This window comes from Faecalibacterium sp. AF27-11BH (assembly GCF_003603005.1).
GTDB lineage: Bacteria > Bacillota > Clostridia > Oscillospirales > Ruminococcaceae > Faecalibacterium > Faecalibacterium taiwanense.
Genome location: NZ_QVGS01000006.1, coordinates 1 through 110,537 on the forward strand (window position 1 = coordinate 1; position 110,537 = coordinate 110,537).

124 protein-coding genes, 1 tRNA gene and 4 pseudogenes (1 of these 129 running past the window's edge) are annotated in these 110,537 nt (G+C 54.4%); 36 read left to right on the forward strand and 93 right to left on the reverse strand.

What is annotated here, in order from left to right; genetic code table 11:
- Positions 1-324 precede the first annotated feature (324 nt).
- Together DWY76_RS14000 and DWY76_RS07240 are read left to right on the forward strand one after the other, a co-directional pair.
- Positions 325-510, forward strand: coding sequence for a hypothetical protein (locus DWY76_RS14000; protein ID WP_165852591.1), 186 nt, complete (start codon positions 325-327; stop codon positions 508-510).
- Positions 511-538: 28 nt separating this feature from the next.
- Complete coding sequence (locus tag DWY76_RS07240; RefSeq protein WP_120080656.1) at positions 539-862, forward strand: hypothetical protein; 324 nt, start codon at positions 539-541, stop codon at positions 860-862.
- Positions 863-955: 93 nt separating this feature from the next.
- On the opposite strand, the pseudogene DWY76_RS14345 reads toward DWY76_RS07240, so the two are convergent.
- A pseudogene (locus DWY76_RS14345) lies at positions 956-1,075 on the reverse strand (DUF6061 family protein); the annotation flags it as partial.
- Positions 1,076-1,195: 120 nt separating this feature from the next.
- Here DWY76_RS14345 and DWY76_RS07245 point away from each other — a divergent pair.
- The 3 genes from DWY76_RS07245 to DWY76_RS07255 are packed head-to-tail and all read left to right on the forward strand — an operon-like array spanning position 1,196 to position 3,391.
- Complete coding sequence (locus DWY76_RS07245) at positions 1,196-1,501, forward strand: type II toxin-antitoxin system RelB/DinJ family antitoxin (RefSeq protein WP_035393314.1); 306 nt, start codon at positions 1,196-1,198, stop codon at positions 1,499-1,501.
- A complete protein-coding gene (locus tag DWY76_RS07250) occupies positions 1,498-1,818 on the forward strand; it encodes a type II toxin-antitoxin system RelE/ParE family toxin (protein ID WP_120080658.1) in 321 nt (106 codons plus the stop codon). The genes DWY76_RS07245 and DWY76_RS07250 overlap by 4 nt, the downstream gene beginning before the upstream one ends.
- Positions 1,819-1,831: 13 nt before the next feature.
- Positions 1,832-3,391: a recombinase family protein gene (locus DWY76_RS07255; RefSeq protein WP_243111964.1), complete on the forward strand. Its 1,560-nt coding sequence runs from the start codon at positions 1,832-1,834 to the stop codon at positions 3,389-3,391.
- 107 nt (positions 3,392-3,498) lie between these two features.
- On the opposite strand, the gene DWY76_RS07260 is transcribed toward DWY76_RS07255, so the two are convergent.
- From DWY76_RS07260 to DWY76_RS07380, 26 genes and pseudogenes are all read right to left on the reverse strand, one after another.
- Positions 3,499-5,040 (reverse strand): recombinase family protein, encoded by a 1,542-nt coding sequence (locus DWY76_RS07260; protein ID WP_120080660.1) that lies wholly within the window; start codon positions 5,038-5,040, stop codon positions 3,499-3,501.
- A gap of 117 nt (positions 5,041-5,157) precedes the next feature.
- Positions 5,158-5,319: a hypothetical protein gene (locus tag DWY76_RS14005; protein WP_158577575.1), complete on the reverse strand. Its 162-nt coding sequence runs from the start codon at positions 5,317-5,319 to the stop codon at positions 5,158-5,160.
- A complete protein-coding gene (locus DWY76_RS07265) occupies positions 5,291-5,707 on the reverse strand; it encodes a type II toxin-antitoxin system PemK/MazF family toxin (RefSeq protein ID WP_227619302.1) in 417 nt (138 codons plus the stop codon). The genes DWY76_RS14005 and DWY76_RS07265 overlap by 29 nt, the downstream gene beginning before the upstream one ends.
- Positions 5,707-6,504, reverse strand: coding sequence for a DUF6551 family protein (locus DWY76_RS07270; RefSeq protein ID WP_120080662.1), 798 nt, complete (start codon positions 6,502-6,504; stop codon positions 5,707-5,709). The genes DWY76_RS07265 and DWY76_RS07270 overlap by 1 nt, the downstream gene beginning before the upstream one ends.
- A complete protein-coding gene (locus DWY76_RS07275) occupies positions 6,501-7,082 on the reverse strand; it encodes a hypothetical protein (protein ID WP_120080664.1) in 582 nt (193 codons plus the stop codon). The genes DWY76_RS07270 and DWY76_RS07275 overlap by 4 nt, the downstream gene beginning before the upstream one ends.
- Positions 7,079-7,957 (reverse strand): hypothetical protein, encoded by an 879-nt coding sequence (locus DWY76_RS07280; RefSeq protein ID WP_243111965.1) that lies wholly within the window; start codon positions 7,955-7,957, stop codon positions 7,079-7,081. The genes DWY76_RS07275 and DWY76_RS07280 overlap by 4 nt, the downstream gene beginning before the upstream one ends.
- Positions 7,954-10,341 carry a VirB4-like conjugal transfer ATPase, CD1110 family gene (locus tag DWY76_RS07285; protein ID WP_243111967.1) on the reverse strand — a complete coding sequence of 796 codons (2,388 nt, stop codon included), beginning with the start codon at positions 10,339-10,341 and terminating at the stop codon, positions 7,954-7,956. The genes DWY76_RS07280 and DWY76_RS07285 overlap by 4 nt, the downstream gene beginning before the upstream one ends.
- Entirely contained in the window at positions 10,298-11,125 is an 828-nt protein-coding gene (locus DWY76_RS07290) for a ParA family protein (protein ID WP_120080857.1), read from the reverse strand. Before DWY76_RS07290 ends, DWY76_RS07285 begins: the two co-directional genes overlap by 44 nt.
- 4 nt (positions 11,126-11,129) lie before the next feature.
- Positions 11,130-11,996: a DUF6017 domain-containing protein gene (locus DWY76_RS07295; RefSeq protein ID WP_120080665.1), complete on the reverse strand. Its 867-nt coding sequence runs from the start codon at positions 11,994-11,996 to the stop codon at positions 11,130-11,132.
- A gap of 4 nt (positions 11,997-12,000) precedes the next feature.
- On the reverse strand, positions 12,001-12,309 hold the full coding sequence (locus DWY76_RS07300; protein ID WP_165852592.1) for a hypothetical protein: 309 nt from the start codon (positions 12,307-12,309) through the stop codon (positions 12,001-12,003).
- A 37-nt stretch (positions 12,310-12,346) separates the two neighbouring features.
- Positions 12,347-14,839 carry a S8 family peptidase gene (locus tag DWY76_RS07305; RefSeq protein WP_117950326.1) on the reverse strand — a complete coding sequence of 831 codons (2,493 nt, stop codon included), beginning with the start codon at positions 14,837-14,839 and terminating at the stop codon, positions 12,347-12,349.
- 4 nt (positions 14,840-14,843) lie between these two features.
- Positions 14,844-15,806 (reverse strand): ATP-binding protein, encoded by a 963-nt coding sequence (locus DWY76_RS07310; RefSeq protein WP_120080667.1) that lies wholly within the window; start codon positions 15,804-15,806, stop codon positions 14,844-14,846.
- Between the two features lie 524 nt (positions 15,807-16,330).
- A complete protein-coding gene (locus tag DWY76_RS07315) occupies positions 16,331-16,936 on the reverse strand; it encodes a Fic family protein (protein ID WP_097774761.1) in 606 nt (201 codons plus the stop codon).
- 2 nt (positions 16,937-16,938) lie between these two features.
- On the reverse strand, positions 16,939-17,127 hold the full coding sequence (locus tag DWY76_RS07320) for an antitoxin VbhA family protein (protein ID WP_005939815.1): 189 nt from the start codon (positions 17,125-17,127) through the stop codon (positions 16,939-16,941).
- A gap of 532 nt (positions 17,128-17,659) precedes the next feature.
- Positions 17,660-18,400, reverse strand: coding sequence for an N-acetyltransferase (locus DWY76_RS07330; protein WP_097774760.1), 741 nt, complete (start codon positions 18,398-18,400; stop codon positions 17,660-17,662).
- A 241-nt stretch (positions 18,401-18,641) separates the two neighbouring features.
- Positions 18,642-18,872, reverse strand: a pseudogene (locus DWY76_RS14350) (RNHCP domain-containing protein); the annotation flags it as partial.
- An 11-nt stretch (positions 18,873-18,883) separates the two neighbouring features.
- Positions 18,884-19,051: pseudogene (locus tag DWY76_RS14355) on the reverse strand (TfoX/Sxy family protein); the annotation flags it as partial.
- Between the two features lie 39 nt (positions 19,052-19,090).
- Positions 19,091-19,351, reverse strand: coding sequence for a hypothetical protein (locus DWY76_RS07340; protein WP_165852589.1), 261 nt, complete (start codon positions 19,349-19,351; stop codon positions 19,091-19,093).
- A gap of 109 nt (positions 19,352-19,460) precedes the next feature.
- Positions 19,461-20,372 carry a hypothetical protein gene (locus tag DWY76_RS07345; protein WP_120080671.1) on the reverse strand — a complete coding sequence of 304 codons (912 nt, stop codon included), beginning with the start codon at positions 20,370-20,372 and terminating at the stop codon, positions 19,461-19,463.
- A gap of 371 nt (positions 20,373-20,743) precedes the next feature.
- Complete coding sequence (locus tag DWY76_RS07350; RefSeq protein WP_120080673.1) at positions 20,744-22,390, reverse strand: ABC transporter ATP-binding protein; 1,647 nt, start codon at positions 22,388-22,390, stop codon at positions 20,744-20,746.
- Positions 22,380-24,125, reverse strand: coding sequence for an ABC transporter ATP-binding protein (locus tag DWY76_RS07355; RefSeq protein WP_120080675.1), 1,746 nt, complete (start codon positions 24,123-24,125; stop codon positions 22,380-22,382). The genes DWY76_RS07350 and DWY76_RS07355 overlap by 11 nt, the downstream gene beginning before the upstream one ends.
- Positions 24,112-24,591 carry a MarR family transcriptional regulator gene (locus tag DWY76_RS07360; protein WP_097774755.1) on the reverse strand — a complete coding sequence of 160 codons (480 nt, stop codon included), beginning with the start codon at positions 24,589-24,591 and terminating at the stop codon, positions 24,112-24,114. Before DWY76_RS07360 ends, DWY76_RS07355 begins: the two co-directional genes overlap by 14 nt.
- Positions 24,592-24,941: 350 nt before the next feature.
- Entirely contained in the window at positions 24,942-25,304 is a 363-nt protein-coding gene (locus tag DWY76_RS07365; RefSeq protein ID WP_120080677.1) for a DUF1667 domain-containing protein, read from the reverse strand.
- Complete coding sequence (locus tag DWY76_RS07370) at positions 25,301-26,533, reverse strand: FAD-dependent oxidoreductase (RefSeq protein WP_120080679.1); 1,233 nt, start codon at positions 26,531-26,533, stop codon at positions 25,301-25,303. Before DWY76_RS07370 ends, DWY76_RS07365 begins: the two co-directional genes overlap by 4 nt.
- 3 nt (positions 26,534-26,536) lie before the next feature.
- On the reverse strand, positions 26,537-27,997 hold the full coding sequence (locus DWY76_RS07375) for an NAD(P)/FAD-dependent oxidoreductase (RefSeq protein WP_120080681.1): 1,461 nt from the start codon (positions 27,995-27,997) through the stop codon (positions 26,537-26,539).
- 173 nt (positions 27,998-28,170) lie between these two features.
- Entirely contained in the window at positions 28,171-28,851 is a 681-nt protein-coding gene (locus DWY76_RS07380) for a GntR family transcriptional regulator (RefSeq protein WP_120080683.1), read from the reverse strand.
- 243 nt (positions 28,852-29,094) lie between these two features.
- Here DWY76_RS07380 and acpP point away from each other — a divergent pair, with 243 nt between their 5' ends.
- The 10 genes from acpP to fabZ all read left to right on the forward strand — a co-directional run bounded on the left by acpP (position 29,095) and on the right by fabZ (position 37,655).
- The gene (acpP, locus tag DWY76_RS07385) at positions 29,095-29,322 is read left to right on the forward strand and encodes an acyl carrier protein (protein WP_005939770.1); all 228 of its coding nucleotides are present in this window, start codon (positions 29,095-29,097) and stop codon (positions 29,320-29,322) included.
- 11 nt (positions 29,323-29,333) lie between these two features.
- Entirely contained in the window at positions 29,334-30,206 is an 873-nt protein-coding gene (gene accD, locus DWY76_RS07390; RefSeq protein WP_120080685.1) for an acetyl-CoA carboxylase, carboxyltransferase subunit beta, read from the forward strand.
- Complete coding sequence (locus DWY76_RS07395) at positions 30,203-31,156, forward strand: acetyl-CoA carboxylase carboxyltransferase subunit alpha (protein WP_005939761.1); 954 nt, start codon at positions 30,203-30,205, stop codon at positions 31,154-31,156. The genes accD and DWY76_RS07395 overlap by 4 nt, the downstream gene beginning before the upstream one ends.
- Positions 31,153-32,106, forward strand: coding sequence for a beta-ketoacyl-ACP synthase III (locus DWY76_RS07400; RefSeq protein WP_120080687.1), 954 nt, complete (start codon positions 31,153-31,155; stop codon positions 32,104-32,106). Before DWY76_RS07395 ends, DWY76_RS07400 begins: the two co-directional genes overlap by 4 nt.
- Before the next feature lie 149 nt (positions 32,107-32,255).
- Positions 32,256-33,191, forward strand: a complete 936-nt coding sequence (locus DWY76_RS07405; protein ID WP_120080689.1) for a DUF561 domain-containing protein — start codon at positions 32,256-32,258, stop codon at positions 33,189-33,191.
- The gene (locus DWY76_RS07410; RefSeq protein ID WP_120080691.1) at positions 33,185-34,252 is read left to right on the forward strand and encodes a nitronate monooxygenase family protein; all 1,068 of its coding nucleotides are present in this window, start codon (positions 33,185-33,187) and stop codon (positions 34,250-34,252) included. Before DWY76_RS07405 ends, DWY76_RS07410 begins: the two co-directional genes overlap by 7 nt.
- Positions 34,249-35,181, forward strand: a complete 933-nt coding sequence (fabD, locus tag DWY76_RS07415; protein ID WP_120080693.1) for an ACP S-malonyltransferase — start codon at positions 34,249-34,251, stop codon at positions 35,179-35,181. The genes DWY76_RS07410 and fabD overlap by 4 nt, the downstream gene beginning before the upstream one ends.
- Positions 35,178-35,927 carry a 3-oxoacyl-[acyl-carrier-protein] reductase gene (gene fabG / locus DWY76_RS07420; protein WP_120080695.1) on the forward strand — a complete coding sequence of 250 codons (750 nt, stop codon included), beginning with the start codon at positions 35,178-35,180 and terminating at the stop codon, positions 35,925-35,927. The genes fabD and fabG overlap by 4 nt, the downstream gene beginning before the upstream one ends.
- 15 nt (positions 35,928-35,942) lie before the next feature.
- Positions 35,943-37,181 (forward strand): beta-ketoacyl-ACP synthase II, encoded by a 1,239-nt coding sequence (gene fabF, locus DWY76_RS07425; RefSeq protein ID WP_120080697.1) that lies wholly within the window; start codon positions 35,943-35,945, stop codon positions 37,179-37,181.
- A 3-nt stretch (positions 37,182-37,184) separates the two neighbouring features.
- Entirely contained in the window at positions 37,185-37,655 is a 471-nt protein-coding gene (fabZ, locus tag DWY76_RS07430) for a 3-hydroxyacyl-ACP dehydratase FabZ (protein WP_120080699.1), read from the forward strand.
- Positions 37,656-37,757: 102 nt separating this feature from the next.
- Here fabZ and DWY76_RS07435 read toward each other — a convergent pair whose 3' ends face one another.
- Positions 37,758-37,898 (reverse strand): hypothetical protein, encoded by a 141-nt coding sequence (locus DWY76_RS07435; RefSeq protein ID WP_243111970.1) that lies wholly within the window; start codon positions 37,896-37,898, stop codon positions 37,758-37,760.
- A gap of 2 nt (positions 37,899-37,900) precedes the next feature.
- The gene (locus tag DWY76_RS07440; protein ID WP_243111972.1) at positions 37,901-38,410 is read right to left on the reverse strand and encodes a peptide-methionine (S)-S-oxide reductase; all 510 of its coding nucleotides are present in this window, start codon (positions 38,408-38,410) and stop codon (positions 37,901-37,903) included.
- 437 nt (positions 38,411-38,847) lie between these two features.
- On the opposite strand from DWY76_RS07440, the gene DWY76_RS07445 reads away from it, so the two are divergent.
- Complete coding sequence (locus DWY76_RS07445; RefSeq protein ID WP_005939727.1) at positions 38,848-39,978, forward strand: sodium ion-translocating decarboxylase subunit beta; 1,131 nt, start codon at positions 38,848-38,850, stop codon at positions 39,976-39,978.
- Between the two features lie 13 nt (positions 39,979-39,991).
- The gene (locus DWY76_RS07450) at positions 39,992-40,120 is read left to right on the forward strand and encodes an OadG-related small transporter subunit (RefSeq protein ID WP_120080701.1); all 129 of its coding nucleotides are present in this window, start codon (positions 39,992-39,994) and stop codon (positions 40,118-40,120) included.
- Positions 40,121-40,462: 342 nt separating this feature from the next.
- Here the strand turns inward: DWY76_RS07450 and DWY76_RS07455 are convergent, their stop codons facing one another.
- Complete coding sequence (locus DWY76_RS07455; protein WP_005939725.1) at positions 40,463-40,933, reverse strand: Hsp20/alpha crystallin family protein; 471 nt, start codon at positions 40,931-40,933, stop codon at positions 40,463-40,465.
- Between the two features lie 425 nt (positions 40,934-41,358).
- Between DWY76_RS07455 and DWY76_RS07460 the strand changes: the two genes are divergently transcribed.
- The 3 genes from DWY76_RS07460 (at position 41,359) to DWY76_RS07470 (ending at position 43,838) form a co-directional block, all read left to right on the forward strand.
- Positions 41,359-42,129, forward strand: a complete 771-nt coding sequence (locus tag DWY76_RS07460) for a threonine/serine exporter family protein (protein ID WP_005939719.1) — start codon at positions 41,359-41,361, stop codon at positions 42,127-42,129.
- Entirely contained in the window at positions 42,126-42,584 is a 459-nt protein-coding gene (locus DWY76_RS07465) for a threonine/serine exporter family protein (protein WP_005939716.1), read from the forward strand. The genes DWY76_RS07460 and DWY76_RS07465 overlap by 4 nt, the downstream gene beginning before the upstream one ends.
- A 123-nt stretch (positions 42,585-42,707) precedes the next feature.
- Positions 42,708-43,838 carry an SLC13 family permease gene (locus DWY76_RS07470; protein ID WP_120080703.1) on the forward strand — a complete coding sequence of 377 codons (1,131 nt, stop codon included), beginning with the start codon at positions 42,708-42,710 and terminating at the stop codon, positions 43,836-43,838.
- Between the two features lie 88 nt (positions 43,839-43,926).
- Here DWY76_RS07470 and DWY76_RS07475 read toward each other — a convergent pair whose 3' ends face one another.
- The 3 genes from DWY76_RS07475 to DWY76_RS07485 form a co-directional block, all read right to left on the reverse strand.
- Positions 43,927-44,163, reverse strand: coding sequence for a hypothetical protein (locus DWY76_RS07475; RefSeq protein ID WP_243111973.1), 237 nt, complete (start codon positions 44,161-44,163; stop codon positions 43,927-43,929).
- A gap of 22 nt (positions 44,164-44,185) precedes the next feature.
- Complete coding sequence (locus DWY76_RS07480; RefSeq protein WP_120080705.1) at positions 44,186-44,797, reverse strand: class I SAM-dependent methyltransferase; 612 nt, start codon at positions 44,795-44,797, stop codon at positions 44,186-44,188.
- A gap of 244 nt (positions 44,798-45,041) precedes the next feature.
- The gene (locus DWY76_RS07485) at positions 45,042-45,824 is read right to left on the reverse strand and encodes a ZIP family metal transporter (RefSeq protein ID WP_097770701.1); all 783 of its coding nucleotides are present in this window, start codon (positions 45,822-45,824) and stop codon (positions 45,042-45,044) included.
- A 290-nt stretch (positions 45,825-46,114) separates the two neighbouring features.
- On the opposite strand from DWY76_RS07485, the gene DWY76_RS07490 reads away from it, so the two are divergent.
- From DWY76_RS07490 to DWY76_RS07505, 4 genes are all read left to right on the forward strand, one after another.
- Positions 46,115-46,951 carry a hypothetical protein gene (locus tag DWY76_RS07490; RefSeq protein WP_120080707.1) on the forward strand — a complete coding sequence of 279 codons (837 nt, stop codon included), beginning with the start codon at positions 46,115-46,117 and terminating at the stop codon, positions 46,949-46,951.
- Positions 46,952-47,051: 100 nt separating this feature from the next.
- Positions 47,052-48,161: an FMN-binding protein gene (locus DWY76_RS07495; RefSeq protein ID WP_120080709.1), complete on the forward strand. Its 1,110-nt coding sequence runs from the start codon at positions 47,052-47,054 to the stop codon at positions 48,159-48,161.
- The gene (locus tag DWY76_RS07500; RefSeq protein ID WP_120080711.1) at positions 48,158-48,616 is read left to right on the forward strand and encodes an FMN-binding protein; all 459 of its coding nucleotides are present in this window, start codon (positions 48,158-48,160) and stop codon (positions 48,614-48,616) included. Before DWY76_RS07495 ends, DWY76_RS07500 begins: the two co-directional genes overlap by 4 nt.
- Positions 48,613-49,512, forward strand: coding sequence for a 4Fe-4S binding protein (locus DWY76_RS07505; protein ID WP_120080713.1), 900 nt, complete (start codon positions 48,613-48,615; stop codon positions 49,510-49,512). Before DWY76_RS07500 ends, DWY76_RS07505 begins: the two co-directional genes overlap by 4 nt.
- Positions 49,513-49,744: 232 nt before the next feature.
- Here the strand turns inward: DWY76_RS07505 and DWY76_RS07510 are convergent, their stop codons facing one another.
- The 6 genes from DWY76_RS07510 to DWY76_RS07545 all read right to left on the reverse strand — a co-directional run bounded on the left by DWY76_RS07510 (position 49,745) and on the right by DWY76_RS07545 (position 54,491).
- Positions 49,745-50,503, reverse strand: coding sequence for a cyclase family protein (locus tag DWY76_RS07510; RefSeq protein WP_097774736.1), 759 nt, complete (start codon positions 50,501-50,503; stop codon positions 49,745-49,747).
- A gap of 383 nt (positions 50,504-50,886) precedes the next feature.
- Positions 50,887-51,276, reverse strand: coding sequence for a C-GCAxxG-C-C family protein (locus tag DWY76_RS07515; protein WP_005939676.1), 390 nt, complete (start codon positions 51,274-51,276; stop codon positions 50,887-50,889).
- 32 nt (positions 51,277-51,308) lie between these two features.
- A complete protein-coding gene (locus DWY76_RS07520; RefSeq protein WP_120080715.1) occupies positions 51,309-51,935 on the reverse strand; it encodes an alpha/beta hydrolase in 627 nt (208 codons plus the stop codon).
- Positions 51,936-51,952: 17 nt separating this feature from the next.
- Positions 51,953-52,723, reverse strand: coding sequence for an EFR1 family ferrodoxin (locus DWY76_RS07525; RefSeq protein WP_120080717.1), 771 nt, complete (start codon positions 52,721-52,723; stop codon positions 51,953-51,955).
- Between the two features lie 479 nt (positions 52,724-53,202).
- A complete protein-coding gene (locus DWY76_RS07540; protein ID WP_097772305.1) occupies positions 53,203-53,412 on the reverse strand; it encodes a hypothetical protein in 210 nt (69 codons plus the stop codon).
- Between the two features lie 95 nt (positions 53,413-53,507).
- Positions 53,508-54,491, reverse strand: a complete 984-nt coding sequence (locus DWY76_RS07545) for a Gfo/Idh/MocA family oxidoreductase (protein ID WP_120080719.1) — start codon at positions 54,489-54,491, stop codon at positions 53,508-53,510.
- 287 nt (positions 54,492-54,778) lie between these two features.
- Between DWY76_RS07545 and DWY76_RS07550 the strand changes: the two genes are divergently transcribed.
- The gene (locus tag DWY76_RS07550) at positions 54,779-55,432 is read left to right on the forward strand and encodes an NAD(P)H-hydrate epimerase (RefSeq protein WP_120080721.1); all 654 of its coding nucleotides are present in this window, start codon (positions 54,779-54,781) and stop codon (positions 55,430-55,432) included.
- Between the two features lie 94 nt (positions 55,433-55,526).
- On the opposite strand, the gene DWY76_RS13830 is transcribed toward DWY76_RS07550, so the two are convergent.
- From DWY76_RS13830 to DWY76_RS07595, 9 genes are all read right to left on the reverse strand, one after another.
- Entirely contained in the window at positions 55,527-55,724 is a 198-nt protein-coding gene (locus DWY76_RS13830; protein ID WP_133300801.1) for an ADP-ribosylglycohydrolase family protein, read from the reverse strand.
- A gap of 13 nt (positions 55,725-55,737) precedes the next feature.
- Entirely contained in the window at positions 55,738-56,403 is a 666-nt protein-coding gene (sfsA, locus tag DWY76_RS07555; RefSeq protein WP_120080723.1) for a DNA/RNA nuclease SfsA, read from the reverse strand.
- A gap of 110 nt (positions 56,404-56,513) precedes the next feature.
- Positions 56,514-56,891: a desulfoferrodoxin family protein gene (locus DWY76_RS07560; protein ID WP_120080725.1), complete on the reverse strand. Its 378-nt coding sequence runs from the start codon at positions 56,889-56,891 to the stop codon at positions 56,514-56,516.
- Between the two features lie 116 nt (positions 56,892-57,007).
- Positions 57,008-57,220 carry an HFLK protein gene (locus DWY76_RS07565; protein ID WP_120080727.1) on the reverse strand — a complete coding sequence of 71 codons (213 nt, stop codon included), beginning with the start codon at positions 57,218-57,220 and terminating at the stop codon, positions 57,008-57,010.
- A gap of 97 nt (positions 57,221-57,317) precedes the next feature.
- The gene (locus tag DWY76_RS07570; protein ID WP_120080729.1) at positions 57,318-57,815 is read right to left on the reverse strand and encodes a hypothetical protein; all 498 of its coding nucleotides are present in this window, start codon (positions 57,813-57,815) and stop codon (positions 57,318-57,320) included.
- Positions 57,796-59,313, reverse strand: coding sequence for a DNA methylase (locus DWY76_RS07575; RefSeq protein ID WP_120080731.1), 1,518 nt, complete (start codon positions 59,311-59,313; stop codon positions 57,796-57,798). The genes DWY76_RS07570 and DWY76_RS07575 overlap by 20 nt, the downstream gene beginning before the upstream one ends.
- Before the next feature lie 171 nt (positions 59,314-59,484).
- Complete coding sequence (locus tag DWY76_RS07585; RefSeq protein WP_120080733.1) at positions 59,485-61,539, reverse strand: TIM-barrel domain-containing protein; 2,055 nt, start codon at positions 61,537-61,539, stop codon at positions 59,485-59,487.
- Positions 61,505-61,684 carry a hypothetical protein gene (locus DWY76_RS07590; protein WP_120080735.1) on the reverse strand — a complete coding sequence of 60 codons (180 nt, stop codon included), beginning with the start codon at positions 61,682-61,684 and terminating at the stop codon, positions 61,505-61,507. The genes DWY76_RS07585 and DWY76_RS07590 overlap by 35 nt, the downstream gene beginning before the upstream one ends.
- A gap of 66 nt (positions 61,685-61,750) precedes the next feature.
- The gene (locus tag DWY76_RS07595; RefSeq protein WP_120080737.1) at positions 61,751-62,008 is read right to left on the reverse strand and encodes a hypothetical protein; all 258 of its coding nucleotides are present in this window, start codon (positions 62,006-62,008) and stop codon (positions 61,751-61,753) included.
- 51 nt (positions 62,009-62,059) lie between these two features.
- Here DWY76_RS07595 and DWY76_RS07600 point away from each other — a divergent pair, with 51 nt between their 5' ends.
- The 3 genes from DWY76_RS07600 (at position 62,060) to DWY76_RS07610 (ending at position 63,915) form a co-directional block, all read left to right on the forward strand.
- A complete protein-coding gene (locus DWY76_RS07600) occupies positions 62,060-62,860 on the forward strand; it encodes an SDR family oxidoreductase (protein ID WP_120080739.1) in 801 nt (266 codons plus the stop codon).
- 142 nt (positions 62,861-63,002) lie between these two features.
- Complete coding sequence (locus DWY76_RS07605; RefSeq protein ID WP_243111974.1) at positions 63,003-63,395, forward strand: hypothetical protein; 393 nt, start codon at positions 63,003-63,005, stop codon at positions 63,393-63,395.
- A gap of 85 nt (positions 63,396-63,480) precedes the next feature.
- Positions 63,481-63,915 (forward strand): helix-turn-helix transcriptional regulator, encoded by a 435-nt coding sequence (locus tag DWY76_RS07610; RefSeq protein ID WP_120080741.1) that lies wholly within the window; start codon positions 63,481-63,483, stop codon positions 63,913-63,915.
- Positions 63,916-64,037: 122 nt separating this feature from the next.
- Here the strand turns inward: DWY76_RS07610 and DWY76_RS07615 are convergent, their stop codons facing one another.
- The 22 genes from DWY76_RS07615 to DWY76_RS07730 all read right to left on the reverse strand — a co-directional run bounded on the left by DWY76_RS07615 (position 64,038) and on the right by DWY76_RS07730 (position 83,092).
- On the reverse strand, positions 64,038-65,114 hold the full coding sequence (locus DWY76_RS07615; protein WP_347562239.1) for a hypothetical protein: 1,077 nt from the start codon (positions 65,112-65,114) through the stop codon (positions 64,038-64,040).
- A 331-nt stretch (positions 65,115-65,445) separates the two neighbouring features.
- Complete coding sequence (locus DWY76_RS07620) at positions 65,446-65,682, reverse strand: hypothetical protein (RefSeq protein ID WP_120080745.1); 237 nt, start codon at positions 65,680-65,682, stop codon at positions 65,446-65,448.
- A 370-nt stretch (positions 65,683-66,052) separates the two neighbouring features.
- Complete coding sequence (locus DWY76_RS07630; protein ID WP_120080747.1) at positions 66,053-66,508, reverse strand: (deoxy)nucleoside triphosphate pyrophosphohydrolase; 456 nt, start codon at positions 66,506-66,508, stop codon at positions 66,053-66,055.
- 232 nt (positions 66,509-66,740) lie between these two features.
- Positions 66,741-67,253 (reverse strand): NUDIX domain-containing protein, encoded by a 513-nt coding sequence (locus DWY76_RS07640; RefSeq protein ID WP_005922551.1) that lies wholly within the window; start codon positions 67,251-67,253, stop codon positions 66,741-66,743.
- A 2-nt stretch (positions 67,254-67,255) separates the two neighbouring features.
- The gene (locus DWY76_RS07645) at positions 67,256-67,747 is read right to left on the reverse strand and encodes an HD domain-containing protein (RefSeq protein ID WP_005922554.1); all 492 of its coding nucleotides are present in this window, start codon (positions 67,745-67,747) and stop codon (positions 67,256-67,258) included.
- Positions 67,748-67,800: 53 nt separating this feature from the next.
- Positions 67,801-68,061 carry a hypothetical protein gene (locus DWY76_RS07650; RefSeq protein ID WP_097782054.1) on the reverse strand — a complete coding sequence of 87 codons (261 nt, stop codon included), beginning with the start codon at positions 68,059-68,061 and terminating at the stop codon, positions 67,801-67,803.
- A gap of 28 nt (positions 68,062-68,089) precedes the next feature.
- Positions 68,090-68,809, reverse strand: a complete 720-nt coding sequence (locus DWY76_RS07655; RefSeq protein WP_097774715.1) for a DUF554 domain-containing protein — start codon at positions 68,807-68,809, stop codon at positions 68,090-68,092.
- A gap of 17 nt (positions 68,810-68,826) precedes the next feature.
- Positions 68,827-69,309, reverse strand: coding sequence for a peptide-methionine (S)-S-oxide reductase (locus DWY76_RS07660; RefSeq protein ID WP_097774964.1), 483 nt, complete (start codon positions 69,307-69,309; stop codon positions 68,827-68,829).
- Positions 69,310-69,406: 97 nt separating this feature from the next.
- Complete coding sequence (locus DWY76_RS07665; protein WP_242702846.1) at positions 69,407-69,766, reverse strand: GNAT family N-acetyltransferase; 360 nt, start codon at positions 69,764-69,766, stop codon at positions 69,407-69,409.
- 84 nt (positions 69,767-69,850) lie between these two features.
- The gene (locus DWY76_RS07670) at positions 69,851-70,009 is read right to left on the reverse strand and encodes a binding-protein-dependent transport permease (protein WP_097774963.1); all 159 of its coding nucleotides are present in this window, start codon (positions 70,007-70,009) and stop codon (positions 69,851-69,853) included.
- Between the two features lie 157 nt (positions 70,010-70,166).
- Positions 70,167-71,906, reverse strand: a complete 1,740-nt coding sequence (gene ade / locus DWY76_RS07675) for an adenine deaminase (protein WP_120080749.1) — start codon at positions 71,904-71,906, stop codon at positions 70,167-70,169.
- 172 nt (positions 71,907-72,078) lie between these two features.
- The gene (locus tag DWY76_RS07680) at positions 72,079-73,113 is read right to left on the reverse strand and encodes an alcohol dehydrogenase (protein WP_120080751.1); all 1,035 of its coding nucleotides are present in this window, start codon (positions 73,111-73,113) and stop codon (positions 72,079-72,081) included.
- 107 nt (positions 73,114-73,220) lie between these two features.
- Positions 73,221-74,078 (reverse strand): YitT family protein, encoded by an 858-nt coding sequence (locus DWY76_RS07685; protein ID WP_005946315.1) that lies wholly within the window; start codon positions 74,076-74,078, stop codon positions 73,221-73,223.
- A gap of 249 nt (positions 74,079-74,327) precedes the next feature.
- On the reverse strand, positions 74,328-74,792 hold the full coding sequence (locus DWY76_RS07690) for an Hsp20/alpha crystallin family protein (RefSeq protein WP_120080753.1): 465 nt from the start codon (positions 74,790-74,792) through the stop codon (positions 74,328-74,330).
- Positions 74,793-75,029: 237 nt separating this feature from the next.
- The gene (locus DWY76_RS07695) at positions 75,030-75,488 is read right to left on the reverse strand and encodes a pyridoxal-phosphate dependent enzyme (protein ID WP_015563803.1); all 459 of its coding nucleotides are present in this window, start codon (positions 75,486-75,488) and stop codon (positions 75,030-75,032) included.
- Positions 75,485-76,363: a ribokinase gene (locus tag DWY76_RS07700; RefSeq protein ID WP_120080755.1), complete on the reverse strand. Its 879-nt coding sequence runs from the start codon at positions 76,361-76,363 to the stop codon at positions 75,485-75,487. The genes DWY76_RS07695 and DWY76_RS07700 overlap by 4 nt, the downstream gene beginning before the upstream one ends.
- A gap of 12 nt (positions 76,364-76,375) precedes the next feature.
- Complete coding sequence (locus DWY76_RS07705) at positions 76,376-77,200, reverse strand: purine-nucleoside phosphorylase (RefSeq protein WP_120080757.1); 825 nt, start codon at positions 77,198-77,200, stop codon at positions 76,376-76,378.
- Positions 77,201-77,438: 238 nt separating this feature from the next.
- Positions 77,439-79,598: a 1,3-beta-galactosyl-N-acetylhexosamine phosphorylase gene (gene gnpA / locus DWY76_RS07710; protein ID WP_120080759.1), complete on the reverse strand. Its 2,160-nt coding sequence runs from the start codon at positions 79,596-79,598 to the stop codon at positions 77,439-77,441.
- Positions 79,599-79,637: 39 nt separating this feature from the next.
- Positions 79,638-79,826: a hypothetical protein gene (locus DWY76_RS07715; RefSeq protein WP_120080761.1), complete on the reverse strand. Its 189-nt coding sequence runs from the start codon at positions 79,824-79,826 to the stop codon at positions 79,638-79,640.
- An 11-nt stretch (positions 79,827-79,837) separates the two neighbouring features.
- Entirely contained in the window at positions 79,838-80,734 is an 897-nt protein-coding gene (locus DWY76_RS07720) for a carbohydrate ABC transporter permease (RefSeq protein WP_112090673.1), read from the reverse strand.
- A gap of 12 nt (positions 80,735-80,746) precedes the next feature.
- Entirely contained in the window at positions 80,747-81,631 is an 885-nt protein-coding gene (locus DWY76_RS07725; protein WP_120080763.1) for a sugar ABC transporter permease, read from the reverse strand.
- Between the two features lie 87 nt (positions 81,632-81,718).
- Positions 81,719-83,092: a carbohydrate ABC transporter substrate-binding protein gene (locus DWY76_RS07730; RefSeq protein ID WP_120080765.1), complete on the reverse strand. Its 1,374-nt coding sequence runs from the start codon at positions 83,090-83,092 to the stop codon at positions 81,719-81,721.
- A gap of 415 nt (positions 83,093-83,507) precedes the next feature.
- Here DWY76_RS07730 and DWY76_RS07735 point away from each other — a divergent pair, with 415 nt between their 5' ends.
- The 3 genes from DWY76_RS07735 to DWY76_RS07750 all read left to right on the forward strand — a co-directional run bounded on the left by DWY76_RS07735 (position 83,508) and on the right by DWY76_RS07750 (position 86,145).
- The gene (locus DWY76_RS07735; RefSeq protein ID WP_005946244.1) at positions 83,508-84,374 is read left to right on the forward strand and encodes an AraC family transcriptional regulator; all 867 of its coding nucleotides are present in this window, start codon (positions 83,508-83,510) and stop codon (positions 84,372-84,374) included.
- 19 nt (positions 84,375-84,393) lie between these two features.
- Positions 84,394-85,503 (forward strand): aminoglycoside phosphotransferase family protein, encoded by a 1,110-nt coding sequence (locus tag DWY76_RS07740; RefSeq protein WP_207665838.1) that lies wholly within the window; start codon positions 84,394-84,396, stop codon positions 85,501-85,503.
- A gap of 156 nt (positions 85,504-85,659) precedes the next feature.
- On the forward strand, positions 85,660-86,145 hold the full coding sequence (locus tag DWY76_RS07750; RefSeq protein ID WP_243111975.1) for a DUF5131 family protein: 486 nt from the start codon (positions 85,660-85,662) through the stop codon (positions 86,143-86,145).
- A gap of 15 nt (positions 86,146-86,160) precedes the next feature.
- Here the strand turns inward: DWY76_RS07750 and DWY76_RS07755 are convergent, their stop codons facing one another.
- The 5 genes from DWY76_RS07755 to DWY76_RS07775 are packed head-to-tail and all read right to left on the reverse strand — an operon-like array spanning position 86,161 to position 88,955.
- On the reverse strand, positions 86,161-86,613 hold the full coding sequence (locus DWY76_RS07755) for an aminoacyl-tRNA hydrolase (RefSeq protein ID WP_055185766.1): 453 nt from the start codon (positions 86,611-86,613) through the stop codon (positions 86,161-86,163).
- Positions 86,614-86,625: 12 nt separating this feature from the next.
- Positions 86,626-87,213: a pentapeptide repeat-containing protein gene (locus DWY76_RS07760; RefSeq protein ID WP_120080769.1), complete on the reverse strand. Its 588-nt coding sequence runs from the start codon at positions 87,211-87,213 to the stop codon at positions 86,626-86,628.
- 12 nt (positions 87,214-87,225) lie between these two features.
- Entirely contained in the window at positions 87,226-87,675 is a 450-nt protein-coding gene (locus DWY76_RS07765) for a low molecular weight protein-tyrosine-phosphatase (RefSeq protein ID WP_120080771.1), read from the reverse strand.
- Between the two features lie 57 nt (positions 87,676-87,732).
- Positions 87,733-88,509: an HAD family hydrolase gene (locus tag DWY76_RS07770; RefSeq protein ID WP_120080773.1), complete on the reverse strand. Its 777-nt coding sequence runs from the start codon at positions 88,507-88,509 to the stop codon at positions 87,733-87,735.
- Complete coding sequence (locus DWY76_RS07775) at positions 88,494-88,955, reverse strand: DUF523 domain-containing protein (RefSeq protein WP_120080775.1); 462 nt, start codon at positions 88,953-88,955, stop codon at positions 88,494-88,496. Before DWY76_RS07775 ends, DWY76_RS07770 begins: the two co-directional genes overlap by 16 nt.
- A gap of 394 nt (positions 88,956-89,349) precedes the next feature.
- Here DWY76_RS07775 and DWY76_RS07785 point away from each other — a divergent pair, with 394 nt between their 5' ends.
- The gene (locus DWY76_RS07785; protein ID WP_243111976.1) at positions 89,350-89,553 is read left to right on the forward strand and encodes a helix-turn-helix transcriptional regulator; all 204 of its coding nucleotides are present in this window, start codon (positions 89,350-89,352) and stop codon (positions 89,551-89,553) included.
- Positions 89,554-89,662: 109 nt separating this feature from the next.
- Here DWY76_RS07785 and DWY76_RS07790 read toward each other — a convergent pair whose 3' ends face one another.
- On the reverse strand, positions 89,663-90,991 hold the full coding sequence (locus DWY76_RS07790; protein WP_120080779.1) for a 6-phospho-alpha-glucosidase: 1,329 nt from the start codon (positions 90,989-90,991) through the stop codon (positions 89,663-89,665).
- A 53-nt stretch (positions 90,992-91,044) separates the two neighbouring features.
- The gene (locus DWY76_RS07795) at positions 91,045-92,640 is read right to left on the reverse strand and encodes a PTS transporter subunit EIIC (RefSeq protein WP_120080781.1); all 1,596 of its coding nucleotides are present in this window, start codon (positions 92,638-92,640) and stop codon (positions 91,045-91,047) included.
- 264 nt (positions 92,641-92,904) lie between these two features.
- Between DWY76_RS07795 and DWY76_RS07800 the strand changes: the two genes are divergently transcribed.
- Complete coding sequence (locus tag DWY76_RS07800) at positions 92,905-93,657, forward strand: MurR/RpiR family transcriptional regulator (RefSeq protein ID WP_120080783.1); 753 nt, start codon at positions 92,905-92,907, stop codon at positions 93,655-93,657.
- Between the two features lie 199 nt (positions 93,658-93,856).
- Here the strand turns inward: DWY76_RS07800 and DWY76_RS14510 are convergent, their stop codons facing one another.
- From DWY76_RS14510 to DWY76_RS07825, 6 genes are all read right to left on the reverse strand, one after another.
- The gene (locus DWY76_RS14510; RefSeq protein WP_279221596.1) at positions 93,857-93,985 is read right to left on the reverse strand and encodes a hypothetical protein; all 129 of its coding nucleotides are present in this window, start codon (positions 93,983-93,985) and stop codon (positions 93,857-93,859) included.
- A 63-nt stretch (positions 93,986-94,048) separates the two neighbouring features.
- A complete protein-coding gene (locus DWY76_RS14365; protein ID WP_243111977.1) occupies positions 94,049-94,519 on the reverse strand; it encodes a hypothetical protein in 471 nt (156 codons plus the stop codon).
- Between the two features lie 630 nt (positions 94,520-95,149).
- A complete protein-coding gene (locus tag DWY76_RS07810; protein WP_120080787.1) occupies positions 95,150-95,668 on the reverse strand; it encodes an O-acetyl-ADP-ribose deacetylase in 519 nt (172 codons plus the stop codon).
- 10 nt (positions 95,669-95,678) lie between these two features.
- Positions 95,679-96,206: an isochorismatase family protein gene (locus DWY76_RS07815; RefSeq protein WP_120080789.1), complete on the reverse strand. Its 528-nt coding sequence runs from the start codon at positions 96,204-96,206 to the stop codon at positions 95,679-95,681.
- 314 nt (positions 96,207-96,520) lie between these two features.
- Positions 96,521-97,159 carry a DUF6198 family protein gene (locus DWY76_RS07820; RefSeq protein ID WP_120080791.1) on the reverse strand — a complete coding sequence of 213 codons (639 nt, stop codon included), beginning with the start codon at positions 97,157-97,159 and terminating at the stop codon, positions 96,521-96,523.
- Between the two features lie 102 nt (positions 97,160-97,261).
- Positions 97,262-97,426, reverse strand: coding sequence for a GTP-binding protein (locus DWY76_RS07825; RefSeq protein WP_243111978.1), 165 nt, complete (start codon positions 97,424-97,426; stop codon positions 97,262-97,264).
- Between the two features lie 160 nt (positions 97,427-97,586).
- On the opposite strand from DWY76_RS07825, the pseudogene DWY76_RS07830 reads away from it, so the two are divergent.
- Both DWY76_RS07830 and DWY76_RS07835 read left to right on the forward strand, forming a co-directional pair.
- Positions 97,587-97,904: pseudogene (locus DWY76_RS07830) on the forward strand (recombinase family protein); the annotation flags it as partial.
- Positions 97,905-98,108: 204 nt separating this feature from the next.
- The gene (locus DWY76_RS07835; RefSeq protein WP_243111979.1) at positions 98,109-98,810 is read left to right on the forward strand and encodes a sigma-70 family RNA polymerase sigma factor; all 702 of its coding nucleotides are present in this window, start codon (positions 98,109-98,111) and stop codon (positions 98,808-98,810) included.
- A 28-nt stretch (positions 98,811-98,838) separates the two neighbouring features.
- Here the strand turns inward: DWY76_RS07835 and DWY76_RS07840 are convergent, their stop codons facing one another.
- From DWY76_RS07840 to DWY76_RS07875, 7 genes are all read right to left on the reverse strand, one after another.
- Entirely contained in the window at positions 98,839-99,453 is a 615-nt protein-coding gene (locus tag DWY76_RS07840; protein ID WP_120080797.1) for a DUF4093 domain-containing protein, read from the reverse strand.
- On the reverse strand, positions 99,450-100,478 hold the full coding sequence (holA, locus tag DWY76_RS07845) for a DNA polymerase III subunit delta (protein WP_120080798.1): 1,029 nt from the start codon (positions 100,476-100,478) through the stop codon (positions 99,450-99,452). The genes DWY76_RS07840 and holA overlap by 4 nt, the downstream gene beginning before the upstream one ends.
- Before the next feature lie 65 nt (positions 100,479-100,543).
- Positions 100,544-102,571 carry a ComEC/Rec2 family competence protein gene (locus DWY76_RS07850; protein ID WP_243111980.1) on the reverse strand — a complete coding sequence of 676 codons (2,028 nt, stop codon included), beginning with the start codon at positions 102,569-102,571 and terminating at the stop codon, positions 100,544-100,546.
- Between the two features lie 90 nt (positions 102,572-102,661).
- Positions 102,662-103,201: a phosphoribosyltransferase family protein gene (locus DWY76_RS07855; RefSeq protein WP_120080799.1), complete on the reverse strand. Its 540-nt coding sequence runs from the start codon at positions 103,199-103,201 to the stop codon at positions 102,662-102,664.
- Positions 103,202-103,227: 26 nt separating this feature from the next.
- Positions 103,228-103,560 (reverse strand): histidine triad nucleotide-binding protein, encoded by a 333-nt coding sequence (locus tag DWY76_RS07860; protein ID WP_005946271.1) that lies wholly within the window; start codon positions 103,558-103,560, stop codon positions 103,228-103,230.
- A gap of 127 nt (positions 103,561-103,687) precedes the next feature.
- Positions 103,688-106,351 carry an alanine--tRNA ligase gene (gene alaS / locus DWY76_RS07865; protein WP_120080801.1) on the reverse strand — a complete coding sequence of 888 codons (2,664 nt, stop codon included), beginning with the start codon at positions 106,349-106,351 and terminating at the stop codon, positions 103,688-103,690.
- Between the two features lie 426 nt (positions 106,352-106,777).
- Positions 106,778-107,494, reverse strand: coding sequence for a hypothetical protein (locus tag DWY76_RS07875; protein ID WP_120080803.1), 717 nt, complete (start codon positions 107,492-107,494; stop codon positions 106,778-106,780).
- A gap of 104 nt (positions 107,495-107,598) precedes the next feature.
- Between DWY76_RS07875 and DWY76_RS07880 the strand changes: the two genes are divergently transcribed.
- On the forward strand, positions 107,599-108,549 hold the full coding sequence (locus DWY76_RS07880) for an RluA family pseudouridine synthase (RefSeq protein ID WP_044954278.1): 951 nt from the start codon (positions 107,599-107,601) through the stop codon (positions 108,547-108,549).
- Between the two features lie 77 nt (positions 108,550-108,626).
- Here the strand turns inward: DWY76_RS07880 and DWY76_RS07885 are convergent, their stop codons facing one another.
- From DWY76_RS07885 to DWY76_RS07895, 3 genes are all read right to left on the reverse strand, one after another.
- Positions 108,627-109,646, reverse strand: coding sequence for a hypothetical protein (locus tag DWY76_RS07885; RefSeq protein ID WP_243111982.1), 1,020 nt, complete (start codon positions 109,644-109,646; stop codon positions 108,627-108,629).
- Positions 109,647-109,939: 293 nt separating this feature from the next.
- A tRNA-Pro gene (locus tag DWY76_RS07890) sits at positions 109,940-110,017 on the reverse strand.
- Positions 110,018-110,112: 95 nt separating this feature from the next.
- Positions 110,113-110,537, reverse strand: partial view of a phosphoribosyltransferase family protein gene (locus tag DWY76_RS07895; protein ID WP_120080805.1) — the 3' portion only. It continues 355 nt past the right edge of the window; the window shows 425 of its 780 coding nt (coding positions 356-780); its start codon lies off the right edge, out of view; its stop codon occupies positions 110,113-110,115.

Here is a 110,537-nt window from a genome sequence, read left to right on the forward strand (position 1 = left end):
GATATTTCCAGCAATGTGGGCAGTAGTGAAAGAAGGTATAGAAAATGAAGAAAGCATACTATGGTCTTCTTACATTTGCAATAATGAGCTTATCTTACGATTTATATTATTGGAAAATGAGAAGTGCTGTGGGCGTTCTAAGGGGAGAAGATAAATTCCTTTGCTTATCAAGTGGAAGCATTTGCGTTCTCATAATAGTTTTTGTTGTTATAAAAAATATCAAAGACCATAAATAATCCAATCTGAAAAACTGAGATATGGACAATAAAGAGAAATTTATTGCGTATAGTACTTTTCGAATGGTTTGTACTTTTGTGGGTGGTTATGATGATTAACCCGGACATTTTATCAACGAAAGCATTTGGGCTGGTTTTGTCGATTTCAGTTGTAGGGGAGATGATTCTCTCTCTTGTTAAGAAAGAGCAATTTCAAAAAGAGGAGTTCTCTCCTAAGATCAAAATCACGGCAGGAATTATGATCGTGCTATTATTGGTACACTTGATTTTTTGAAGTGATTACCGTTATAAAGGGGTCCTATATGGAAAATACTGATATTCCCCAATTTCGTACTTATCGTGGTGAAATTGAACTTGAAGGGGTAGTAATACAGGCTGATATTTTTGTTGACAATGAAATGCTTGAAGACAGAAACAGCTTTTTAATAAGTTTTTTGTGCAAATCTAATACGATATATGAAATGATTTGCAGAAATATTTCAAAAAGCAAAGAATATTATGTGATTCTAAAATTCAACGGTGTAAAATCGAAACTTCGCATCCTTTCAGTATCACAAAGCTTTATTGGTAGTAATTCAGAAACATATAGAATCGGCCTTATGTGTTCTAATGATTTGCACATCTAAATTGGTGCAGTTCGGACCGAAGCATTAACAAATCAATCGCCCCCTATTTGCAACAACTGCAAGTAGGGGGCTGTTGGGTCTGTTTAGAATACTCTAATTAAAGGTCAATCCTCTAAATCTGCTATGGTCACAGCTGAGTGAGAGATAATGCTCAATCTCACCACCCAGCACAAACTGGGCGTACTCCAAAGATTTATTCTAACGAATGAATATTCTGCGCTTTAAACAATTTAATGACGAATATATTGTGCAATACAGAGAATTTCAATAGCGGCTTCGCGCTTGATTGACTCGCAACGCAAAATACGTTACAATAAAACTGAGGTGATAACCATGGAAAAAACGATGACGCTCAATCTTCGTGTCAACCCTACTGTCAAACAACAGGCCGAAGATGTGCTGAAGCAGCTCGGCATCCCGATGGCAACTGCCATTGATATGTACCTGCGCCAGATCACACTGACTGGCGGCATTCCTTTCTCGCTATCCCTGCCGAAAGCTCCTGCGGCGCTGAACGCTGACACTATGACCGATGACCAGCTCCATGCAGCCTTGCAGGTGGGCATCAAGGAAATACAGAACGGTGACACCGTGGATGCCGCAAGCGCATTCGCACAGTTCAGGGAACAGCACAGATGAAGCAGTATGACGTGAAAATTTCCCATGCGGCCCTCAGCGATATGGAGCAGATTTACAGCTATATTGCTGACCGTCTGATGGAACCTAACACGGCTATGGGGCAGTATAATCGTATTGCAGAAGCCATCCAATCCCTGAACATCCTGCCAGAGCGCTGTGCGCTAGTGGAAAGTGAGCCGGAGCGCACTCAAGGGCTGCGGCAGATGCTGGTGGATAACTACTCGGTGTTCTACATCGTGAGCGAGGATGCGGTGTCGGTAGCCCGTGTGCTGTATAGTGCATCCGATCTTGTGCGCCGCCTGCGGAGAATGAAGTGAAAGGGGTGTTTGCATGACCGCCGTGATTTATGCTCGCTATTCCAGCGATAACCAGCGCGAAGAATCCATCGAAGGCCAGATTCGTGAATGTACGGCCTACGCCGAAAAGAACGGCATCACTGTGGTCAAACACTACATTGACCGTGCCCTTTCCGCCAAAACCGATAACCGCCCGGACTTCCAGCAGATGATCAAGGACAGCGAGAAACGGTTGTTTGACATTGTGCTGGTCTGGAAACTCGACCGTTTCGCCCGAAACCGCTATGATTCGGCCCACTATGAGTACCAGTTGGAACGAAATCATGTCAAGCTGGTATCTGCCACGGAGCCTATCTCTGACAGCCCTGCGGGTATCATGGTCAAGAGTATGCTCACTGGCATGGCTGAATACTACTCGGCAGAACTTTCTGAAAAAGTTGTGCGCGGCATGACCGAGAATGTTCTGAAGGGGAAGTACAACGGCGGCACGATTCCCATTGGTTTTAAGGTGGATGAGGAGAAGTTCTTTCAAGTCGACCCACTGAAAGCTCCCTTTGTGGTGGAAGCCTTTCAGCGGTACAACGATGGTGCGACCATGAAGGAACTGATGAACTGGCTGAACGACAGCGGCGTGACCACCAACCGCAACCAGAAGTTTACCTACAACAGTGTTCAGACGCTGCTGACGAACAAACGGTACATCGGAGAAAACCACTTCAAGGACATTGTGATGCCCGACAGCATCCCGGCCATCGTGGACAAGGATTTGTTTGAGGAAGTGCAGCTGAAAATCAAAAAGAACAGCCGCGCTCCTGCCCGCCACAAGGCCGAGGATGATTATCTGCTCACCACCAAGCTGTTCTGCGGAATGTGCGGCGCGATGATGTTCGGCGAGTGCGGTACGGGTAGAAACAAGATCGTTCATCATTATTATAAGTGCGCCACCGCGAAGCGTTTCAAGACCTGCAAGAAAAAGACCGTCCGTAAAGAGTGGCTGGAAGATTTGGTCATAGCTGAAACCATGAAGCTGATTCAGGACGATGCCGTGATTGATGCCATCGTTGCAGAAGTCATGGAGTTGCAGGATCAGGAAAACACCACGCTTCCTTTGCTGGAAAAGCAGATGCGCGAGGTGGAGAACGGCATTGAGAATATGCTGAACGCCATCCAAGCAGGTGTGCTGACCAACTCCACCAAATCGCGTTTGGAAAAGCTGGAAGCCCAGCAGAAAGAACTTGAGATTCGGATTGCCGAAGAAAAAATCGCTCGGCCACGGTTAAGCGAAAATCAGGTTCATTTCTGGCTAACCCGGTTCCGCAAGCTCGACCCGAACGTGAAAAGCCACCGGGAAACGCTCATCAATACATTCGTGAATTCCGTTTATCTCTATGATGAAAAATTTTTGATTACATTCAACTACAAAGACGGCACAAAAACCATCACTTTCGATGAAATTGCCGCCAAAGGTGCCCCAGAGGGCAATGGTTCGGATTTGGGTTGCTTCGCTCCACCAATCTGCCGCATCGTTTTGTACGATGCGGCGTTTTTTATGTCCAAAAAACTTTGGCGGACCGTGCCGGGCTCCGAACCCTGAAGTCGGATGCAAACCGGGCGGGGTCATCAATGTACTTTTTGAAAATCCATCGGTTTCACGCTTCTTTCTTTGCATTTTGCAGAGTTCTGCGGGCAAGCACATCGCTTTTATGCCCCCTTCTCGGAAATTTCTTCAAAAATCTCCGCACCATCGTAGGTTGACACAGCCTTGAGCTGCTCCACTTGATTGAAGCTGGCGTTCAGCGTAATCGAGATCTCATAGTCTTTTCGGACGCGAATCTCCTTGATGAACTGCTGCAAAATGGCGCGGCGTTCATCGTGGTTGGCGGTGTCGTAAACATCCGCCCATGTAAACAGCTCGTTGCAGATGTAGTTGCTGCGCTTTGCCGTTTTGGTGGCTTCTTCGTATTCTTCCTGCGCCTGAACAAGCTGCTTTTCAAGGGTCTCCAGCGCGTCTTTCGCTTCGGCCACCAGTGTACCGAGCAGTTCTTTGTCCAAGGCACTCACGCCCCGGATAACCAGAATAGTTTCGGCTTTCAGGTCGTCCAGCTCTTTCTGCTTGGCTTCCAAATCTTTCTGAATTTTCTTAATCTTCTTCTGGATGCGAGCGGCATCGTTGTTTTTGACCGATTCCAGCAGCTTTTTCCGGGAAACCTCGCGGAACTGTGCGAAGATCTGCCGGACAACTTCTTCTACAATGGAATCCAGCTTGGAAACGCCGTAGCCAGACTGCCCATCGGCGTAGGTGTGTGTCCGTCCGCTGCTGGTCAGGCTCAAGCGGTTGCCGCAGTGACCGCAGTAAACCAACCCGGTCAAAAGGGCTTTGGAGCTGGTGCCCAGTGAAGTGCCGCCACGCTCACAGGTGCGTGCCTGCCGCAATTCCTGTGCCTGCTCGAACAGTTCTGGTTCGATAATGCGGAGCTGCGGACACTCCGTCTCCACCGCACCGTTGATGAGGTACCCCGTGTATCCTTTGTTCTTGATTATCCGAACGATACTGGTGTTGGGAATGTTTTTGTTGTTCCGTCCTACGACTCCCTGTTCATAAAGATAGTGGCTCAACTTCTGTGCGCCGTAGCCCTCATAAACGTACTTGTGGAAAATCAGCCGGACGATCTCAGCTTCCGCTTCATCAATCACAAGGTCGCAGACTTCCTGATTCTTCTTGTTTACCCGGCCAAGGCGGACACGCTTGTAGCCAAAAGCCACGGTGCCGCCCGTGTAGTGACCTTCCCCGGTGAGCTGTTCCAGCCTTGTCCGGGTACGGACAGAGGTTTTCAGACTTTCGCCGGATGCCTGCCAGTAGCGGATGTAGTTCATCAGCTTGTCCACATGGGTGTCAAACCGCTGCTGTCCTTCGTTCACGCTCCAGACCTCGATGCCCTGCTTGGTGAACCACTCCACAATAAAGGGCGTTTCATCATCACGGCGGCCGAGGCGGTCAAACATGAACACCAGCAGAATGTCAAACTTGCCTTCCATCGCAGCCTGTTGGATTTTCTGGAGTTCATCACGGTCTTTGGCAGACTTCTTAAAGCCGGAAACGCCTTTTTCGGAAAATTCCTTGACGATCTCCCAGCCCTGACTTTCTGCAAAGTTGCGGCAGGCTTCTTTCTGCATGGGGATGTCGTCTTTCTCGACCTGTCCTTTGGTCGAAACACGGTATAAGGTATAGACACGTTTTTTCATTTCAATCTCTCTTTCTTTGAGTGAGAAAGGAAAAATCAAACGTGTTTCGTCCATATTTTGTTTTCAAGGTTCAGTTCGATTTTATCTTATCTCACGCATTCAAGGAACACAAGGATGTCAGGCAGCGGTGTGCCCTGCCGTGCGCAGGATGGTGGTTTGCAGCAGCTTCTGGATCGCATCCAGACAGTCCGTATCCGCAGGCGCATAGGTGATCTTGACTTTGCAGCCTTTGACGGAAAGAGTTTCCGATTTAGCGGTGGTATCGCAGATAGCGTTCATAGGCCTCCTTTCTCCATACCCATTCGTTCAGATCGAGCTGATAGAGCAGCGCATAATTGAGCCGAATGAGTTCCGGGATGCTCAACCGCCCCATCGGGCGGATCAGCCGTCCCTTGCTGATGGTCTGGACAGATTCTGCCAAGATCATAGAGGGCTGCAAAAAAGCCCGATTACCGTCCACAAGAACGTGGGCTTGGTGATCGGGCTTCTTTGCAGTATTGGATGTGACAGGCGCAACAATGAGGTTGGGCGAATAGCAGTTTGCGGTGTTGTTCTGCACCACGACCACAGGGCGGATACCGCCCTGCTCGGAGCCAAGGTGCGGCTCCAGATTGGCGTAGTAAATATCACCGCGCAAAAATTTTCGGTTGACTGGGATCATGCTCATCACCGCTTGCAGGGCAAATTGTGGGTACGGCCAGCACCGTTGTAGATGGACAGGATCTGTTTCATGTGGCGGTCTGCCACATTGCCAGTGTCGTTTTGTGCCAACCGGGTGATAGTCTTGGGATGCACTGTGCGCAGCCGGAAAATCAGCCGTTCCCGGCTGTATTCGCCCTGATACAGAGCCAGAAAACGAGCCATGCCATGCAGGATGCCCGACAGGAACGAATCCGAATCGCCACCCCAAGCGTCTACGAGAACGCTCAGCATTTCACGGTAAAGTGATGCACCGTAGCTCTTGTAGATGTAGTAAGCCGAGCGGATGCAGTAGATTTTCCACGGGGCACGAATCCCATCCAGTGCAAACCGAACGCCTGTGTCCTCCGTTACCGAAACAAAATCGCAGGCGTTTTCTTCGTGTGCCACCAGTTTGGCACGAAGCTGTTCACCAGCGGTCAGTTCGCTGGAAATGCCTGTCTGCACAGCAAACAGCAGAGCTTCATGCTCTTTAGAAAGGCCGTAGAATACCTTGCAGCGAATCGGGAGGTCACGCCCACCGTTGCACGTTTTCCGTGCCTCAATGGTGTTCTGACCATCAAAGACGAAGTAGCGGCCATCCCGGTAGCTGACCTTCGGCTCATTGGCGATGTACTCCGAAAAGTTTGCTGCGATTCGTGCAACCTTGCCCATGCGGAGCAGCCGCTGATATTCGGCGCAGGGATTCAGCAGAATGCTGTCAACGTACCGCACCTCAAAGTTGCACTCCGGCAGGCTGGAAAGGTTCAGGTTAGAAAGCATCATAGCGTTTTCTCCTTTACAGTCAAAAGATACTGTATCGTATCTTCTATTAGGTCGTGAATGGTCTTGCGGCAGTCCGAATCTTCAAAAACATCCGGGTATTCTTTGAAAATGCTATTCCAGCGGCGAATGAAGTCCTCTTTCGCACCCTGCACTTCGCACATCATCAGGGAACCGTTTGCAACGGCTCGTTCCTGATAGCGGTTGTCAATGGATGCTTTCAGAGAGGTTCTTTCTTCGGTAGTAAGCTGGCGTTGATGCCCTTGGATGCTTTTGCTGATTTCAGAAAGTGTTTGTTTTGAAGAAGCGGTTTCGGCTTTTCGGGGCTGACGTTCCTGCTTTGGCTTCCGCAATTCTGCAAGAGCAGCAGGAATTTCTGCCTTTGGCGTTTTTGCCAAGGCGGTGATTTCTGCATCCGTTGCCTTGATGCGCCCGGTCAGGATTTCCTCTCTTGCACCGGGGACCGCATCTTCCGCAGCGTCTACGCCTTTGGCATACTTCTCTGCTCTCTTTACGGTAGCCGCCCCAACGCCGTTTTGTGCGGCAATGCGCTCACAGGTGGAGAGCTGCTTTGCCCTCAATCCAGTTCCTTTTCCAGCTTCTTGTAGTCGGTTTCGGCTCCCCGGATGTCCCGGTCCTCTGCGGTGTAAATGGTCTGTCCGGATACCTGTGTACCGCCCGAAAAGAGGATGCCGCAGGAGGAAAAGCCAGACATCACCATGAGGATGAGCAAAAGAAAAACGCCCACGATCACCAGAACGTGTGCGTTGCCCTTGGCGGCATTCATCAGCCCCTTTACGGCAGTGCTGACGGCGGTTTTACCTTTTTCTACGGCTTGTTCCACGCCGGACCGGGCAGCAGATGCACCGTTGGATGCCGCCTTGCCGCCTGCGGTCTGCGCCGCCGTGCCCGACCGGGCGGCGGTATAATAGCTTTTGTGAATTTCTTGCCGCTGTTTCCAACGTGAAAGCCAGTTGGAGCCGCCCTCGCCGGTACCGGATGCACCTGCATCTTGTGCCGCAGTCGGCTCCGATGCGGAAGATTTGGCGGTTTTGGCACCCTTCTTGCCCTGCATCTTGGCTTTCTTCTTGAGCTTCCGGGCATAGCGGCTTTTGGAAATATCACGGACATTTCCTGCCGCCTTTTCGCCCTCGTTCAGAGCCTGCACACCGACGTTTTCATCCTCGTACTGGTCAACTTCCCGGTGCACCGCAGAGCGGACGGCATGGGCGGCGTACATTTCACGCTTCTGCGCCTTGCTCAACCGGCTCAACTCGTCCGGGGTCAGTTCCGCCTTGCCAAACCGCAGATGCTGTGCCTTTTCCGCAGCTTTATCTGCATCGGTTTTCAGCTTTTTCTTTTTGGGCACCGTCTGCTCTACCTTGGCTTTTTTCGGGGGAGAACGGGTCTTTTTTGCGGACGTTTCCTCTTTGATGTTCAGCTTCGGTTCACTCATTTCTGCACGCCCTCCGAGACTTCACCCAACTTGGTGGTCATAATGCGGTAGAGTTCCAGATCGGTGGGGAATCGGTCAACAAACGGCAAGATCACGTTACCGAAGAACAGCAGCCCTTCGCCCTCGCCGGAGTGGGTGACGTAGGAAAGCTGATGGGGGCTGATGTTGAGCTGCTTTGCGAGAATTTGCCGGTCTCCCGCCGCCTGATTCAGCATGATGATCATGTCCGAATTTTCAAAAATATTCTCGACCTCACGGGAAGAAAGCAGGTCTTTCACGTTCTGGGTCAGCCCTGTGGGAATACCGCCCCACTTGCGGAAACGCTTCCAGATCTCCACGGAATAAGCGGCGGTCTGCTCCTCTTTTAAGAGGAGGTGCATCTCATCCATATAATACCGGGTGGACTTGCCGCTGCTGCGGTTTGCCGTGACACGCCCCCAGACCTGATCCTGCACAATGAGCATACCGAGCTTCTTCATCTGCTTGCCCAGTTCCTTGATGTCGTAGCAGACGATGCGGTTATTGACGTTCACATTCGTGCGGTGGTTGAACAGGTTCAGACTACCCTTGACGTAGATCTCCAGAGCCGTGGCAACATGGTGGGCTTCTTTCTCGTCCTGTTGGAGCAGGGCGTTGTACAAGTCCTCAAGGATGGGCATATTCTCCGGGCAGGGGTCCGCAAAATATTTGCGGTAGATCAGATGCACACAGCGGTCGATAACGGTTTTCTCCACCGGCAGCAGCCCTTCCTTGCCGCCCACCACCAGTTCACACAAAGAAAGAATAAAGTCAGCTTTCAGGGAAAGCGGATTATCTTCCTCCGAATAGTTGGCGTTGATGTCCATGGGGTTGATGAACTGGGTGCTGTTGGGGCTGATTTTGATGACCTGACCCTTCAGACGATTCACCAGCGGCGAGTATTCGCCTTCCGGGTCGTTGATAATAATATCATCATCTGTGACCAGAAAGGCGTTAGCTATTTCACGCTTCGCGCTGAAAGACTTTCCAGAGCCGGGAGTTCCGAGGATCAGACCATTCGGGTTCTTCAGCTTCTTCCGGTCCACCATGATAAGGTTGTTGGACAGGGCGTTCAGACCGTAATACAGGCTTTCTTTGCCGGACTGATACAGTTCCTGTGTGGTGAACGGAATGAAGATGGCGGTACTGCTGGTGGTCAGTCCCCGCTGAATTTCGATCTGACAGTCTGCCAGCGGCAGGCTGCTCATCAGCCCCTGCTCCTGCTGGAAATCCAGTCGGCACAGGTTGCAGTTGTGCTTCTGTGCAATGCTGGATGCCTGAAAAACGTTGTTTTCCAGTTCCTGTTCCGTGCGCCCGGTGTTCAGCACCAGAAAGGTGACAAGGAACATCCGCTCGTTCTGGCTCTGCAATTCCTTCAAAAGAGCCTTGGCATCTCTGCCGTAGGTCGCCAAATCCGACGGAATGATGTCAATATCATATCCGGCACGGATTGCCTTCTTCTGTTCCTCGATCTTGCTGCGATCCAGTTCCGTGATGGTGCGCTTGACGGTCTTGATGGCACGGTTCTGATCGACACTCTGAATGTGCATGGTGACGATCTGGGACGAATCCATATCCAGAAAATCCTTCAAAAGCTGGTCGCTGATGTCGGAGGCCGTGATGCTCAGAAAGCTGGCGGCGCAATAGATGCCGCCCATCTGGAAGGTACGGCTGTTCTTGAAAGCAAAGGCGGTGGGCGCAATGGCATCCTTCACGGACAGCCCGCTTTTCACAAGGTCTTTCCAGTCAAAGTGAAACTTGGATGCGCCGTCCATGTTGAACATATCGTGCATGAGTTTCAGCCGCTGGGCACCATTCAGGGGTTTTGCCTGCACACCCAGCCGGTGGAAGTTGTTCAGCAGATCGTTCTGGATGTGGTCGAGCCGGGGCTTGACCTGTGCCATGCTTTCGCCCTCCACCCCAAAGGTGATGAATTTGGTCTTGGTCAGACCATTATTGCCCTTGGCAAGCTGCTGGCGCAGCATCTGGGAATACTCGGCACGAACATCGTCAAAGCCGTCCTTCTGGAACGGAATGCGGATGCTTTTCTCAAACTCGGTGCTGTCGGTTGCCATGTTCACAAAGGACAGTTCAAATTTGATGGAGCTGTCGAAAAAGTTGAGGAAGGAACACCATTCCTCGAAAATGGCGGTCTTGTCCTCCTGCTGGGCGAGCTGGTAATTGATGTCCTGATACTGGATGGTGCGGGTGTAGTAGCCGGGACGGACACGGCAGGTGCCGTCCTCAAACATCCGCTGCATGGGGATCTGCTGCACTTGCTCCCGCTGTTCCTCCTGTCGGTTCTCCTCGGTGGAAAAGAGATCATCTAACCCTTTCAGAGCTAAGTTTCCGCTGTCGATCGGCATCCGCCTGCACCTCCTTTGCAAGAGATTTGTAGGCTTCTGCCACCTTGCCCTTGGGGTCATAGGCAAAGATGCTTTTGCCTGCCGCACTGGTTTCTGCCGCACGGACGGAACGGGGAATGGTCTGCTCAAACACCTTCAGGTGTTTTCCGTATGCCTGCCGGATCAGATTGCTAATCTGTTTTCCGTAGTTGGTGCGGCTGTCGGTCATGGTCAGCAGAATGCCATCGATTTTCAGTTTCGGGTTGATCTGCCGCCGGACCTTCTGCACGGTCTGCAAAAGCTGTTCCAAGCCTTTCGCAGACAGGTACTGCGCCTGCACGGGAATCAGGGCAGCGTCTGCCGCCGCCAGTGCATTAACAGTGAGCATCCCCAGCGAGGGCATACAGTCCAACAGAATAAAATCGTACTCCCGTTTGGCACTGTCCAGCACCTGCTTCAGCATCTTTTCCCGGTTCATGCTGTTCACAAGGGCAACTTCCAGCCCTGCCAGTTCAATGTTTGCTGGAATCAGGTCAACGCCCTCTGCGTGGTGCAGAATGCCCTCGCCGGGCTGGATGGGCTGGTCGTTCATGGCTTTCTGCATCAGGGTGGAAAGGGTGGTGGGCAGTTCATCGGGCTGCTGCCAGCCCATGCTGATGGTCAGCGACCCCTGCGGGTCGGTATCCACCAACAGAACTTTTTTGCCCTCCATTGCCAGCCCGATGCCCAGATTCTCACAGGTGGTGCTTTTTCCTACACCGCCTTTTTGATTGGTGACTGCGATAATCGTAGCTTTCTTTGCGATAACATCACCCCGCTTTCGGTGAACCGCGCGCAAAGTCGTGGTTCGTTTTGTTCTGATAGTAGAGGTTCATGGTGGTGGGCGCATTGTAGAGCATTGCCAGCAGATACTGCTTCATGTTCCGCACCGGGGCGGTGTTTTCTGCCAGAGAATCCAGCACAAAACGGATGTGGTCGGCGTTCAGCTTTTTCAGTCGACTGCGTACCACCTCGGCAGGCTTGTCATCTCCGGCGATCCGCAACATCTTGCGTTTTGTGGAATAGGTGTCCACAAGCAAGTCCACGATCTGGTAGATGGTGTCCTCATCGTCTGGGCAGAGCCGGAGCAGAAGGTCTACCTCCAATGCCTGATAAAAATAATCCTCAAGCTGCTCCCGGATGCCCCCGGAATAGATAGGGTCAGGATCGTTCCACTCAGTTTTATTCTTATCAGTCTTATTTGCTTGCGGTTTTGGCTGCACCAGAATTGCGCTTTCGGCAGCACCAGAATTGCTGTTTGGGCAATTCTGTACTTGCGCTTTTGGCAGTCCAGACGAAAAGTCCTTGACGTAGATCAGGCTGGGTCTGCCCAGACCACGGCGTTTACGCTCGATGAGGTCGGCTTGTTCCAGTTCCCGGAACAGCTTGACCGCCTTGTGCTCGGCGCAGCAGAGGGATTCCTGCACTTCCCGGACGGTGTAGATGATATATACCCGCCCCTGCTCGTCCAGCCAGCCGTTCTTTGCAGACAGGCTCATGCGGTCCAGTAGAATGCCGTACAGTGTCCGGGCATCGGTGGAGAGCTGCCGGAAGCGGTGGTCTTGGAACAGTGCCTTGGGGATGCGAAAATAGGCGAACAATTCGCCCGACTGACCATAGAAGTAGTCGTAACTCATTATATTAACGGATCATCAACTCACGATCTGCGGCACCTTTCATATACATAGCTTCTGCGATGTCATCCATCACCCGGAACAGTGCATCGTCCAGTTCAAGATATTTCCGCCCCAGTTTTTCATCCAACAGTCGCCGGAACTCACGTTCGAGCTTGTCGTGTTCGCAAGCCACCCTCTGATAGCGAGGTGTCTTCATCAGCTCCGTCCATATTGGACGTACCATTTTGTCGTAGTAGTTCAGCATAAAGTCTTTATCCATCGGCATTCTCCTTTTGAAATGTTTTGTGGGTAAAAATAAAAGCGCAGCTTCCATTCATTGAGAGTAGAAGCTGCGCTTTTATATAAGGGTGTTATTCTGTTGGGATTTCCACTTCGATTGGATTATTAATCTGTGCAACAATTGGGGTGTACAGATCCACAGATACATCCGGAGTAGAAATAGATACGATTAAGGAATATCTGATTTTACTTTCAACTTTTCCTAAGTAGCTTCGTTCTCTCCACCATCCAACTACAGGGTAGACGGCCAAATACTTTGCTTGGCTTAGTTCTGCTGCAGTTGCTTTAATAAAGTCTGAATGAATGGAGCCGACATCTCGATTGTCCGAACCAAGAAACCAACGCTCACTACCGCTACTACCGTCACCGCTGTCAGCCTTATCATCTCCACGCATCTTTACGTTAACTCTTTTCTTGAAATCTTCTATTGTCTCATTGCTATTGATGACATCAAAACGAAGTCCACAAGAAGGATAACGGTAACGATCTTTCCAGCCTTTTTCTCCGGGGCCGGGTTCAACAAAGTACGACAGAGTAACGCGCATCTCAACTTCAACTGTTCCAAGTGATTGAAGTACCTCTGAAGGCCATGGAATTTGATGCAAATGCATCTCTTTCATTTGAGGTACTCCATTCGCTTTTTCATATGGCTGCATTTCTTCTTGAATAATTAAATTCACAGAATTGTCTACACATTGAATTGCTCGTTCAAGATCAGGAACCCCATATCCACATGTGCGAAGCAGGTGTCTTCGACCACTGGATTTCCTTGTGTCTGTACAAAATTGCTGCTCCATTTGCGGTGTCCAGCGAGCTGAATGCACTAATAGTGCGCGTACCGTTTCCGGCCAAGCATCGGGATATTCAGCAAATATCTGAGCAGCCATATATGCCGCCTGAGCAGTAGCAGCACTAGTAGCCCAAATTGTTGAAAAGGGCCTTACCAAATGATTTTTGCCTGTAGTCAGTAATGATAAATCTGCACACGAATCATAATCGGTACCGTTTGTCACCATATTGCCGCCATTGAGAAGTATCTCTGGCTTAATTGGCCATTTTTTAGAGAACATCAAAGAAGTAGCACTATACGGCGAAAGCTGTCCATTATCTGCAACAGGAGTAAAACCTCTGTAGTTCTCATCATCAACACAGACATCTTTCGTGTATGCTCCAACAGTTAAAGCATTCCATGCTTGGCCGGGACTCTCAACGACATGTACTTCATTGGCATTTGGGTAACCTGAATCGTGCATTTCAGAAGGATCAACATTTCCAGCACTAATGAAAAATAACCGCTTTGCATCTTCTTCACCCACACCGGATGAAATGTTGTCTACAGCAGCAGACCACGATGTTGGACTTCCATCGTTAGTATTATATTGTGATGATGTTACTGCCATACAAATGCTACGATTTGCATTCGGATTGGAAATTTCCGCCAAAGATACAGCTTGCCCGGTCACCGCACCATACAAGTCTGGATCATTCTCTCCGTGAGGAGGCAAAATTTTTACAGATTCCAGATGGTGATACACATCAACTGTGTCAGAAGTACTTAATTTGTCCTTGAGATCATAGTACAATGCAACGCCAGCCATTTCGGTTCCATGTCCGTTATGGTCATTTTTTCCCCATTGGTCGTTAACCGCTTGTACGTTGTTCTCATCAATCGCTGGTTGAAGAAGTGGATGTGAATACATTATACCTGTATCAAGAATGCATACCGAAGCACTTGAAGGATGAAATTCTGTTCTTGATAACAAATCGTTTACCCATTCTTTTTGTTCAGAACCAGTTAACTCATCAAAAAAACTTGTTGGTTCTTGTGCTCTACGAATTTCAGCTAAATAATTGCACCCCTCAAGCAGCATCGATAATTGTGTACGCGTACCTCGGACGAGTCGAACTACTCGTTCTGGAAAAACAATACACTTTGAATTGAGTTCTATTCCGAATTCTTCACAGCATGTAGAAAGATCTTGCTCCGCTGCTGCATGATCGGATTTTTCATATCGGAGCCATATTTCACACCACGCTGGAACATCAGAAGGTATATCCTCTACTTTTCCTACCCAAAACGCCTCGAGCAAAGCAAGTTTTACATCTTCAATACTCCGAACTAAACTGTCGTTTTTGGGATTTTGTCCGGCTTCTAGCGTGTCTAGCGACTCTGAATACGATTGGATTTTATCAAGGAAATATGTTGTTTTTTCTGCAGGAACATAAACAGTGGCCCTAACAATTTTTTCATCGTCTTGCCCATCTTCGCGTACATTAAGCAGACGTATACCTGAAGAATAATTGTCAAAGGATTTTGTAAGCAAATCGTATCCTGCTGCACCTGAAAATTCAAGATAGATTCCTTCTTTATGCCTAATAGCCGCTACTTGTTTCTGATCATAATCTTGCTGTCTGCAGGCCTCAAGTTTTTGAAGAATAAAAGCGGCGTGCGCCTTTGGATTTTCGCGGCAAGGAAACGATGCATCCGATCTTTTTCGTTTTGAAACATACGGTAAGGCATGCTGCGTTTCATGAAGGAAAATATTGCGTTTCTCTACAGGCACGAGATCATGCCTCCTTCGCTATATATGCATTTATTCGATCTTTAAGCATTTTTAAAAGATACACATTATCTATCTTTGCATTCATTAAAATAGAATTCTTAATAGCATCGTCACACACCCGAATGATTTCTGCATGGCTCAATTTGCTGGCCATGCGAATGGTCTCATCAGATACTTTAAAGGAACTATCAAACGTCCCCAATCTAATTTCAAATAGTCTTCTGACTTCATCACTTGTTGGCATCGCATAATGTAGAACATCATCAAAACGTCTAAAAAGAGCTTGATCCAATAATTTTTGATTATTGGTCGCTGCAATGATGATACTGTCCGAAGTATCCTGCTCAATAAATTGTAAAAAAGAGTTTAGGATTCTTCTTGCCTCGCCAACTTCATTGTCCAAACTTCTATCGGCACCGATGGCATCAAATTCGTCAAAAAAATACACTCCTGTTGAAGTTGAAATATTATCGAAAATCTGACGCAATTTGGTACTTGTTTCGCCCATGAACTTGGTAACGACTTTGTCCATCTGAATTGTATAAAGGGGTAAATCTAGCTCTGCTGCAATCACAGATGCCGTAAATGTTTTTCCTGTTCCCGGACGCCCTTCAATTAGAATTTTACGTCGATTGCTTAATCCATACTTTTGTAGCTTGTTTCGATTTCGGTACTCTATGAGCAATCGTTCTATCCGTTCTTGAATTTCCGAGGAAACAACCAAATCCGAAAGTCGCTCAGAAGGATAGGTGACGAGGAACATTCCATTCCCATTGTTATTCAATCGGATTAGGTTCTTTTTTCCTTTACCAATTTTTTCTGCATACTGCTTAAGCTCACGAGCAAAAGTATCATGCCCATGCCTAGCTTCATTAGCTGCAATTTGAAGGGTGATTGTTTTAAACCTCTCATCATCCTGTTCAATATGTGCCTTAATTAGACTTTTAACCTGATCAGCCGTTGCCAAGAGATCACCGCCCTTCCACTAGAATATAGTTACTCATTGTTATTTTACTCAATATAAGTATGTCTGTCAATCCCGGATTACTGTCTCTTGGAGCTTGTTTTGTTCTTAATCTATATTTAAAATGAAATAAAAGCGCAGATTTCATTCAAAACAGAAGCTACGCTTTTACGGTACATCGTATTTTATTGTAAATTGGGATGTGATACATCTGAACCCCATATGAGTTACATCTCAAGGGCCTGTAGCTCACTTGTCCGCCAACCATATTACGCCCCAAACAGCTTCATCTTGATAATCAGCGGCTTGGAGACCATACTTGCAACCAAGAAAGTCTATCAGCATGACCGCGCCTTTCATATGGACGAATATACGTTGATTTTTCTTTTCTCACATTGCATAAGGTGTGCACAAAAGCGAGACTGTTGGGAGAGCGTTCGGTTCGCATCCGAGAGGTCAAGGGTTCGAATCCCTCTAGGTCCATAAAAAACAAAACGTCCTGCCGTATCTCGGCAGGGCGTTTTTCGCTAGTTTTCCGTTTCAACGCACTGTCTTAGAACATCACAGAACGCCATATCATCATCTACAGCAGCGATTGCAGCGTTGATCAAAGTCTCTCGATCAGTGTTGCCCCAGTTAATATGTAGACCATATTCCAACGCCATGCAGCGAATCAATTCACGGGTGCTACGGCCATTTCCCTCACGGAATGGATGGATGATGTTCAGTTCGGCCATCGTCTGCGACAGATTTTGAATCTGCTTTTCTTTATCCTGTTCGGCAAGCAGCTTCTTGGAGTGAATAGTTTTGAACACCCGCTCTAATTCTCGGTCAATCAGGTCTGGCGGGTAGAACATCGTGTCGCCCTTGCTGATTTGCTCCTTGCGGATGTGCCCTGCAAACGGGTACACATCTTCAAAAAGGAAGCGGTGAATCCGAAATAGGTGAGTTTTGGTAAAACGTCCCTTGATTGGCTCCTGTAACAGAGCCATCTGTTTTACAGCCGTAAATTCTTCTTCGGCCTGTTTGAGTTCGGCTTTATCATGAATGTTCAACTTGTTGATCAGAACATCCGTATCCGGGTAGCAGTACATGGACTGCACTGTGGTGTAGACATCATACTTTGAGAACATAATCAGCCCTTCTTCGCGTACTTTGCGCGCAGTTCATTCACGACCTGCTGATAGCTGGCCTGACCGCTGCCAATGCGGTCAAGGTTGCTGCGTGTATCTTTGCTGATGGTCATGCCCTCAATGGCAAAGGTTCCATACACATTGCGGAGGTTGCTCTTGTGCTGAGCAGGGGTAGTATACTTGACACTCATGGTTGAGTCTCCTTTTAATCCACATGGTACTATATAAAGTTTATCGTGTATGCGTACTCTTGTCAATCTATAACTTGATGCCAAATATAAAAAGTGCATGCATTCCGTTCGTCGCCCTTGAGGTCGAGTTCACTCTTTGCACGTGATACTTCTTTCTGCGCTACTTCCATGTCCCTGCGAAGCATATCCTGAAGCAGCTTGCTTTTGGAACACTCTAAAATCTCCGAAAACTTGGTGCATACGATACTCTCTACGATTGCGTCCAGTTTTGTTACACCGTAGCCGGACTGTCCATCGCATTGACCCGGATGCCGTACATTATAATGGCAGCTATAACGGAACCGCTTTTCCTTCACCTTGGAGCCATCAGCACCAGCCCGGTTCCCAGAACCATAAGCAGGAGAAGCGAAGCCGTCCTTATTTTTTTCATTGCAGGGTCTCCTATTCTTTATCTTCCAAAATAAAAAACGCAGCGCACCCCAATTCTATGGGCTGCACTGCGTCTGAGCGTCTGGCGTTTTGCTTGATGGAATTATTCTGCCGCCAATTTCAAAAATTTCTTGTCCGACTGGATGCTCTGGGTCACAAACTTCCCATCCCGGAACAACGCGTATGTTGTGACGGGTGCGGGCACATTCTGTGCCGTCTCTTTCTCGGTGATGTGGATGGCATTGAACGGAATCCCGTGTTCCCTTGCAACCTCCTGCACCTTTGGCACCCAATAATAGGTGTAGGGGCACTGGTCGGTATAGTAGAGGACAAAGCCGTTTTCCTCCACCTTGGGATGCTTGGCGCAGGCCTTGAATTTTGGCGGCTGGGCATTCTCTGCAAGGGGCAGATACATGAGGTTGATGCCGCAATCGGAGATGTCCGAAACCTTAAAGCCCTTATGGTTCAAAAACTTTGGGTCAGCAAGGAATTCTCGTTTGCGCCCCTCTGCACACAGAATACAAACGCCGTTTTTGCCCTGCGCCTTGGCATCCCGAAGGCATTCTTCCAGCAGCTCGCTGGAATAGCCGTGCCCTTTCAAGGAGCCGGAGACCCACAGACAGTTGATATAAAGCCAGCCTGCCGCTTCAATGGGCACCCATGCGTTTTCTGCCGGGATGTACTCGATAAAGCATTTGCCGCGCTCCGCACTGCGGTAAAAAACAAGCCCCTCCTCAAATCGCTGCTTAAGCCATTCCTTCTTGGCAAGGCTCTGTTTGCCGGACATGGCACAACAGATGTGTTCCTTGTCGATGTTTTCTTTTGTGATTCGGATATACTCCATCGAAGCGTCCCCCTATATCCTTATGCCTTTTCCGGCACAGTTTCTTCCATTTTCCCGTCTGCCGTGCCGTTGACGGTGATCTGCCCGGCAGCAATGCTTTGGATCTCCTCCACTCAAGGCTCTTTAAAGAATATAGCACAGAACGCCCGATTGTTCCATGATGAGTGCAGTAAGTTGTAAAAAGCCGCTGTGCCGCAGAGCGCTTCTCCGACACAGCGACCTTTTTGTTTTTGGCTGCGGCTTACCGCATCCGTCCATCGCCGCCCATCAAGGCGGTCATTTCCTCAAGATAGTCCAGCGGGAACGGCGGAGAGCACAGGGGCTTCATGGCAATGCTCATGAGCTTCATGGGATTGTCGTCTGCCGCCACCCGGTTGGAGCTGAGCTTTCCGCAGCGTTTGCAGCGGTGGATGATGGCCCACTCGCCGCCCTTGCGTACCCAGACGGCCACCGGCTCCATGATGCCGCCGCAGGCATACATTCCAAAGCAGATCTTGTTTTCTTTACAAGCAATCTGTCATCATAGACTCCGCCGACGATTTTACCGCGATAATAAAGGATATATTCTCCCATCATAGACCGATACGAGATATCATCCAAATCTGATAGCTGTTCCAAAATAAAATGAAGATATTCTTTGCTGGAAGCCATTATTTCACACCACCCTTCGTATTGATTCATCGGATGATTTCATTTTTCACCTCGTTCAATGTTAAAGGTACGGAAGAACAGCTTTACATGGGCGTCCAACTTTTCAAGGCTTTCGGCTTCTCGTTCCGTCTGGCGGTCGCAGACACTGAGCAGGGTGATGACCGGGGAAACGTACATCCATGCCAATGTATCCGGGTCCTCATCCCGAATTTCGCCGCCTGCGATCAGGGAACGGAAAATTCCTGCATGGTAAGAGATCATACGGTCCACATAGCGTTCCGAGAACAATGCAGGCTGCACCTCCCTGCAGGATGCTTTTGAGGGTGTCAATCAGTACATCCTAAAACAAAAGCCGCCCGAAGGCGGCAGGATGCATCACGGAAGCAAATATGAACGCGGCTCAGGGCCATCAGAACAGATCCAGCATGTTGTCCAGATAAATTTCTTCCCGGACGCGCAGCTGATACTCAGGCTTTGTCATGTAGTAAAGCAGAAATTCCAGTATCAACGCGCTGCCCAGTCCCCGCCCCTCGATCTTGAAGTTGGAAAAGCCGCCGGGCAGATAAACTTTGCGGATATCCCCGGCCCCGATGAAGCCGGGGTTTTCCATTGCCTTTGAAAAACGATAGCCCTGCTGTGCGCCCGGCGCTGTGCAGCGGTGGTCCGGGCAGTCCTCGCCCAGATTTTTGCGGCTGACATTCTCGTAGCAGCGCTTTCTGTCCCGGCAGCCGTACCAGCAGCATTCGTTGCACAGAAATTCCACCTTGTCCTTCTGATCCTGCGGCAGGGTATCCAGCTCTGCAAACGACTTGTTCAGGCGGAAATCCGGCACAACATAGCGGAACTCTTCCCGTTCCGTCTCTCCGCGGAGCTGCTGAAAATCTGTAAGGACTTTTGTTGTGGAGGACACGAAATAAAGGCCCGGATACTGCCTTTTCAGGTAGTCCAGCAGCAGGTCCGAATGGACGATGACACCATTCTGCACACGGTTTTCTTTTTCAAACAGCGCACAGAGGGCATTGCATTTCCGGTCTGCAAGGTGCTCTTCCCGGAGCAGCGAATTGCTGAAGGTGAGCCGGGCCGATATGCCATATTCCTGCATCAGTGCAAGCACCCGGTGCGGCTGTGCATCGCCAAAGCCAGTGCGGCCCCCGCCCCAGATGCAGTCGGCCGGTGCACCGTAGACCGAACCGATCTCGCACCAGTCGTAAAAATATTCCCTGTGTTCACGGAACAGCGGCAGAAACACACGGTACAGTTCATAAAATTCAAACAGTCCCGGAAGATGATAATATGCCGTGCCGCGTTCGTGCTGTGCCATTGCTGTGTGTGTTCCTCATTTCTGTAAGTTTCAGCTTCCCTGCAGCAGCTTTTGCGCTGCACCCGAAGATCTTTTTGCCAGTATAGCACAGTCCTGCCGGGAAAGAAATCATCTTCCTCTTGACCTTGAGCGCACTCCAAGTTTTATCATGTGCATGCTGGTGATCTTATCTCTCCCATTATATTCCTTTCTCTGCGAAAGAACAAGAAGTATCTTCATGTCTGACATGAAAAAACAGATTTTTGATCTTCCTTACCACTCCTGAAAGAACGAGACGAGCTTTGCCCAGCTTTCGCGCCTTGCTTTACAGCACAGCGCCTGTTCTGTCAAGAGATGAAACGTTTTTCGTGCATTGCGAAAAATGTTTCGGTTCACATGCTCTGCGGCTCGATCTTCACCGTTCTGCCGCCCAGGTTTTCGTAAATGCGGTGGGAGACTGAGAGCACCGTGCGGCCTGCAGAGGCGCGGCGCAGTGCTTCCAGCACACGGGCTTCCGTTTCAGCGTCCAGATTTGCCGTGACCTCGTCCAGCAAAAGCACAGCCGGGTCCGCCGCCGCAGCGCGGGCAATGGACAGCAGCTGCCACTCGCCCTGCGAAAACATGCCATCGCTGCAAACGGTGTCGCAGCCTTCCGGCAGGGCCTGAATGGCTTCGTCAATGCCCGCAAGCTTTGCCGCATTCCGTGCCATCTCTGCAGTGATCTGCGGATCGCCCAGCGTGATCTGCTCCAGCACGGTTCCCGGCACACGGGAGAAATGCTGCTCCACGCAACCGATGCAGGTGCGGCGCTCGCGGTCGGTGATGCGTGCCACATCCACGCCGCCAATGGTAACAGTGCCCGCCTGCGGCTGGTACAGGCCCAGCAGAAGCTTGAACACCGTGCTCTTGCCCGCACCGGTGCGGCCCACCAGCGTGACCTGCCCGCCCTGCTTTACCGTCATGGAGAAATCACTCAGGACGGGCTTTTCGCCATAGCCGAAGGTCACATGCGCAAGCTCCACATCCCCGCGCGCAGCGGTCCGGCGCTCGGCAGGGATCGTGCGCTCCGGCTGAGCGAGAAAGGCATCGATGCGCTTGACACCCGCCATGGCCGACTGGATGGTCTGGATCTCCATGCCAAGGCTTTCAATGGGAGCAAAAATGCGGGAAATGTAGTTGATGATCGCCACCGAGGTACCCACCGACATCCCAAAGAATGTAAGCACCATGGCATTGCCGGAGGCGGAAAGCAGCATCACGATGCCTGCCACCACCGCGTTCAGCGCCAGCACCACCGGCGAATAGATGGCATCGTAAAAATTGGTGCGCTCCATAGCGGCGTAGCTCTCGCCGATGCAGCGGTCATAGCGGCGTTCCCTATAGCTTTCCAGCCCCAGCGCCCGGATGGTGCGGATGTTGTGCAGCGTCTCCGGCACCTGACCGGAGACAGCCGCAACGGCACGGCGGTTATCCAGTTGTGCGGCCAACATCCGCTTTTGCACATGGCGGGTGAACACCGCAAACAGCGGCAGCACCAGCAGCAGCACCAGCGCAATGCCGGTGTTTTTTACCGCGATGACCGCCATGATGGAAATGATGCGGCAGGCATCTGCCGCCATGCTGATGATGCCGGAGGTGAACAGCGCTTCCACCGTGTCCACATCGCCGGAAAAGCGTGCCGCCACCTCGCCAGGGTTCTGGCCTGCCAGCGTGCTGGCGGGCAGCCGGGTAAGCTTCCGGGACATTTCCGACCGCAGTGCGTGGGTCATTTTCTGGCCAAAGAGCACCAGAAGGCTTTCCTGCGCGGAGGAAAGCCCCCCTTCCAGCGCCAGACTGCCAAAGTAAAGCAGCACTGCTGCAAAGGTGAGCGGGATGCCTGCGGTGAGCCGGTCAATGATACCGGCCAGCAGCAGCGGCGGCAGCAGTGATGCCACCACCGATGCCGCCACGCACAGGATGGTGCCCGCTGTGAGCAGATGATGCGACATGGCGGCCATGCGGATGGCTTCAAATACGCCGTTATCCTTTTTATTCTTCATCCAGATCGCCTTCTTTCTGCACCGTCTGGCTCTCGTACAGCTGGCGGTACAGCGGAACCGTTTCCATCAGCTGGGCATGGGTACCAACGGTGGTTTTACCGCCGTCCATAAAGATCACCTTCTGCATCTGCGGGAAGTGGTACAGCCGGTGCGAGATGAGGAAGACCACCTTATCCTTTGCATCGCTCTGCAAATCGGCAAACACGGTATCCTCGGTATGGCGGTCCAGCGCAGAGAACGGGTCGTCCAGGATCAGCACCGGGCGCGGGTGGGCCAGCGTTCTTGCCAGTGCCAAGCGCTGGGCCTGACCGCCGGAAAGGCGGGTGCCGCTGGGGCCGATGACGGTATCCACACCGTTTTCCATGGCCAGCACTTCGCCGTCCAACGCGGCGGCAGCAAGCCACGGCATGGCATCCTGTTCACTGCCGCAGAGAACATTGTTCTGCACTGTATCGGCGCTCAGCTCCGGATCATGGCCCAAGTAACCAACGGTGGCGGAGATCTGCCGCGGGGGCAGGGTAGCAAATTCCGTTTTGCCAAATTTTGCCGAGCCGCCGTAGGGTGCTTCGCACAGGAACACCCTGCCGAAGGTGGATTTGCCGCAGGCCACCGGGCCGGTGATGCCAATGATATCGCCGGGGTGCGCCGTCAGGCTCAGGCCGGAAAAGATGGGTCCTTCGCCATAGGAAAAGGAGAGGTTTTCCAGCGTCACGTCCTGCGCCGCCGGGATATTCAATGCCTCCAGCTGTTCCGGCTGCTTCATCAGCGGCTTGATGCGCTTCCACGAGACCTCGGCTTTCTGCACCGAGTTGAACAGCTTTGCCACCTTGGAGGATTTGACCACCAGTTTCGTGAAGCAGGAAAGGAAGGTGGTGAACGCCGCAATGTCCCATGTGCTCCAGCCGGAGCCGAGCACATTTTTAGCGCCGAACCACAAAATAAACAGCACGCCTGCCTCAGACGCTGCCAGATACAGCGGCGGCAGAGCGGACTGCCACACATTGTTGCGCACTGCCGTTTTTTCGTAGGTGTTCAGGGTTTCCTCGTACTTTTCTACGCGGGCATCCTCACAGCCGTAAATGCGGTAGGTCACAGCATTCCGGGCGCGGTCGAGGGTGGCAGCGCTCAGCGCACTTGCCGCCTTTTTGTACGCCGCACCGGCGCGCTGCACCGGCTTTTTCATCCATGCCGCGCACATGTAGGAAAACGGCGTGAACAGCAGGCTGAGCAGCGCCAGCCGCCAGTCGTACACCAGCAGCATCACAGCATAGCCCACCAGCGCCACGCCGGTATCAAAGATCTCGGTGGTGAACTTGCGCATCCCCTCTACGCAGTCGTCCACATCCGAGATGGCCTTGGTCATCAGTTCACCGGCGCCTTCTTTTTCCAGCGCCGCCCGGCTCTGCCGCACCAGATTGGCATACAGGATGCCCTTCATCCGGCGGTTGATGTTGTTGGCAAAGCGGCGGACATAAAAGCGCTTGATAAAGCGCGCCGCCTGCACCGCCAGCGTGACCACGATATAGGCCAGCACCAGCATGGCCATTTTTGCCGCCGTCTCGCTGCCGCCCAGAATGTCGGCAAGGCACTGGGCCAGCCGGCCCTCGAACCAAGGCGTTGCCAGCAGGCCGATGTTATACACAAGGCCCGCCAGCGTGACAAAGGCCAGCGGGAGCCACTCTGCTTTGAAATAGGAGAGCACCCTGTCCGGGCGGAACGTTTTATCCTTTTTCATGAGCAGCCTCACCTCCTGCAGCTTTCCGGAAATGCGGGAAGCCCGCGCGGCTCTCGGTCTTGGATGCTGTGTACAGCTTGTTCAGCGCAGCGGCAAAGGCAGCGGCTTCCTCGGCGGTGAGCACATTGGTCAGGTATTCGTAAAAGGCCGCTTCGATCTCTGCCTTGGAGGATCTCAGGCTTTCCGCCTTTTTGGTGGGGTACAGCAGCTGGCTGCGCCGGTCGCTGGGGGCATCTCTGCGGATCAGAAGACCCTTTGCTTCCAGATTTTTTGTCCGCCGCGCAATGGCAGCCTTATCTGCGTGCAGCAGTTCCGCCAGCTGCGCCTGCGTGCAACCGGGGTGATGCCGCACTGCATGGATCAGGTCGATCTCTGCTGTGCCGACCCCTTCCTCCCGCATCGTGAGCAGAACCAGTTTTTCCGCTTCGCGCGCGATCTTTGTGATTTTTCGTTCCGTAATATCCATAGGCTCCTCCGGGCTTCATTGCAGGAAGTTGTATCTACATCGTTGTATGTACAATCAATAGTATAGCATCTCGTTTCCAAAATGCAAACAGTTCTTTTTGTGCCCGTATTTTTGCAATGCTGGCAGGCTCCACACCCAGTGCATGGGCCGCGCCTGTACAGACCAGCCATGTGCTGCGGCATTGCCCGCTTTTGGCGTTTGCCGCAGTCCTTTCCCACGTCGGGGCCATCACAAGCCCATTTCCATATCATGTCAACAGGTTTATAGCATCAAAACAGCCCTGACCGTGTCCGCTGTAAAAGCAGGCAGACGATCAGGGCTGTTTTTCCGTATTTCTTTATTTCAGCCGGTCAGCAGGCATCCACATTCTTGGTGACCATCACGTCACTGTCCAGCCCGCAGACGTTGTGCAGCACGATGGTGCCTGCCTTGACGGGGGCGGTCAGCACCACCTTGCGGATCTCGTCCATCACCGGGAAGATCATATCCTTGGGGACGGCCTTGGTCAGGCGGACGCTGGTAACAGGCAGCTCGCCGCCCTTAACCAGCACTGAGCTGGCGATGGTGCGGCGGGGCGCAGTCAGCTCCTGACGGACATACTGTTCGCCGCGGGGGCAGGTGTGACCGGTGGCCGAGATCACCTGACCATTTTCAACTTCGGCTTCGATCTCGCAGCCGTTGGGGCAGACGATACAGGTAAATTGCTTTTTCATTCCACCGACACCTCCAGTGCGCCCATTTCCTGCAGCTTGGCAGCAGAGACCTTGAACTGGATCATCTCCGCAGGAATGGCTTTCTTCATCTTCTTGGCAGCAACTTCCACACCGTTCTGGCGCACCACGATGCGGCAGTCACGGTAGTGGTTCCGCACGCGCAGCGACAGGCTAAAGTCGTTCTTGCCGCTGACCTTCTGCGGAATGGTGTGGCCCACGCCCTCGCCGCACTTCACGTCCAGCGTGCAGGGGTCGATGCCCTTGCCCTCAACGTAGGCGGCAGCGTGGCGTGCCAGTGCCTCGGACTCCATGGAAACAAAGTCCACCAGATCATGCACATGCAGCACATTGCCGGCAGAGAACACGCCGGGCACGTTGGTCTGCAGGTTCTCGTCCACCACAGCGCCGTTGGTGTGGGGGTCAATGGCGATGCCGGCATCCTCCAGCAGCTTGTTCTCCGGGATCAGGCCCACGGAGAGGATCAGCGTATCACACTTGTACTCCTTCTCGGTGCCGGGGATGGGCCGACGGTTCGCGTCCACCTCGGAGATGGTCACGCCGGTCAGGCGGTCACGGCCATGGATCTCGGTGACGGTGTGGCTGAGATAGAGCGGGATATTGTAGTCATCCAGACACTGCACGATGTTGCGCGGCAGGCCGGAGGGGTAAGGCATCAGCTCGAACACTGCCTGCACATGAGCGCCTTCCAGCGTCATGCGGCGTGCCATGATCATGCCGATATCGCCGGAGCCGAGGATGACGACCTCCTTGCCGGGCATCCGGTTGTAGAGGTTCATGTAAGCCTGCGCGGTGCCTGCGGTGAACACGCCCGCCGGACGCTCGCCGGGAATGCCCAGTGCGCCGCGGCTGCGCTCCTTGCAGCCCATGGCAAGCACCACAGCCTTTGCCTGATACTGGCGCAGGCCGCTGCGGGTGGAGGCGGTGACGACACGATCCTCCGTCAGGCTCAGCACCGTGGCGCTGGTCTCGTAAGGGATCTCACGCTTGTTCACTTCATCAATGAACGCCTGTGCATATTCCGGGCCGGACAGGCTCTCGCCGAAGCGGCCCAGACCGAAACCGTCATGGATGCACTGGCGCAGGATGCCGCCCAGCATCGCCTCGCGCTCCAGAATGATCATGTTGCGGATGCCCTGCTTGTGCAGCTCCACCGCTGCGGCAAGACCTGCAGGGCCGCCGCCGATAATCACAACGTCTTTCTGTTCCATCGCTCAGTTCTCCTCCTTCCGCATATTGCCGGTGAGTATCCATGACCCCTGACGGCTGTAACGCACATTCTCCGGCTCGGTGCCCAGCTCCTGCTCAATGAAGTGTTCGATCTTCATCTGGCAGAAGCCGCCCTGACAGCCGCCCATCATGGCGCGGGTGCGGTACTTGATGCCGGTCATGGTGGAAACGCCCAGCGGGTTGTGGATAGCCTGCAGAATCTCGGCCTTGGTCACTTCCTCACAGCTGCAGATCATCTCGCCGTAATCGGGGTCCTGCGCGATGAGCTCTGCCTGCTGTTCCGGCGTGCACTCGGCAAACTTGACGATGCCCTTGTGGTGCGGGTCAAAGTCTGGGTTTTCCTCGAACTTTTCGTGCTCCAGCATCAGGCCGATGACGTAGCGGGCCAGCGGCACGCTGCCGGTCAGGCCCGGGGATTCAATGCCCACGAGGTTGACGGCATTGGGTGCCACGTCGTCCCGGATCTCCACCTTCCAGTCCTGAATGGCACCGTTTTCATCCACCCACTTGGGCTGGATGCCGGCGAAGGTGCGGATCTGATCCTTTTTAAAGATGTGGGGCCACAGCTTTGCGCCCTCCACGGCCAGACTGTCCATGTTGGCCTGCGGCACACCGTAGTCGTCCAGCACATCAGTGTTCTCCGCGTCCGGGCCAACAGTCACGTTGCCGTCCACGGTGGGGGTGATGTGGATGCCCATATAGGTGTTGCTGGGCACCGGGTACACCGGCATGGGCAGCAGCTTGCCCATGCGCTTGTGCAGGATGATGTAGTTGCTGCGGGAGCCGATGACACGGTAGCCGGTCAGGCCCAGCAGGTCGGAGATCTGCTTTGCGCCCAGACCAGCGGCGTTGACCACCCAGCGGGTGCAGAAATCGCCATGGGCAGTATGCAGGTAGTACAGCTCATTTTCCCGGGTGATAGCCTCTACCTTGTGGTCAAAGAAGAAGTCCACGCTGTTGGCGTGTGCGTTCTCGGCCAGAGCCACCGTGTACAGGAACGGGTCCATGATGCCGCTGTTTTTGGACCACATGGCAAACTTGCCCACCACGGCTGGCACCAGCTCATGCAGCTTTGCTTCATCGATCATCTCAAGGCCGGTGCAGCCGTTGACAGCGCCCTGCTTCATGGTGCGCTCCAGCTGCTCCATGTCCTCGGGGGTGTTGCCCACCAGCACCTTGCCGCAACGCTTGAACGGGAAGTTCAGCTCTTCGGCCAGCTGGCCCATGATCTTGTTGCCTTCTACGCAGCACTTCGCTTTCAGGCTGCCAATGGGGTTGGCAAAGCCGCCGTGCACCACCGCAGAGTTGCGGCCGCTGGTCTCGTTGCAGACATCCAGATTTTTTTCCAGCACTGCAATGCTCAATTTGTAGCGCGAAAGTTCGCGTGCAATGGCGCTGCCCACGACACCCGCACCGATGATGACCACATCGTATTGTTTTTTCATGGTATCCACCTTTCTTCCTGATTTGGAGATCCAGCTTTTATGTTATATATTTCATTGACTAAAATATATAACATTTCATGATCTCTGTCAAGCCGTTTCCGGCAAAAAACTGCACAAAAAAATGCCGCATCTTTTGGCATAGATACGGCATTTCTGAACGTGATACGGTTGTTTCAGGCTTTGAAATAGTGTGGGAATGCTTCCCGGATCGCAGAAAGGTTCTCCGTGTAGCGCTGCATATGCTGCCCGGCAATGCGGTGTGCTGCCGCCGCATCCTTCTGTTCAATGGCTTTCAGCAGGCTGACGTGATCTTCGTAGATCGTTTTTGCGGGCCTGCAGCGGAAGCTGAGGATGGTGGTGCGGTCAAAATGCGGAGCCAGATTTTCCACCAGATCGTACCAGTACGGGCAGCCGCACTGCACATAAAGCAGCCGGTGGAACCCCTTGTCCAGCTCAAAGATCTTTTCTTCCTGTGCACGCTCAATGTACATGCGCCAGAGCGCCACGTTCTCCCACAGCTGGTCGATATCCGCCGGGGTCAGCTTTTCGCACGCCATGCAGGCGATCTCTGCTTCCAGCACAGCGCGCAGATGGCGTACTTCTTCCACCAGCTCTGCATCGATGAGAGAAACATAGGTGCCGATCTTGGGCCGGATCTCAATGAGCCGCCGCTGCGCCAGCTCCAGCTCTGCTTCCCGGAAGGGGGTGCGGCTCACCCCCAGCTGTTCGCACAATTCCGGCTCGTTCAGTTTTTCACCCGGCTCCAGACGGGTATTGATAATATTATCGATCAATACCCGCAGAACAAAACTTTTTGCAGATTCATGCTCTCTGCGCTCTGAAATCGTAATCATCGGAAGGCTCCTTTCCCTCACAGGGAAACACTGTTCTCAGACTGCTGGGTCAAGTATACCACACTGCACACCGGCGTAAAAGAGGACAATATATAAAAGGAAGAAAACTGTGTCAGAATTGTAAAAGATAAAATATTTTAACTATTATTCTTGACTTATCCAACGATTCGGCTATAATGGTCGTGTTCGCAAGAAACTTCAAAAAATTTAGATATTCAAAACAAATCAAAGGAGACTACTACCATGACGTTTGAAGAAATGAAGAAGATCGTTGTTGATACCCTGAACTGCGACGAGGACAAGGTGACCATGGAGGCCAGCCTGACCGAGGATCTGGAGGCCGACAGTCTGGATGCCGTGGAGCTGAACATGGCTCTGGAAGATGCCTGCGGCGTGTCCATCCCGGACGAAGAGCTGGCAAAGCTCAAGACCGTGGGCGATATCTACAACTACATCACCGCACATATCTGAGGCAAAAAGCAATGAACGATATCCGAGATCTTTTCCCCGGCCGAATGCGGGAGCGCACCTTCCAGCTGAAGGCCAAGCGGGATGCCGGTGCCGTCTGGCACGAGCAGCAGTTTGTGGAGTGCAAGCAGTGCGGCCGCCGCGCCGCACGCACCCTGTGGGCAAGAAGCCTTTACGTCTGCCCCAACTGCGGCTACCACATGCCCATTGGCGGGTACTACCGGCTCAGTCTGGTGCTGGACCACGGCAGCTTCCGGGAACTGGATGCCGACCTTGCTCCGCAGGATGTGCTGCATTTTCCGGGCTACCGTGAAAAGCTTGCCACCGCCCAGAACAAGACCGGCCTGCGCGAAGCCGCTGTAACGGCCACCGGCCGCATCGGCGGGGGGGCCTGCGTGGCTGCCGTGCTGGACAGCCGCTTTTTCATGGGCAGCATGAGCACTGCCGTGGGCGACAAGATCACCCGCGCCATCGAGTACGCCGCCGCAAAGCACCTGCCGCTGGTTATTTTTTCGGCCAGCGGCGGCGCGCGGATGCAGGAGGGCATTTTCAGCCTGATGCAGATGGCAAAGACCAGTGCCGCCATCCAGCGCTTTTCGGCAAAGGGCGGGTTGTACATCAGTGTGCTCACCCACCCCACCACCGGCGGTGTGACGGCCAGCTTTGCAAGCCTTGGCGACATCATGCTGGCAGAGCCTGGCGCGCTGATCGGCTTTGCAGGTCCGCGGGTCATTGAGCAGACCATTGGCGAAAAGCTGCCTGCCGGATTCCAGCGCAGCGAGTTCCAGATGGAGCACGGCTTTGTGGATCAGGTGGTGCCCCGCAGCCAGCTGCGGGATACCCTGATCCAGGTCTTGCAGCTCCATGCAGGAGGAAAACACGAATGATCAAGGAAATTTTAGAGCAGCTGGCTCCGCTGGATGCCCAGATTGCCGCGCTGAAAGGCAGCGGCAACGAGATGGATGCCATCACGGCCCATGCCTCCGAGCTGGCAGAGCTGGCTGTGGAAGAGGACGAGATCCTGCGCACCTGCGGCCCGCTGACCGCCGAGGATCGGGTGTTTCTGGCCCGGCATCCGGAGCGCCCCCACATTGATGAGACTGTTTCTGCCCTGTTCACCGACTTCTTTGAGCAGCGCGGCGACCGTCAGTGCAAGGAAGACCCTGCCATTCTGGGCGGCATCGCCCGTTTTCACGGATTGCCGGTGACGGTCATCGGCCACCGCAAGGGCAGCACACTGGAAGAAAATCTGGCCTGTAACTTTGGTATGCCGGGGCCGGAGGGCTACCGCAAGGCCCTGCGCCTGATGAAGCAGGCCGAAAAGTTTGGCCGGCCCATCATCACCTTCATTGACACGCCGGGCGCTTACCCCGGCAAGGATGCCGAGGAGCGCGGTCAGGGCGAAGCTATTGCACGCAACCTGATGGAAATGAGCGGCCTGACCGTGCCGGTCATTGCCGTTGTCACCGGCGAAGGCTCTTCCGGCGGTGCGCTGGCACTGGGTGTGGCAAACCACATCCTCATGCTGGAAAATGCCGTTTACTCGGTGCTCAGCCCCGAGGGCTTTGCCAGCATTCTGTGGAAGGATGCTTCCCGCAGCGGCGAAGCCTGCGAGATGATGAAGCTGACCGCGCAGGATCTGTACAGCGATGGCATCGTGGAGCAGGTGATCCCGGAACCGTTGGGCGGCGCACAGCGCAGCCACGCAGCCTTGTTTGAACAGTTGGATGTTGCTTTGCGGGTGCACCTGAAAGAGCTGTGCCGCATGAGCGGCCGCCAGCTGGCCGACCAGCGCTATAAAAAATACCGCCAGATCGGAGAAACGAGGAACGCATGAGTGGTTTACAGCTGATCGCCACCGGCGGGGCCATCCCCGGCCGGACGGTCACCAACGAAGATCTGAGCCGCATGGTGGATACCAGTGACGAGTGGATTACCAGCCGCACCGGCATCCGCACCCGGCACTGGTGCACGGAGGATGAATCTGCCGCCACGCTGGCCATTTCCGCCGCAAAGCAGGCTTTGGCCCGCAGCGGCCTTGCCCCTGCGCAGATCGGGTGCTGCATCTGTGCCACCCTGTCCGCCCCAGACGCGACCCCCAGTGTAGCCTGTCAGGTGCAGGCGGCGCTGGGCCTTCCCGAGGACCGGCCTGCGCTGGATGTCAACGCGGCCTGTTCCGGCTTCCTCTACGGCATAGCCGTGGCGCGGGGACTGCTGACAACTTTGGGTGGACAGTATGCCCTCGTCATTGGGTGCGAAGCCCTTTCCCGCCTGATGGACCCCGCCGACCGCTCCACCTGTGTACTGTTTGGGGATGGAGCCGGTGCTGCCATTTTTCAGCTGTCGGGCACTCCCTTTGCTCTGACGCTGGGCGCGCGCGGTAGCGATGTTCTCCATGCGGGCGGGCCGAACCGCACAGGTTCTGCGCCCATCACCATGGACGGCAAGGCCGTATTCCGCTTTGCAGTGGATGCCCTGCCCAAGTGCCTGCACACTGTGCTGGATGAAACACAGCTGACCCTCGATGATCTTGAGTGGGTGGTCTGCCATCAGGCCAACAGCCGCATCATCGACCACTGCGTGCGGGCGCTGAAGGCCGACCCGGCAAAGTTCTACAAGAACATGGACCGCCACGGCAACACCAGCGCCGCCAGCATCCCGGTGGCCCTGAACGAGCTTGCCGAGAACGGGCAGCTGCAGCCGGGCCAGCTTCTGGCCTGCATCGGCTTTGGCGGCGGCCTGACATGGGGCGGCATGATTGTGGAATACGACCCTCTCAGGCGCTGATGCGCCAGCTCCCCCGAAGGGGGAGCTTTATGGGCGGGTAGGGTCAGTGTGCCTTCCAAGAGAAGGTCCAGCTGACAGAAAAGCAGAAAAAAGCTCCCCCCTCGGGGGAGCTGTCAATGCCGGAAGGCATTGACTGAGAGGGTTTTTCAATGAAACTTTTAAATGAAATTCTAGGCACAAAATACCCCATCATTCAGGGCGGCATGGCCAACATTGCCACCGGCGAGTTTGCCGCCGCCTGCTCCAACGCGGGTGCGCTGGGCATCATTGGCGCGGGCGGCATGAACGCCGACACCCTGCGCCAGAGCATCCGCCGCTGCAAAGAGCTGACCGACAAGCCTTTTGGCGTGAACATCATGCTCATGCATCCGCAGGCAGATGAGTTTGCCAAGATCGTGGTGGAAGAGGGCGTGCCCGTTGTGACCACCGGTGCAGGCAACCCGGGCAAATATATCCCCGCGTGGAAAGCGGCAGGCATCAAGGTGATCCCGGTTGTCGCCGCCGCCGTGCTGGCAAAGCATCTGGAGCCGCTGGGCATCGATGCTGTCATTGCTGAGGGCACCGAGAGCGGCGGCCATGTGGGCGAAATGGCTACCATGGCGCTGGTGCCGCAGGTGGTGGATGCCGTAAATGTACCCGTCATTGCAGCTGGCGGCATCGCCGATGGCCGCCAGCTGGCAGCAGCTCTGGCTCTGGGTGCCTGCGGCGTGCAGGTAGGCACCTGCCTGCTGGTGAGCGAGGAGTGCCCCATCCATGAAAATTACAAAGCCGCCCTGCTCAAGGCCAAGGACAGCGATACCATCGTGACCGGCCGAAGCGTGGGTGCGCCGGTGCGGGTGCTGAAAAACCGAATGAGCCGCGAATATGTCCGGCAGGAAAACGCCGGTGCCGACAAGATGGAGCTGGAAAAGTACACCCTTGGCAGCCTGCGCCGCGCCGTGTTTGAGGGCGACACCACCACCGGAAGCCTGATGGCCGGTCAGGTGGCAGGCATGCTGCACGAGGTGCGCCCGGTGGCAGATATTCTTGCAGACCTGTGGAACGGCGGGAGGCAGCGCATTGCCGCGCTGAGCACCGAATGCTGACCCTCGGCAGAAAGACCCTGTCTGTGCCCATCCTACAGGGCGGCATGGGTGTGGGCGTTTCCCTCGGCGGGCTGGCCGGTGCTGTTGCAGCCTGCGGCGGCATGGGGTGCATCTCCACCGCCGATGCAGGCTACCGGGAGCCGGACTTTGCCCGCGACCCGGCAAGCGCCAACCACCGTGCACTGACAGCGGAAATTAAAAAAGCAAAGCAGATCGCAAAGGGCGCGGGCATGGTAGCCATCAACGCCATGGTGGCAACGCAGGATTATGCGTCCGCGATCCGCACCGCTGTGGAAGCGGGCGTAGACGCGGTGGTGTCCGGCGCAGGCCTGCCGTTGGAGCTGCCCGGCATCGTGGGCACAACGGATGTTGCCATCGCGCCCATCGTTTCCAGCGGAAGAGCCGCAAAACTCATCCTGCGCCGCTGGGCCAAGGAGTTTGGCCGCACCGCTGATTTTGTGGTGATCGAAGGCTGCAAGGCAGGCGGACACCTCGGCTTTGCCGAAGATGACCTGCTGGCAGGCAAATGCCAGACCCTCGATGACATTCTGCCCGAGGTGCTGGCCGAGGTAAAGCCCTTTGAAGCACAGTTTGGCCACAGCATCCCCGTGTTTGTGGCAGGCGGAGTGTATACCGGTGCCGATATGGCCCACTTTACCGCAATGGGCGCTGCGGGCGTACAGCTTGCTACCCGCTTTATCACCACCTACGAGTGCGACGCATCCCAGGGCTACAAGGACGTTCTGCTGAACGCCCGGCCCGAGGATGTACGGATCATCCACAGCCCGGTGGGAATGCCGGGCCGTGCACTGAACACCCCGCTGGTGCAGGCGCTGGCAGAGGGGACCCGCTTTCCTCCCCGGCACTGTGCCCGCTGCCTGAAGACCTGCGACCCCGCCAAGGTGCCCTACTGCATCACCCACGCGCTCATCGAAGCCGTAAAGGGCAATGTGGAGGAGGGCCTGTTCTTCTGCGGGGCCAACGTGGGCAGGCTGGACCGGATGCGCACGGTACAGGAGCTGATGGATGAACTTGTGACCGAATGGAGGCAAAATCAATGAAGCTTGCCGTTTTATATGCCGGTCAGGGGGCACAGCACCCCGGCATGGGCAAAGAATTTTACGAAGGCTCTCCCGCGTTCCGGGCGGCATTTGACAGTGCAGAGCTGGACTTCGATCTGCACCGCGTCTGCTTTGAGGACCCGGACGGCCTTTTGAATCAGACCGAATACACCCAGCCCTGCATGGTGGCCTTTGCCTGCGGCGTGACCGCAGTGCTGGCCCAGCAGGGCGTGAAACCCGCTTATGTGGCCGGGCTTTCGCTGGGCGAATACTCCGCGCTGGAAGCTGCCGGGGTGTTCACCGCAAAGCAGGCCATCGAGCTGGCCGCTTACCGCGGCAAAGCCATGGCCGAAGCTGCAAAGGGCATTGACTGCGGCATGACCGCCGTGCTGAACCTTGACCGGCAGGCACTTGCCGCCTGCTGTGAGCAGGCGGCAGAGCTGGGCTGCGTGCAGATCTGCAACTACAACTGCCCGGGTCAGCTGGTCATCGGCGGCGAGAAAGCCGCTGTGGACAAAGCCGCCGCACTGGCCAAAGAAGCCGGTGCCCGCCGCTGCATCCCGCTCAAGGTGAGCGGCCCGTTCCACACCCGCCTCATGGCTCCCGCCGGGGATGCACTGGCAAAGCGTTTTTCGTCTGAGCCCTTTGGCGAGATGCAGGTGCCGGTGCTGTTCAACTGCCTTGGCCGTGAAAAAGCTGAGCAGGACAACATCCCCGCCCTGCTCGTGAAGCAGGTGCAGAGCAGCGTTTACATGGAAGATACGCTCCACCGCCTCGGTGAGCTGGGCGTAGACCATATTCTGGAAGTCGGCCCGGGCAGTGCTCTGGCTGGCTTTGTGAAAAAGACCCTGCCCGGCGTGGTCTGCGCTTCGGTGGAGACCCCGGAGCAGCTGAACGCCGCACTGACAGCATGGAAGGAAGAGCTATGAGCGAAGAAACGATCATCCGCACCGCCGTTGTTACTGGCGGAAGCCGGGGCATTGGCCGGGCTGTGTGCATCCAGCTGGCAAAGCAGGGCTGCAATGTCGTGGTGAATTACTGCCACGGCGAAGCTGCAGCTGCCGAGACGGTGGCTCTGTGCAAGGCCGAAAACGCAGATGCCGTGGCTGTGCAGGCCGATGTTTCCACTGCCGAGGGCTGCAAAGCACTCTTTGAACAGGCGGTGAACGCCTTTGGCCGGGTGGATATCCTTGTGAACAACGCGGGCATTACCCGCGATAATCTGATCCTGCGCATGAGCGAAGAGGACTTCGATGCAGTGCTGAACGCAAACCTCAAGGGTGCGTTCCTCTGCTGCAAGGAGGCCGCCCGCCGCATGGTGCGCCAGCGCTGGGGCCGCATCGTGAACCTTTCCAGTGTGGTGGCCCTGCGGGGCAACGCCGGCCAGACCAATTACGCCGCCAGCAAGGCGGGCCTGATCGGCCTGACCAAAAGCCTTGCCCGCGAGCTGGCAAGCCGCAATGTGACCGTGAATGCGGTCGCGCCGGGCTTTATCGAGACCGACATGACCGCCGCCCTGCCGGAAGCCGTCCGTGCCGAAATGGCAAAGGGCATCCCCGCAGGCCGCGCAGGAAAGCCGGAGGATGTGGCAAATGCAGTGGCATTTTTTGCCGCAGAACAAAGCAGCTATCTCACCGGGCAGGTGCTCTGTGCAGACGGCGGCATGGCAATGTAAAAGGAGAAAACTCTCATGGAAAAACGCAGAGTCGTGATCACCGGCCTTGGCACCGTGAACCCGCTGGGCAACAACACCACCGACAGCTGGGCCGCTGCCAAAGCGGGCAAATGCGGCATCGGCCCCATTACCCAGTTCGATACCACCGATTTTAAATGTAAGCTGGCAGGCGAGGTGAAGGGCTTTGACCCGGAAACCATCGTGGACAAAAAGGAAGCCCGCAAGATGGCCCGCTTTACCGTTCTGGCCCTTGCTGCCGCCGCTGAAGCAGTTGCAGACAGCGGTCTGGACACCGAAGCGGAAGCCAAACAGATCGGTGTCATCCTTTCCAGCGGCATCGGCGGTCTGCCCACCATTGAGGAGCAGCACACCCGTGGTGAAGAGAAGGGCATGGAAAAGGTAAGCCCCTATTTCGTGCCCATGTCCATTGCCAACATGGCAGCGGCACAGGTGGCCATCCGCTTTGGTCTGAAGGGCATGTGCACCTGCCCGGTGACGGCCTGCGCCGGCGGCACCAATGCCGTAGGCGATGCCTTCCACCGCATCCGTGACGGCTACGAGACCGCCATGGTCTGCGGCGGTGCAGAGAGCTGCATCAGCCCTCTGGGCATCGGCGGCTTTACCAGCATGAAAGCGCTTTCCACTGCGACCGATCCGGATGCAGCCAGCCTGCCCTTTGACGCGCGGCGCGGCGGCTTCGTGATGGGCGAAGGCAGCGGTGTGCTGGTGCTGGAAGAGCTGGAACATGCCCGTGCCCGCGGTGCGCACATCTACGCCGAGATGGTGGGCTACGGTGCCAACTGCGACGCCTACCACTTCACCGCCCCCGCCCCCGGCGGCGCAGGTGCCATCGACTGCATGGCGCTGACGCTGGCGGATGCAGGCATCGCACCGGAGCAGGTGGATCACATCAACGCCCACGGCACCGGCACCCACATGAACGATGCCTGCGAGACCGCCGCCATCCATGCGGTGTTCGGCGAACACGCAAAGCAGCTGACTGTGGTAAGCACCAAGAGCATGACCGGCCATCTGCTGGGCGGTGCGGGCGGCATTGAAGCCGTATTTACAGCGCTGGCCCTGCATGACCAGTTTGCGCCGCCCACCATCCACTATGAGCAGCCCGATCCCGAATGTGATCTGGACTATGTGCCGAACACTGGCCGTGCGCAGGCCATGACCCACGCACTGAGCAACAGTCTGGGCTTTGGCGGGCACAACGCCTGCATCGCCCTGCGCAGATGGGAGGGCTGACCCATGGCAGAACCCCGCACCGTGCGTGCAGACGCAAACACCCTGAACAGTGAGGAGATCGCGGCGCTTCTGCCGCACCGCTATCCCTTTGCCCTTGTGGACCGCATTCTGGACTATGAGCCGGGCCAGTGGGCCATCGGCCGCAAGTGCGTGAGCCGCAATGAGGAATTTTTCTGCGGACATTTTCCCGGCCAGCCGGTGATGCCGGGAGTGCTCATTCTGGAAGCACTGGCCCAGACCGGTGCCGCTGCGGCGCTCAGCCTGCCGGAGAACAAGGGCAAACTGGCCCTCTTCGGCGGCATCAAGAATGCCCGCTTCCGCAAACAGGTCACCCCCGGCGATGTGCTCACCCTGCACTGTGAACTGGTAGAGCAGCACGGCCCGGTGGGCGTGGGCAAAGCCTCGGCGTGGGTGGACGGCAAGTGCGCCGCCACCGCCGAGCTGACCTTTGTGCTGACCGACCCCAACGCCTAAAAACACCCCTGTGAGTTTAAAAAAGCTCACAGGGGTGTTTTCCGTTATTTTACCATTGAGAAGCTGCTTCGCTCTCTCAGCCAAGCGCCACATCCAGAACCATCAGTGGTGCCCCACCAGATAGGCCACCCGGTCGATCTGCGCCACCGTCATGCCGGTATCCGCCAGAAATTCCCGCACCAGCGGAGCACTCTCCTGCTCCTGATACTTTCCATTGGTGTTACTGCAATGGTAGGATCGCATATTTACTGATTTCTGTATCTGTTCAGGACAGCATCCGGGATATGGCAGTAACTGCAGTCTTCAGGGTGCCGTTCCAGATGGTGCTGATGCTCCTCAGCGCTCCGGACATAATTTGTCAGCGGCAGCACTTCCAGCATGATCTTGTCCCGGTCCTCCCGGCCGTTTATAAAAGCTCTTGCTTCTTCCAGATGTCTGGGATCTGTACTGTACAGCCCTGTCCGGTACTTTTTTCCAACGTCCACACCCTGTTTGTTCAGGCTGTAGGGGTCGATGATCTCAAACAGGTGTGCCATCAGTTCTGAAATGCTTGTGTTTTTCTCATCATAGACCACTTTTACGCATTCTGCATATCCATCGTATGGGCCATCCAGAGAACTCGTTGTTCCGTTGGCTCTGCCGGCTTCAGTCATCTGTACACCAGGCACTGTGTCAAAAAAATGCTGCACGCCCCAAAGGCATCCGCCTGCGATATAGACCGTTTCCATCTTGATTTTCCCCTTCCTGTTGATCATATATCAGCTTTGCTCCTATTCTACCACGCTTTCCCACTGTCGGAAAGATATCGGAAAACAAAAATGGCCCCGGAGGGCTTATCGCAGCTCTCCGGGGCCGCCTTGTGCAGAGTGATTTTCTCTCGATGGGCTTTCAGAAATGCTTTGCTGTAATCAGCTTGCGTGAACCACAGCGGAAGAACCCTCATAAGATACAGAAAAGATTTCTGTATTTTTCTTGACAGTTTTCCCATATTCTGTTTTAATACATCTGATAAAAGGGAGTAAAGGGCAGTGTTCCGGCTTATTCTTCGGGAGACTGCTGCATGGCAGCGTCATCACGGCAGAAATGCCCGATGTCATGTGTTCGCTTGAGACTTTTGTCACAGACAAGGTGCTGTGGCAGGAGTCTCTTTTTCTTGTCACCGTACCGGAGCACAATAGGAGGCAAGAAAACTATGAACTTTCTGAACACATTCGCAAGTCTGTTTTCCAATTTTGGAAACCTGACTTGGCAGATGGTGGTGATGTGGGGCATTGGTGCATTGCTCATCTACCTTGCCATCGCCAAAAAAATGGAGCCGAGCCTGCTTTTACCCATGGGCTTTGGTGCCATTCTGGTCAATCTGCCGCTGTCCGGTGCCATCACGCAGGGCGATACCGTAGGCCCCATTTCTGCCCTGTTTGAAGCAGGCATGTCCAACGAGCTGTTTCCCCTGCTGCTTTTCATCGGCATTGGTGCTATGATCGACTTTGGCCCCCTGCTGGAAAAACCGTGGCTCATGCTCTTTGGTGCCGCAGCGCAGTTTGGTATTTTCTTCACCCTGTTTCTGGCAGGCTTCTTCTTTGATTTGAAGGATGCTGCTTCCATCGCTGTCATTGGTGCAGCGGACGGTCCCACCGCCATTTTTGTAGCTAACACCCTCAACTCCCAGTACCTTGGTGCCATCATGGTGGCAGCGTACAGTTACATGGCTCTGGTGCCCATCGTGCAGCCGCCGGTCATTAAACTGCTGACCACTCAGAAGGACCGCCGCATCCGGATGCCCTATGAAAAGGGCAATGTCAGCCAGCTGACGAAGATTCTGTTCCCCATTGTGGTAACCATCATTGCCGGTATGGTAGCTCCTGCCAGTGTAGCTCTAGTTGGTTTTCTGATGTTCGGCAACCTGCTGCGGGAGTGCGGCGTACTGAACGCCCTCAGCGAAACCGCGCAGAATGTGCTGGCAAACCTCATCACCATCGTGCTGGGCCTGACCGTGGCCGGACAGATGACCGCTGACAAGTTTGTCCGGCCCGATACCCTGCTCATCCTTGCACTGGGTCTGGTAGCCTTCGTTTTTGATACCGCAGGCGGCGTGCTGTTTGCAAAGCTGCTGAACCTGTTCCTGCCCGAAGGCAAAAAACTGAACCCGATGATCGGTGCAGCCGGCATCTCCGCCTTCCCCATGAGCGGCCGTGTGGTCAACAAGATGGGATTGGAAGAAGATAACCAGAATTTCCTGCTGATGTACTCCATCAGCGTCAACGTTTCGGGGCAGATCGCATCCGTCATTGCAGGCGGCCTAATTCTGACCCTGATGGCTTAACGGAGGTACACTTATGCTTCATCTTTCTTCGTGGATGACCACCCTGCCCATGATGCTCATCGGCATGGTCGGCATTCTTCTCGTCATTGGTGTCATTGTCCTGGCTGTGATGCTGCTCAACCGGCTGACAAATCGGAAATAATTCACCCCATCAAGTAGAAACGAATTTACGGCGAAATATCGATATAAATATGATGCACAGGCCTTCTAAAGCTGTGATTTTGTGACAACTTGGTGTCACTTCAATAAAGAACCCGCTTTCACTTCAATTTGATGTTGAAAGCGGGTTCTTTTCGCTTTTATGCGTGTTTGACGGCGGTTTCAAAAAGATTGACTGCTGCGCCCTCTTGCGTGTCGGTGTTGTGGGTACCACGCTTTTTCACTTCCGAAAAGATGTCAGAATACAAAAACCCCCGAAGAGCTTTTTACGGTTCTCCGGGGGCTGGTTCTATGCGCCGGTGTTCCTCACACCGATGCACAAACGTTATTCGATTTCAATGAGATTGGGATTCGCAGGCAGAGCCTTCTGCTGCTGCGGTGCGGGCAGTACGATGTGCAGGATGCCATCCTCGAACTTTGCGTGGATGTCCTCCTTCTTCACGGCATCACCCACATAGAAGCTGCGGGCACAGGTACCGGAGAAGGTCTCACGGCGCAGATAACGGCCATTGTTGTCCTTCTCGTCATTGGAGTGGTTGCGGACGGCCTGAATGGTCAGGTAGCCGTCGCTCAGCTCCATCTGAACGTCTTCCTTCTTGCAGCCGGGCAGGTCAACAGCCACATCATAGTTGCCATCGGCGGTCTGCTTCACATCGGTTTTCATCATGTTTGCGCCGCGCTTGCCGAAGGTCTCACGCTCTTCACGATTCATTGCACGCTCCAGCGCACCGTCGTTCCAGAACGGATCAAAGAAATCATCGAACAGATTTTCATGGAAAACAGCAGGCATAAACATAAAACAACCCTCCAATCCCGGCGTTCGGGTCGGGCATAAAATCAAGATCGTGCATCAGAAGCGGAGTCTTCCCGGGAGCCTTGCGGTTCCCTCATGCCCCTTTCTCCTGAGCACGCCACTGTTATAACACTGTTTATTAGCAGTGTCAATAGTAGAGCGCTAAAATTCATAAAAGAATAATACTTTTATAATATTTCATGCAATTCTCGGCAAAATCGTTTGCACTGGATTCAATTTTTTCTTCTCCAATCGTAGTCTTTCGCTGTGACAGAACGGATGCAAGCCGTTTCTTCAGAACCAGGCGATCCATTGCCCGCGTAAACAATGCAGTTATCAAAAAGTCTCTCTGTCCTTGCAGCGTCTTGCGTTCTGCCGGTCCACCCGCTATAATAATGTGGAAACCGAGATGAAAAGAGCGTGATATTGTGGAAGAGACCGAGATCAGTCATTTTCTCCACATTCTGGTCCGAATGGGCGAAGCTTTACAAAACAGTGGCGCAGAAGTATTCCGCGTTGAGGACACTTTGAACCGGATCGCAATCGCCTATGGGGCAGAAGATGTGAATGTATTCGTGATCACATCCAGCATCGTGGTCACGCTTACCATGCCCTCGCTGCCGCCGCAGACCGAGACCCGCCGCCTGCGTCACGCTGCCAGCAATGACCTGCTGACATTGGAAAAGCTCAATGCGCTCAGCCGCCGTATCTGCACAGCACCTCCTTCCATAGAAGAGTTTCAGCGCCAACTGAATGCCATTCTGGCACAGCATCCGGACCCAAGACTGCATCTTGCCGGCAGTGTGTTGGCTGCTTCCAGTTTTGCCATCTTCTTTGGTGGAAATCTCTGGGACGGCCTGCTGGCCGGCGGCATTGCCGTTCTGATTTGCTGGATGGAGCGCTATCTCTCGCCTTTTTGTATGAATGGCGTAGAATTTCAGTTTATAGCATCATTTCTCAGCGGTGTCTCCACTCTGCTGCTCTGCCGCTTTGGGATGCAGTTTCATGCCGATAAAGTTCTGATTGGTATCATCATGCTGCTGATTCCCGGCATCATGCTGACAAATTCCATCCGGGACATCTTACTTGGGGACATTATTTCCGGCTCTCTTCGGCTGGTGGAAGCCATTCTGATGGCCGCCACCCTTGCACTCGGCATGATGGCCGCCATCTGGTTGATGGGAGGAATTTCCGCATGATACAGGTTTTTTCGCAGTTGCTCAGTGCTGCCCTTGGTTCGGTCGGTTTCGGACTGATCTTCAATCTGAACCGGCGCTACTTACCCGCCGCCGGTGTAGGCGGACTTCTGGCATGGCTGGCTTATCTTCTTGCCGCCAACACCCTGCACAGCGTCTTTCTTGCCAATCTGTTGGCCGGTTTCTGTGCCGCTCTGTATGCCGAAATTCTTGCCCGATGCTGCAATGCACCCTCTACGCCTTTCTTCATTACCGCTGCCATTCCCCTCATTCCCGGAAGCACCCTCTACTACTGCATGAACGCAGTCGTCTCCAATGATTTGTCTGCTGCAGAGCATTTCGGAGAGCAGACCTTTCTGGCCGCTCTTGGAATTGCCGGCGGTATGGCAATCGCATGGTGTCTGGCCGATTTGAGCCGGAAGCTGCACGCACTTGCAATCCGTTCTTCGGGAAAGTAGCGATCTTCCACATTGAAGAATGCCCCTGATGATCGGGTCGTTTGAGCTGCTGCTCTGAAATACGAAGAAAGGCCGTCCGGCATCGCAGCAGGGCTGCCTTTACAATTACAAGGATGTGTCTCTATGAAACTCAAACAATTCATTCAGCAGGAAACGGTTCTCACCGCAGCCGCTGTGCTGGCCGTTGTCTCCGCCTTCTTTGTTCTGCCGGATGCGCAGTATCTCGGCTACATCGACCTGCGCACGCTGGCGATTTTGTTTTCCCTGATGACGGTCATGGCCGGGCTGCGGCGGCAGGGCTTTTTTGATGGACTGGGCCGGGCATTGCTGTCCCGTACCCACAGCACCTTTCAGCTGACACTGGTACTGGTCGGGCTGTGCTTTTTCGGAAGCATGTTCATCACCAACGATGTTTCCCTGCTGACCTTCGTTCCCTTTACGTTCGTGGTTCTGAGCCGTCTGGGAGCGGATGTCCGCCGCTCCCTTCTGATCCCGGTGGTCTGTATGCAGACCATTGCGGCAAACCTTGGCAGTATGCTGACCCCCATCGGCAACCCGCAGAACCTCTATCTTTACGGAAAAAGCGGCATGAGCATCGGGGGATTTGTTCTTCTTATGCTGCCCTACACCCTGGTCTCTCTGCTCCTGCTGCTGGCTTGGGCAGCGCTGGTCTGCCGGAAAGCCTCTGCCGCCCTCTCCGTGGACGAGCTTGTTTCTTCTTCTGCATCTCAGGGAGATCAGAAGATCATCCTGCTGTATCTGGTTCTGTTTGCCGTCTGCCTGCTGTCCGTGATCCGGGTGTTGCCTTATGGCATTGCCTTTGCCGCTGTACTCGTCTGCGCCCTTTTTGCAGACCCGCACACCTTACGGGCAGTGGACTATTCCCTGCTTTTGACCTTTGTGGCTTTTTTCATCTTCATTGGCAATCTGGGGCGCATTCCGGCCTTTTCCGGCTGGCTGCAGGAGTTTCTGACCGGCCGGGAAGTTCTTGTGGCGGTTCTTGCTTCGCAGGTCACCAGTAATGTTCCCGCCGCCCTGCTGCTGTCCGGGTTCACGGCAGAGACACAAGCCCTCATCATCGGCACCAATCTGGGAGGTCTTGGCACTTTGATCGCATCCATGGCCAGTCTTATTTCCTACCGGCAGATCGCACGGGAGCTGCCACAGGGAAAGAAGCGGTATTTTGGGCTGTTCACCCTGTCCAACCTGATCTTCCTTGCGATCCTGCTGGGTGTGTGGTTTTTGCTCCACTGAGCGTGGCAGATGACTTATGGTTTTTCTATAAAGCTAAAAAAGGGGAGTTCCGTCACGGACGAAGGTCCGGGCAGAACTCCCTTTGGTTTTATCGTATGGTCAGAATGCCGGTGCCCACCGGCACCTCCAGCAGCTTGCTGGAAAAATGCTCCGGGATGCCGGACAGTGCCTTTTCCAGATAGGCATCGTTTTCCGCCTTGTTCATGTCCCACACCAGGCGGCACACCGCTTTCCCGCTCAGGGTGGAGCAGGTGATCATACCATCATAAAAATTGTTGCCGCCTGTCAGCCGATAGGCACTGCGGATTGCTTCTTTTCGTTCCATGCTCCGTCCTCCTTACACTATTTCACCGCTTTTGCGCCGTAACGCAAAGCCAGCCCTTTTTATTTTTGTGGCTTTGGATCTGACAAAATCCTGCTTTTTCCAAATACTCTTTCAGTGCAGTATCCGTATAGATGGTCATGCCATTGATGATTTTCGTCCATTTGTCGTCTTTTGTCGTTTCGCCGTTCGCTTCGTTACAGATGAAAAAGATTCCGCCGGGCTTCAGCACTCGATAAACCTCTCTGAAATTCTGTGCAAGCTCCGGCCAGAAGTAGACCGTTTCAAAGGCGGTCACCACATCAAACTGCTCCGCTTTAAACGGCAGCTCTGTCACGCTTGCCTGTTGCACGGTACACCGTCCTGCCGCAATGGCTCTGGCATTGACTTTTCGCGCTTTTTCCACGCTGACGGCTGAGTAGTCGATGCCCTGCACCTTGCCGTTGGGGCACAGTTTCAGCAGTGTCTTAATGTTCGCTCCACCGCCGCAGCCGCAGTCCAGCACCATGGCATCCGGGGCAGGCTGTAAAAAGCGCAGCCCCCATTCTGCCATTGCGCTGTGTCCAAGGTTCATCATAGCAACCATGATCTTCCCGCCAAGGCCTACGGGCTTTCGGGTGTTTTCAAAAAAGGACATAACGTCACCCTCTTTCTGTTTACCGTTCACAATGCAATGCTTTTTACCAGATGCGCCCACTGCACCGGATGACAGGCCCGCAATTCCTCGTGCTGTGAGTTAGGCAATACTAACTTTTCATTCTATAAAAAGCCGCTTCTCAGCGGTCCTTCTGCCAAAATAATACGCCCTGCCGTCTCCTCTGTCAAGAAGTTTAGGCATTTTCGGAAATCCCGAAAGAGATTTCGCTTCCGTCCCCCAACCATCACCCCAGTGCTACGTCCAGCACCATCATCACGCTGAAGCCCACCGCAAAAAACACCGTGCCAACGTTGGAGTGCTGCCCCTGCGACATTTCCGGGATCAGTTCCTCCACCACCACATACAGCATGGCACCGGCTGCAAAGCTGAGCAGATAGGGCAAAGCAGGCACCACGATGCCTGCCGCCAGAATCGTCAACACTGCCCCGATGGGCTCTACGATGCCGGACAGCACGCCGCCCCAGAATGCCCGGCCTTTTTTCATTCCTTCCGCCCGCAGTGGCATGGAGATGATGGCTCCCTCCGGGAAGTTCTGAATGGCAATGCCAAGAGAAAGTGCCAGCGCCCCGGCGGCGGTGATCTGAGCAGTTCCGGCAAGGTATCCGGCATAGACTACGCCCACTGCCATACCCTCCGGGATGTTGTGTAGCGTCACCGCCAGAACCATCATGGTGGTGCGCTGGAGCTGGCTTTTTGGCCCTTCGGCCTGCAAACTGTTCTGGTGCAGATGCGGGATGAGATGGTCCAGCAGCAGCAAAAACAGGATGCCCAGCCAGAAACCCACCGCCGCCGGGAAAAACGCCAGCCTGCCCAGATCTGCAGCCTGCTCCATGGCCGGGATCAGCAAACTCCACACCGATGCCGCCACCATGACCCCGGCAGCAAAGCCGGTCAACGCCCGCTGGATGCCGTCGCGCAGAGAGTTTTTCAAAAAGAACACACAGCCTGCCCCAAGGCTTGTGCCCAGAAATGGAATCAAGATCCCCCAGAACGCGTCTTGTATCATGTAGTACCTCCTTGCGGTTATTCATAACTAACTTCGCAAAAAGTATACTGCGCTCCGGCAAAAAGGTCAAGGGCTTTGCGGTATAGAGGATGCAGATCGTTTCCTGCATCGAAAAATTCACCTCTGCAAACTTTCCGGTTTCTACTTGACAACGCCCGGTGGGAGTGCTATTTTTACTTCGCGAATTTGTTTTGCCTAACCATCTGAGGGGTTTTTCCCCTGCATTTTTTTGCATCAATTGTTAGGTAAAGCTAACTATTTTTTCAAAACTGAGATAGAGGTGTGTTACCATGAGATTGAAAAAAGTATTTGCAGGTGCACTTGCGGCCGCTATGCTGGTATGCGCTGTGGCAGTCCCGGCCTTCGCTGCGGAAGAGGTGGAACAGGAAAACTGCCTGACCTCCAGCTATGTCCAGATGAACATCCCCTACGCCGACTTCTACAAGGCTGCCGGTGTGGACAACGCATCTGAGATCGACGCTGTGACCAGCGCCACCAAGAACAAGACCCGTGCAGGCAACCTTGCCGCCGGTTCCTACCACGTCAACGCAGATGGCACCGACATCACCGGCGTTTCCTTCCCGGTCAAGGTGCTGACCCCGTGGGCGCTGAAGAATGCAAAGCAGGTCACCGATGCCGACAGCTACGACATTACCGTTACCCTGAAGGGCAAGGAATCCACCACCACCTACACCGGCGCAGATGCCTTGTTTGAGAACGAGAGCTACGCTTACTACAAGCTCAGTGAGACCCCTGCCTACTACATCACCGCATGGTATAACCTGCTGAGCGGCAAGTGGGAGTTTGGCAAGGTCCACGCCACCGAGACCACCGTAGAGGGCACCACTGTGGAGCTGAATACCAACGGTCACCATGCCACCTACGAGATGAAAATCTCCGGTTTTGATCTGGACTACAAGGCCAACAAGGTCTACGGCGTAGTTCTGACCACCGCCGATGGCAGTGAGTACGGCCTGCATCATGTGACCAACATCTGGCATGGTACCAAGCTGGGCTTCAATGCCGATGATCCTTACTTTGCATCCGTCATCGGCAAGACGATTACTCAGATCACCTTCTACGCCGCCGACGGCGTGTATGTCCTGCCGGTCAATGTGGCGCTGTGAATACACGGGAAACTGCCTAATTTATTGTAAAATATAACACAAAACGGCAAGGTCGCTTGGCATCAGGCGGCCTTGCTTTTCCGTGTCAGGAGGAGTTGGAATGAACAAAAAACGATGCCATACACTGCTGCCGCTGGTGCAGCTGCTCCCGACGGTGGCGGTAGCGGCAGCTGTACTTTTTGCCCTGCCCCGCACCGTTCCGGTGCTGGCCGCCGTGCCGGAAAAGCTGACAACCGTGGTGGAGCAGTCTGTGGAAGCCGTTTCCTCCGAAGCGGAGGAAGAAACCCTGCCCAAGCTGCCCTATGCCGACGGCGTTTACGTCGGCTCTTCCCGGGGCTACGGCGGTGCCGTCCGAGTACAGGTCACCATGGAAAACGGCAGCATCACGGAGGTGGAGATCTTGGACGCATCCCACGAGACCAAGCAGTTTCTGCGGCGTGCCAAGCGGCTTTTGACCACCGTGGTGGAGACTCAGAGCTGGGAGGTGGATGCCGTTTCCGAGGCCACCTACACCAGCCGGGGCATTCTGGGCGCAGTGCAGAACGCCCTGACCGGCGAGGTGGTCAACAATCCCCTGCCGCCCCAGCCAAAGCCCGCTGCAACGCTTGTGGTGGAGGAATTTACGGCTCCCTCCATCTACTTGGACGGCATCTACACTGCCGAAGCCATGGGCTTTGAGGGGCAGATCACAGTGCAGGTCACGATGGCAGAGGATAAAATCACCAATATCACGATCCTGAGCGCCGAGGACGAGGAGGAATATCTCTCCCGGGCAAAACAGGTCATCCCCGCCATTCTGGAGGGACAAAGCCCCAACGTGGATACTGTTTCCGGCGCCACCTACTCCTCCACCGGAATTCTGAACGCAGTCAAGCTGGCACTGGCAAAGGCCGCTGTTGCCCCGGCAGAGAAAACCGCTCCGGAGCAGACTGCATCGGAAGAGACGGCAGAGGAAACCGCACCGTCTGAAGCAGCAGAGCCCGGGGAAACGCCGGTCACCGCGCCCACCGTGGAGGTGGTGCAGCCGGAGGAAAAGAGCGCCGTTCCCGTGTGGCTCAAGGAAGTATGGCAGCAGCTTTTCCCGGCAGATGCACCGGCATCCTCTGAACCGGAACCGGCATCTTCTGAGGAAGTGCTGCCGACATCCGAGCCGGCACTGCCGCCGGAAGAGACCGGGATTGAATCTGAAACGGAAGGAGCAGCAGAATGAAATACAAAAATTTTCTCCTCCGGGCGGTGAACCTGCTGCTCATTTTGGGGGTACTGTGGCAATACCAGCAGGTGGCGCTGATTCGGGCGACAGCGGTAAGCCAGCGCAAGCAGGAAATTGCCGAAGTTGAAGCCTACAATGCTTCCGTTTTGCAGGCGCAGAGCGCAGCACAGGCAGAGCAGAGCGGCTACCGGGACGGCATCTATGAGGGCAGCGCCTATGGTTTTGGCGATGTCATTCAGGTGTCGGTGACTATCCAGAACGGAAAAATGACCGATATTGCGGTGCTGGATGCTTCCGGCGAGGATAAGCCCTACTATAAGCAGGCGCTGCCTTTGCTGGACGAGATGCTGGCAGTGCAGTCTGCTGAGGTGGATACCGTTTCCGGCGCTACCCTCACGGCAGAAGGACTTATCGGTGCGGTAGAGAACGCACTGGGAAAGGCGGCAGGATGATGGAAAAAACACAGGCAAAGCCTTTAACAGCGGCGCAGCAGCGTCAGCGGAACAAAAAGCGCCGTACATGGCTGCGCACCGGGGTGCAGTTGTTCTTCTTTGTGTCCATGCCGGGCGCATTCGTGGCCGGGTTTTCCGGGGTAAAACAGATCTTTCTGCACATCGGTGCAGGCGAGGTGCTCTCTGTGGACAGCTTCACACTTTCCCTGCTGGGGCTGTGCGGCTTCACCCTGCTTTTCGACCGTTTTTTCTGTGGGTACGCCTGCGCCTTCGGCAGCTTGGGCGATGCCGTCTGGGCGCTTTCCGGGCTTATTCAAAAAAAGCTGTTCCACCGCAAAAAGCAGCTCCGTCTGCCGGAGCGGGCGGTGCTTTTGGGGCAGAAGGTCAAATATCTGCTGCTGGCATGGCTGGTAGCACTGTATGTGACCCGGCAGGAAAAGATGCTGACCGGCGCAAGCCCGTGGGAGGTGTTTTCCCGCCTGACGGCTCTGCATCTGCCGCCGGAGGGCTTTGGTGTGGGCATCGGGCTGCTTGTGCTCATTTTGCTGGGTATGGCGGTGCAGCCCCGGTTCTTCTGTCAGTTCCTCTGCCCCATGGGAGCGGTGTTCGCCTTGCTGCCGGTGCTGCCATTTGCGCGGTTGCACCGGCAGAGCAACGGCTGCATCCCGGGCTGCAATGCCTGTAAACAGCAGTGCCCGGTGTGCCTGAAGCTGGAGGAAACCAGCCTGCGCAGCGGGGAATGCATCGCCTGTGAAGCCTGCGTTAGCACCTGCCCCAAGCAGAACATCCACCGGTGGGATACCACCTTGTGCAAGCGTCTATGGCTGTCGGTGTTGGGTAAAGTGTTGCTTTTCTTCCTGCTGGGCTGCTGGCTGGGCTTTTGCCGATTCATCTGAACTAAAAAAGGAGGCTGCTGCGCAGTATTTGTGCAGCAGCCTCCTTTTGGCTGGGAGATCTATCATTTCGATACGCCGGAGCATCTGCAGACGCTCCGGCGTACCATTTTTACAGGGAAGACTTCTGCTCCAACAGGTCTGTCATGCTGCGCAGGCTGATGCCAAGGGTGGAAAGGTTATGCAGCATGGCGCTGGTGGCAGGGGGAAAGGACATTTTCCCACTTCTCCGCTCTTATTCGGTAACAGCCCAAACCCGTGCGGGCAGACCAGTTGCACCTTCGATGCGGGGATAAGAAACGATGACCACCGCACCGGCAGGCTGAACTTTATCCAGATTTGCAAGCACCTCCACCTGCAGCTTGTCGTTGTCCAGAACATAGCGCTCGCAGGCAAGGTCGCCCTTTTCCTCCGCCACCGCAGAGGAATCGGTATCCAGTGTTTCGTGGCCGTTGGCGGCGGCGTTGCGCACCTTGTAGATATACTCCAATGCTTCCAGCGACCAGCCGGGGGCATTTTCTTTGCCCTCTGCGTCGATGCCGGACAGCGCATCCATATCCGGCCACTTCTTATACCAGTCGCTGCGCAGAGCCACCAGCGCACCATCCGGGATAGGACCGTACTTTGCCTCATAGGCCTTGATGTCCTCTACTGTCACAGCGTAGCGGGGGTCTTTCTTGGCCTGCTCAGAAATATCAATGACCACCAGCGGGAAAATCAGGTCGTTCACATCAAACTTTTCGGACAGTGCTTTGCCCTTGATGAAGTGCCCCGGGAAGTCGATATGGGTACCGAACTGTCCGGGGAATTTGAAGGTCTGGATCAGGCATTCCAGTTCCGGCTTGCCCCAGTCCCACACGGTCTTTGCCAGCTCCACAGAGCCTTCCGGGATGCCGGACCAGTAGGGGCTTTCGTTGTTCAGCGAGTGAGAAAGCTCCACCCAGCGATATTTTTTAGCATTCTTCAGTGCGTTCCACAGTTTATAATCAGCCATTGTCGGTTCTCCTTTTATTGTGACGATGTATGTTCGGGCACTTCTCCCAGACAACGGCATCTTCCTGTTTTTTCTCAGTCTGTCTGCCGGGAATTTGTCTGGGAGCAGCGCATTCGCCCGGGCAGTCTGTGCCGGGCATCTGTTGTATGTTTCATCTGTCTGTGCTCCCTTCCTTGTGTTGGGGATAGTATAAACCCATTTTCGTACCATGTCAATAGGTTTATTCTTTCAAAGACTTCCCGGGCAAACGACAGGTCAGCAAATCGTTCGCCCTTGCAATAACGTTTCGTCATCCCCTTTCCCTTTTATCGCAGCTCTTCCAGCAGGGCGGTGCAACCCTCCAGCACATCCTGCCATGGCAAACAGACAAGATTTTCTTCATCTTACTCTCCCAGCACCTCGCCCAGTGCCAGAACAGCGTTGCGGACGCACTCCGGGCACGGGCACAGCGGTGCGCCGTTCTCTATTCCCTTCAGATCCTTGCAGATGGTAGCACCGCACTTTTCCTGAAAGTTTTGCAGCAGTTCCTTAGAAATGCGGGGTGTGCCCTTGCCGTCGGTGACGATGCCCGCCACCATCACAGCGCCGATCAGTGCGCCGCAGGTGCTCTCCATGCAGCCCATGCCGGCGGCATAGCCTGCGCCCAGCTTCATCAGGGTGTCGGCATCCACCGGCAGCTTGTCCTCAAATGCCTTCATCACCGCCTGTGCACAGTTGCACTGTCCAGTAGCCTTCCATGCGGCAGCCTGTGCCGCCCGTTCTTCGATGTTCATTTTAAAGTCCTCTTTCTTTGATGAATCGTAGTTTATTCGACATTATCATAAAATTCCTGTAACACTGTTGCCAATTCCTCCGGAGATTCTATGTTTGCTTCATGACCCGCTTTCAAAAGTTCATGGAAGTGGGAATCACTCAAATAACTGGCAAGTTCCTTTGAGGCTTTTTTGTTTGCGTTGTCCTTTTCCCCACAAACGATCAATGCCGGACAGGACACCTTACATAATGAATCCCTGAAATCCAATTCCGTCATCGTACCGCACAAGCTGATCACATCTGCTTTCTTGAATCCAAATTGCTTGAACATTGTATTCGGCATAAAGCGAAACAGCATATTCTGGAACTTCAATAGCTTTTCAGGCATTTTATATTGTGCTGCAATTAGCACCAGTGCCTTTACTTTATTCGGATGGTCTATCGCATAATTAAGTGCCAGAACAGCACCCAAGGAAAGCCCGCACAAGACGATTTCATCATGTTCCTTATCACACTCTCCTGAGAATGCAGCATACAGTTCCCCATAAGTGGCCGCTTTGTCCTCCAGCATCTCTGCCAAACTCAAGCTGGCGCTTCTATCCGAGACCTTCGTTTCTTTTATTACTCTGTCCCAACTGTCTGGTTTTTGTCCCAACCCATGTAAGTATAAAAACTTCATCTAATTTCCGCTCTCCTTCACACGTCCTGCTGCTTCCTTTCCAGCGCTTCAAAGTGATACCGGGGCTTGCCTTTGCTCTTTTTGCCGTACTCGATGGCCTCTTTGGGGCAATAGCAGATGCAGGCCATGCAATGGGTGCAGTTTTTGCCCCAGACCGGCTTTCCGTTTTCCAGACGGATGTTGTTCAAGGGGCACAGCTCCACGCACTTACTGCAGCCGATGCAGGCATCCGTTGCCCGGAAGGCATCCGCTTTTACAAAAAAGCGATAGAACACCGGGTTCACCGGGCCGCTCATAAAGCGGTCGTAGAGGTTCTCTCTCGGCGGAGGAAATTCCTGCCCGGCCTTGAGCTGCGCCAGCACCTTCTGAAGTGCAGGCTCTGCCTGCTCCACGATGCTCCGTGCCTGCTCCTTTTGAGGTGCATTGAACATGGCAATGTAGTTTTCCGGCATGATGATCTGGGCTGTGCCCATATACTGCAGCTGCTTTTGCGCTGCAAGCTGCCGGTTATAGCCTGCCGCATTGCCAATTTCGCTGCCGCAGTCCATCACAAACCAGATGCGCTCTGCCCCGGTCAGTGCGGTCTTGCCCAGCCACTCCGACACCACCCGGGGGATACGCCATGCGTAGGTAGGCGTCACCAGCACCACATCCCGGCCAGTCTGCACCGGGGCGGTATTCCCTGCCTTGATGCAGGCGTTCAGGTCGTAAAGCGGCATCTCCAACCCTTCGGCAATACGCCGTGCCAGATACCGGCTGTTGCCGGTTCCCGTAAAATAAAGTACCATGGCTGCCCCCTCATTTTGTGTTATTCAGATGTCCGTCTGCCCGGCAAACTGGAACTTGTCGGGGCGAGGCCCCTCCATCTTGCTACGCAAGACTGTTCTGTCACTTAAAAGCCCCACTGGGGCTTTCATTGTTCCGCTTCGCTCCACAAACGCGAACTTGTCGGGGCGAGGCCCCTCCATCTTGCTGCCGCAAGACCGTTCTGTCACTTAAAAGCCCCACTGGGGCTTTCATTGTTCCGCTTCGCTCCACAAACGCGAATTGTTTACTTCTTCGTCTTAGGCGCAATAAGCAACATGACTGTCACAAGAATATATAAACCATACAGTAACCAAGTAATGGTATTGTTCCAAGGAAAACTCATTTCTGGATGGTTCAATGCAAACACTATAAATGCAATAGCTATAATCAGCATTATTAAACCGAGAATCCTTGATATACGCTTTTTCATGCAAAGCACTTCCTTGTCAAACTGGAATTGTTAATCTTGAACTGGTCCTATAATGCCAAATGCTATTGCATCAATAAAAAGCACGAACGCTATCACACAAACAATTAAAATAGTTGCAATGACTTTAATAACAAGTTGTTGATTTTGTCTTAAATTACTCTTACTAACAATCCTTAAGACAAAAATCAAAGCAACGAGGATGATAAAAGAAATAATATTATAAAGAACCACTGTTTTCATCTATGTGTCCTTCTTTTTTATATCAATTCCGAGTTGCCGCTCTCCGTATGCCATAGTCTCCGCACGCAAAAAGCCCTTTGCGGCAAGGTGTGTGCTTACACCTCACCCGCAAACTTCATGCCCCAGCTCATGCGGGTGTCGTACATCAGGCGGGTCAAGGCAAGGCTATCCTGCGGGGTGTAGCGGTCGCTGCCGGTACGTCCCAGCTTGACGCAGCGGCTTGCTTCCCGGATCTCATACTCAAAGCCGTTGATGTCCACCGGGCAGCGGATGACCTCCGGCTCTTTGCCCTCCACTTCCAGCGTCATGGTCTCGGCGTGCTGGAAATCCGGCAGGAAAATACTGCCCTTGGTACCAACGATACGGGCATTGCGCTCCAGCTCCTGCCCGATGGTCTGGACAGACTCCGCCTTGCAGCCGCCGGGGTAGGTCAGCGCAAGGCGGCTGTAATCGTCGGTGCCGTACTCGTTGATGTGGACCTCTTTGGTCTCCACCTTCTCCGGGTCCTGTCCGGTGAGGATGCGCAGAAAGCCCAGATTGTAGATGCCGATATCCAGCAGCGCACCGCCGCCCAGACCGGAATCAAACTTGCGGTCCTTCCGGGCACCGGAGGCAACAAAGCCGTACTGACAGGTGATCTGCTTCAGCTCCCCGATGGTGCCAGCCGCAAGGATCTCGCGCAGGCGGTCGTACAGCGGCAGCAGCCAGATCCAGAACGCCTCCATGAGAAAGAGGTGCTTTTCCTCTGCCAGACGGTACAGCTCCCGTGCCTGCTCCGGGCTGATGGTAAAGGGTTTTTCGCACAAAACGTGCTTGCCCTGCTCCAGACAGAGCTTGCAGTTTTCGTAGTGCAGGGTGTTGGGGGTGGCGATATAGATGGCCTCCACCTCCGGGTCGGCGGCAAGGGCTTCGTAGGAGTCATAGCAGCGGGGAATGCCGTACTGCTGCGCAAACGCCTGTGCGCTTTCCAGATGCCGTGACCCCACGGCAACAAGCTGCTCCCCTTCTGCGCCCATCTGTTCCACCGTAGACGCAAACTTTTTGGCAATGGTGCCGGTCGCTAAAATTCCCCACTTCATAACGGTACCTCCCTGTTTATTATCGTAATTTTCAAAAATAGTGCCGATCAAAACGGTATATTTGCGATATGCAGTTTGCGGATGTTGCTTGAGCATCAAAAACGCAAACTGCTATACTTTGGATTCAGTATACCATGGTTTTCCCTTGCGGAAAAGATAGTGAAAAACAAAAATTCCCCCGGAGGGCTTATTCCAACTCTCCGGGGACAGATTCTATGCACCGGTATCTTTCATCTTGTTCCAAACATTCTCACCCATTATAATAGAGATAGAGAGAAGGTGCCAACATGAAACATCGCATTGTGACGGCTGCGCAGATGAAGGAAATTGAACGAGCCGGGGATGCCCACGGTCTGCCCTACCTGCAAATGATGGAAAACGCCGGAATGGCGGCTTACGCCGAACTGCAAAAGCAGCTCCCACATCCCGGCAGGCTGCTGGTGGTCTGCGGAAAGGGCAACAACGGCGGCGATGGGTTCGTGATTGCCCGTGCCGCCGCAAAAGATGGCTGGAACGTGACCGTTTTTCTGGCCGAGGGCGAGCCGAAAACTGCTGATGCCATCCTCAATTTTGAGCGTCTGCACTCCCTGCCGGTGCACATCTGCACTGACGGTTCTGTACTGGAAACCCAGAGCTTTGCTGCCGTTGTGGACGCCCTCTACGGCACCGGGTTTCATGGTGAATTGCGGCCTTCCGGCCTTGCTGCCTGCGGGCTGATGCGCCGTCTGCACAAGAGCGGTGCCTTTGTGTTGGCCGTAGACCTGCCAAGCGGCATCAATACGGACACCGGCGAGGTTGCCGAGGGTGCTGCCCATGCAGATCTGACCGTAACCTTCGACAGCTATAAGCCTTTGCATATCGCAGAAGCTTCTGCGCCCCTGTGCGGAAAGATCGTCTGTGCCGACATTGGCATCCGGGATGAATGGCACCCGGAGTTTTGACGAGGGCTTGCCGCTGCGGAAAAGCACTTGCGCACAAAAGAGCCGCCGCACAAATCACTGTGCGGCGGCTCTCTAGCTCTCAGCACCGACGGCGTCACACCCTGCGCTCAAGGTTCTGCCGGAACAGCTCATACGCTGCCCGCATCTCCTCCGGCAAACGCTTCAAGGTTTCCTGCTGCAACTCAGACAGCATCCCATAAAAAGCTTTGGCAATGCCGCCGGTGATGCAGGCAAGGGTGTCGCTGTCGCCGCCGAGAGAGACTGCATTCAATAAACGCAAATAGAGTGTCATTTTCTCCCTTTTTTCACGCCTCCCGCTGCTCCACGATTTCCAGACTGTCCCGCCCGACATGGCAAAGCAGAAACAGCACGCTCACGCCTGCGGCTTTCGCTTCAGCCAGCGCTGTGCCAAATTCCGGCTGCGTGCCAACATTCGGCCTCACCTCGGTGACGCCTTCCATCTGGATCACAAAGGCTACTGCACACCGATACCCTGCCCGCTGTGCCTGCGCTAACTCGTGCAAGTGCTTCACGCCTCGTTCGGTGGGTGCATCCGGGAAATAACCGATGCCGCCCACTTCCAATGTGCAGCCTTTGACTTCCAGCAGGTATTTCTGTTCGCCCTTTTCCATGTAAAAATCAATGCGGGATTTTCCGTATGCAAACTCCGGCCTGGCAAGGTCAAACTCCTGCTTTGAGAGCCATTCTCCTACCACCTTGTTGGGTGCCTGACTGTCCATATTGACCCAACCAAGTTCCTGCTTGTGTACCGCTACAAGGTCGTATTTTGTCTTGCGCTTCGGGTTGTCCGACACTTCCAGACGCACCGCCGCACCGGGCAGCAGCAGTTCCCTGCACCGCCCGGTGTTTTTGACATGGACGGTTTCCACCGTGCCGTTCACATCTACATGGGCAATAAAACGGTTGGGACGGTCAAGAAAAATGCCGTCCACGATCTCTCTGTATTTCAATATTTACTCCATTTTCATTTTTGTCTGATACGCCTGCGCCAGAACCATTGGCTGCACGCCAAAACAGGCTCCTGCAAGCGTTTAACCACTGGCAGGAGCCCGTTTATTTCTTAAAGTTTCGTCATCCACAGACCATGCAGGTTGCAGTAAGCGTAGACCGCCACCGGCTTTTCGCCGCCCAGCTCAAACACCGCCTTGGGTGCCTGACCGGGGACGAGGTAGCGGAGCTGTCCGCCGTTTTCGGTCTCCACAAAGAGCCACTGGATGTGGTGCACATCCACCATGGGGTGCTCCACCGCACCCACCGTAACCGTGAGGGTGCTGCCGGAAAGCTCTGCCACCGGCAGATGCTTTTCGCCGCTGGCTTCCACGGTGTTAGGGAGCAGCTCCTTCATCTTTTCGCCGCAGCAGACCAGCGGAACGCCTGCGTTGTGGATGGTGGTGACCAGGTTGCCACAGTGCTCACAGATATAAAACTTTGCCTTCATATTAAAATCCTCCATCGGAATGTTGTTGGTGTTTCCTGTGACTATATGATAACATTTCCTAGTTAAATTTTCTGTGACCGGGTCACGCAAGCAGTCCAGTGCTGTGGAAATGCCCCTCAGCTTCCCATGGCAATAAGCACCAGCACGACCACCACCGCAATGGCGATGAGGCAGCCGCAGCCGCTTCCGTCTCCACCACTGCCGCCACCATTGTTGTGGCCGCCGCCACCGCCGCCGGACGAGCCACCGAAGTTGCGGTTGAAGGCTGTCATGTACTGGGCATAGCCCGTGTCACCTTTGCCGAAATAGCCGTAATCATCGTTTGCCATTGTATTTTCCTCCATCCGAAGTGTGTTTTGCTTCTTCTGAGGTTATTTTATCGAAAGAACTGTCCCATAAATATCTCTTTCAACATTTCTTGTCATCTCATTCTTCCCCGATGCCCAGATACACATCAATGTCCATGATACCCTCCCCGCTGACCTCCACCAGATCTTCAAAGGGCACCACGGTGTCGCCCACCTGCAAGGTGCGGAACACCGGGTCGATGCGGTCTGCTTTTCCGGTCAGGGTGATGTAGTTGCCCACTGCGGGAACCTCCGGGTGAGCGGTATCCTCCTTGAAGTACCGCACCGTGATGGTCATGCCCTTGGTGACCTGCATCAGCCGATCGGACAGAGCCGACATTTCTTCCTCGGTCAAAATGCGCTTGGTCACCCGCTCGGTGCGCTGCTTTTCTGCGGCAAGCTGCTCGTCATAGCCCCGCAGCGGAGAGAAGGGCGAGAAGATCTTGGCACGGTTCTGAAGGGTCATGCGGGGGTGCTTGCGGAGGGATTCTTCGGTCTTGGGGCGTTCCATCTCTAGGATATCCCCGTACTTTTGGGCGGTCTCCCGCCCGATTTTGCTATTTTTGTAGTTTTCCATCTGAACCTCCCGCCGAATCTCCTGCACTGTGCCCGCCGATTTGTGCGTTGCGCTGTCGCATGGTGGCACCCTCTTCGTAGCTGCTGGCTTTCAACACGGCGTTTTTGCCGTACTTGTTCTTGATGCCCAGCATGGCTTGCTGGAGTTTTTTCTCCTTTTCCAGCTTCTTGGTGTCGGTGAAAAAGTCCACCTGATAGAAGCCCTCGTCCGGCGTGACCTTGTTGGCATTGATGGTGATGCGCCGCACCGTCAGCGCCGGGTCGGTGATGCGCTCAAACAGCTTTGCACTTTCGTTGATGAGGGTGCTGCCCAGATTGGTGGGCGCATCAAATCGAACGGTGCCGTGAGCTGCCTTGGGGATGGTTCTGCCGTAGCGGTCGGTCTGGGTCAGACCACGATAACCGCCCTTGTCCACGTTCTCCCGGTCGTAGCCGATCTCCAAGGTGATGGATTCCGTCACCAGCTTCTTTTCGGTGAGCCGGAACATCAAGATTTCTGCCATTTCCCGGACAATGAGTTTTGCTTTATCATACGGATAAGGAGTGGAAAGCACCTGTCCCTCGCTGATGCTGTTGGTGCTGGGCTTGTAACTTTTGATCTGCTCCATACCGCAGGGTTCATAGCCCCATGCGTGGTCGATGAGGATTTCCGCATCCACGCCGAAAATCTCGTACAGGCGATCCTCTCCGTGGATGGAAAACCGTGCCAAGTCCCCCATGGTGTAGATGCCGTGGGCTTCCAGCCGTTTGACGGTACCAGGGCCGGTCATCCAGAAATCCGTCAGTGGTCTGTGGTTCCACAGCAGATACCGGTAGGACTGCTCGTCCAGCTCTGCAATGCGGACGCCGTCCTTGTCCGCCGGGATATGCTTTGCCACAATATCCATGGCCAGCTTTGCAAGGTAGAGGTTGGTGCCGATGCCTGCCGTTGCGGTGATGCCAGTGTTGTACAGCACCTCCCGCACCATGGTCATGGCAAGCTCGTGGGCGCTCATGTGGTAATAGGGCAGATAGCCCGTCACATCAATGAAAACCTCGTCAATGGAGTAGGGGTAGATATCCGCCGGGGACACATATTTGAGGTAGGTCTTGTAGATTTGGGTGGACACATTCAGATACCGCTGCATCCGGGGCGGCGCAACGATGTAGCTCAGCCCCAGCGCCGGGTCTGCGTTCAGGGCATTGGCATCAAAAGAGGTGCTGGCAAAGTGGTATTTTCCATCCTCTCCCCGGACCGCCTTTTTCTGCCGGATGGCAGTTTGCAGCCGCTGAGCGTTGACCTCTTTCACCCGCTGAACGGCTTCAAACAGCCGTGCTCTGCCGGGTATCTTGTAAGCTTTCAGGGAGGGCGACACCGCAAGGCAAATGGTCTTTTCGGTGCGGGAGGCATCTGCCACCACCAGATTGGTGGTCAGAGGGTCCAGATGGCGGTCTACGCACTCCACCGAGGCATAGAAACTTTTCAGGTCGATTGCCAGATAGGTGCGCTGCGCTGCCATGATTCAGCCCTCCTTTGCAAAAGTAACAACCATTTATCTTATTATAATAAATCTTTACGCTGTTTTCAAGATGGAATGGCCATTTTATCCGTGATATAGACAACAAAAAAGAGTGGCAGCATTTCAAGCTGAAACGCTGTCACTCTGTAGGAACTGCGTAATGACTGACGATTATCCTTCTACTTTGACCGTAGCACGATCGCTCTTTGCGTTTCCATCCGCATCCAGCGTGATATGCACAAAATGTTCCGGCTTATCATAATCCTTTGTCTCGCCGTCATCGGTATAGTATTCATAGGATGCACCATCGGGAGCATAGGCAAGCAGGCGCAGATCTGCAAAATCCACATCGGCAACGCTCTGGATCTTTTTGCCGTCCTTGGCAAGGGGCAGAAGGTGCCCCTTGCGCATAAAGAACACCACTTCGTCCAGCTCCACCGGAATGTAATGATGGCCTGCTGGCAGCACGCTGGTTTCCATGCGGTTGCTTTCGCTGCACTTTACCCGCACTTGCAGCATCTCCTCCGGCAGATAAACATACCGACCTCGGGCATTTTGCTCATATACCGGGGCGATCAACAGGCTTTCACCGATCATCACCTCATCCTCTACCCGGCGGGCAAAGTCATCCTCCGGGAAGGCGAAAGCCAACGGCATACAGTACATGCCGTCGTGCAGGGCAGCTTTCATGTACTCGCTGTAAATGTAGGGCAGCAGCAGGTAGCGCAGTTGTAAAATACCAGCAAAGGCAGCCTTGTTCTTAAATCGGTAGGGTTCCTGCCGGCGAGTGCCGTCGGCAGAGTGGTTCCGCAGCAGCGGAGAGAAGATGCCCATGCCGTACCAGCGCAGCACCAGATCCTCTGTAGTATTGCTGCCAAAGCCGCCAATGTCGGGGCCTTCGTACAGGAAGCCGCACATATTCAGGGAGGGCATCATGTGCAGCGCAAGCAGAATGTGGCTCCACCAAGAATGGTTGTCGCCGGTCCAGATGCCGCCATACCGGTGCATCCCGATGCAGGCAGAACGGGAGTATATCAAAATGCGCTTGTCCGGCTCCAGCCGCTCGAAAGCCTCACCTGCCGCACGGGTCATGTTATAACCAAAAAGATTATGTACCTTGTCGTGCCGCATACGCCCCTGTTTGGTGTTGTGGTAGAACAGCTTATAATCGTTTTCGTTGTTGGAAAGCTCTGCCACCATGCCGGTAAAAGCACCAAAGCTGGAAATATCCAGGTTTTGCTTGCTGTATTTCTCAATTTGAGCAAAGGTCTTTTTCAGTCTTTCTTCTGCGTAGAAGATAGCAGGCTCGTTCATATCATTCCAGAAGCCCTCGATCCCCTGATCCAGCAGAACCTTATATTGACTGCCAAACCAAGCACGGGCTTCCGGGTTGAGCATATCGGGGAAGTGTACCCGTCCCGGCCACACACCGGCTACAAAGGGGGTGCCATCCTGATTCGTGCAGAAGTAGCCGTTTTTCACGCCTTCCTCATACACATCATATCCATCTTCGACCTTGACTGCTGCATCGATGATGGGGACAAGATGGATGCCCTGCGCTTTCATCTCGGCGGCAAAGTCTGCAAAACGCGGGAAGCGCTGCGCATCCACCGTAAAGTCCTTGTAATGCTCCATGTAATCGATATCCAGAACCACAGCGTCCAGCGGCATATGATTGGCACAGTAATTTGCCACCACCTCGCGGACCTCGTCCTCGTTCATGTAGCTCCAGCGGCTCTGGGCGTTGCCAAAAGCCCATTTGGGCGGAATATAACTGCGCCCCACCAACTGGCGGAACTGGTGCACAATATCGGTCAGGCTCTCGCCCTCAATGATGTAGAGATCGTAATTTTCCTCGGCCACCGTGATGCGTAAGGTATCCAGGTCGGTGTAGCCGCAGTCAAAGGTCACCTTGCCCGGGTAGTCGATAAAAACGCCAAATGTATCCTTGCCGGACACGATCATAAAATTATAAGCACCGTACAGCGAGGATTTGCCCTCGGTATGGTTGCCGTCATCGGAGCATTTGCTTTCGTACACCCACCCGCGCTTGTTGATACCACGGACGTTTTCGCCAAGACCATACAGGACATCCTGCGGTTCCATGGCATAGGAGAAACCATCCGGCTCCTTGGTCAGATAGGGTATCGTTTCCATCATGGGCAAAAAAGAACCCACTACACTTTCGGTATCAAACGGTTGCCCGTATTGCTTTTTGTAAATCATAGCAAAACACCTCTCCTTTGTTTTTTGAATCGCATGCTGATCCTGTCGAGATAAAAATTTTCTTTAAATCCAAACGATGCAAAATCATCTCGCCCGATGCACCGCGAAACGAAACACCACCATTATGATAGATCGTCTCCCGCATGGCCTGAAACGCATTTTTCCCAGCCTTACCGTATCGGAAGTGTAGATTTCATCTGTAAGCCTTCTATCAAATTTCATTTTCATCCTCGTAGGGTTTTGATTCTGCCGCGCACTTCAATTCTGGTATGTCTTTTATGGTCAACTGGCATACTGATTTTTGATCAAGCTTGTACAGCATAGCTAGTATAGTATACTTGCGCAGCATTTCGATTTCAAGCGCTAATTGGCATTGGCTGTGTAAAAAAGAGAGGCCAATCTGCGTAAAAATTTGCGCAAGTTGATCCCTGTGCTTTTCCACAATCCGGCTATCCGTATAGACAGTCATCTTGCGATGCGGTATACTCGAACCAGATCAACATTTTCAGGAGGAAAAATCATGGCGGGAGAAACCAACAAAGTCGTCATCGTTACCGGAGGAAGCTCCGGCATCGGACGGTGCACGGCATCCGCTCTGAAGGAGAATGGCTGCATCGTCTATGAGTTCAGCCGCAGAAATATCCCTATGGAGGGTGTCACCCATCTGTCTGTCGATGTGACCGATGAAGATGCGGTCAACGCCGCTGTGCAGCAGGTCATCCAAAAAGAAACTAAAATCGATGCAGTGATCAACTGTGCAGGCTTTGGCATTTCCGGTGCGGTGGAGTTTACGTCCATGGAGCAAGCCAAAGCACAGTTTGATGTGAACTTTTTCGGGACAGTCACTGTAAATAAAGCGGTTCTCCCCTTCATGCGCCATCAAGGGAAGGGGCATATTGTGAACATCAGCTCTGTTGCTGCCGTAGCGCACATTCCGTTCCAGACCTTCTACTCTGCAAGCAAAGCCGCTATTTCCTCTTATTCCTATGCGCTGGCAAATGAAGTCAAGCCCTACGGCATCCATGTTACCGTCGTAGAACTGGGTGACATCTGCACCGGATTTACAAAAGCACGTCAGAAAAGCATTCTCGGCGATGAAGAATACGGCGGGCGCATCTCCCGGAGCGTCAGTCAGATGGAGCACGACGAACAAAACGGCATGGACCCGGCACGCATTGGACGGTACATCGCCGGTATTGTGGAGAAAAAGAACCCGGCAGTCGTTTATGTTGCCGGTGCACAGTATAAATTCCTGAGCCTTTTGTGCAAGCTCCTGCCTGCCGCAGCACGCGGAAAGATCGTGGGGAAAATATATGGGTAACAGGCGCATTGCTCCGCAAAGCTGCTATATCCGTATTTTGTGGACAACGAAGCAGCGTTGTTCTCCCCGGAGTCCGGAAAAAAGGCAAGCCCTCCTTCATAAATTACAGTAACCGTTTATGATACTATGGGGAGGGGTCGGCATGTTTTTATCTCTTCTGCAATTTTTTGCCACAAAGTTTCTGGTTCTGGCGCTTCATCTGGAAAGCGGCAGCTTTCCGCGGCCCCTCTCTGCCCGGGAGGAAACCGAAGCCTTTTCCGCACTGCGTGCCGGTGACCCTGCCGCACGGGAAAAACTGATCCGGCACAATCTGCGTCTGGTGGCACACATCGTAAAAAAATACTACGCCCTGCCCGGCGGGCACGCTTTTCCACCTACGCCAGCCGGTGCATTGAAAATGAGATCCTCTCCCCAGCGCACTTTCAGATGGAAAAGAGAACCCACTCATTTTGCAAAGCAGCGCAAATGCGTCAAAATGGGTTTTCTGGGCTCAGGAAAGCGGTCACCTTTTTCTACTTCAAAAGGTATCATGTGAGGTATCCTGTCTAACCCCTCTCTACATCCTGCAGGTGCCGCTTGCCGGGCCGCACACCACTTCGGAAGCACAGGCGTTCTTTCATATGTACCACTCTTACGCCGACATCCCGAATCCATGGGACCGTCTGCGTTGGTGCCGCTACAGCCTTGGTCTGCTGCAGAAAGACGTTGCCGCCATGGTCGGCATGGAAGAATGGCTCTACCAGGACCTTGAAAGCGGCAATTTCCGCCGGAGCTTCTCCCCGGAGATTGCGGACAAGCTGGCTGCCCTTTACGGCATCCCGGTGGAGGATATTCTGGACGACTACACCCTGTTTCTGCACCGGGGCGGAGGAGCCTTCCTCCGCAGATATCGGGAGGCAAAAGGCTGGAACCGTCAGCAGCTTGCTGACCACGCAAAGGTCAGCCGGACAAGCATCCGCTGCTGGGAAAACGGACAAAAGACCATCAGTCAGAAGTGCTTTTGCCATCTGGTGGAAAACCTTGGTTCCGATTTTCCATCTATGCTTCGCATGTGAGGTATGGTAATTTTTCTCCGGTCAAACGAAAAAGCTCGTCTGCAAGCCACGATATGTGGCAGCGCAGACGGGCTTTCGTTATGGAATCATTCTGTTTCAATTATTCTGATATTCGCTCTGACTTACATGGCGTTCCGTAAAACACGCAGTCGTTCTTCAAACGTTGCTTTCCATGCCGGATGCTCGGAGAATACGGTGTGCTCCACCTGACGGACTTGGTTCAGTCCGATGTTCCGCACCGCTTCCACTGCAGCATCTTTTTGGCTCAGATGGCGTTTTCCCACGGTCAGACAGTTTGCGCCTTCTGGCGTGTCGTACTGCTGAAACGCCCGGTTGAAGTCCATCAGGTCATGCAGACGGATGGGCTGATTGGTTTCGTTGTCTACCAGCAGACCCCAATTTTCCCAATGACGGTCGGTATTGCCCACCAGATAATCCAGAATGTTCATCATATAGTAGCCGGGAGCATCCAACTCTAAGATCTTATCCAGCGTGTTCCAATCATGGTTCGTGCAGTAGACGTCATAGGCTGCATAGGTCACAAGACTGTATCGCTGAGATGTCATGATTTTGCTGATAGAAACCGGCTCATTTTCAAACATTCCCTGCTCATACAGTACCTGATGGCAGTCAAAGCACCGGCAGATTTTGCTTGCCAGCACTTCACGTTCCACCGCATCCCTGCCGCCATCCTTGTAAAGATAGAATCCATCCTCTTTGCGCACCCACGCCTTGGGGTACAAGCCGCCCGTAGACAGGTCATTTGCCAGAAGATGGGCGTTTGTCACCGTCATTTGGTGCCCCCGCAGCGCAATATCCACAAGCGCATTGCTTAAGGAGTGTGCAAAAAGGTTGATATCCTCGAATCGAATCTTCTCGTTTTCTTCTTTCACCCAGAACACATCCAGCAAAGACAGACAATGGTAGGATAATGCAATCTGTGCTCGTTCCCTGTCCGTAACACTCTGAGATGCACCGATACTGTTCAGGATTTCCTTGGCGTAGGTGCGATCCAACGTCAACATCCGGGAGGCGCACCAATAGTAAAAGTTCGTTACATTATTGATGCGCTCGTCAAAATCATCCGATTCCACCAGAACCAGATCATAGGGCATGAAATCCTCGAGGCAGACCCTGCATTCCCCTGTCGTGCTGAGTTGTGCCACACAGCTTTCCCGGTGCATGATCTCGTAAAACATGGTTTTCATCCCTCCCTGCGTTCTGTGTCTTGCTCTGTATTTATATTACCTTCTTTTTTCACGGAACACAAGAGCTTTTACTTTTCAAAAAGCTTTTTCTGCTGTTCAATCAGGACGATTTCGATACGCTCTTTCAGAAAAAAGTGGAACTGTTTTGCGTGTTATGCAATGCCATAGGATACCATATTGGCCGCCAACAATCAATAATTTTATTTTGTCGGCAAAATTCCAAAAACTTATGTAACACAAAAAGCCCCACGCTCAACACTGCCTCTGAATCTGACCGTCTCTGGTCAGAGCAGAAAAGCATATGTTGAGCGTGGGGCTTTGTTTATCGGCTCGGCTGCCAGCCGGGCTTTTGGTGTTCCTTGGGTTTGTAAGTTCCTTTGGTAGTATTGATCACCGCCTGCAGCAATTCGAGCTTCTGCCATGTGGGGCAGTTCAGACGGTCGATTTTTTCGATCACATAGTTGGCGTGGGCGGTTGCGACCCGTTTTCCGAGTTCGTCCCATCCCTCTTTCGTTTTGGGGTAATGTACCACCACTTCAATGGGGACACTCTTTCGCATGGCTCACTCACCTCCGATTACATCGCTATCACCTCATTTTTACGGGTTACTGGTTGTCCACTATTCGCTGCGGTTTCCGCTCAGAACATTCAGAGCCAGACTGACCAGCAAAGCCATATCAATGCGGAGCATTTCAGCCTTGCTGGCATAGCCCATAAAGCGTTCGATGTTCTACGGCGATTCGTTCGCAAGTGCGTTTTTCTGAATCGATGTGATCATTTTGATCACATCGATCAACCAATAAAGGCCTCCGAATCTCTTTCTTATTAGGAAAAGATTCGGAGGCCTCTGTTTTACGATTTTTTCGGAATAGCGGCTTTCACCAGCAGCATCATGGGACGGCGCAGTTCATCCTTCATGCCGTAAACACTCAGCATCTCTGCAGAGGTTCTTTGTCATATTCGCTGGTATGGAGTGGTTTCACTGGCTGCATTGAACTTCTGATAACATCCAAAATGGTCTGATCCGCCGGGAGCCACGGAACGGAATCAAGCTCCTCCTTCGTCAGCCACCGCGCGGCTTCCGCTTCTTTCAGAACAAGATCGCCGGAAACCACTTCACACCAGAAGCAGTCCATGGAAAGATGAAACGCCGGATAATCGTACTCGACCGTACCAATCCGGTCACCCACGGCGATTTCCGTGTCCAGTTCTTCTTCGATTTCCCGCTTCAGAGCCTGCTGCGGGGTTTCTCCCGGCTCGATTTTGCCGCCCGGAAACTCCCACTGGCCTTTATAGTCGCCATAACCGCGGGCAGTGGCGTAGATTTTGCGTTTTGCCTGCATGGAGTCGCAGATTACAGCGGCCACAACACGAATCGTTTTCATAACGTTCTCCTTTTGGATTCATTATAATGGCCGACCGTCAGAAGTCCCACCGACGCGATAGAACACCCTGTTTCCTGCTTTTCTTGCAGTAAGCACTCCCATCTCATGGAATTTCATCACAAACGTCCGAATGGTTGCATACGCAGCGTTTCGGAAATCCTTTTCCAGCTGCTTTGTGGTAAACTCCTCTGCACCATACTCTCCGTCAAAATTCCCGTGGTTCCGTCACGGATCACATCTCCATCGGCTTATTCCCCACTTCGTCCAGATACGCATTCAAAAATTCCGCTGCAAGGCTGTTGGGACGGATGTTTTCTCTGGCTTCCTGTGGGGTGAACCACTTGCAGCGGTCCACTTCGTGGTTGATATGCAACGCCTTTGCGGTTCTGACGAAAGCCGTAAAGTTGCACATCAGCGTGTTAGACGGCTCAAAAAACTTGGTACGGTTGAATCGGAGGTGCTCTACTTCCAACCCGGTTTCTTCCCGGACCTCCCGCACCACGGCGTGTTCTTCTGCCTCACCGCGGTTCACATATCCAGCCACCAGAATATAAGAGGGCTTGCCGTACTGCTGGATGAGCAGAATTTTCCCGGTTTCCTCATCCACAACAATCATGCTGACTGCCACATTGTACATCGGGAACCGGTATTGCTGGCATTTCGGGCAATAAGGCACAATGCCCTCTTCTTCCAGTTCTTTTTCAATCAATGCCGTACCGCATTCAAAGCAATGCTTCTGAATCATTTTTACACTCCAAACACTGTTTTCGTCAGCCGGATACCTGCTGCCGTCTTCATCGTATGTTCCATAAAGGTTCGGATTGCCTGCTGGTCGTACCCGCTTTCGGACGCATTGACGATATAATCTGCCTCAATCAGAATCTGATAGTCAATGCCGTCGATCTGCGCCGGACTATGGTGGTGCCCTACCAGATAGGCCACCCGGTCGATCTGTTCTGCCGTCATGCCGGTATCCGCCAAAAACTCCCGCACCAGCGGGGCACCCTCCTGCTCCTGATATTTACCATTGGTGTTGCCGTACTTTTTGCGGCAGAGCGGGCAGGCGATATCGTGGGTGATGGCCGCCACCTCCAGAATAAACTGCGTGTCTGCGTCCAGCCCCTCCAGCTCACCAATGGTTTTGGCATAGGTCCACACGCAGCTCAGGTGCGTGATGTCATGGATATTCCCTTCGGAAAAGGCGATCATCTTTTCCATGATCTGTGCAATGGTCATCATTTGTTTTCACTCCCGTTTTTAATACTTAAATGTTCACCTTGATAAACGCGAACTTATTCTTCAAATCTTTTATGACACTTTGGACATTCTTTAGGGATCGGCCTATAACCAACAAGCGAGCAACCGCAATAAGGACATTTCATCATGGTGAGATGATATACAATACCACCAACAACAACCATTGCACCGATTAGCAGGCATAGGTTTACTCTGTACTCCTTTGCCGTCATTGCTCCTATTACTGCGAGCAATATTCCTATCATCAAAATGATCCAAGAAATGGCAGCCTGCTTTTGTGGGCTATTGTTTTTCATATAATCACACTCCTCTACAAATTCCGATTCATAAAATCCCCGTCAGCGCCACTGCAACCAGAAGGGACGGCAGCAGGTTTGCCACCTTGATGGTTCTTGGCCATACCAGATTGATGCCCACACAAAAAATCAGAATATTTCCTACCAGCGAGAGATTGTTCAGCACAGCGTCCGTCATAAAGCCGGACAGCACTACCGCAAGAGCCGTCATGGCACCTTGCAACACTGCCACCGGAATAAATGAAAACACGCAGCCCTTGCCCATGGAGGACGCCATGATGAGCACAATGATAAAGTCCAGAATCGCTTTTGCTACCAGCGTGGAATGGTCGCCGTAGATGCCATCCTGAATGGAGCCGATGACGGCCATGGCCCCGATGCTCACCGTCAGGGATGCCGACACGAAGCCGTTGACGAACTGGTTGTCGCCGTCACTGCCAGTCTTGTGTTTGAGCCACTCGCCAAAGCGTTCAAACTGTGCATCCAGATCAATAAGTTCACCCAGCAGCGCACCCAACGCCAGCGATAGAATCATGACCATAGAGCCACCGGTGCTCAAAGTTCCGTCTGGCCTAACCGTCAGTATCTTGGAGAGCGTTCCCGCCGCTCCCAGAAACACCACGGAAAAGCCCGTGGCTTTGATGATTGTATCCTGATAGCGCTCTTTCAGAAAGCGTTTGAACAGAATACCCAGCACACCGCCTATCACAATGGCCAGCGCATTGATGATCGTTCCCAATCCCCGCATTTTCGTTTTTCCCTTGCTTACTGATTCCTGTATTTGTTTAAGACTTCATCCGGGATATGACAGTAGCTGCAATCTTCCGGGTACCGCTCCAGATGATGCTGATGCTCCTCTGCACTCCGGACGTAATTCGTCAGCGGCAGCACTTCCACAACGATTTTATCCCGGTCCTTCCTGCTGTCAATAAAGGCTCTTGCTTCTTCCAGATGTCCGGGATTTGTGCTGTAAAGCCCCGTGCGATACTTTTTTCCAACATCAACGCCCTGTTTGTTCAGGCTGTACGGGTCGATGATTTCAAACAGATGCTCCATAAGCTCTGTAACACTGGTACATTTCTCATCAAAGACCACTTTAACGCACTCTGCGTATCCATCATACGGGCCGTCCAGCGTGTTTGTTGTTCCGTTGGCTCTCCCGGCTTCGGTCGTCCGTACACCGGGCACCGTGTCAAAAAAATGCTGGACGCCCCAAAGGCACCCGCCTGCAATGTATACCGTTTCCATACTCTTGACTTTCCTTCTTTTACTGGTACAGTTTGCATCCATGCTCTGTACTCCTTACGGTTTCCTTGCTAGCTGCAAATCGATCCATCATACCAACTCACAAAAAGTGCTTCCGCACCATTGCAGAGTAATTATCATATTGTTGAAAGCCATATCGCTCATAAAATTGGATCGTTTTAGGATCAGACGACATAACTTTCACATACAGAAGCTTTTGATAGAAACTCATGATCCGTTTCATCCGCTCATCTCCAATGTACTGTCCCTGATAAGCAGGGTCCACCAAAAGATAATGCAAAAATGCGACTGTTTCTCCATCATCAAGCGCGCGAACCAGCCCGACCAGCTTATCACCATCCCACGCAGAAATAACTCGTGTGGAATTGTGCATCGCATGGACAAGTTTTTCTGGATAATTGCCGGATTCCCAGTGAACGGATAAAAACAGTTTCTGCAATTCATCGGCCGTGAAATCTTTTGTTTATTTATACTCGATTTCCATGATGCACCCCTTTATAACTTCCACAAATGCGAAGTTGTCTTACTTCTTGTCATTGAAGTAGATGATAAAAGCACCCATTACTGCAATAGCAATGAGCAATCCAAACTCAACCCAATTACCTAAAAGTTCAAGTCCTACGACCGTACCTAAATAACCAACAATCAATGTAACGATTGCTGCCAAAATCGCTTTACCCATATAATCACACTCCTTTGTCAAATTCCGATTTATCAAATAAGAATTTCCGTCAATTTTTCTCTTGATGCGGCTCGTTTCTAAGAGTAGGAACGAACTGTTCTGTTGCCGGAGACGGACCATTCGGGTCGGTCTCCGGCAGTATTTTTGTTATCGCGTATTAAAAAACAGCCGGAACGACTTTCTGCTGCGCTACATCGATGATGCCGTATGTATTCAGTCTGAGTTTGGGAATGACCGGAAGGCTGACGAAGGCGAGGGTCATAAAAATGCCGATGTCTTCCGCTACACCATGTGCCTTGAGGGCATCGTTCAGCGCCTGCATTTTCGCCGCAACGCTCTCTGCGCTTTCGGTGCTCATCAATCCGGCCACCGGAAGCGCAAGTTCTGCCACAACCTGTCCATCTGCCACAAACGCAAGTCCGCCTTTGTTTTTCCGCACAGTGTTGCCGGCCAGCATCATATCGGCATCGTTGTCCCCTGCCACAATCAGGTTATGGGAATCATGTGCGATGCTCGATGCAACGGCTCCGCATTTCAGGCTGAAGTTTCCTAAAAAGCCAATGCCCACATGGCCGGAGTGATGATGCCGCTCAAAAACAGCCAGTTTTACGATGTTGTGTTCCGGGTCCACACCGGGAGCTTTGCCCGGATGCCGTTGGAACGGGATGATTTTTTCCTCCGTAAGCAGCTCGCCCCGGTTCAGGCAGATGACACGCTCCTGCTCCCCGCTTTCCCGAAGTTCCAGGTCCTGCAGTGCGATCTCATCCAGATCAAAGGAATCCATAACGTGGGAAAATCTCACACGGTCGATGTCAAGCGGTGCGGGTTTCAGCGTTTTTCCGTGCTCGGCCACCAGCGTGCCGTTCTTGTAAACCTGTTCGACCGTAAAGGATTCAAAATCCGATACTACAATGAGGTCGGCAGCATACCCCGGTGCCACGGCACCGTGCTGCTTGAACCCAAAATACTGTGCCGGAACCAGCGTCGCCATTTTGACGGCCACTGCCGGGTCCGCCCCCAACCGGATCGCTTTACGGATGTTGGAATCGATGTGTCCGTTGTCCAGCAGGTCACCGGGGTGCTTATCATCCGTCACCAGCATGCAGCGGCTGCAATAAGGCTCCCGAAACAGCGGCATCAGGGCCTCCATATTTTTGGCAGCCGTTCCTTCCCGGATCATGATATATTGTCCGAGCCGGAATTTTTCCATGGCTTCCTCAATGTTGGAGCACTCGTGATCAGACTGAACGCCTGCCGCAATATAAGCATTCAGGTCCTTATCGCTCAAGAGCGGTGCATGGCCATCCACGATCTTTCCCGCTTCGGTACAGTCGCTGATCTTCTGCAGGATCTTCGGGTCACAGCGCACCGTCCCGTAGGCATTCATCAGCTCCGCAAGCCCCAGCACGCGGGGATCGCCGTAGTAAGGCCGCAGCTGTTCTGCGTTCAGCACCGCGCCGGATTCATCCAGATCCGTGGCCGGCACACAGGAGGGCAGCATGAAATAAACCGAAAGGGTCAGATTTTTTGTCGTTTCCAGCATGAAGTCCAAGCCTTCAAGCCCCGCAACGTTCGAGATCTCGTGTGGGTCTGTGACCACCGCAGTGGTACCGTGGGGCAGCACTGCCTGCTCGAAAGCCGGACCACAGAGCATGGAGCTTTCGATGTGGATATGCCCATCGATCAGGCCCGGGCAGACATATTTGCCGTGCAGATCAACTTCTTTCCGGCCATGATACGTGCCCACGCCCACGATCGAATTTCCGCTGATGGCAATATCAGCGGTGTCGATCTCATCGGTAAACACATTGACAATTCTGGCATTTTTCAAAACCAGATCAGCCAAAGCATCTCCTCTGCCTGCCGAGATCCGGCGTTTCAGCTCATCAGACTGCATAGAAACATCTCCTCTCTCTGAAGTTCGATTTTTTCACCTGTGGATTGGTTCTGCCCTTATTCTACCACGCCTTGCCGCTGCGGAAAAGATGTCGGGAAACAAAAATGGCCCCGGAGGGCTTGTTACAGCTCTCCGGGGCCACCTTATGTGCGTTGTGCCTTGGCGCAGACCGTCAGCACTCCACTGCCACCTTGATCACGCCGTCCCGTTTCTTTTCAAACAGCTCGTAGCCCTCTGCGATCCGGCGCAGGGGGTAGGTGTGGGTGATGAGCGGTTCGGTATCGATCTTGCCTTCTGCGATGAGACGCAGCGTTTCTTCACAATCGCAGCCGTCCACGCCGCCGGTCTTAAAGGTGAGGTTTTTGCCGTACATTTCCGGCAGCGGCAGGGTCTGTGCCTTATCGTACAGCGCCACCACGGTCACGATGGCGTTGGGCCGTGCACACTCCCATGCCAGCCGGAAGGTGGAGTCTGCCCCTGCCACCTCCAGCACCACATCGGCCCCGCCGTGGTCGCTGTGGGCGCGCACAAAGGCGGCGCAGTCCTCCGGCTGCACCGTGAGCACCTGCGGGTAGTGCTGACGGATGAACTGCAGGCGGCTTGCGTCCTTTTCACAAACGATGATGCGCTTGGGGCTGTGCAGCATGACGCACAGCAGCGTGCAGATGCCGGTCGGCCCTGCACCGAGGATCAGCACGGTATCCTCGGGGGTGATTTCCGAGATGCGTGCCGCCCAAAAGCCGGTGGCCAGCACATCGCCCACCAGCAGCGCCTGCCGATCGGTAACGCCGTCCGGGATCTTGTTCAGTCCCTGATCCGCAAAGGGCACCCGGACATACTCGGCCTGCCCGCCGTCGATGCGGCAGCCCAGCGCCCAGCCGCCGTTTTGATTGGTGCAGTTGTTCACAAAGCCTTTTTTGCAGAAAAAGCACTCTCCGCAGAAGGTCTCCACGTTCACCGTCACCCGGTCGCCGGGTTTCACATTGGTCACCGCACTGCCCACTTCTTCTACGATGCCCACCATCTCGTGCCCTACCGTGATGCCGGGCACCGCCCGGGGCACGCTGCCGTGCTTGATGTGCAGGTCGCTGGAGCAGATGCTGGCAAGGGTCACTTTTACAATGGCATCCCGCTCGTGCTGCAGCACCGGCTTTGGTTTTTCCATCAGTTCAAATTTGCCCTCGGAAACATAGGTATAGGTCAGCATGCTTTTTACCTCCACGCGCTTTGATATTTCCGGACTTGAGTATACCACGCAGCTATGGCAAAGAGCAAGCCGCAAAAGGCCCGCCCTTTGCGGCAGCTCTCCGCCGATCAGATCTTGGGCTGATACTGCATGCTGGACACATTGTAAATGGTAACAAAAGCCTTGGGGTCTTCCCGGTTGATAAAGTTCATCAGCTTCTGATATTCGCTCTTGTCCACGATGGTAATGATCTCGTTGTGTTTTTCCAGATTGTATGCACCGATGGCCTCGTACATGGTCGCACCGCTGTGCAGGTCATGGAGGATGAACTGACGCAGCGCCTCCTCTTTTTCGGTGATGATGCAGACGCGGCGTTTGATGCTGTTATCAAAGATGAAATGGTCCAGCACGATGCCGTTGAAGTAAGTACCGAGGATACTCAGCACCACGGTCTTTTTATCGTAGACCAGGGCCGCGGAAAGCGCCACACACATTCCTGACAGAGACATGGCTTTTCCCAATTCCATGTGCAGGTACTTGTTCATGATCTTTGCCACGATATCCAGCCCGCCGGAGGATGCATTGCGGTTGAACAAAATACTCAGCCCGATGCTGACCACCAGAATATAGCACAGCACGTCCAGCTCCTGACTGCCGGTCATCGAGCCGAACTCCGGGAACAGCTTTTCAAACAGCCCCAGAAACACCGGCAGCAGCACACTGGTGTATACGGTCTTTGCGCCAAATTCTCTGCCGCAGGTAAAGAACCCGATGATGAGAAGCACGACGTTCAGGATCATCGTAATGACCGACAAGGGCAGCGGCACAAAATTGGACAGCACGATGCCAAGGCCGGAAATGCTGCTGACGGATGTATGGCTCGGCACCAGAAAAAAGAAAACGCCCGCCGCAATGATCGCCACCGCCCCGGTCAGGACTGCCGTCTCCCTCAAGACTGCGCCGGTCTTTCCTTTTACATCACTCATCTTTGTCCCCCTAAAATCAAATTTGTTTCACCGATCTCCTCATCTTTGTCGATGCGGACAAGGAGCTTACCGCCAAAGCGTTTGTATTCCATAGTGAAGTACCTCCATAAATTCCGAGTTGCTGTTCTCAGTATACCATGATTTTCCCTTGCGGAAAAGATAGCGAAACAAAAATGCCCCCGGAGGGCTTGTTACAGCTCTCCGGGGGCATCTTATGTGCGTTGTGCTTTGGCGCACACGACCGGCGTTTTACTCGATTGCAATCAGATTCGGGTTCTCAGGCAAAGCCTTCGTCTGCTGAGGAGCAGGCAGCTCGACGTGCAGGACGCCGTCCTCGAACTTTGCGTGGATGTCTTCCTTCTTCACATCGCCCACGTAGAAACTGCGCGCGCAGGTGCCAGAGAAGGATTCGCGCCGCAGGTAGCGGCCCTTCTTATCCTTTTCGTCGTTGCTGTGGCTGCGCACTGCCTGAATGGTCAGGTAGCCGTCGTTCAGATCCATCTGAACATCTTCCTTCTTGCAGCCCGGCAGGTCAACAGCTACTTCGTAGCCATTGTCCGTCTGTTTGACATCGGTCTTCATCATGTTTGCACCACGCTTACCAAAGGCGCCACGAGCCTCACGGTTCATAGCACGTTCCAGTGCAGCGTCATTCCAGAACGGATCGAAGAAATCATCGAACAGGTTTTCATGGAAAACAGTCGGCATAAGCATAAATCATTCCTCCAATCCCGGCGTTCGGGTCGGGGCAAAAAATCTGAAGCGTCCATTCAGAAGGGCTTTCCGGGGAGCCTAGCGGCTCTCCTTTTGCCCTTCCTCCTGAGCACGCCACTGTTATAGCACCGTTCATTAGCAGTGTCAATAGAAGAGTGCTAAAATTCATGAAAGAATAATACTTTTATAAAATCCTATGCAATCTTTTCAAAATTCAGTCGTATCATCGTGTTTTCATCATTTCTGCCGGTACATCGGCGTAGACAGATATTTCATGCCGTTGTCCGGGACGATGACCACGATGTTCTTTCCTTGATTCTCCGGTCTGCGGCCCACCTGCACCGCTGCGTGCAAAGCCGCTGCTGCTGATGTGCCCAGAAACAGTCCTTCCGCCCGCAGCACCTCATGGGCCGTTTCGTAGGCTTCCTCGGTGCGGACATTGATGCACGCATCGCTCCAGTCTGGCCGCAGATAGTCGGAAAGTGCGCTTTCCGGCACATCATACGCCGGCAAAACGCCATCTATGATCTGCGCATCCGGGTGCTCCGGGGTCAGGCGGGAGTCCGGATGGGGCTGCACCAGAACCACTTGCAGATTCGGGTTGCGGCTGCGCAGATAACTTGCTGTGCCAAAACCCGTGCCGCCGGTGCCCGCCATGCAGACCAGAATATCCACATGGCCTTCTGTATCATTCATTTCAACTCTTTGATTTCCGGGATGGATGCCGCTGCACCTTTGCGCTGCACGGCAATTCCGGCTGCTTTGGTAGCAAGCCGCATGGCGTCCTCTACTGAACTGCCGCTGCAAAGGCCCGCCAGAAAATAGCCGCTGTAAGTGTCCCCGGCAGCTGTAGTATCCACGGCCTGCACCTTTTCGCAGGGGACAAACAGCCGCCGCTCTGCATCCAGATAGTAGCTGCCCGCACTCCCGGCTGTCAGAAGCAGACGGGTCTGCGGGTATTTTTCGTGCAGCAGGGTCAAAACAGCGTCCGCTTCAAAGGTCTCGGTTCCGGCAAGGGCGCAGGCTTCCACCTCGTTGACACAGAGCACATCCACCAGTTCCATCGGGTAGGTCAAGATGCCGACATCGTAGGGTGCGGCATTGAAGAAAATGGAAAGCCCCTTTTTCTGTGCGGCCTGCATCAGGTACGGCAGATTGGAGATCTCATTTTGCAGCACCAGCCAGTCGCCTGGCGAAAAGGCTTTCAGCGTGTGGTCGATCTGCTCTGTGGTGATCTCCTGATTGGCACCGCCGTAGATCAGGATACAGTTTTCGCCGCGGCATACCTCAATGATGGCGTGGCCGGTGGCAGCAGCATCGTCCTTTATCAGATAATCTGTATGAATACCATTTTGTTTCAGGTAATCCACAAATGGTTGTCCATCTGCGCCGACACGACCCGCATGGTATACTGACAATCCAGCTCGTGCAAAGGCAATAGACTGGTTTGCGCCTTTTCCTCCAAAGCCCCGCTGCATGGACTTGGCTGCAAGGGTCTCTTTGGGCGCGAGAAAGTGCTCGACCTCATAGGTATAATCGTAGTTGAGGGAACCAAACGAAAGGATTTTCATGGTATATCTTTTTTACTCCATTCTCTGAATCACCGCACCCAGCCATCGGCACAGGGTATCGCCTGCCTGATTTGCGATCTCCAGCACGCGGGCGTGGCTATGCTTGACCGTCTGGATGCCGGTGGCCATGTTAGTGATGCAGCTGACAGCCAGTACCTTCATGCCCATGTAGTTGCAGACCATGGTTTCCGGCACGGTGCTCATGCCCACGGCATCGGCTCCCATCCCCGCAAAGGCGCGAATTTCAGCCGCCGTTTCATAGCAAGGGCCCATAAAGCCCATGTAAACGCCCTCCTTGTAGGCAATGCCCAGTTCATCGGCGGTCTGCTTGGCAAGGTTCTGCAGTTCCAGACTGTAAGGTTCGGTCATGTCCGGGAAACGGGGGCCGAAGCGCTCATCGTTGGGGCCAATGAGGGGGTTCGTGCCCATCATGTTGATGAAGTCGGTAATGAGCATCAGGGTGCCCGGCGCAAACTCCCGGTTGATGCCGCCGCAGGCGTTGGTCAACACCACCTTTTCCACGCCCAACAGCTTGAACACATAGAACGGGTAGCAGACTTCCTTCATGGAGTAGCCCTCATAGAAATGGAAGCGGCCTTCCATGGCGTAGACTTCCGTGTCCCCCAGCTTGCCAGCCAACAATGCGCCTTTGTGTCCTGCCACCGTGGATACCGGGAAGTTGGGGATATCCTTGTAGGACAGTTCTTCCGTGTCCGTAAAGTCCGCGGTCAGCTTGCCAAGGCCGGAGCCCAGCACCACCGCGATCTTCGGGCGCTTTTTCGTGTGCGTCTTGATATATTCCGCACTTTCCAGTGCCTTTTCATAAAGATGTTCCATACCGTTCTCTCCTTTTCCCCAAAAATTCGATATACTCTCTGGGTTCAGTATATACTTGCGCGGGCAGTTTCTTTTTTCTGCAGGTCTATTACGCTTGCATTACTGAATTTCTGCGTTTCCAGCCATCTCCATTGCAGCGTTCGATTGACACAGGTTGAGTTATCGGCAGATACAGCAAACACAACGGGCGGCTCCGGTAACAGAGCTGCCCGTTGTGTTCGTTTATGAAAAGGAGAACTTAGATCTCATACCACTTGATCTCGTTGGCATCCAGATGCAGAGCAAAGCTGCTGCCGTCTGTGGTGTAAACGGTGGTGTCCTGCGGCTCGTAGGTGTTGTTCACCACGCAGTACTTGCCGTTTTTGACGTAGGCGTGTACCTCCACGTTGTAGTTGGAGCTGAACCATGTATGCAGCTCTTCCTCACTGTGGGCGCTCCACAGGATAGCGCGGTAAAGGGTGCGGCTGTTGGCAAAACTGTAAGGCACACCGCTGATGTACACGGCACGACCCTTGCCGAAGTCGTGTGCCGCCATCTGCACTTCTTTGTTTCGCTGCACCAGCACTTCGGTGCCTTCCAGCGCATAAATATTCCTCTTGCCCTCGCCAAAGTCGATGGGCCGGTCGGCATCCTGCAGAATGAAATGGTCCGGGTGTTCTTCCCAGTTGTACTTGTCGTAGTTGAGGGTGAAGCCGTTTTCTTCCTCCACGCCCAGCACGCTGGCAAGCTGGAGAATGTGGCCCTGATACGGGTGACCGGAAGGCTCACCCACGCCGATAAAGCCGCCGCCGTTCCAGACGAACTTGCGGATAGCGGAGGAGATCTCCGGATCTTCCCACCAGATGCCGCCGGTGTGTGCGGTGTCGGCATCGCCGACATTGATAATGACATCCAACGAATCCAGCAGATGCGGGTCGTTCTTGATATCCTCAAAGCTGATAAACTTCACATCAAAGGGCGCACCGGACAGCATCTCAATGACACCGGCATAGCTATAGTTCTGCTTGTAATAGAGGGCGTGATGCACCATGTGACAGCCCCAAGCCCGCATTTTACCCCAACAGTTCAGCACGGCCACCCGCTTGACACAGTAGGGTGTGGTGTCCTTGATGTTCTCGTACAGTTCGCGGAACTCGTTGCAGACGCTCTCCACGTAGTCCACGAACTCCGGGAACTGCAAGGCCAGTTTCAGATAGCCGCCATAGCCGATGCGGTCGATGGGCTTGCGCAGGATAGCGCGGCGGGCTGTAACCCAGTTCTCCTTGGCTTCCCGCACCGGGTCGCCGCCCTCGTGGAAGGTGTCGGGGAAGAAGTACGGCAGGAAACGGCCCTCGGTGTACTTTACGCCCTCAATGTCAGAGATCAGGCGCAGGGTGGAGCCGTTGCCCACGCTGCCCACTACGGCATCCAGTCCGATGGTCTTGAACTCCGGCATGAAAGGTTCGGTGCCGATCCAGTGATCGCCGAGGAACATCATGGCTTCGCACCCGCACGCGTGGGTGATGTCCACCATCTCCTTGGCAAGCTTTGCCACCTCGCGGCGCTGGAAGGCCTGAAAATCCCGGAATTCCTTGCTGGGCACCCGGTACTGGTTGTTATAGTAGCCCTGATCGATGATGTACTCCGGGCGGAACTTGTAGCCCACTTCCTGCTCAAACTGGTTGAGGATATAAGGGCTGACCGAAGCAGAGTATCCATACCAGTCCACGAATTTCTCCCGCTTCAGCTCGTCGAAGATCAGGGTGAACTGGTGGAAGAAGGTGGTGTAGCGGATGACGTTTACATAGGGGTGCTCTGCAATGAACTTGCGCAGGCGCTCCATGGAATACTTGTGGGTCTTGGGCTGACGCACGTCAAAGGTGATCTGGTGCTCAAAATTCGTCCAGCCGTTGGTGGTAGCGTTGTACATATGCACCGGGTCCCAGATGAGGTAAGCCAGAAAACTGACGGTATACTCATGGAACGGTACGGCCTGTACGGTCACACTGCCGTCGGCGTAACTCCACTGCTCCGGCGGCACGGGCTGACCGGTGGTTCGATCCATGACCTCCCACCAGCGGGTGATGTCGTCGTTGGTGTTCACCTGCATCAGCTCCGGGCTGATGCCCTTCATCAGCGGGATGGTCACGGTGTCGCCGGGGGCGGTGTAAAAGCCGGTCATGATGTAGCACTGCTGTACCTCGTCCGGGTTTGCCTTTGCCCATGCGTTGTCCTTGCGGGTGGTATAGTAGGTGGAGTAGATCTTGGCGTCCGCATCCTTGAGCTGCTGCGGAAAGTCGGTGCCGTCGCAGTCGCGGATGGCATCGGCACCCCACTTTTTTAAGATCTCCAGCGTTTCGGGCACAACGTCCAAGTCTGTGGGAATGGTCACGCGCCCGGTCTTTCTCAGTTCGTCCATGGGAAACTCTCCTTTTGCCTCTCTTTGAATCGTAGGGGATCAATCGTAGGCGGCGTTATACAGCGCCAGCACAGCCAGCAGCAGCGCTACGCCCACCAGCATGATGCCAAGCCCTGCCAGCTGCCCGGTCATTTTCCAGCCGGACACCACCAGCACCAGTGCCAGTACGAACAGCACCAGCATCAGGATCATGCGCAGGGCGGGATGCTCTTTCCAGTATGCTTTCATCGTCTGTCACCTTAACCTTTCAGGCCGCCCACGGTCATGCCCTGCGTCAGCTGCCGCTGCACGCAGATGTACAAAATCAGGGTGGGCAGCATCACCAGCACAAGGCCTGCGTACATGGTCCCGTACTGGGCGGCGCTCTGCTGCGCCTGCATCAGGTTCAAAAGACCTACCGGCAGGGTGCGGGGTGCCTTGGTGGAGCTCATCAGGGTCATGGAGATGATATACTCGTTCCAGAAGGACAGGAAGTTGAACAGGATAATGGTGATAATGGAGGGCTTTGCCATGGGGAAGATGATGCGGGTCATGGTGGAAAAGTAGCTTGCACCGTCGATGTAGGCGGCCTCCTCAAAATCGTGGGGCAGGGTGGCAAAGTAGCCCGACAGCAGGTAGATGGTAAAGGGCAGCGCGGTGGCGGCGTACACCACCGCCAGCACCACCAGATTGTTCAGCAAAAAGCCGCTGCCGAAGTGGCTTTTCAGCCACACATCGCCGTCCCGCAGCATCAGAAAGATGGGCACCACGATGTAGTTCACGTTGATGAACAAGCCCGCCATGAACAGAGTGTTCAGCACCTTGCACCCCTTGAAGTGAAAGCGGGACAGGCAGTAGGCGGCGGGCAGGGCAACGACCAGCAGCAGTGCCAGCGCCAGCGCGGTGACGATGACCGAATTGAGCATATATTCGCCCATCTTGGCCCCGTTCCATGCGTTGACAAAGTTCTGCCAGTAGAACCCGGCAGGCAGTGCCCACGGGTTGCCGTAGAACTCGGCGTTCTGCTTGATGGATGCCATGAACACCCATGCCACCGGCACGATGATGGTCACGGCCAGCAGGATCAGCACAAAATAGATAAAGAACTTATAGAGACCTTCCGCCGAGCGGGAAGATTTTTCGGTGGTATTCTGCATCTTCTTCCCTCCTTAAAATTCCAGCGGGTCACGGCTGGTGGCCTTGTTGACACAGGCGGACAGCGCAAACGAGAACAGGAAAATGACGACGCCGATGGCCATACTATATCCATACAGGCCAGCGTCCTTCTGGCTGTACATATAGCTCAGCGCCACATCCGATGCGCCGTTCGGCCCGCCGCTGGTCATGGCCTTGACAAACAGGAACGCCATGTTAATGGTGGAGATAATGAAGAAGGTCAGGGTGGTGCGGATGTTCGTCCAGATGAGCGGGATGGTGATCTGGAAGAACTGGGTCAGCCGCCCGGCACCGTCCAGATTGGCACTCTCGTACAGGCTGATGGGCACGGCAGACATGGAGGCCATATACATGACCATGTAATAGCCCACAGCCTGCCACACCATCGCAATGATGATGGAGGGGATGACCAGTTTTTCACCTTTCCAGAGGATGGGGTCGGTCATATCCCGGAACAGACCAATGATGCTGTTCAGCATACCATTTTCCGGCTTGTAGATGGCCGAGAAAATACCGGAGATGACGACCACGGAAAGAATGTTGGGGATGTAGAAGATGACCCGAAAGAAGTTCTGCCCTTTGATCTTTTCGCGGGTCAGGATGGCTGCAAACACCAGTGCAAACGCAAAGGTGACGATGGTGACTACCACCACGAGCAGGATCATATTCTGCATCGAGCGGATGAACTGGGTATCTTTCAGCAGATGCTGGAAGTTTTTGACCCCCACAAAGGTCTCGTTGGGAGAATAGGCACCCCGCTCATACAAACTCATGCGGAACACGTTGAGGGTGGGCAGGATCATAAAGAGGAAAAACAGGATGGTAGCCGGTGCCACACAGAGGAATACGAACCGTTTGCGGCTTTTATCCGTTCTCATAGGGGATTGACCGCTCCTTTCTTGATGGTACTGTACAGCCCAAAAAAGCGGAGGCGGTAAAAACCGCCCCCGCTGGGCAGGGCTTAATTACTCGATGATGTTGGCGCGCATCTGGTCGCTGGCGGACTTGATGCCATCGATCCACTGCTGCTCGGTCATGCTGCCGGACACCAGAGAGTTGACAGGGTCGAAGAACACGGTGCGCACTTCCACGCCGGGGATGGCACTGAAGGCTGCAAAGTTGCCCATGGCGGCCTTTGCGCCGTTGTCGTAGATGGAGTAGAACATCTTGTTGTCGCCTTCCAGACTGTCGGCGATGCCCAACACAGGCTGGATAGCGCCGCTCTCGGCAAACAGCTTGCAGGCTTCGTCGCTGTACAGGTAAGCCACGAACTGCTTGGCGGCATCCAGATGCTCAGCACCCGCCGGGATCCATGCCTGCTCGAACCAGGTGTAGCTGTAGCTGTCGCCGCCGGCCTTGACAGCGGGCAGAGCGGTCATGCCCCACTCAAAGCCGTCTGCACGGGGTGCCTCGGCCATCTCGCCCACGATCCAGGTGCCGTTGGGCATGAACAGGGCCTTGTTGTCCAGCACCAGCTGCTGGTTCTGGGTAAAGTCCTGATCGTTGGCCTGTGCGGGGGTGATGGGGTTGGTGTAAGAAGCCAGCTTTGCCACGATATCAAAGCAGGTCTTTGCCTCGGGGGTGTCCCAGATGCCTTCTTCGTAGTGGGTAGCCTTGTTGAAGAACTCCGGGCCGCCTGCGGCGTACATCAGCGCATAGAAGAAGGCGTCGAAGTAGCCGGTGGTGGGGTAGGTGAACAGGTAGGTGCCCTCAGCGGCAGCCTTGTCGCCCAGTGCCCACATCTCGTCCCAGGTCTTGGGCACGTCCCAGCCCTTTTCCTTCAGGAAACCGGCGTTGTAGAACAGGCCGCAGGGGCTGTAGAACATGGGAGCCAGATAGGTTTTGCCGTCGCCGTAGGGGTTGGTCAGGGAGGTGTCGGTAAAGCCGCCGGCGATCTTCTCGCTCACCTTCTTGCTCTCGCCGGGCACGGTCATGCTCAGCACATCGGTGATGTCCGCGATCAGGTTGCCCTTGATGAACTGCTCGGTCAGGGCAGCTTCACGGCCGGTGGCCAGATGGACCACGTCGGGGTAGTCGCCGCCCTGCATGGAGGGGCCGATGACGTCCTCCAGCTTCTTGTCGGTGGTCAGGTCCACCTTGATGCCGGTCTGTGCGGTAAAGGCCTCGGCGACCTTCTTCCACATATCAGCGCCGTAGCCGGTCTCGATGGCGGCTACCTTGATGGTAACGTCTGCAGCCGCCGCTGCGGAAGAAGCGGCGGTGGAGGATGCCACGCTGGATGCGGTGGAGCTGGAAGAGCCGCCGCAGGCAGCCAGACCCAGTGCAGCGGCGCCAACGCCGGCCGCCTTCAGGAAATTACGACGAGAAATACGATTCATACTGTGTTGCCTCCATCATTTTGTTCCGTTCAAACACAGCCGGGCAAACAGGCTTTGCCCGAAGGACTGTGTGTTTTTCTGCCTCCAATATAAATTCTTTCGCTTCCTTGCTCAAGAGGTTTGTTGTTTCATTTTTTATAGATGTTGCTTTCTAAAAAATTCTTCCAGCAAAAGTGCTAAAAATCTTTTAGAAGTTTCAGCATAATCCCCAACCTGTAACTATTTTGACATATTTCGAAGGGACTTGAGAAACAAAAATATAAAAATCAGCCTAAAATCAGGGCTTGCTTTTTTTGTATGTTCCCTCTATAATGAGGGTAAAGTGCACGAAACAACGCACCATTTTTTGATAATGTTTTTAGAATGTTGCGTTTATTTTTAGAAAATTTGCGTTTCCCGAAGGAGCCGATCATCTATGAGTACCCAGCGCTTTGATATCCGCCACGCGCCCGCTCCGCGGGAATCCTTCCGGCTGCTGTACATCAGCAAAAGCAAATTTGGCGGCGATTGGAACAGTACCACCCACACCCACTCCTGCACGGAGCTGTTCTACTGCCTCAGCGGCGAGGGACAGTTCTACCTTGCCGGGCAGCTGTTCCCGGTAAAGCCGGACGATATGGTCATTGTGAACCCGCAGGTGGAGCATACCGAGCTTAGCCTGAACGCCTCGCCCTTGGAGTATATCGTGCTGGGCGTTGCCAGCATGGAGTTTTTGTTCAGCAAGGCGGATACGAACTACGCCATCTTCAATTGCCGGGAGAACCGGGAGCGGATGGTCACGTTGCTGCACATGCTGCTGGCCGAGGCCGACCGCAGCTTAGACGGCTGCGAGACCGTTTGTCAGGACCTGCTGGAGGTACTGCTGATCTGGCTAGTGCGCTGCACCACCATTTCGCTGCAGCTGGAGGAGGCTGCCCCGACCGAGAACCGGGAGTGCGCCGAGATCAAGCGGTATCTGGACACCAACTACCGCGAGGATATCTCGCTGGACCTGCTGGCAGAGCTTGCCCACCTGAACAAATACTATCTGGCCCACACCTTCCAGCGGGAGTACGGCATTTCCCCCATTACTTACCTGAACCGCCGCCGCATTGAGGAGAGCAAGCATATGCTAGGCAACACCAGCTACAGTCTGGCGCAGATCAGCGAGCTGATGGGCTTTTCCTCCCCCAGCTATTTCTCCCAGTGCTTCCGCAAGGCGGAGGGCATGACCCCCAACGAATACCGCCGTCAGACGCGGCAGGGAAAACGCCCCGCCCCGACAAAACGGCATGAAGTATAACGAAAACGAGGAATTTATGATGAAATCCGTTACCCTTTCTTTGCTCCAGTCTGCTGCAAATGCCTTTGATTTTGGCGGGCCTGTGCTCTGCGATGCTCACCACTATGGTGAGGGGCATATCAACGACACCTTTGTGGTCTGGCGGGAAGATCATTCCAAACGCTTTATTTTGCAGCGCATCAACACAGATACCTTTACTAACCCGGTGGGCCTGATGGAGAATGTCTGCGGCGTGACCCGGCATCTGCGGGCGAAAATTCTTGCCGAGGGCGGCGACCCCATACGGGAAACGCTGAATGTCATCCCAACTTTGTCGGGGTCGACTTGCTATCTGGATGCAGACGGCGGCGCATGGCGTGCCTACGACTTTGTAGAAGATACCATCTGTTTGCAGCAGGTCGGCAGCGAAGCCGATTTCTGCACCGTGGCCGAGACGCTGGGCAAGTTCCAGAACCAGCTGGCGGATTACCCGGCCTCCACCCTCCACGAGACAATTGCCCGTTTCCACGACACGCCCAACCGCTATGCCAATTTTGAAAAAGCCCTCGCCGCCGATGCACTGGGCCGCGCAAAGAACATTGCGCCGGAAATCGAATTTATCCATGCGCGGGAGCAGGACTGCCATGTCCTGCTGGATCAGCTGGCAGCTGGCGAAATTCCTCTGCGCGTCACCCACAATGACACCAAGATCAACAATGTCCTCATCGATGCCGCTACCGGAAAAGGCATCTGTGTCATTGACCTCGACACCGTGATGCCGGGACTTTCGGCCTACGACTTCGGCGATTCCATCCGCACCGGTGCCAACGACTGCGCTGAGGACGAACCTGACCAGAGCAAAGTCCATTTTGACCTGCATCTGTACGAAGTGTTCGCCAAAGGGTATCTCTCCACTGCCGGGGCATCCATGAGCATGGCAGAAAAAAAGAGCCTTGCATGGGGCGCAAGGCTCATGACGCTGGAATGCGGCATCCGTTTTCTGACCGACTATCTGGAGGGCGACCACTATTTCCATATTGCTCGCCCGGATCACAACCTCGACCGCGCCCGCACCCAGTTCACACTGGTGCGGCAGATGGAAGAGGTTTTCGATCGGATGCTGGAAATCGTCTGCCCGGACAATCACTGATTTCGCAATCTCCTCCATTCGGATACAGCAAGAAGCATGGACGCTCTCCTTTTCGGGGGCGTCCATGCTTCTTTTTACAGCTTATCCCTACACACCCATCAAATCGTCCTTTGAGGACGCTGGGAGCGTCGAGGACATGATGCTCTGCAGCAAATTATGAAAGCTCTTTTCAGCCCTGACAAAATTCTGTTTGACCTGCCCTTCAAGCACAAGGGCATCATGTGCGCGCCCTTCATCGGACCGGTAAGCATCCGGCAGTACTTTTCCGCCGGGCAGATCGAGCAGGTCATCTGCGGCGGCGAAAACTACGATGGTGCCCGCCCCTGCAATTTCGATTGGGTCAAGTCTCTCCGGCAGGAATGCGTGGATGCCAACGTAACATTCTGCTTTATCGAGACTGGCACTGTGTTCATCAAAGACGGTAAACGCTACCACCTGCCCAGCAAGCAGCTGCAAAGCCGGATGGCTTATAAATCCGGTATGAACTTTCAGGGAAGTCCCATCCGTTTTGACCTCGTGGACGACTGGGGTTACCCCATCCCGCAGGAAGATCTCTATGTGCCTCATTTCCGCGCAAACTGCGAGACCTGCGGCAGCAAGTTAATCTGCAACGGCTGCAGTGACTGTGGAAAATGCTTATAAAATAAAGGAATTCTATCAATACAAATGGAACTTATGGCTGATCTGGTGTGCAATTTCATCCGGCAGCGGGCGGAAACCGATGCAGGTCAGGGTCATGCCTTCTCCGTTTTCATCAAATTCTTCCGGCTCCAGCTCGGTGTGGCAGGCATCCCGGATAAGGAAGAAGTCTTTGTTTTCCACCAGTCCCAATTCCTCGGCAATTGTTTTTGCTTTCAGCAGTTGATTGCGGTTCTTTGCCCCGCAGATAGTTTTGGTAAAAGAGCCATCGAACCACTCTTCGTAAGTTGCCTTATCCAACATGATTTCTGCCCGATAGCCGGTAATTTCTCCGTCTTTCTCGATGGGTTCCACGCCCTGTCCCATGCCGATGGGGTCGGTGAGGAACGCCAGCGAAGCGTGGCAGCACTGCGCCGCCAGCTTGCCAGGCGACATCTGCAGATCTTTTCGTGCAATGATGAGTTGACGCATTTTTTCTCCTTCTTACGACAGCTTGATCTTCAAATCTGCCAGCAGATTCACCGCTTCCGGCAGGGAAAACTTTGCATCCTTCAGGCGGCTGCCCAAAATGTCCACCTTATAACCGGCGGCATCCCGGAAATCCGCCTTGCGCAGATCACACTGGTAGAACTCCGTTTCGTGAAGTTCTACACCCTTGAAATTCGCCAGTTGCATCTCGCATTTGGCAAACATAGAGCCGACAATTTCGTTGCCATCCGAAAAGTCGAAGCGGTTAAAGTTCATTTCGGTGAAGGTGTTATATTTCAGACCGCACTCTTTCAGCGTGTGAATGGGGTCCGGGAAGGCACCATTGGACATCAGCGGTGCCCACTCGATTTCATTCAGGCGGCAGTCCTCAAAATCCAGCGACTGCACCGAGGAATGGGTACTGCGCAGACCTGTGATCTCACACCGCACGAATTTGCACTCGTTCAGCGTGGTATGATCCAGTTCGCACTTGGTAAAAGAGCAATCCGCAAATACGCAATCGGTAAAGTCGCAATCCTCAAAAGCCTCCTCGGTGAACGACAGGTCAGCAAACCGTTCACCCTCACAATAACGCTCTGTCATAAAATTCTCCTGTCAGCGCAGTTCTTCCAGCAGAGCCGTGCAACCTTCCAGCACATCCTGCCAGGTAGCCTCAAAATCCCCGGTATACCACGGGTCGGCCACATCGCCGGGGCGACGGGTATGATCCATCAGCAGAGACACTTTATGCTCCGGGTCGCCGCCCACAAAGCGCGCCATATTGCGCAGGTTGTTGTGATCCATGGCGATCAGGTAATCGTAGGTTTCGTAATCCCTCCGGGTCATCTGCCGGGCGGTTTTACCCTCGCAGGAGATGCCGTGCTCGGCCAGCTTCCGCCGGGCGGGCGGATAGACCGGGTTGCCGATCTCCTCGGTGCTGGTGGCGGCGGATGCGATTTCAAATTTATCAGAAAGCCCGGCTTTGGCCACCAATTCTTTCATTACAAATTCGGCCATTGGGCTGCGGCAAATGTTGCCGTGGCAGATGAAAAGCACTCTCGTCATATCAAAATATTTCCTTATACCGTATCATTTTGAATTTTGCACACATGCGTGCAAAATTCAGTTCTGCTTCAAGAACTCCCGCAGCACATCCTCTGGGCAGGGTGTATGGTTCGGGTACTTTTCCCGCAGCGGTGCGGCGGCACCATCCATAATGTAGGGCACACCCACAATGTCCAGCATCGACACATCGTTATAATTGTCGCCAAAAGCCATCACATCGGCAAGGGCGATGTCCAGAGTCTTGCAGATGCTGCGCACACCAATACCCTTGTTGGCAAAGGTGGTGTCGATCCAGTACGGCCCTGCCACAGCGCAGTTCGCCTCTTTCCATCGTGGGACAAACCGTTCCGTGTAAGATTCTACGCCTTCGTGCAGATACACCGATACTTTTGTGATCTCCTCCGGCACCTCGGAAGGGTCATGGATGATTTGATAATTGTTCCCGATGAACTGAATACGCTTGAGCATTCCCAGACCCCGCTCCATCAGGTATGCAGTATTCTGACCGGAAAGCATCACTTCGCCCTGCCCGTCGCTGCGGGTCCACAGGTCGTTGGCGATTTCTTCGGCCAATGCACGCGGCATCGGATTCTTGGCGATGCACTGTTCGTCTTTATAGATCACGCCGCCGTTCTCACAAAGAAACACACAGCAGTCTGCCACCGGTGCAAAGAGCTTGCGCAGGCTGGTATACTGCCGACCGGATGCCGGGCAAAACAGAATGCCGCGCCGATGCAGCTCCCGTATCTGCTCAAAGATCTCGTCTTCCAGTTTCTTTTTGCCGTATTGCAGCAGTGTACCGTCAATGTCGCTGCAAATCAGTTTGATTGACATTTTCCGTCCTCATTTTTCAAGATAATTTCAGGCAATTCCCCGGCATCCAGAACACGGATGCCTTCGTCCATCAGCATCTTGGCAAAAACGCCCTGTCCGGGAATCTTTGTCCCGGAAAACGTTCCATCGTAAATTTCCTTCACGCCGCAGCTGGGGCTGCGGGATTGCAGGATGGCAAGCTCCACCCCATTTTCTTTTGCGATGGCAAGGGCTTTCGCTGCACCTGCCCGGAACTCCCGGTCCACATTGATGCCCTCTTTGTTCGTGACAACGCCCTGCACGATTTCCGCCGGGCACCGCGGTGTGGGCAGGCCGCCCAAAACCTCCGGGCAGACCGGAACCACCTGATGCCCCCGCGCAAAATCACAGACCGCCTGATTGTAATTGTTTCCGCCGCTGTATTTGCAGTTTTCGCCCAGCAGGCAGGCGCTGACCAGAATCTTCATTGTTGCGCGCTCCGTTTTTCAGATACTGAATCTTTTCCCTATTCTACCACGCTTTTGGGCATTGAAAAAGAGGATTTTGCTTTTCCTATCCCCATACCGGGAGGTCCGCCGTAATCTTTTCTAATTCCTGTGCAAGAAACGTCAATCTTTCCCTCAGATGGTTGTTATGCGGTGCATCTCCGTTCAGCAGATAGTCCGTTCTGACATTCAGGCAGGACGAAAGATCCTGCAGCAACTCAATCGAGCAGCAGCGGCTTCCCGTTTCAACTTTTGCAAGATAACCAGCCGGTTTTGGTTTCTCTTAACACCAAATATTCGCCAATCCTTATATCTCCAGAGCAAAGATTTGAGATCGTTGGAAAAGTTTTGAACTAAAAAGATGGGAGGGATTTTCGTGGATACGATCAAGCGTGTTCAGGATTTGATGCAAGTGCGTGATATGAATCTATGTGTATTGGCAAAGAAATGCGGAATATCGTACTCCACGATTCAAACCACCGCCCGTCGGGGAGGGCAGTTAAGCGTAGAGACGATTGAAAGAATTTGTCAGGGTTTAGGAATTACATTAAAAGACTTCTTCGATTCCTCTGACTTGTAAATATGACAGCAAAAAAACTCCCCGGCATCCTTCTTGGAAGGAATGCCGGGGAGGCGTTCAATGTTTTATGGGCTCAGTTGTCCGGTATCAGCCGCTGACGAAGTACTTATCAGTGCAGCTCCGGCCAGTAAGCCTTGTTGGCAACGATCATATCGTCCAAGATCTTCTTGGCGACCAGCAGGCTGGGCACGGTCTTGGACAGAGTAAAGGCCATCAGTGCCTTCTCGTAGGAGTGCTCCACAGCGGCATCCACGATCAGCTTCTCCACAGCCTCCTGCTGCTCGATCAGACCCTTGTAGAAGGTGGGAATCTCGCCCACACGCACGGGTTCCGGGCCGCGGTCGGTGATATAAGCGGGAATCTCCACCATGGCGTCGGAGGGCAGGTTCTCCACAGCGCCGTTGTTCTCCACCATGACCAGATAGCGCTTGCGCAGGTCGAAGGCAAGGCTCATGGCAACGTCCACGATGAACTCGCCGTGCACACCGCCGAAGAACTTGGTCAGGTCTACGTCCTTACCGGCACGATAATCTGCCACAGCATCAAAGATGCGCTTCTCGCGGCCTTCCATGACCTCGTTGGCACGGGTGTGGTTGGGATCGCTGCTCTTTACAACTTCATCGCCCAGCAGGTAGTACTGCATATAGGTGTTGGGCAGATAGTCATGGAAAGCAGAGCAGATGTTCTTGGCGTTTGCGTAGGTGTGCAGCCAAGACGGATCGCTGTGCAGCACATCGCTCTTGGCGTTCTGGGGCATATAGCCGTGCTCTGCTACATAGCTCTTGAGCTTCTCGGTCACATCCTCGCCGTTCAGGCGCACCTTGGTGAACCAGCCGAAGTGGTTCAGACCAAAGTAGTCCACTTCCAGATCATGACGGTCGCACTCCAGAATCTCGGCCATGTTGCGCTCGATGGCAACCGGCATATCGCAGATGTTCAGGATACGAGCCTTCGGGCGCAGACGGAAGGTTGCCTTTGCCACGATGGCAGCGGGGTTGGAGTAGTTGACGATCCAGTAGGTGGGCTTTGCGTACTTTTCGCAGTAATCGATCAGCTCCACCATGGGGTAGATAGTACGCAGGCCGTAAGCCAGACCGCCGGGGCCGCAGGTCTCCTGACCCACAACGCCGTACTTCAGCGGGATCTTCTCGTCCTGCTCACGCATAGCGTACAGGCCGACACGCATCTGTGCAAAGATGAAGTCGGCATCGGTCATGGCAACTTCCGGGTCGGTGGTCAGGGTCAGCTTCAGTTCCGGGTCGAACATTTCCACCACATGGCGGACGATGACACCCACAGCCTCCTGACGCTCTGCGTTGTTATCGTAGAGCACCAGCTCATTCAGCTTGAAGCGATCCTTCTGCACCAGCAGGCTCTTGACGATGCCGGGGGTATAAGTGCTGCCGCCGCCGGCGATGACCAGTTTGAACGTTTTCATAAGGCAAGCCTCCTATTATAATGTTTTTTGTATGATGAATAAAAGCGGATATCTTATTCTGCGCGGCCAAGGTAGCTGTCCACGATGGCACGCATCTTTCCCACTTTGGGGCCGTAAATGATCTGGATGTTGTTGCCCTTTACCACAAGACCTGCGGAGCCGGTGGGCTTGAACCACTCCTTGTCCTTGACCAGAGCGGCATCCTTGACCTGCACTCGCAGACGGGTCATGCAGTTATCGGTGTTCAGGATGTTCTCTGCACCGCCCAGTCCTTCCACGATATGGGCTGCGGTCTGTGCATCGTTTGCGCTGGCAGCAGTCTTTTCGGCTGCGCCGCTGCGGATCTGTTGCTTGACAGCAGCTGCGTTTGCAGCAAGGTCGGTGACTTCTTCGCCGTCCTCACGGCCGGGGGTCTTGAGGTTCATCTTCACGATGAGGAAGCGGAAAACGAGGTACATTACCACGATCTCCACCAGACCCACCAGCACATACAGCGGCCAGCGGGTGCGACCGATACCGGCAGGCAGGTTCAACACCAGAAAATCAATGATGCCGTTGGTGGCGCAGACCCGGATGCCCACAAGGTAAACGATCATCTGGAACAGACCGTCCAGAACCGAGTACACCAGCCACAGCGCGGGAGCTGCAAACAGGAAGGTGAATTCCAGCGGCTCGGTCACGCCCACCAGACAGGCGGTAAGGGTAGCCGGGATGATCTGTGCCTTGGTGGCAGCCTTCTTCTCCTTTTTGGCGGTGGAGATGAAAGCCATTGCCACGCCGATCACGCCGAAGGTCTTCATCAGACCGTAGGTCAGAAAACGTGCGGAATCCCGCATCATTGCCACGCTGGGGTCACTGAGCAGGGCAAGGAACACAGGCTTTGCGCCAACGATCTGCTCACCGCCGATGATCATGCTGTCGCCCAGTGCGGAGTAGAGGAAGGGCGACCAGACCAGATGATGCAGACCCGTGGGGATCAGCACGCGGTTCAAGAAGCCGTACAGGAACACACCGAACGCGCCTGCACTTGCCATGACACCGGTCAGGGCGTTGATACCCGCCGCAGCCACAGGCCAGACGTAGCTGGCAACCACCGCCATGACCAGAACGATGGGCAGCAGCACCACAAAGACGAACTTGCTGTTGCCGTACATGGCCATGGCACCTTCAAACTCGGTGTCGATGAAGCGGTTGTGGACCAGCGCCACCACCACGCCAAGGATCATGCCCAGAAATACGCCCATGTCAGTAACGTGATAGCCGAGGCAGATGGTCTGACCGGTGCCGTACAAAGCGCTTGCCGTATCACCGGCGATGGTCAGTCCTGCCACATCCAGCCAGCGGGAATTGGCTGCCAGCCAGACCAGATAGCTGACCAGTGCCAGAAATGCCGCATCTGCCTTGCGCTTTTTGGCAAGGCTCATTGCGATGCCCACGCAGAACAGGATACCCAGATTGCCAATGACTGCTCCAACGCCGCCATTGATGAATTTGCCGAGGGTCCAGACAACACCGCCCTCTGTCACCAGTGCCGTGTTGCTCATGACCGAAGAAATCGCCTGCAGCATACCCGCAATGGGCAGGAACAGAACGGGGCCCATCAGAGCTCTGGAAAAGCTCTGCATAGCATCCATAACTTTTTGTTTCATTGGTGTTCTCCTAACGTTCCATGAATCTCTCTTTTCAAATTGTCTCTTCGTTTCGGGGGTGCACCTTACCGTTTCGATGGCTTGATTATATCACTCTGCACAAAAAAATCTACCGAATTGGACTTTTTTTGAACTTGTTCGCAAAAGCTGAAACATGTTTCGCTTTCATGTTGGATACATCGAAATGTTTATTGACAAAATACGCGATTCAGCGTATACTTTATGGAATCAAGCCGTTCTTTGATTCGAAAATCGGAGTAAAATATGAAACACGACCTTTATAAACTGGCAGATCAGCACCATCTGAATGCCAACGAGCAGCAGCTTTTGCAGGCGGTGCTGGAAACCGCAAAAAACGGCGGTCAGTGCAGCGTGCGAGAGTTTGCAGCGCAGAATTATACCTCCCCCGCGGCCGTGATCCGGCTGAGCAAAAAGATGGGCTATACCGGCTACACCGATATGATCTACCGCATCGGTTTTCTGATCCAGAACGAGATCGACAACAAAAACCACGCCTCCGACATCACCGCCTTTATCGGGGGTATCCCAGAAGAAAAAATACACCGCTTTGTGGAGCTGCTCCACGCCAACCGGCAAAAGCCCATCCTTGTGACAGGCACCGGGTTCTGTGCCCCTTTGCAGGAATTTATGGTGCGGAAGCTGCTGGTTCTGGGCTACTGCGCCATCGGCTCCAACAGCTATGAGGTCTACGAAAGCGGTGCACTGAATGCCGGGCTGGTCATTGCCATCAGCAAAAGCGGAAAGACCGATACCATCCTGAAGCCGGTGCAGGACTCCTTTGCACAGCACCGGAGCATCATTGCCTTTGTGGGTGCCGACAATTCTCCCATCGCCCGCTGTGCAGACCCTGCCTTTGTGCTGCTGGACGACAAGATGCTGGACGACCGGAACCTTACCGCCAACTATTTCTATGCGCGCGTGCTTATCACCTTTGAATATCTCATGGATCTTGTTCTGGAGAAGGACGAGCATCCGAACGGAAAAGAAGGGCAGTGAGCGGTTTTCACGCCTGAGAATACGGTCTCTCCTTTCCAATGCCACCAGAAAAGCCGCCCCGGCTAAACCCGGAGCGGCTTTTCTGGTGCAGATATAAAAAGCTAATTATTCAATTTTGACCCGGTGTCCAGAAAACTGGGTACACATTATTTCAAGCTGAAACGCTGTCACTCTGTAGGAACTGCGTAATGTCTGACGATTATCCTTCTACTTTGACCGTAGCACGATTGCTCTTTGCGTTTTCATCCGCATCCAGCGTGATTTGCACAAAATGTTCCGGCTTGTCGTAATCCTTTGTCTCGCCGTCATCGGTAAGAAACTCTGACATTGGCTGGAGCAATTGGGGCTTCAGCCTTATTTTCAATCCAATAGCTGCGGTTGTGCAGCTATTTCAATACAATATCCTCGAAACGTGATGTTCCTGTTTGCCCAGATACAGCTCCACGATCATTCGTCCGTTTTCGGTGTTGCAGAGGTCCTCTTTGCAATAGCCGCAGAGCTTTCCGTCCGCCTGTGCCACATAGCGGCGCAGCGGCTGCTGAAGCTCCTGCGGGATGCTGCTCCATGGAATGACATAGCTCATGCCCGTATCCCCCACATCCACGATGCAGGCCCGTTCACTATCCTCATCGGACAAAATGAGGTTCACCAGAAACACATCCGCAAACGGTGCGCCCTGATACTCTGCCTTTTGCCGTCTGCGCTCTGTCCGAAACTCGTCCAGTGCCCGATTCAGGTCATTTTCTGGTAGCGTGGACTTGTACAACAGGACATGCAGTTTCTGCTCCGCTGACCCACTGTCATTCAGTTTCCCTGCCGGGAGTTCCACATCTGCATGAATGGTGCAAATCTGTTTTTGCATTGCGGCACGCAGGTTTTCCAGTTTCTGCTGCCGTTCTGCTTCCAATTGCTGTGCAGACTTTTGATGCACTTCTTTGGTATCCGGCTGCGGTGCAACACATTCATGTTTGGCATCCGACGTTTGTATTGACCATTCGCTGTGCTTTTCTGCGTCAGCCTCCGAAACGTTTTGCCCTAGTACAGTCGGCACCGACACGCTTTTGGCACCGCTTTGTGCTGCCGATGCTTTCTGTGCCGCAGAAGGACGCTCCGTTCTCTTTGGTTTTACCGACCGCGTTGCACCTGTGCTCGTGCTTTTTGCCTCCGGCCTTGGTGTTTTCACCGCAGGAACAGCATTTTTAACATTTTCCGGTCGAACCCGTGTCTGCGTCTGCCAGAAATCGCTGCCTGTGCGCTGATAATAGAACTTTTCCCCTCGTTTCCGGCTGCTGCGCACACCTTCACAGATCCACGAAAAAATCAGGTAGCGCTCCAGCGTATTCCAAAAGCTGCTGCGCCGATGACGGGGCTTATGCCGCCCGCGGGACGCATATAAAATCATCGATAAGCATCCGTAGAACAGAAAACCTGCCGCAAACCCGATCCCTGTAAACAGCTTTTTGAAAAAGTCCATCTCTCACACCTCTTCCGGTTACAGCTTCGCCTGATACACCCGCTCCGTCCGGGCATCGAAGCAGCAGAAAATCACCTGCATAGCGTAATCCGCGTGATCTTCCAGCCACTGTGCCACTGTTTTGACTGCAATCTCCGTGGCATCTTCCAACGGGTATCCATACACGCCGGTCGAAATTGCCGGGAACGCAATGCTATGGGCATCATGCCCTTTGGCAAGGTCCAGCGAATTGCGGTAGCAGTCCGCCAGCTGCGCAGCATCCTCTGCTGTGCCGGAATAAATCGGCCCTACCGTATGAATGATATACTTTGCTTTCAACCGGTAGCCCTTAGTGATTTTTGCTTCTCCGGTGCGGCAGCCGTGCAGCGTGCGGCACTCCGCCAACAGTTCCGGCCCTGCTGCCCGGTGGATGGCACCGTCCACACCGCCGCCACCCAACAGGCTGCGGTTGGCTGCATTCACGATGCCGTCACAGTCCAGTTTGGTAATATCACCCTGCACCACTTGAATCTGATTTTTTACTTTTTCAGAAATCATTGTAAACACCTCACTTTTTGAGCAGCTCCAGCGCCTTGTCCATGGGCACACAATCGGCATAGCGGTCCGGCCAGAGGAACTCATTGTAATAGTGGTAGCTCTGCTCCCCTGTCATGTACTCGTTGTCCTGCGTGGAATTTGCATAGGCAGGAACGATCATGTGCAGGCCATGCTCAAAGCCCGCCTCCACCGTTGCATTGATGCAGAAGTCGGTCATGATGCCGCAGACCATCACATCTTTTTCGCCCTTTTCCGTCAGATATTCCAGCAGACCGCTTTCTTTTTTGAACGCACTGCATACGGTTTTGACGAACCGTTTTTCAGTCAGCAGTGGCGCAAACTCGGAATAGACCTCGAATTCATCGTCCCCGATGGAGAAACCGGTGCCGGGCCCATCGTCATGCTGGACATAGACGACCTCGATTCCCTGTTCGCGGGCAGTCCGGATCAATTCCCTGATGTTGCTGACAAACTTTTCAAACGCATACAGGCGTTCATCCACGATACCTTTCTGTGTATCCACAACCAGTAAAACCATGTGTAAGCCCTCCTGTTTTTCTTTGATTTCATGCTACCATTTTATCCTTGGGCCATCTCCAGATAAATGTTAAGCTGCATCTGTCTGGCGATCCTATTCGTGATCCTTGGAATCGGCATCAACCTGTGACAGTGCATTTCTCACATCCCTATTTACTTCTTCCAAAGCCTGTCTGATGGGTTTGTTATGGCTTCCCATCGCCGCAGCAGTCCACAGGCGGTTTTGAAAGATAAATCTCCTTCATTTTCATTTTCTGCTTAACGGCAGCAATAAAAAAGACCCCCGCAGCGTATGATTTGACGCCGCGGGGTTTCTCAATGGTTCGGTTTGTATTGCAGCACCTTCTGGGAGAACGTCCGATCGAAGAACTGGATGAAGGGCCCAAGGCAGAACGCACAGATCAAGGTGCCAAGGCCCACAAGGCCACCCAGCAGCCAGCACAGCAGGGCGCTGAGCGCATCGGTGAAGATGCGACACCCGAAGTACGGGCAGGGTGTGTAGTCACGCAGACCGAGGGAAAGGTAATCGTAGGGCGCGATGCCGAGGTCGGCGGTCTGGTAGAGCGAAGCGCCCAGCGCCGTGACCAGCACCGCCGCGATGACCCACGCCAACTGCACCGCCAGCGACGGCGCGTCGCCGAAGTGGGCGTGAATGGGGTCATAGAACGCCGTGACGATGTACCCGATGCAGATGCCGTTGACGAAGGTGCCAAGGCCGATGTACTTGCGCCCGAACCAGAATTCCAGCAGGAAAAACAGGATGTTCGTGCACAGGTTCTGGGTGCCCAGCGAGATGCCGAGCAGCTCCGCCAGCCGCATGTTCAGGGCGCTGATGGAGTCGTTGCCGAGGTGGGACTGCTTGAAAAGCGCAATGCCAAGGGCGATGATGACGATGCCCGCCACCATGCCCACCACCCGCCGGGCAGTCGGTTTGCGCAATGCGGTGCCGTTCATAGGGGATTCTCCTTTAGCGTTTCTTTTCCCCTATTATACGCCTACTTTGGGCGGGAGACAAACTATTTATGGAAAGATACAACGATATACGGGGAATCCGCCTTACCCCTTTAATCTCACCTCAATCCGTTCTTTCTCCAGCCCCTCCCCGATCACGATGAGCACTTCCTGCCCCTTGGGGATAGTGTTTGCCGTCAGGCCATCGGCGGTGGCGTTCAGCTCCACCCAGCCGTTCTCGTCCTGTACGAAGCCTTTCGCCCGCAGCACATGGCCGCACGCGGGGTCGGTGAAGAGGGCCGGGATATTCTGTTCGAGCTGCTGGCACGAGAGGCCCAGCTCCAAAAAGTAGGCCGAACCAAAGGCCCTATGCGGTTGGCGTTACAATAGCCGCATCTACGGCCACCGGACAACAGGAAAGGAGTATCTCATGGCCAAAACTGCTGACACCATTGCCATCTATTCCCGCAAGTCCCGCTATACCGGCAAGGGCGAAAGTATCGGAAATCAGATCGACCTCTGCCGCGAATATATCCGCACTCACTACGGCGATGCCGCCGCGGAACATGCCGTTGTCTTTGAGGACGAGGGCTTTTCCGGCGGCAACCTGAACCGCCCAGATTTCAAAAAGATGATGACTGCGGCCAAGGACCGGAAATTCAAGGCCATTGTGGTCTACCGTCTGGACCGCATCAGCCGCAACATCAGCGACTTTTCCAGCCTGATTGAAGAACTGGGACGGCTGGGCATCAAAACAAAAACGGGCGTTCGTTCACCCGGTTTTCCATCAAGTCGATTTTGCAGAATCCTGTCTACCTGATTGCAGACAAGGACGCCTATCAGTATTTTGTGGACAATGAGGCAGAACTGTTCGCCCCGGAGTCCGGAAAAAAGGCAAGCCCTCCTTCATAAATTACAGTAACCGTTTATGATACTATGGGGAGGGGTCGGCATGTTTTTATCTCTTCTGCAATTTTTTGCCACAAAGTTTCTGGTTCTGGCGCTTCATCTGGAAAGCGGCAGCTTTCCGCGGCCCCTCTCTGCCCGGGAGGAAACCGAAGCCTTTTCCGCACTGCGTGCCGGTGACCCTGCCGCACGGGAAAAACTGATCCGGCACAATCTGCGTCTGGTGGCACACATCGTAAAAAAATACTACGCCCTGCCCGGCGATCAGGACGACCTTATTTCCATCGGCACCATCGGCCTGATGAAAGCAGTGGATACTTTCGACTCTGACCGTCGGGCACGCTTTTCCACCTACGCCAGCCGGTGCATTGAAAATGAGATCCGGATGCAGTTCCGCCGGAACCGCAAAACCGGCGGGACCGTCTCGCTGCAGGAAGCGCTGGAATCAGATGGTGACTCTGCGCTGACGCTGGCCGATGTGCTGCAGGACAGCTTCTGCATGGAGGACACCTGCGAAACGCAGGACGATATCCGCCGGATGCGGCAGCTGCTGGACGGCCTGCCCGCCAGGGAGCGACAGATCATTCTGCTGCGGTATGGTCTTTCCGGCCAGCCGCCGCTGACCCAGCTGGAAACTGCAAAACTGCTGGACATCAGCCGCAGCTATGTTTCCCGTCTAGAAACTCATGCGCTGGAACTTCTGCGCCAGCGGTGGGATGTTCCGAGCACAAAAACAGCGCAGAGGTGAGCGGTGCGCTCGCCCCTGCGCCATGCAGTCAGCTATCCAGAATTTTCAACTGCAGTTCGTTCAATTGTTCAAAAGTATACAGTCGATTCAGCGCTTCCACCAGCTCCTTTTTGGAAAGACGCGGCGGCAGGCCCAGCGCGTTCAGAAGCTTTGCCTTGCGCTCGGCGCTGCCCGGCCTGCCGGAAAGCCCCCACTCGTAGAGGTCGGTATAGGTGATCTGCCGTCCTTCCGGGCGGGCCGCTGCGGCACCCGCCTCAGCGCCAAGGGCATCCCGCAGCGCCTGCAGAACGATGGCATCGTCCACACCCTCGACCCCAAGCAGGCCCTCCTTGCCGGGCTGTTCCTTGCGCTTTTCCTTGCCGTGGATCGCGGGCACGTAAGCCTGAACCACATTCTTTTCTCCCACCAGATTGGTGATGTAGGTGCGGATGCGGAAGCCTGCTGCGTCCGAATCCGTCAGCAGGATCAGGCCGTTTTTCTGCGCCAGCGCTTTGAACAGCTGCTGGCGCTTTTTGTCGCTGTAAATGCCAAAGCCATCCGTCAGCAGGATCATGGCATCGGTCAGATGGGAAAGCCGGGCCGCATCGTACTTGCCCTCCACAATGAGCACCCGGCCTGTATGGATCATTTCGTTTTCCTTCATCGTCCGCTCCCCGCTATTGCCAACCGGCACAGCGCTGTTTCCAGCAGGATCTGGTCATCGGTAGGCTGGCTTTTCAGGCTCTGGTCCAGTTCCAGCAGCACCTGCATACAGTTTTCGATCTGGCCCAGCGTGTAATGCGAGGCTGTTTCGGCCGACCGCTTGAGCCGGTAATCACTGCCCTTATAGCCAAAATCCTTGAATACCGTGCTGTAATTTTTCCGTTTTGCTGCCCCCAGCTTGACCCGGTACAGATCCACATAGCTGCCGATCATGGCCGCTGTAATGGCAATGGGCTCCTGCTGCAGGCGCAGCAAAGTCTGCAGCTTTTTGCAGGCACCTGTGGCGTTTTTGGCCGTGATCATGCGGATCATCTCGAACACGTCTGCTTCCAGACTGACCGTGCCCATTTCCGCCACCATCGCTGCCGTGACCGTCTGATACCCGGACAATGCACAGAGCTTATCCACCTCATTTTCCAAAAGGAACGGATCCTCGCCGCAGCGCTCCAGCAGCGCCGCCGCTGCGCCGTCCGGCAGGGTGGTTTTCTGCTCCTTTGCGCGATCGATCATCATCATTTTCAGTTCAAAGGGCTTGGGCTTAGCCAATTCTTCGGTGTAGCCAAGCGCCTTGCACTGCGCGATCAGCTTCTGTGCGCGCTTGCCTGTTTTGAGCTTGCTGCGCTCCAGTTCAAACACGCTGCCCAGCACCACCACAGCATTTTCCAGACTGGAAAGGGTGCTGTTCAACTCTTCCAGATCCTTGTCACTGTAAGCTGCAGGGTCGATCTCCGGCAGCACCACCACACGCCGGGTACCAAAAAATGAGATGGTGCCCGCCGCCATGATGAGCTGTTCGATCTCCGGCGCAGCTCCATCCAGAACCGTGGCGTCCTCGTCGCTGTCTGCGGTCAGGATGCGGGTGGCCGCTGCCACGGCCTGCCGCACCAGATACCGTTCACTGGAATAAAAATAGTAGACCGGACACTCCTTGTCCGCCAACTGCCGGAGTTTTGTCTCGGTCGCCATGCAGGCACCTCCCTTCTCTTATGGTGTTGTTCTATTGTACCACACTCTGCCCGGATTGCAAAGCATCACTCCGTTTTCAGCCCGCCGTGCCGCCGCAGGCTGATGGATGCCGCCAGTTCTTTTCTGTTGTCCATCCAGTCATAGCTGCGCAGGGCCAGAACATTTTTATACTGTACAGCATCCGGCTTTGCAGAGGAGGCCATCAGCCACTGCACTGTGACCTGTTTTGCCAGTTCTACAGTTCCATTGACCACGGCAAACTGCCGGTTGCCCACAGTCAGCCGCACAAGACAGCCATTCCGGGTGCGCAGCATTTCCACCAGAGCCGGTGTGCACCGCAGCTTTTGTGCTGTGTTCACCGCCATTTCTGCTGCCGGAAGTGTCCGCTCTGCTTCCAGTGTACAGGCCGTTTTAGGGTTTGTGCGCAGGTCTGCCACAAGCTCCACAGTCTGCACGCCCCGCCGGGCAAGCTGGTTTTCCACTGCGTTCTGGGCAGAAGCTCCGCCCCGGAACAGCACCACGGCGGTATCGTTCTGGGTGACGACCACTGCCGGCGCGTTGGCGCTGCCTACAAGGTCGATGTGCACCACATCCCGGCTGAGAGCATTGCCCAGCCCGATGGAAACAGCTACCGCCAGCAGGATGCATGGCCCTGCCACCCGCAGCCGTACCCTCCAGTGGAACGCCAGCCAGCACAACAGGATCAGCACCAGACACACGATGGCTGCATAGGCCGTATCGAAGTAGATGCCCGCGCCCGGTTTTGCAGAGATCCAGACGGCCCAGCGGTCGAGCAGGCCGGTCAACGCCGCAGACGCTGCGGACAGCACCCCATACAGCGGAGCAAGAGCGGGTACCAGGCCGGCAAAGGCCGTGCCAAGGCCCAGCAGCATCATGGGCTGGATGAGCCACAGCACCGCCACACTGGATGCCACCGCATAAATGCTCACACTCAGCCCGCGCAGCACCAGCACCGGGAATGTGGCCACCGAAGCACAAAACGAGATGCAAATGCTTTCCGCAAGGCCCCAAAGACGTTCCGGCAGTTTGAAATACCATGGGCGCTTCACCGGATTTTTCGCGTTTCTCCAGAACTGGCGGTACCACGCATCCCGGGCGCGGCGGATGCACACACCGCCTGCCACCGTGCCCACCACGGCCGCAAACGAAAGTTCAAAGCCGATATCGCACACTGCATAGCTGTTGCCTGCGGTCATAACGATACCTGCCACCGCCAGAGAGGTAAGGGTATCCGGCGGGCCGTACAGCCACACACCCAGTGCACCGACCCAGACCGCCACTGCGGCGCGGCATACCGAGGGTGTGAAGCCGGTCACGCCCATCAGCAAAAAGGCCAGCAGACTTCGGAATACCGCCCGGTGTCTGCGCCTGCGGTAGCTCTGCTCCCACTCGTAGGGCAGGAGTGTGCTGAGGATATCACCGCACAAAATGGACACATGCATTCCGCTTACCACCAGCACATGGGCAAGACCCGCGCCCCGGTAGGCGCTGCGCATGGCCGAAGACAGATAACTCCGGTCGCCGGTAGTCATGGCAGCCAGCACACCGCCGGTCTTGCCGTCCATACGGCGGCGCAGCGACGCACTGAGTCTTTGCTGCAGGCGGTGGGTGCGGGCGCGGAAGCTGCCGCTTTCGCCCAGAACTGTAAGCTCCGGCCCGTCCTCGTCCATTTCCGCCTGCAGAGCGATGCCGTCCGCATACAGGCCGACCCGGCTTCCGGATGCCGGGGCCGACAGTATAAATCTTCCCTGCACCCTTTCCCCGGCTTTGCACTCCGGCAAAGCACTGCACTCCACCCGGAAGGATGCCGCGCTGCCGTTCACTTTCTCTACATGCAAAACCGCATCCACGATACCGGGATCGTAGGAATCCGCCGTGCTTTCCACCTCTGCGGTCAGCACCAGCGGACGGCCTGCATATTGCACACGGATGCGCTCCAGCCGGTTTGCCGTGTGCAGCACCGATGCCATACCCACAGCAGCACCCAGCAGGATGCAGAGCGCTGCTTTGCGGGCAGCATCAAAGATGCACAGCACCAGACAAACGGCAACAAAAAATGCCGCAAACGGCACAAAAAGTTCCGTTTGCGGCAAAAAAACGCACACTAACTCCACACCCAGCATTCCAGCGCAGAAAACGCAGAGCGGGCGGCGCATTGCAGCTTAGTGGATGAACAGGGGCAGCGGCTCCAGGAAGATGATATCCTTGCGCTCAGCTGCATCGCCCTCGGCCAGAACAGCGGCCTGGCCCACAATGGTGCACTGGGTCTGCTCAGCCAGCGCGTCCAGAGCCTTGAGCGAACCGCCAGTGGAAATGACATCGTCCACCACCAGAACGCGCTTGCCGCTCATCTTGTCCAGCTCCTTGCGGTCGATGACCAGCTTCTGCTTGCCTGCGGTGGTAATGGACTGATCCTCCACCACCACGGGGTCGGTCATATACAGCTTTTCGCCCTTGCGTGCGCAGACGTAGGGCTTGCCGCTCTGGCGGCTCATCTCGTGTGCCAGAGGGATGCCCTTGGCCTCGGCGGTCAGCAGGATATCAAAATCCGGGCACTTCTTCAGCAGTTCAGCGGCAGCAGCCACGGTCAGCTCGGCATCACCCAGCATGATAAAAGCAGCAATGTCCATGTGGTCATTCACCTTGCAGATGGTCAGCTCACGGGTCAGGCCTGCAACGTGCAGAGTATAGGTCTCAGCCATAATTCAACGCTCCCTTTTTATTGGAATCAGACAGGCAGCTTTTCGCCGCCCAGAACATGGAAATGCAGATGTTTCACGGTCTGGCCTGCGTCCTCGCCAACATTGGAAATGACGCGGTAGCCGTTGTTCAGGCCCTGCTCCGCAGCCAGCTTTGCGATCACTGCAAAGATATGGCCCAGCAGTGCGCCGTCCTCTTCGGTCAGCGCAGCGGCAGAGACAATGTGCTTTTTGGGCACCACCAGAAAGTGCACCTTGGCCTGCGGGTTGATGTCGTAAAACGCCACCACCTGCTCGTCCTCGTACAGCTTCTTGGAGGGGATTTTCCCCTCCGCGATCATACAGAACAGACAATCTTCCATGGGAAACAACTCCTTCCTGATATTTTATAAACGTCCCCGCCCTCTCAGGCCGCTTTGCGTCCAGCTCTCCCAAAGAGAGAGCCCTTGGCAGCGCGTCAGCGCTGACGGAGAGGGCGAACCCGTTTTCTTATTCGCCCAGAGCCTTCTTGACGATGGCGCCGACAGCAGCCAGAGCTTCGTCGATCTTGGTCTCGTCCTTCAGGCCGGCCATTGCAAAGTCCGGCTTGCCGCCGCCCTTGCCGCCGGCAATGGCAGCGATCTCCTTGACCAGAGCACCGGCCTTCAGGCCCTTTTCCTGTGCCTGTTTGGTCACAGTGACAGCCATGGTGATCTTATCCTCAGACTTGCCCACCAGAACCGCCACAGCGGGCTTCACAGCCTTGTCGCGGATGGTATCGCACATGCCGCGCAGGGTGTCGCCGGTGGTGCCGGTGAAGTATGCAGAAGCGATCTTCACGCCGCCGATCTCTTCGGCATTGTCAAACAGGCTGGTCACCTTGGAAGCGGCGACCTGTGCCTTGATCTCTTCCAGCTCCTTGGCCAGAGCCTTGTTCTCAGCCATCACGGCCTCGGCACGGACGGGCAGAGCGGTCACATTGTTTGCCTTCAGAGTGTTTGCCACGGTATGCAGCATAGCCTCCTGCAGGTTTGCACGGATCAGCAGGTTGCGGCCGGTGACAGCCTCGATGCGGCGGATGCCCGCAGCAACGGAGGCCTCGCTCACGATCTTGAAGCCGCCGATCTGGGCGGTGTTCTTCACGTGGGTGCCGCCGCAGAACTCGGTAGACCAACCCTCGATGTCCACAACACGCACGACCTTGCCGTACTTTTCGCCGAACAGAGCCATTGCACCCAGCTTCTTGGCTTCCTCAATGGGCATTTCCCGGACGGTGACGTTCATGGACTCGTAGATTTTATCGTTCACGATCTTCTGCACGCGGGCCAGCTCCTCGGGAGTGACCGCGCTGAAGTGGGTAAAGTCGAAGTGAGTAATCTCTGCATCCTGATAGGAGCCTGCCTGATGGACGTGGTCGCCCAGCACTTCACGCAGAGCTGCCTGCAGCAGATGGGTGGCGGTGTGGTTGCGGGCAATGGCCATGCGGTATTCCTTATCCACCTGAGCGGTCAGATGGTCGCCCACCTTCACGATGCCGCTCTCCAGCACGCAGGTGTGGACGTAGTAGCCCTTGGGGGTCTTCTTCACATCCAGCACGCGCAGGCTGCAGTCGGCGCTGTTCAGCATGCCGTGGTCCGCAGCCTGACCGCCCATCTCAGCGTAGAAGGGAGTCTTATCCAGAACCACCAGCACGCCGTCCTTCGCTTCCTCGTCGGTAGCAATGGCATCGGTCAGAGTTTCTTCGTCGCTCAAGGCGACCACAACACCGGTGTCGTTCAGGGTCTCGTAGCCGGTAAAGACGGTGGGCTCTGCATTCAGCGCACCGAACAGATCCTCGCTCCAGCCGGAGATGTTCTTCTTCAGGCGCTCCGCACGGGCACGCTCCTTCTGCTTGGTCATTTCGGCGTGGAAGCCTTCCTCGTCGATCTCAATGCCCTGCTCTGCAGCGATCTCCTTGGTCAGATCCAGCGGGAAACCGAAGGTATCGTTCAGCTTGAACACATCCAGACCCTTCAGCAGGTGCTCATGTGCCTTTTCCAGACCGTCGATCATGTTGTTCAGGATGTTCATGCCGGCATCAATGGTGCGGGCAAAGTTTGCCTCCTCGGTGCCGATGACCTTCTTGATATAAGCATCGTGCTCGCGCAGCTCGGGGTATGCGCTCTCGCTGGACTGGATAACAGTCTCCACCAGCTCCACCAGGAACGGGCGGGTGATGCCCAGCATACGGCCATGGCGGGCAGCACGGCGCAGCAGGCGGCGCAGCACATAGCCACGGCCCTCGTTGGAAGGCAGGATGCCATCGGACACCATGAAGGTGCAGCTGCGGATGTGGTCGGTGATGACACGGATGGAGATATCGGTCTTGTCGTCCTCGCCGTAGGTCTTGTTGGCAATGTGCTCTACATGGTGCAGCACGCTCTGCACGGTGTCAACCTCAAACAGGTTGCCCACGCCCTGCATCACGCAGGCCAGACGCTCCAGACCCATGCCGGTATCGATGTTGGGGCGTGCCAGACGCTCGTAGTGGCCCTTGCCGTCGGCATCGAACTGACTGAACACCAGATTCCAGATCTCCATATAGCGGTCGCAGTCGCAGCCCACGCCGCAGGTCGGCTTGCCGCAGCCGTACTCGGGGCCGCGGTCAAAGTAGATCTCGGAGCAGGGGCCGCACGGGCCGGAGCCATGCTCCCAGAAGTTGTCCTCCTTGCCCAGACGCACCATGTGGTCGGGGGCGATGCCCACCTTCTTGGTCCAGATATCGTAAGCCTCGTCGTCCTCTTCGTACACAGAGATGTGCAGGCGGTCCTTCGGAATGGCCATCCACTCGTCAGAAGTCAGGAACTCCCATGCCCAGGGAATGACCTCCTCTTTGAAGTAATCCTGGAAGGAGAAGTTGCCCAGCATTTCAAAGAAGGTGCCATGGCGGGCAGTGATGCCAACACGCTCGATATCCGGGGTGCGGATGCACTTCTGGCAGGTGGTCACGCGGTGACGGGGCGGCTCTTCCTGAGCCAGAAACCACTTTTTCATAGGTGCCATGCCGCTGTTGATCAGCAGCAGGCTGGGGTCGTTCTTAGGTACCAGGGGGAAGCTGTCCAGACGCAGGTGGCCCTTGCTCTCAAAGAAGCTCAGGTACTTTTCACGCAGTTCATTCAAACCGGTCCATTGCATAGGTTTTCTCTCCTCAATCGTCTTTGGCGTTTGTGCGCCGTTTTTATGCTGTTATGGCAGAGGGGCGGCACGGTGAAAAAACAAAAAACAGCCCTCATCCCAAAAGGGACGAAGGCTGCTTGTGCGTCAAACTCCGTGGTACCACCCAAATTGCAAAGGATAAAATGTGTCCCCTGCCGCTTTCGGCGCGTTAACGCTGCGCTGCGTCCGACTTGTGTCGCCGGAAGCTCCGGGGTGGCGCGAAATGATCCCGACCGGAGCACCTTACAGCCGTGGGCGCTCTCTCTGGACGGTGGTGTGTGCATTTCTGACCCCATCATTGCCATCTGTCATAATTTTACATTCCGCAAGGCAGGCGAAGTGCCCCTTTGCGTACAGCTAAATTATAGCATACGCAAAACGTTTGTCAACGGTTTTGAGCAAAATTTACGGCACCCAGATGCGGCGCACCTCCAGCACCTTGCCGCCCTGCACCACCAGCGTGGTATTATAGGTGGTCCAGTTATCGGGGTCTGCATTGATCGCTGCTGCCACCGCATCTGCGCCCGTAGTCTCCACAGCTTCGGCCTGCGGGTCGGCAGAACTGTCCTTCAGCACTACATCCTCTGCCAGCGGCATCGTCTTTTCTCCCATCTCGTAATAGAGCGGGTAATCGTCAAAGGTCATCGTCCGGTAGGTGTCATCATCCTCCAGCTTCAGATCCAGCCCGCCGGGCTGCTCCATGCCGCCGTTGATGCTTACAAGATGGTGCTGGTCATTCCGCTCAATGCTTTTCACCTCGGTTGTCACACATTGATCCTGCGCCGCACCCTCTTCATGGAAGGTGATCTTGTCTCCAACGGCAAGGTTTTCAATCTCCTCTTTCTTATAAATGTCGTAGCCAAACACCTTTGCAGTCAATTTACCGTTCTGCACACCGGAGGTAATGGAGGCAGAAACAAATGTGGTGGTCTGCGTGTCATCAAGGTCATCCAGTGTCCATGTCTGCAGATTGATCGGTTCCGTAACGCCTTCTTCTGCCACATGGGACGAGGCCGGCACTGTACTGGATGCGGGGGTGCTGGCGGGGGTGCCGGAGCCGCCGCAGGCCGTCAATGCGATGCCCGCAGCCAGAACAGCCAGAATCTTATATTTCAGGTTCATAAAAATACCTTCTTTCTTGACGCGGTAGATTTATTCCGCTACAATAAAAACGAATCAAGAACCCATTCTATTGTAACTGATTTTAAGATAGAGAGGAATTTCCCGTGAAAATTTTAAAAGTAAAATGTCTTGCCCCCACCCGGCTGGACAACTACCTGATGCAGCAGTACCCGGCACTGAACCCGGGCCGCCTGAACAAGGCCCTGCGGGAGAACAAGATCAAGCTGAACGGCAAAAAGCAGCCGCTTTCCACCCGCGTGATGGCCGGTGATGAGATCAAGCTGTTCATTCTGGATGAAGTTCTGGATGCGGACCGCCGTGTGGACGGCCCGGCGTGGAAGAACGCCCGCGGCCCGGCACAGGTGGTCTACGACTGCCCGCAGATCGTCATTGTGAACAAGCCCGCCGGTCTTGCCGTGGATGGTCCGGAGGACGACACCCTGCTGAACCGCACCCTGCTCTACCTGAACCAGCAGGGCGAGTACAAGGAGAACGACCTGTACACCCCGGCGCTGTGCCACCGGCTGGACACCGGCACCAGCGGCCTTGTCATCGTTGCCAAGACCCCGGAGGCCGAAGAGCTGTTCCTTGCAGCCATCAAGAACCGCGAAGTGAAAAAGACCTACCTCTGCGTCACCTTCGGCCGTCCGATGCCGCCGGATGCCACTCTGGGCGGCTATCTGCTCAAGGACGCGGACCGCGGCATCGTGAAGATCGTGGAGGAAAAGCAGCCCGGTGCCAAGGAAGTGGAGACCCGGTACGAGACCATCGCCGTCTCCGGCCGTCTGGCCCTGCTGAAGGTGCAGCTGATCACCGGCCGCACCCATCAGATCCGCGCACACATGGCCAGCATCGGCTGTCCCATTCTGGGCGACAGCAAATACGGCAACAACACCGCCAACCGCGAGCTGAAACTCAAGTATCAGGCCCTGTGCGCATGGGAACTCACCATGCCCCGCTTCACCCAGCCGGATTTCGAGTTCCTCAGCGGCAAGACTTTCCGCGCACCAAAGCCCTGGTATTACAGTCAGGTACTGGACGGAACCCTGAAATAAGCTTTTTTACAACAAATTACAGCAAAAAAGAAATCCCGGAAGTGTATTCCGGGACTTCTTTTTTTTCGTTTATGATTTTACTGGAATAGACCGCCAAACCAGCCCAGAGTGGACTCAGTTGCATTTGCAAAGGCATCCTGAACTTCCTGAATGCTGTCCAGCAGCTTGGTGCCCTCGGTATCCTTCACCGACCAGTAAACGCCGCTGCTTGCCGAGCCATCCGAAACCGTGAAGTCACTGGTAAAGCAGAGGTTATCGCCCTGAGAATCGGTCACGACCACCATGTAGGTGTAATTGCCTGCGGGCAGTTCACCAAAGCGGATGGAGCTGTCCAGCGACTTGAAGGAGAAGATTGCCGTATTGGGTGCTGCCTGTGCAGTGAACACCGTCTGGTCGTTCTCGTCCAGCACTGCCACCTGCACATTGGTCAGGGTGGTGCCCAGCGCAGCATTTGCAGTGCCGGTCAGCGCCATGCCCTTGCCCGCACGGACATTGATGGGGTAGCTCATGCCTTCCAGACGCAGGCCGTCAGCCTCTGCAGCAATGAAGTTGTGATCCGATGCCACATACCAGTAGCAGGAGGACCTATTGACCGAAACGCTGGAGTTTTCCAGCGGGATGCGTCCGGAAGAGATGTTGCCTGCCGGATCGGAGCAATAGAAGTCGCCGTTGGTGTAGTCGGTGAGCAGCACTGCATGGGGCTGGCTGCGGTCATACAGCACGATGCCCTCCGGGTGCTGCGAAAGCAGGGTGATCAGGGTCTGCACTTTTTCCTGTTTGCGGGAGGGCAGTGTGCCGTAGCCCACCTGCATCTCCTTATATGTAAAGCTGTGGGAAAGCCCGTTGGACCATGCCGTGGAACGGACACTGTTCTCGGTCACAGTGGACCAGTCGGTCAGGCCGTCAAAATAGGCACGGCGGCGCAGCATCATGGCTGCGGATGCCAGTGTGCAGGTGCCGCCGCGGCTCTGCTTGAAGTAGAAGCCTGCGTCCACATTCAGATCAACTGCCAAGGCAGCCGGCAGGCAGGTGAGCATAAACACCAGTGTCAGCACAAGGCTCAGCAGTTTTTTACGGGACGGTGCAGCGGTATTCACGGGTAGGTTCTCCTTTCAGCTTCCATGGCTTGTTACGTTTACCACCATAAAGTATACCAACCTGTTACCCTTTTGTAAACGTTTGTGAAGCTTTTTTCTCAATATCAACACGTTTGGGCAGTTTTTGTTGGAGAGAATGCACAGTTTCCGGCAAGATATTCTACATTTTTTACAAAAATCCCGTCCTGACATTTTTCAAGCGCACCGCATTTTGCATTCTTTTTTCATTTTCTGACCACGCTGTGGGCAAACAAAAAAGCTCCACAGACGAACAAATTCGTCTGTGGAGCTTTTGGTCCGAGTGGCGAGAATCGAACTCACGGCCTCTTGAACCCCATTCAAGCGCGCTACCAAAACTGCGCTACACCCGGATATCTGCAAGCAGTTATCGCTCACAGCTCAATTAGTATACTTGATTCAGGGTGTTTTGTCAAGCTTTTTCTGCCAAGTTTTTGCAAATAAATTTTCAAAACTCCGGCTCGTTTTCCTGCAGCGGCTGATCCCTTGCGGGAAACATTTCAAATTCAACAGTGGCAAGTGCAATTGCAAACACACTCTCGGCACCGGCTGTCAGCAGCGCCTGTGTGCAGGCTGCTGCCGTGGCACCGGTGGTGATCACATCGTCTACCAAAAGCACCTTTCTGCCCTCCACAAGTTCCGTGTCCGTCACCCGGAAGGCACCCGCCACATTGGCAAGGCGCTGCTCAAAGGGCAGGCCCGCCTGATGCCGCTTTGCACGAGTGCGGCCCAGTGCTTTCGGGTACAGCGGTATCCCCAGTGCGCGGGCCAGCGGCACCGCCATGAGCTGCGGCACATTGTAGCCGCGCGCTCTGCCGGATGCCGGTACGGGAACGATGCAGTCGTACCCAAGGGACATGCCTTCCACAAGCT

Coding starts and splice junctions, on each gene's coding strand:
- DWY76_RS14000 (WP_165852591.1), top strand. CDS start 325: ATGATGATTAACCCGGACATTTTATCAACGAAAGCATTTGGGCTGGTT.
- DWY76_RS07240 (WP_120080656.1), top strand. CDS start 539: ATGGAAAATACTGATATTCCCCAATTTCGTACTTATCGTGGTGAAATT.
- DWY76_RS07245 (WP_035393314.1), top strand. CDS start 1,196: ATGGAAAAAACGATGACGCTCAATCTTCGTGTCAACCCTACTGTCAAA.
- DWY76_RS07250 (WP_120080658.1), top strand. CDS start 1,498: ATGAAGCAGTATGACGTGAAAATTTCCCATGCGGCCCTCAGCGATATG.
- DWY76_RS07255 (WP_243111964.1), top strand. CDS start 1,832: ATGACCGCCGTGATTTATGCTCGCTATTCCAGCGATAACCAGCGCGAA.
- DWY76_RS07260 (WP_120080660.1), bottom strand. CDS start 5,040: ATGAAAAAACGTGTCTATACCTTATACCGTGTTTCGACCAAAGGACAG.
- DWY76_RS14005 (WP_158577575.1), bottom strand. CDS start 5,319: ATGAACGCTATCTGCGATACCACCGCTAAATCGGAAACTCTTTCCGTC.
- DWY76_RS07265 (WP_227619302.1), bottom strand. CDS start 5,707: ATGAGCATGATCCCAGTCAACCGAAAATTTTTGCGCGGTGATATTTAC.
- DWY76_RS07270 (WP_120080662.1), bottom strand. CDS start 6,504: ATGATGCTTTCTAACCTGAACCTTTCCAGCCTGCCGGAGTGCAACTTT.
- DWY76_RS07280 (WP_243111965.1), bottom strand. CDS start 7,957: ATGAGTGAACCGAAGCTGAACATCAAAGAGGAAACGTCCGCAAAAAAG.
- DWY76_RS07285 (WP_243111967.1), bottom strand. CDS start 10,341: ATGCCGATCGACAGCGGAAACTTAGCTCTGAAAGGGTTAGATGATCTC.
- DWY76_RS07295 (WP_120080665.1), bottom strand. CDS start 11,996: ATGAGTTACGACTACTTCTATGGTCAGTCGGGCGAATTGTTCGCCTAT.
- DWY76_RS07300 (WP_165852592.1), bottom strand. CDS start 12,309: ATGGAAGCTGCGCTTTTATTTTTACCCACAAAACATTTCAAAAGGAGA.
- DWY76_RS07315 (WP_097774761.1), bottom strand. CDS start 16,936: ATGTTCTCAAAGTATGATGTCTACACCACAGTGCAGTCCATGTACTGC.
- DWY76_RS07320 (WP_005939815.1), bottom strand. CDS start 17,127: ATGAGTGTCAAGTATACTACCCCTGCTCAGCACAAGAGCAACCTCCGC.
- DWY76_RS07330 (WP_097774760.1), bottom strand. CDS start 18,400: ATGGAGTATATCCGAATCACAAAAGAAAACATCGACAAGGAACACATC.
- DWY76_RS07345 (WP_120080671.1), bottom strand. CDS start 20,372: ATGGCACAGCACGAACGCGGCACGGCATATTATCATCTTCCGGGACTG.
- DWY76_RS07350 (WP_120080673.1), bottom strand. CDS start 22,390: ATGAAGAATAAAAAGGATAACGGCGTATTTGAAGCCATCCGCATGGCC.
- DWY76_RS07355 (WP_120080675.1), bottom strand. CDS start 24,125: ATGAAAAAGGATAAAACGTTCCGCCCGGACAGGGTGCTCTCCTATTTC.
- DWY76_RS07360 (WP_097774755.1), bottom strand. CDS start 24,591: ATGGATATTACGGAACGAAAAATCACAAAGATCGCGCGCGAAGCGGAA.
- DWY76_RS07365 (WP_120080677.1), bottom strand. CDS start 25,304: ATGAAAAAGCAATTTACCTGTATCGTCTGCCCCAACGGCTGCGAGATC.
- DWY76_RS07370 (WP_120080679.1), bottom strand. CDS start 26,533: ATGGAACAGAAAGACGTTGTGATTATCGGCGGCGGCCCTGCAGGTCTT.
- DWY76_RS07375 (WP_120080681.1), bottom strand. CDS start 27,997: ATGAAAAAACAATACGATGTGGTCATCATCGGTGCGGGTGTCGTGGGC.
- DWY76_RS07380 (WP_120080683.1), bottom strand. CDS start 28,851: ATGATTACGATTTCAGAGCGCAGAGAGCATGAATCTGCAAAAAGTTTT.
- acpP (WP_005939770.1), top strand. CDS start 29,095: ATGACGTTTGAAGAAATGAAGAAGATCGTTGTTGATACCCTGAACTGC.
- accD (WP_120080685.1), top strand. CDS start 29,334: ATGAACGATATCCGAGATCTTTTCCCCGGCCGAATGCGGGAGCGCACC.
- DWY76_RS07395 (WP_005939761.1), top strand. CDS start 30,203: ATGATCAAGGAAATTTTAGAGCAGCTGGCTCCGCTGGATGCCCAGATT.
- DWY76_RS07400 (WP_120080687.1), top strand. CDS start 31,153: ATGAGTGGTTTACAGCTGATCGCCACCGGCGGGGCCATCCCCGGCCGG.
- DWY76_RS07405 (WP_120080689.1), top strand. CDS start 32,256: ATGAAACTTTTAAATGAAATTCTAGGCACAAAATACCCCATCATTCAG.
- DWY76_RS07410 (WP_120080691.1), top strand. CDS start 33,185: ATGCTGACCCTCGGCAGAAAGACCCTGTCTGTGCCCATCCTACAGGGC.
- fabD (WP_120080693.1), top strand. CDS start 34,249: ATGAAGCTTGCCGTTTTATATGCCGGTCAGGGGGCACAGCACCCCGGC.
- fabG (WP_120080695.1), top strand. CDS start 35,178: ATGAGCGAAGAAACGATCATCCGCACCGCCGTTGTTACTGGCGGAAGC.
- fabF (WP_120080697.1), top strand. CDS start 35,943: ATGGAAAAACGCAGAGTCGTGATCACCGGCCTTGGCACCGTGAACCCG.
- fabZ (WP_120080699.1), top strand. CDS start 37,185: ATGGCAGAACCCCGCACCGTGCGTGCAGACGCAAACACCCTGAACAGT.
- DWY76_RS07435 (WP_243111970.1), bottom strand. CDS start 37,898: ATGCGATCCTACCATTGCAGTAACACCAATGGAAAGTATCAGGAGCAG.
- DWY76_RS07440 (WP_243111972.1), bottom strand. CDS start 38,410: ATGATCAACAGGAAGGGGAAAATCAAGATGGAAACGGTCTATATCGCA.
- DWY76_RS07445 (WP_005939727.1), top strand. CDS start 38,848: ATGAACTTTCTGAACACATTCGCAAGTCTGTTTTCCAATTTTGGAAAC.
- DWY76_RS07450 (WP_120080701.1), top strand. CDS start 39,992: ATGCTTCATCTTTCTTCGTGGATGACCACCCTGCCCATGATGCTCATC.
- DWY76_RS07455 (WP_005939725.1), bottom strand. CDS start 40,933: ATGTTTATGCCTGCTGTTTTCCATGAAAATCTGTTCGATGATTTCTTT.
- DWY76_RS07465 (WP_005939716.1), top strand. CDS start 42,126: ATGATACAGGTTTTTTCGCAGTTGCTCAGTGCTGCCCTTGGTTCGGTC.
- DWY76_RS07470 (WP_120080703.1), top strand. CDS start 42,708: ATGAAACTCAAACAATTCATTCAGCAGGAAACGGTTCTCACCGCAGCC.
- DWY76_RS07475 (WP_243111973.1), bottom strand. CDS start 44,163: ATGGAACGAAAAGAAGCAATCCGCAGTGCCTATCGGCTGACAGGCGGC.
- DWY76_RS07480 (WP_120080705.1), bottom strand. CDS start 44,797: ATGTCCTTTTTTGAAAACACCCGAAAGCCCGTAGGCCTTGGCGGGAAG.
- DWY76_RS07485 (WP_097770701.1), bottom strand. CDS start 45,824: ATGATACAAGACGCGTTCTGGGGGATCTTGATTCCATTTCTGGGCACA.
- DWY76_RS07490 (WP_120080707.1), top strand. CDS start 46,115: ATGAGATTGAAAAAAGTATTTGCAGGTGCACTTGCGGCCGCTATGCTG.
- DWY76_RS07495 (WP_120080709.1), top strand. CDS start 47,052: ATGAACAAAAAACGATGCCATACACTGCTGCCGCTGGTGCAGCTGCTC.
- DWY76_RS07500 (WP_120080711.1), top strand. CDS start 48,158: ATGAAATACAAAAATTTTCTCCTCCGGGCGGTGAACCTGCTGCTCATT.
- DWY76_RS07505 (WP_120080713.1), top strand. CDS start 48,613: ATGATGGAAAAAACACAGGCAAAGCCTTTAACAGCGGCGCAGCAGCGT.
- DWY76_RS07510 (WP_097774736.1), bottom strand. CDS start 50,503: ATGGCTGATTATAAACTGTGGAACGCACTGAAGAATGCTAAAAAATAT.
- DWY76_RS07515 (WP_005939676.1), bottom strand. CDS start 51,276: ATGAACATCGAAGAACGGGCGGCACAGGCTGCCGCATGGAAGGCTACT.
- DWY76_RS07520 (WP_120080715.1), bottom strand. CDS start 51,935: ATGAAGTTTTTATACTTACATGGGTTGGGACAAAAACCAGACAGTTGG.
- DWY76_RS07525 (WP_120080717.1), bottom strand. CDS start 52,723: ATGGTACTTTATTTTACGGGAACCGGCAACAGCCGGTATCTGGCACGG.
- DWY76_RS07540 (WP_097772305.1), bottom strand. CDS start 53,412: ATGAAAACAGTGGTTCTTTATAATATTATTTCTTTTATCATCCTCGTT.
- DWY76_RS07545 (WP_120080719.1), bottom strand. CDS start 54,491: ATGAAGTGGGGAATTTTAGCGACCGGCACCATTGCCAAAAAGTTTGCG.
- DWY76_RS07550 (WP_120080721.1), top strand. CDS start 54,779: ATGAAACATCGCATTGTGACGGCTGCGCAGATGAAGGAAATTGAACGA.
- DWY76_RS13830 (WP_133300801.1), bottom strand. CDS start 55,724: ATGACACTCTATTTGCGTTTATTGAATGCAGTCTCTCTCGGCGGCGAC.
- DWY76_RS07560 (WP_120080725.1), bottom strand. CDS start 56,891: ATGAAGGCAAAGTTTTATATCTGTGAGCACTGTGGCAACCTGGTCACC.
- DWY76_RS07565 (WP_120080727.1), bottom strand. CDS start 57,220: ATGGCAAACGATGATTACGGCTATTTCGGCAAAGGTGACACGGGCTAT.
- DWY76_RS07570 (WP_120080729.1), bottom strand. CDS start 57,815: ATGGAAAACTACAAAAATAGCAAAATCGGGCGGGAGACCGCCCAAAAG.
- DWY76_RS07575 (WP_120080731.1), bottom strand. CDS start 59,313: ATGGCAGCGCAGCGCACCTATCTGGCAATCGACCTGAAAAGTTTCTAT.
- DWY76_RS07585 (WP_120080733.1), bottom strand. CDS start 61,539: ATGATTTACAAAAAGCAATACGGGCAACCGTTTGATACCGAAAGTGTA.
- DWY76_RS07590 (WP_120080735.1), bottom strand. CDS start 61,684: ATGCGGGAGACGATCTATCATAATGGTGGTGTTTCGTTTCGCGGTGCA.
- DWY76_RS07595 (WP_120080737.1), bottom strand. CDS start 62,008: ATGACTGTCTATACGGATAGCCGGATTGTGGAAAAGCACAGGGATCAA.
- DWY76_RS07600 (WP_120080739.1), top strand. CDS start 62,060: ATGGCGGGAGAAACCAACAAAGTCGTCATCGTTACCGGAGGAAGCTCC.
- DWY76_RS07605 (WP_243111974.1), top strand. CDS start 63,003: ATGTTTTTATCTCTTCTGCAATTTTTTGCCACAAAGTTTCTGGTTCTG.
- DWY76_RS07610 (WP_120080741.1), top strand. CDS start 63,481: ATGTACCACTCTTACGCCGACATCCCGAATCCATGGGACCGTCTGCGT.
- DWY76_RS07615 (WP_347562239.1), bottom strand. CDS start 65,114: ATGTTTTACGAGATCATGCACCGGGAAAGCTGTGTGGCACAACTCAGC.
- DWY76_RS07620 (WP_120080745.1), bottom strand. CDS start 65,682: ATGCGAAAGAGTGTCCCCATTGAAGTGGTGGTACATTACCCCAAAACG.
- DWY76_RS07630 (WP_120080747.1), bottom strand. CDS start 66,508: ATGAAAACGATTCGTGTTGTGGCCGCTGTAATCTGCGACTCCATGCAG.
- DWY76_RS07640 (WP_005922551.1), bottom strand. CDS start 67,253: ATGATTCAGAAGCATTGCTTTGAATGCGGTACGGCATTGATTGAAAAA.
- DWY76_RS07645 (WP_005922554.1), bottom strand. CDS start 67,747: ATGATGACCATTGCACAGATCATGGAAAAGATGATCGCCTTTTCCGAA.
- DWY76_RS07650 (WP_097782054.1), bottom strand. CDS start 68,061: ATGAAAAACAATAGCCCACAAAAGCAGGCTGCCATTTCTTGGATCATT.
- DWY76_RS07655 (WP_097774715.1), bottom strand. CDS start 68,809: ATGCGGGGATTGGGAACGATCATCAATGCGCTGGCCATTGTGATAGGC.
- DWY76_RS07660 (WP_097774964.1), bottom strand. CDS start 69,309: ATGGAAACGGTATACATTGCAGGCGGGTGCCTTTGGGGCGTCCAGCAT.
- DWY76_RS07670 (WP_097774963.1), bottom strand. CDS start 70,009: ATGGGTAAAGCGATTTTGGCAGCAATCGTTACATTGATTGTTGGTTAT.
- ade (WP_120080749.1), bottom strand. CDS start 71,906: ATGCAGTCTGATGAGCTGAAACGCCGGATCTCGGCAGGCAGAGGAGAT.
- DWY76_RS07680 (WP_120080751.1), bottom strand. CDS start 73,113: ATGCTGACCTATACCTATGTTTCCGAGGGCAAATTTGAACTGATGGAA.
- DWY76_RS07685 (WP_005946315.1), bottom strand. CDS start 74,078: ATGAGTGATGTAAAAGGAAAGACCGGCGCAGTCTTGAGGGAGACGGCA.
- DWY76_RS07690 (WP_120080753.1), bottom strand. CDS start 74,792: ATGCTTATGCCGACTGTTTTCCATGAAAACCTGTTCGATGATTTCTTC.
- DWY76_RS07695 (WP_015563803.1), bottom strand. CDS start 75,488: ATGAATGATACAGAAGGCCATGTGGATATTCTGGTCTGCATGGCGGGC.
- DWY76_RS07700 (WP_120080755.1), bottom strand. CDS start 76,363: ATGAAAATCCTTTCGTTTGGTTCCCTCAACTACGATTATACCTATGAG.
- DWY76_RS07705 (WP_120080757.1), bottom strand. CDS start 77,200: ATGGAACATCTTTATGAAAAGGCACTGGAAAGTGCGGAATATATCAAG.
- gnpA (WP_120080759.1), bottom strand. CDS start 79,598: ATGGACGAACTGAGAAAGACCGGGCGCGTGACCATTCCCACAGACTTG.
- DWY76_RS07715 (WP_120080761.1), bottom strand. CDS start 79,826: ATGAAAGCATACTGGAAAGAGCATCCCGCCCTGCGCATGATCCTGATG.
- DWY76_RS07720 (WP_112090673.1), bottom strand. CDS start 80,734: ATGCAGAATACCACCGAAAAATCTTCCCGCTCGGCGGAAGGTCTCTAT.
- DWY76_RS07725 (WP_120080763.1), bottom strand. CDS start 81,631: ATGAGAACGGATAAAAGCCGCAAACGGTTCGTATTCCTCTGTGTGGCA.
- DWY76_RS07730 (WP_120080765.1), bottom strand. CDS start 83,092: ATGAATCGTATTTCTCGTCGTAATTTCCTGAAGGCGGCCGGCGTTGGC.
- DWY76_RS07735 (WP_005946244.1), top strand. CDS start 83,508: ATGAGTACCCAGCGCTTTGATATCCGCCACGCGCCCGCTCCGCGGGAA.
- DWY76_RS07740 (WP_207665838.1), top strand. CDS start 84,394: ATGAAATCCGTTACCCTTTCTTTGCTCCAGTCTGCTGCAAATGCCTTT.
- DWY76_RS07750 (WP_243111975.1), top strand. CDS start 85,660: ATGAAAGCTCTTTTCAGCCCTGACAAAATTCTGTTTGACCTGCCCTTC.
- DWY76_RS07755 (WP_055185766.1), bottom strand. CDS start 86,613: ATGCGTCAACTCATCATTGCACGAAAAGATCTGCAGATGTCGCCTGGC.
- DWY76_RS07760 (WP_120080769.1), bottom strand. CDS start 87,213: ATGACAGAGCGTTATTGTGAGGGTGAACGGTTTGCTGACCTGTCGTTC.
- DWY76_RS07765 (WP_120080771.1), bottom strand. CDS start 87,675: ATGACGAGAGTGCTTTTCATCTGCCACGGCAACATTTGCCGCAGCCCA.
- DWY76_RS07770 (WP_120080773.1), bottom strand. CDS start 88,509: ATGTCAATCAAACTGATTTGCAGCGACATTGACGGTACACTGCTGCAA.
- DWY76_RS07775 (WP_120080775.1), bottom strand. CDS start 88,955: ATGAAGATTCTGGTCAGCGCCTGCCTGCTGGGCGAAAACTGCAAATAC.
- DWY76_RS07790 (WP_120080779.1), bottom strand. CDS start 90,991: ATGAAAACGTTCAAACTGGTCATCGCCGGCGGCGGCAGCACTTATACC.
- DWY76_RS07795 (WP_120080781.1), bottom strand. CDS start 92,640: ATGAAACAAAAAGTTATGGATGCTATGCAGAGCTTTTCCAGAGCTCTG.
- DWY76_RS07800 (WP_120080783.1), top strand. CDS start 92,905: ATGAAACACGACCTTTATAAACTGGCAGATCAGCACCATCTGAATGCC.
- DWY76_RS14510 (WP_279221596.1), bottom strand. CDS start 93,985: ATGTCAGAGTTTCTTACCGATGACGGCGAGACAAAGGATTACGACAAG.
- DWY76_RS14365 (WP_243111977.1), bottom strand. CDS start 94,519: ATGCAAAAACAGATTTGCACCATTCATGCAGATGTGGAACTCCCGGCA.
- DWY76_RS07810 (WP_120080787.1), bottom strand. CDS start 95,668: ATGATTTCTGAAAAAGTAAAAAATCAGATTCAAGTGGTGCAGGGTGAT.
- DWY76_RS07815 (WP_120080789.1), bottom strand. CDS start 96,206: ATGGTTTTACTGGTTGTGGATACACAGAAAGGTATCGTGGATGAACGC.
- DWY76_RS07820 (WP_120080791.1), bottom strand. CDS start 97,159: ATGAACGGCACCGCATTGCGCAAACCGACTGCCCGGCGGGTGGTGGGC.
- DWY76_RS07835 (WP_243111979.1), top strand. CDS start 98,109: ATGTTTTTATCTCTTCTGCAATTTTTTGCCACAAAGTTTCTGGTTCTG.
- DWY76_RS07840 (WP_120080797.1), bottom strand. CDS start 99,453: ATGAAGGAAAACGAAATGATCCATACAGGCCGGGTGCTCATTGTGGAG.
- holA (WP_120080798.1), bottom strand. CDS start 100,478: ATGGCGACCGAGACAAAACTCCGGCAGTTGGCGGACAAGGAGTGTCCG.
- DWY76_RS07855 (WP_120080799.1), bottom strand. CDS start 103,201: ATGGCTGAGACCTATACTCTGCACGTTGCAGGCCTGACCCGTGAGCTG.
- DWY76_RS07860 (WP_005946271.1), bottom strand. CDS start 103,560: ATGGAAGATTGTCTGTTCTGTATGATCGCGGAGGGGAAAATCCCCTCC.
- alaS (WP_120080801.1), bottom strand. CDS start 106,351: ATGCAATGGACCGGTTTGAATGAACTGCGTGAAAAGTACCTGAGCTTC.
- DWY76_RS07875 (WP_120080803.1), bottom strand. CDS start 107,494: ATGAACCTGAAATATAAGATTCTGGCTGTTCTGGCTGCGGGCATCGCA.